The sequence below is a fragment of the Tenacibaculum sp. Ill genome (genome assembly GCF_051938915.1).
GTDB lineage: Bacteria > Bacteroidota > Bacteroidia > Flavobacteriales > Flavobacteriaceae > Polaribacter > Polaribacter larymnensis.
Genome location: NZ_JBPSCW010000002.1, coordinates 3,207,844 through 3,323,186, shown reverse-complemented (window position 1 = coordinate 3,323,186; position 115,343 = coordinate 3,207,844). Strand labels below are relative to the sequence as shown.

97 protein-coding genes and 2 tRNA genes (2 of these 99 only partly in view) are annotated in these 115,343 nt (G+C 32.2%); 48 read left to right on the top strand and 51 right to left on the bottom strand.

Features of this window, described 5'->3' with window-relative positions:
* The 4 genes in view from ACTPNM_RS15645 to ACTPNM_RS15630 are tightly spaced (at most 29 nt apart) and all read left to right on the top strand, a layout consistent with a single transcriptional unit that may run on beyond the window.
* Positions 1–287: the final stretch of an eCIS core domain-containing protein gene (locus tag ACTPNM_RS15645; protein ID WP_440122732.1), read on the top strand. 3,337 nt of this gene lie to the left of the window's left edge; 287 of the gene's 3,624 nt are visible here — the last part of the coding sequence; the start codon falls outside the window, past its left edge; it ends in the stop codon at positions 285–287.
* 16 nt (positions 288–303) lie between these two features.
* The gene (locus ACTPNM_RS15640; RefSeq protein ID WP_440122730.1) at positions 304–1,278 is read left to right on the top strand and encodes a tetratricopeptide repeat protein; all 975 of its coding nucleotides are present in this window, start codon (positions 304–306) and stop codon (positions 1,276–1,278) included.
* A gap of 29 nt (positions 1,279–1,307) precedes the next feature.
* Complete coding sequence (locus tag ACTPNM_RS15635; RefSeq protein ID WP_440122728.1) at positions 1,308–2,660, top strand: ATP-binding protein; 1,353 nt, start codon at positions 1,308–1,310, stop codon at positions 2,658–2,660.
* 11 nt (positions 2,661–2,671) lie between these two features.
* Positions 2,672–3,493, top strand: coding sequence for a hypothetical protein (locus tag ACTPNM_RS15630; protein ID WP_440122726.1), 822 nt, complete (start codon positions 2,672–2,674; stop codon positions 3,491–3,493).
* Between the two features lie 6 nt (positions 3,494–3,499).
* Here the strand turns inward: ACTPNM_RS15630 and ACTPNM_RS15625 are convergent, their stop codons facing one another.
* Together ACTPNM_RS15625 and dnaE are read right to left on the bottom strand one after the other, a co-directional pair.
* On the bottom strand, positions 3,500–3,856 hold the full coding sequence (locus ACTPNM_RS15625; protein WP_440122724.1) for a hypothetical protein: 357 nt from the start codon (positions 3,854–3,856) through the stop codon (positions 3,500–3,502).
* A gap of 1 nt (position 3,857) precedes the next feature.
* The gene (gene dnaE, locus ACTPNM_RS15620; protein WP_440122723.1) at positions 3,858–8,231 is read right to left on the bottom strand and encodes a DNA polymerase III subunit alpha; all 4,374 of its coding nucleotides are present in this window, start codon (positions 8,229–8,231) and stop codon (positions 3,858–3,860) included.
* Between the two features lie 241 nt (positions 8,232–8,472).
* On the opposite strand from dnaE, the gene ACTPNM_RS15615 reads away from it, so the two are divergent.
* The 3 genes from ACTPNM_RS15615 (at position 8,473) to rimM (ending at position 9,883) form a co-directional block, all read left to right on the top strand.
* Positions 8,473–8,664 carry a cold-shock protein gene (locus ACTPNM_RS15615; protein WP_028891302.1) on the top strand — a complete coding sequence of 64 codons (192 nt, stop codon included), beginning with the start codon at positions 8,473–8,475 and terminating at the stop codon, positions 8,662–8,664.
* 171 nt (positions 8,665–8,835) lie between these two features.
* On the top strand, positions 8,836–9,339 hold the full coding sequence (locus ACTPNM_RS15610; RefSeq protein WP_274639487.1) for a 30S ribosomal protein S16: 504 nt from the start codon (positions 8,836–8,838) through the stop codon (positions 9,337–9,339).
* Positions 9,340–9,355: 16 nt separating this feature from the next.
* Positions 9,356–9,883, top strand: coding sequence for a ribosome maturation factor RimM (gene rimM / locus ACTPNM_RS15605; protein ID WP_440122842.1), 528 nt, complete (start codon positions 9,356–9,358; stop codon positions 9,881–9,883).
* Here the strand turns inward: rimM and ACTPNM_RS15600 are convergent.
* Complete coding sequence (locus ACTPNM_RS15600) at positions 9,880–10,383, bottom strand: GNAT family N-acetyltransferase (protein WP_440122721.1); 504 nt, start codon at positions 10,381–10,383, stop codon at positions 9,880–9,882. The genes rimM and ACTPNM_RS15600 overlap by 4 nt on opposite strands.
* Before the next feature lie 51 nt (positions 10,384–10,434).
* On the opposite strand from ACTPNM_RS15600, the gene ACTPNM_RS15595 reads away from it, so the two are divergent.
* Together ACTPNM_RS15595 and ACTPNM_RS15590 are read left to right on the top strand one after the other, a co-directional pair.
* Entirely contained in the window at positions 10,435–11,025 is a 591-nt protein-coding gene (locus ACTPNM_RS15595; protein ID WP_440122719.1) for a PhnA domain-containing protein, read from the top strand.
* A 2-nt stretch (positions 11,026–11,027) separates the two neighbouring features.
* Positions 11,028–11,609 (top strand): outer membrane protein, encoded by a 582-nt coding sequence (locus tag ACTPNM_RS15590; protein ID WP_440122717.1) that lies wholly within the window; start codon positions 11,028–11,030, stop codon positions 11,607–11,609.
* 28 nt (positions 11,610–11,637) lie between these two features.
* On the opposite strand, the gene ACTPNM_RS15585 is transcribed toward ACTPNM_RS15590, so the two are convergent.
* Positions 11,638–12,693: a nucleoid-associated protein gene (locus tag ACTPNM_RS15585; protein WP_440122715.1), complete on the bottom strand. Its 1,056-nt coding sequence runs from the start codon at positions 12,691–12,693 to the stop codon at positions 11,638–11,640.
* A 33-nt stretch (positions 12,694–12,726) separates the two neighbouring features.
* The gene (locus ACTPNM_RS15580; RefSeq protein ID WP_440122714.1) at positions 12,727–13,326 is read right to left on the bottom strand and encodes a ribonuclease HII; all 600 of its coding nucleotides are present in this window, start codon (positions 13,324–13,326) and stop codon (positions 12,727–12,729) included.
* A gap of 70 nt (positions 13,327–13,396) precedes the next feature.
* On the opposite strand from ACTPNM_RS15580, the gene ACTPNM_RS15575 reads away from it, so the two are divergent.
* Together ACTPNM_RS15575 and ACTPNM_RS15570 are read left to right on the top strand one after the other, a co-directional pair.
* On the top strand, positions 13,397–15,355 hold the full coding sequence (locus ACTPNM_RS15575) for a putative porin (protein ID WP_440122713.1): 1,959 nt from the start codon (positions 13,397–13,399) through the stop codon (positions 15,353–15,355).
* Position 15,356: 1 nt separating this feature from the next.
* The gene (locus ACTPNM_RS15570) at positions 15,357–15,593 is read left to right on the top strand and encodes a hypothetical protein (RefSeq protein ID WP_121147866.1); all 237 of its coding nucleotides are present in this window, start codon (positions 15,357–15,359) and stop codon (positions 15,591–15,593) included.
* Here the strand turns inward: ACTPNM_RS15570 and ACTPNM_RS15565 are convergent.
* From ACTPNM_RS15565 to ACTPNM_RS15555, 3 genes are all read right to left on the bottom strand, one after another.
* Entirely contained in the window at positions 15,570–16,028 is a 459-nt protein-coding gene (locus tag ACTPNM_RS15565) for a GNAT family N-acetyltransferase (RefSeq protein WP_440122711.1), read from the bottom strand. The genes ACTPNM_RS15570 and ACTPNM_RS15565 overlap by 24 nt on opposite strands.
* 36 nt (positions 16,029–16,064) lie before the next feature.
* Entirely contained in the window at positions 16,065–17,549 is a 1,485-nt protein-coding gene (gene nhaC, locus ACTPNM_RS15560; RefSeq protein WP_440122709.1) for a Na+/H+ antiporter NhaC, read from the bottom strand.
* 193 nt (positions 17,550–17,742) lie between these two features.
* Positions 17,743–18,942 (bottom strand): aminotransferase class I/II-fold pyridoxal phosphate-dependent enzyme, encoded by a 1,200-nt coding sequence (locus ACTPNM_RS15555; protein ID WP_440122707.1) that lies wholly within the window; start codon positions 18,940–18,942, stop codon positions 17,743–17,745.
* Positions 18,943–19,107: 165 nt separating this feature from the next.
* Between ACTPNM_RS15555 and ACTPNM_RS15550 the strand changes: the two genes are divergently transcribed.
* The gene (locus ACTPNM_RS15550; protein WP_274639496.1) at positions 19,108–19,566 is read left to right on the top strand and encodes an Lrp/AsnC family transcriptional regulator; all 459 of its coding nucleotides are present in this window, start codon (positions 19,108–19,110) and stop codon (positions 19,564–19,566) included.
* On the opposite strand, the gene ACTPNM_RS15545 is transcribed toward ACTPNM_RS15550, so the two are convergent.
* The 4 genes from ACTPNM_RS15545 to ACTPNM_RS15530 form a co-directional block, all read right to left on the bottom strand.
* Positions 19,561–20,661 carry a DUF4407 domain-containing protein gene (locus ACTPNM_RS15545; RefSeq protein ID WP_440122705.1) on the bottom strand — a complete coding sequence of 367 codons (1,101 nt, stop codon included), beginning with the start codon at positions 20,659–20,661 and terminating at the stop codon, positions 19,561–19,563. The two genes, ACTPNM_RS15550 and ACTPNM_RS15545, sit on opposite strands and share 6 nt — an antisense overlap.
* 81 nt (positions 20,662–20,742) lie before the next feature.
* The gene (locus ACTPNM_RS15540; RefSeq protein WP_440122703.1) at positions 20,743–22,146 is read right to left on the bottom strand and encodes a M56 family metallopeptidase; all 1,404 of its coding nucleotides are present in this window, start codon (positions 22,144–22,146) and stop codon (positions 20,743–20,745) included.
* On the bottom strand, positions 22,146–22,514 hold the full coding sequence (locus ACTPNM_RS15535) for a BlaI/MecI/CopY family transcriptional regulator (protein WP_408028361.1): 369 nt from the start codon (positions 22,512–22,514) through the stop codon (positions 22,146–22,148). Before ACTPNM_RS15535 ends, ACTPNM_RS15540 begins: the two co-directional genes overlap by 1 nt.
* 129 nt (positions 22,515–22,643) lie before the next feature.
* The gene (locus ACTPNM_RS15530; protein WP_440122701.1) at positions 22,644–24,032 is read right to left on the bottom strand and encodes a dipeptidase; all 1,389 of its coding nucleotides are present in this window, start codon (positions 24,030–24,032) and stop codon (positions 22,644–22,646) included.
* Between the two features lie 101 nt (positions 24,033–24,133).
* Between ACTPNM_RS15530 and ACTPNM_RS15525 the strand changes: the two genes are divergently transcribed.
* Positions 24,134–24,215: transfer RNA gene (locus ACTPNM_RS15525), tRNA-Leu, on the top strand.
* A gap of 79 nt (positions 24,216–24,294) precedes the next feature.
* Here the strand turns inward: ACTPNM_RS15525 and ACTPNM_RS15520 are convergent.
* Entirely contained in the window at positions 24,295–25,656 is a 1,362-nt protein-coding gene (locus ACTPNM_RS15520; RefSeq protein WP_440122699.1) for a TlpA family protein disulfide reductase, read from the bottom strand.
* A gap of 168 nt (positions 25,657–25,824) precedes the next feature.
* Here ACTPNM_RS15520 and cls point away from each other — a divergent pair, with 168 nt between their 5' ends.
* Complete coding sequence (cls, locus tag ACTPNM_RS15515) at positions 25,825–27,267, top strand: cardiolipin synthase (protein WP_440122698.1); 1,443 nt, start codon at positions 25,825–25,827, stop codon at positions 27,265–27,267.
* Between the two features lie 89 nt (positions 27,268–27,356).
* Here cls and ACTPNM_RS15510 read toward each other — a convergent pair whose 3' ends face one another.
* From ACTPNM_RS15510 to ACTPNM_RS15500, 3 genes are read right to left on the bottom strand one after another with little or no spacing between them, the layout of a single operon-like run.
* The gene (locus tag ACTPNM_RS15510; protein WP_440122696.1) at positions 27,357–29,306 is read right to left on the bottom strand and encodes an OmpA family protein; all 1,950 of its coding nucleotides are present in this window, start codon (positions 29,304–29,306) and stop codon (positions 27,357–27,359) included.
* 12 nt (positions 29,307–29,318) lie between these two features.
* Positions 29,319–30,254 carry a PorP/SprF family type IX secretion system membrane protein gene (locus ACTPNM_RS15505; RefSeq protein WP_440122694.1) on the bottom strand — a complete coding sequence of 312 codons (936 nt, stop codon included), beginning with the start codon at positions 30,252–30,254 and terminating at the stop codon, positions 29,319–29,321.
* Positions 30,255–30,269: 15 nt separating this feature from the next.
* A complete protein-coding gene (locus ACTPNM_RS15500) occupies positions 30,270–36,836 on the bottom strand; it encodes a DUF7507 domain-containing protein (protein WP_440122692.1) in 6,567 nt (2,188 codons plus the stop codon).
* Positions 36,837–37,604: 768 nt separating this feature from the next.
* On the opposite strand from ACTPNM_RS15500, the gene ACTPNM_RS15495 reads away from it, so the two are divergent.
* The 8 genes from ACTPNM_RS15495 (at position 37,605) to ACTPNM_RS15460 (ending at position 54,283) form a co-directional block, all read left to right on the top strand.
* A complete protein-coding gene (locus tag ACTPNM_RS15495; RefSeq protein WP_274639556.1) occupies positions 37,605–38,081 on the top strand; it encodes a GbsR/MarR family transcriptional regulator in 477 nt (158 codons plus the stop codon).
* A gap of 30 nt (positions 38,082–38,111) precedes the next feature.
* Complete coding sequence (locus tag ACTPNM_RS15490) at positions 38,112–39,236, top strand: efflux RND transporter periplasmic adaptor subunit (RefSeq protein ID WP_274639557.1); 1,125 nt, start codon at positions 38,112–38,114, stop codon at positions 39,234–39,236.
* Between the two features lie 11 nt (positions 39,237–39,247).
* The gene (locus tag ACTPNM_RS15485; RefSeq protein WP_440122689.1) at positions 39,248–42,385 is read left to right on the top strand and encodes an efflux RND transporter permease subunit; all 3,138 of its coding nucleotides are present in this window, start codon (positions 39,248–39,250) and stop codon (positions 42,383–42,385) included.
* Between the two features lie 2 nt (positions 42,386–42,387).
* Positions 42,388–43,788, top strand: a complete 1,401-nt coding sequence (locus ACTPNM_RS15480) for an efflux transporter outer membrane subunit (RefSeq protein WP_440122687.1) — start codon at positions 42,388–42,390, stop codon at positions 43,786–43,788.
* Between the two features lie 10 nt (positions 43,789–43,798).
* Positions 43,799–44,368 (top strand): TetR/AcrR family transcriptional regulator, encoded by a 570-nt coding sequence (locus ACTPNM_RS15475; protein WP_274639560.1) that lies wholly within the window; start codon positions 43,799–43,801, stop codon positions 44,366–44,368.
* 199 nt (positions 44,369–44,567) lie between these two features.
* Complete coding sequence (locus ACTPNM_RS15470) at positions 44,568–46,070, top strand: helix-turn-helix domain-containing protein (protein ID WP_440122685.1); 1,503 nt, start codon at positions 44,568–44,570, stop codon at positions 46,068–46,070.
* 178 nt (positions 46,071–46,248) lie between these two features.
* Positions 46,249–53,364: a BspA family leucine-rich repeat surface protein gene (locus ACTPNM_RS15465; protein ID WP_440122683.1), complete on the top strand. Its 7,116-nt coding sequence runs from the start codon at positions 46,249–46,251 to the stop codon at positions 53,362–53,364.
* Between the two features lies 1 nt (position 53,365).
* Entirely contained in the window at positions 53,366–54,283 is a 918-nt protein-coding gene (locus tag ACTPNM_RS15460) for a PorP/SprF family type IX secretion system membrane protein (protein ID WP_440122682.1), read from the top strand.
* 19 nt (positions 54,284–54,302) lie between these two features.
* On the opposite strand, the gene ACTPNM_RS15455 is transcribed toward ACTPNM_RS15460, so the two are convergent.
* From ACTPNM_RS15455 to ACTPNM_RS15435, 5 genes are all read right to left on the bottom strand, one after another.
* Entirely contained in the window at positions 54,303–55,112 is an 810-nt protein-coding gene (locus ACTPNM_RS15455; RefSeq protein ID WP_440122681.1) for a DNA/RNA non-specific endonuclease, read from the bottom strand.
* Entirely contained in the window at positions 55,113–55,556 is a 444-nt protein-coding gene (locus ACTPNM_RS15450; protein ID WP_440122680.1) for an acyl-CoA thioesterase, read from the bottom strand.
* Positions 55,557–55,590: 34 nt separating this feature from the next.
* Positions 55,591–56,658, bottom strand: a complete 1,068-nt coding sequence (locus ACTPNM_RS15445) for an ABC transporter permease (protein ID WP_440122679.1) — start codon at positions 56,656–56,658, stop codon at positions 55,591–55,593.
* Positions 56,651–57,754 (bottom strand): mechanosensitive ion channel family protein, encoded by a 1,104-nt coding sequence (locus ACTPNM_RS15440; RefSeq protein ID WP_440122678.1) that lies wholly within the window; start codon positions 57,752–57,754, stop codon positions 56,651–56,653. Before ACTPNM_RS15440 ends, ACTPNM_RS15445 begins: the two co-directional genes overlap by 8 nt.
* Positions 57,755–57,928: 174 nt before the next feature.
* Positions 57,929–58,618 (bottom strand): queuosine precursor transporter, encoded by a 690-nt coding sequence (locus ACTPNM_RS15435; RefSeq protein WP_047790793.1) that lies wholly within the window; start codon positions 58,616–58,618, stop codon positions 57,929–57,931.
* A 65-nt stretch (positions 58,619–58,683) separates the two neighbouring features.
* Between ACTPNM_RS15435 and fabD the strand changes: the two genes are divergently transcribed.
* Positions 58,684–59,568 carry an ACP S-malonyltransferase gene (gene fabD / locus ACTPNM_RS15430; protein WP_440122677.1) on the top strand — a complete coding sequence of 295 codons (885 nt, stop codon included), beginning with the start codon at positions 58,684–58,686 and terminating at the stop codon, positions 59,566–59,568.
* 75 nt (positions 59,569–59,643) lie between these two features.
* On the opposite strand, the gene ACTPNM_RS15425 is transcribed toward fabD, so the two are convergent.
* The 3 genes from ACTPNM_RS15425 to ACTPNM_RS15415 form a co-directional block, all read right to left on the bottom strand.
* Positions 59,644–59,838, bottom strand: a complete 195-nt coding sequence (locus ACTPNM_RS15425; RefSeq protein WP_028891267.1) for a hypothetical protein — start codon at positions 59,836–59,838, stop codon at positions 59,644–59,646.
* A gap of 261 nt (positions 59,839–60,099) precedes the next feature.
* A complete protein-coding gene (locus ACTPNM_RS15420) occupies positions 60,100–60,501 on the bottom strand; it encodes an MFS transporter (protein ID WP_440122676.1) in 402 nt (133 codons plus the stop codon).
* Between the two features lie 16 nt (positions 60,502–60,517).
* Positions 60,518–61,645 carry a DegT/DnrJ/EryC1/StrS family aminotransferase gene (locus ACTPNM_RS15415; RefSeq protein ID WP_440122675.1) on the bottom strand — a complete coding sequence of 376 codons (1,128 nt, stop codon included), beginning with the start codon at positions 61,643–61,645 and terminating at the stop codon, positions 60,518–60,520.
* A gap of 195 nt (positions 61,646–61,840) precedes the next feature.
* On the opposite strand from ACTPNM_RS15415, the gene ACTPNM_RS15410 reads away from it, so the two are divergent.
* Positions 61,841–64,264 (top strand): ATP-binding response regulator, encoded by a 2,424-nt coding sequence (locus ACTPNM_RS15410; protein WP_440122674.1) that lies wholly within the window; start codon positions 61,841–61,843, stop codon positions 64,262–64,264.
* Here the strand turns inward: ACTPNM_RS15410 and ACTPNM_RS15405 are convergent.
* The 3 genes from ACTPNM_RS15405 to ACTPNM_RS15395 all read right to left on the bottom strand — a co-directional run bounded on the left by ACTPNM_RS15405 (position 64,257) and on the right by ACTPNM_RS15395 (position 66,400).
* Positions 64,257–65,594, bottom strand: a complete 1,338-nt coding sequence (locus ACTPNM_RS15405; protein WP_440122673.1) for a sigma-54-dependent transcriptional regulator — start codon at positions 65,592–65,594, stop codon at positions 64,257–64,259. The two genes, ACTPNM_RS15410 and ACTPNM_RS15405, sit on opposite strands and share 8 nt — an antisense overlap.
* A 115-nt stretch (positions 65,595–65,709) precedes the next feature.
* The gene (locus tag ACTPNM_RS15400) at positions 65,710–66,030 is read right to left on the bottom strand and encodes a hypothetical protein (RefSeq protein WP_440122672.1); all 321 of its coding nucleotides are present in this window, start codon (positions 66,028–66,030) and stop codon (positions 65,710–65,712) included.
* 61 nt (positions 66,031–66,091) lie between these two features.
* Positions 66,092–66,400 carry a hypothetical protein gene (locus tag ACTPNM_RS15395; protein ID WP_440122670.1) on the bottom strand — a complete coding sequence of 103 codons (309 nt, stop codon included), beginning with the start codon at positions 66,398–66,400 and terminating at the stop codon, positions 66,092–66,094.
* 253 nt (positions 66,401–66,653) lie between these two features.
* On the opposite strand from ACTPNM_RS15395, the gene ACTPNM_RS15390 reads away from it, so the two are divergent.
* Both ACTPNM_RS15390 and ACTPNM_RS15385 read left to right on the top strand, forming a co-directional pair.
* The gene (locus tag ACTPNM_RS15390) at positions 66,654–69,038 is read left to right on the top strand and encodes a penicillin acylase family protein (RefSeq protein WP_440122669.1); all 2,385 of its coding nucleotides are present in this window, start codon (positions 66,654–66,656) and stop codon (positions 69,036–69,038) included.
* Positions 69,039–69,116: 78 nt separating this feature from the next.
* Positions 69,117–70,487 (top strand): P-loop NTPase fold protein, encoded by a 1,371-nt coding sequence (locus ACTPNM_RS15385; RefSeq protein ID WP_440122668.1) that lies wholly within the window; start codon positions 69,117–69,119, stop codon positions 70,485–70,487.
* Between the two features lie 29 nt (positions 70,488–70,516).
* Here the strand turns inward: ACTPNM_RS15385 and ACTPNM_RS15380 are convergent, their stop codons facing one another.
* From ACTPNM_RS15380 to ACTPNM_RS15355, 6 genes are all read right to left on the bottom strand, one after another.
* Positions 70,517–71,251 (bottom strand): nitroreductase family protein, encoded by a 735-nt coding sequence (locus ACTPNM_RS15380; protein ID WP_440122667.1) that lies wholly within the window; start codon positions 71,249–71,251, stop codon positions 70,517–70,519.
* Between the two features lie 48 nt (positions 71,252–71,299).
* Positions 71,300–72,673, bottom strand: coding sequence for an aldehyde dehydrogenase (locus ACTPNM_RS15375; RefSeq protein WP_440122665.1), 1,374 nt, complete (start codon positions 72,671–72,673; stop codon positions 71,300–71,302).
* Between the two features lie 3 nt (positions 72,674–72,676).
* Complete coding sequence (locus ACTPNM_RS15370; protein WP_440122664.1) at positions 72,677–73,642, bottom strand: alkane 1-monooxygenase; 966 nt, start codon at positions 73,640–73,642, stop codon at positions 72,677–72,679.
* A 95-nt stretch (positions 73,643–73,737) separates the two neighbouring features.
* The gene (locus ACTPNM_RS15365) at positions 73,738–74,424 is read right to left on the bottom strand and encodes an RluA family pseudouridine synthase (RefSeq protein ID WP_099215560.1); all 687 of its coding nucleotides are present in this window, start codon (positions 74,422–74,424) and stop codon (positions 73,738–73,740) included.
* 31 nt (positions 74,425–74,455) lie between these two features.
* Positions 74,456–75,067 carry a ribosome biogenesis GTP-binding protein YihA/YsxC gene (gene yihA / locus ACTPNM_RS15360; protein ID WP_099215559.1) on the bottom strand — a complete coding sequence of 204 codons (612 nt, stop codon included), beginning with the start codon at positions 75,065–75,067 and terminating at the stop codon, positions 74,456–74,458.
* Between the two features lie 27 nt (positions 75,068–75,094).
* Positions 75,095–75,859, bottom strand: a complete 765-nt coding sequence (locus ACTPNM_RS15355; RefSeq protein ID WP_440122663.1) for an alpha/beta fold hydrolase — start codon at positions 75,857–75,859, stop codon at positions 75,095–75,097.
* A 202-nt stretch (positions 75,860–76,061) separates the two neighbouring features.
* On the opposite strand from ACTPNM_RS15355, the gene mraZ reads away from it, so the two are divergent.
* The 17 genes from mraZ (at position 76,062) to ACTPNM_RS15270 (ending at position 93,414) form a co-directional block, all read left to right on the top strand.
* Positions 76,062–76,529 carry a division/cell wall cluster transcriptional repressor MraZ gene (gene mraZ, locus ACTPNM_RS15350; protein ID WP_440122661.1) on the top strand — a complete coding sequence of 156 codons (468 nt, stop codon included), beginning with the start codon at positions 76,062–76,064 and terminating at the stop codon, positions 76,527–76,529.
* The gene (rsmH, locus tag ACTPNM_RS15345; RefSeq protein ID WP_274639581.1) at positions 76,516–77,412 is read left to right on the top strand and encodes a 16S rRNA (cytosine(1402)-N(4))-methyltransferase RsmH; all 897 of its coding nucleotides are present in this window, start codon (positions 76,516–76,518) and stop codon (positions 77,410–77,412) included. Before mraZ ends, rsmH begins: the two co-directional genes overlap by 14 nt.
* Positions 77,412–77,741: an FtsL-like putative cell division protein gene (locus ACTPNM_RS15340; RefSeq protein WP_099215555.1), complete on the top strand. Its 330-nt coding sequence runs from the start codon at positions 77,412–77,414 to the stop codon at positions 77,739–77,741. Before rsmH ends, ACTPNM_RS15340 begins: the two co-directional genes overlap by 1 nt.
* A 6-nt stretch (positions 77,742–77,747) precedes the next feature.
* Complete coding sequence (locus ACTPNM_RS15335; protein WP_440122660.1) at positions 77,748–79,760, top strand: penicillin-binding protein; 2,013 nt, start codon at positions 77,748–77,750, stop codon at positions 79,758–79,760.
* A complete protein-coding gene (locus ACTPNM_RS15330) occupies positions 79,761–81,227 on the top strand; it encodes a UDP-N-acetylmuramoyl-L-alanyl-D-glutamate--2,6-diaminopimelate ligase (protein WP_440122659.1) in 1,467 nt (488 codons plus the stop codon).
* 3 nt (positions 81,228–81,230) lie between these two features.
* Positions 81,231–82,457: a phospho-N-acetylmuramoyl-pentapeptide-transferase gene (gene mraY, locus ACTPNM_RS15325; protein WP_440122658.1), complete on the top strand. Its 1,227-nt coding sequence runs from the start codon at positions 81,231–81,233 to the stop codon at positions 82,455–82,457.
* A 38-nt stretch (positions 82,458–82,495) separates the two neighbouring features.
* The gene (locus tag ACTPNM_RS15320) at positions 82,496–82,873 is read left to right on the top strand and encodes a four helix bundle protein (protein ID WP_440122657.1); all 378 of its coding nucleotides are present in this window, start codon (positions 82,496–82,498) and stop codon (positions 82,871–82,873) included.
* Positions 82,874–82,875: 2 nt separating this feature from the next.
* Positions 82,876–84,210 carry a UDP-N-acetylmuramoyl-L-alanine--D-glutamate ligase gene (murD, locus tag ACTPNM_RS15315; protein WP_440122656.1) on the top strand — a complete coding sequence of 445 codons (1,335 nt, stop codon included), beginning with the start codon at positions 82,876–82,878 and terminating at the stop codon, positions 84,208–84,210.
* Positions 84,211–84,226: 16 nt separating this feature from the next.
* Positions 84,227–85,417: an FtsW/RodA/SpoVE family cell cycle protein gene (locus ACTPNM_RS15310; RefSeq protein WP_440122655.1), complete on the top strand. Its 1,191-nt coding sequence runs from the start codon at positions 84,227–84,229 to the stop codon at positions 85,415–85,417.
* Positions 85,401–86,492, top strand: a complete 1,092-nt coding sequence (murG, locus tag ACTPNM_RS15305) for an undecaprenyldiphospho-muramoylpentapeptide beta-N-acetylglucosaminyltransferase (RefSeq protein WP_440122654.1) — start codon at positions 85,401–85,403, stop codon at positions 86,490–86,492. Before ACTPNM_RS15310 ends, murG begins: the two co-directional genes overlap by 17 nt.
* Positions 86,492–87,838 (top strand): UDP-N-acetylmuramate--L-alanine ligase, encoded by a 1,347-nt coding sequence (gene murC / locus ACTPNM_RS15300; RefSeq protein ID WP_440122653.1) that lies wholly within the window; start codon positions 86,492–86,494, stop codon positions 87,836–87,838. Before murG ends, murC begins: the two co-directional genes overlap by 1 nt.
* 1 nt (position 87,839) lies before the next feature.
* Positions 87,840–88,580, top strand: coding sequence for a cell division protein FtsQ/DivIB (locus tag ACTPNM_RS15295; RefSeq protein ID WP_440122651.1), 741 nt, complete (start codon positions 87,840–87,842; stop codon positions 88,578–88,580).
* Positions 88,567–89,907, top strand: a complete 1,341-nt coding sequence (ftsA, locus tag ACTPNM_RS15290) for a cell division protein FtsA (protein ID WP_440122650.1) — start codon at positions 88,567–88,569, stop codon at positions 89,905–89,907. Before ACTPNM_RS15295 ends, ftsA begins: the two co-directional genes overlap by 14 nt.
* 84 nt (positions 89,908–89,991) lie before the next feature.
* Positions 89,992–91,854, top strand: a complete 1,863-nt coding sequence (gene ftsZ / locus ACTPNM_RS15285; RefSeq protein ID WP_440122649.1) for a cell division protein FtsZ — start codon at positions 89,992–89,994, stop codon at positions 91,852–91,854.
* A gap of 68 nt (positions 91,855–91,922) precedes the next feature.
* Positions 91,923–92,369, top strand: a complete 447-nt coding sequence (locus tag ACTPNM_RS15280; RefSeq protein ID WP_440122647.1) for a GatB/YqeY domain-containing protein — start codon at positions 91,923–91,925, stop codon at positions 92,367–92,369.
* Positions 92,370–92,380: 11 nt separating this feature from the next.
* Positions 92,381–92,454: transfer RNA gene (locus ACTPNM_RS15275), tRNA-Arg, on the top strand.
* A gap of 156 nt (positions 92,455–92,610) precedes the next feature.
* A complete protein-coding gene (locus tag ACTPNM_RS15270; RefSeq protein ID WP_440122646.1) occupies positions 92,611–93,414 on the top strand; it encodes a zinc-dependent peptidase in 804 nt (267 codons plus the stop codon).
* 4 nt (positions 93,415–93,418) lie between these two features.
* Here the strand turns inward: ACTPNM_RS15270 and ACTPNM_RS15265 are convergent, their stop codons facing one another.
* From ACTPNM_RS15265 to ACTPNM_RS15215, 11 genes are all read right to left on the bottom strand, one after another.
* Entirely contained in the window at positions 93,419–93,607 is a 189-nt protein-coding gene (locus ACTPNM_RS15265; protein ID WP_028891241.1) for a YgaP family membrane protein, read from the bottom strand.
* A gap of 2 nt (positions 93,608–93,609) precedes the next feature.
* The gene (locus ACTPNM_RS15260; RefSeq protein WP_440122643.1) at positions 93,610–93,915 is read right to left on the bottom strand and encodes a hypothetical protein; all 306 of its coding nucleotides are present in this window, start codon (positions 93,913–93,915) and stop codon (positions 93,610–93,612) included.
* A gap of 1 nt (position 93,916) precedes the next feature.
* Entirely contained in the window at positions 93,917–97,123 is a 3,207-nt protein-coding gene (locus tag ACTPNM_RS15255; RefSeq protein ID WP_440122642.1) for an efflux RND transporter permease subunit, read from the bottom strand.
* Positions 97,124–97,210: 87 nt separating this feature from the next.
* Positions 97,211–98,284: an efflux RND transporter periplasmic adaptor subunit gene (locus tag ACTPNM_RS15250; protein ID WP_440122641.1), complete on the bottom strand. Its 1,074-nt coding sequence runs from the start codon at positions 98,282–98,284 to the stop codon at positions 97,211–97,213.
* A 7-nt stretch (positions 98,285–98,291) separates the two neighbouring features.
* On the bottom strand, positions 98,292–99,605 hold the full coding sequence (locus tag ACTPNM_RS15245) for a TolC family protein (protein WP_440122639.1): 1,314 nt from the start codon (positions 99,603–99,605) through the stop codon (positions 98,292–98,294).
* A gap of 120 nt (positions 99,606–99,725) precedes the next feature.
* Positions 99,726–100,253 (bottom strand): DUF2202 domain-containing protein, encoded by a 528-nt coding sequence (locus ACTPNM_RS15240; protein WP_440122638.1) that lies wholly within the window; start codon positions 100,251–100,253, stop codon positions 99,726–99,728.
* A gap of 122 nt (positions 100,254–100,375) precedes the next feature.
* On the bottom strand, positions 100,376–101,452 hold the full coding sequence (cydB, locus tag ACTPNM_RS15235) for a cytochrome d ubiquinol oxidase subunit II (protein ID WP_440122637.1): 1,077 nt from the start codon (positions 101,450–101,452) through the stop codon (positions 100,376–100,378).
* 3 nt (positions 101,453–101,455) lie between these two features.
* The gene (locus ACTPNM_RS15230) at positions 101,456–102,784 is read right to left on the bottom strand and encodes a cytochrome ubiquinol oxidase subunit I (RefSeq protein WP_440122636.1); all 1,329 of its coding nucleotides are present in this window, start codon (positions 102,782–102,784) and stop codon (positions 101,456–101,458) included.
* A gap of 75 nt (positions 102,785–102,859) precedes the next feature.
* Complete coding sequence (gene trxA / locus ACTPNM_RS15225; RefSeq protein WP_440122634.1) at positions 102,860–103,159, bottom strand: thioredoxin; 300 nt, start codon at positions 103,157–103,159, stop codon at positions 102,860–102,862.
* Between the two features lie 4 nt (positions 103,160–103,163).
* Complete coding sequence (locus tag ACTPNM_RS15220) at positions 103,164–104,147, bottom strand: Tll0287-like domain-containing protein (protein WP_440122632.1); 984 nt, start codon at positions 104,145–104,147, stop codon at positions 103,164–103,166.
* A gap of 65 nt (positions 104,148–104,212) precedes the next feature.
* Positions 104,213–104,845, bottom strand: a complete 633-nt coding sequence (locus tag ACTPNM_RS15215; protein ID WP_440122631.1) for a Crp/Fnr family transcriptional regulator — start codon at positions 104,843–104,845, stop codon at positions 104,213–104,215.
* Positions 104,846–104,987: 142 nt separating this feature from the next.
* Here ACTPNM_RS15215 and ACTPNM_RS15210 point away from each other — a divergent pair, with 142 nt between their 5' ends.
* The gene (locus tag ACTPNM_RS15210) at positions 104,988–105,407 is read left to right on the top strand and encodes a CBS domain-containing protein (RefSeq protein WP_099215523.1); all 420 of its coding nucleotides are present in this window, start codon (positions 104,988–104,990) and stop codon (positions 105,405–105,407) included.
* A gap of 399 nt (positions 105,408–105,806) precedes the next feature.
* Here the strand turns inward: ACTPNM_RS15210 and rpe are convergent, their stop codons facing one another.
* Positions 105,807–106,463 carry a ribulose-phosphate 3-epimerase gene (rpe, locus tag ACTPNM_RS15205; protein WP_440122629.1) on the bottom strand — a complete coding sequence of 219 codons (657 nt, stop codon included), beginning with the start codon at positions 106,461–106,463 and terminating at the stop codon, positions 105,807–105,809.
* Between the two features lie 150 nt (positions 106,464–106,613).
* On the bottom strand, positions 106,614–107,477 hold the full coding sequence (locus ACTPNM_RS15200; protein WP_028891227.1) for a sigma-70 family RNA polymerase sigma factor: 864 nt from the start codon (positions 107,475–107,477) through the stop codon (positions 106,614–106,616).
* 218 nt (positions 107,478–107,695) lie between these two features.
* Here ACTPNM_RS15200 and ACTPNM_RS15195 point away from each other — a divergent pair, with 218 nt between their 5' ends.
* Genes ACTPNM_RS15195 through ACTPNM_RS15185 form a run of 3 tightly spaced genes read left to right on the top strand, consistent with a single transcriptional unit; the run spans position 107,696 to position 109,329 of the window.
* Complete coding sequence (locus ACTPNM_RS15195) at positions 107,696–108,265, top strand: RNA polymerase sigma factor (protein ID WP_274639634.1); 570 nt, start codon at positions 107,696–107,698, stop codon at positions 108,263–108,265.
* A gap of 6 nt (positions 108,266–108,271) precedes the next feature.
* Entirely contained in the window at positions 108,272–108,460 is a 189-nt protein-coding gene (locus tag ACTPNM_RS15190) for a hypothetical protein (RefSeq protein WP_274639635.1), read from the top strand.
* Positions 108,461–108,510: 50 nt separating this feature from the next.
* A complete protein-coding gene (locus ACTPNM_RS15185; protein WP_440122628.1) occupies positions 108,511–109,329 on the top strand; it encodes a mechanosensitive ion channel family protein in 819 nt (272 codons plus the stop codon).
* Positions 109,330–109,622: 293 nt separating this feature from the next.
* Here the strand turns inward: ACTPNM_RS15185 and ACTPNM_RS15180 are convergent, their stop codons facing one another.
* The 5 genes from ACTPNM_RS15180 to ACTPNM_RS15160 form a co-directional block, all read right to left on the bottom strand.
* Positions 109,623–110,318 (bottom strand): porin family protein, encoded by a 696-nt coding sequence (locus ACTPNM_RS15180; RefSeq protein ID WP_440122627.1) that lies wholly within the window; start codon positions 110,316–110,318, stop codon positions 109,623–109,625.
* Between the two features lies 1 nt (position 110,319).
* Entirely contained in the window at positions 110,320–111,048 is a 729-nt protein-coding gene (gene ubiE / locus ACTPNM_RS15175; protein ID WP_099215517.1) for a bifunctional demethylmenaquinone methyltransferase/2-methoxy-6-polyprenyl-1,4-benzoquinol methylase UbiE, read from the bottom strand.
* Between the two features lie 20 nt (positions 111,049–111,068).
* Entirely contained in the window at positions 111,069–111,962 is an 894-nt protein-coding gene (locus ACTPNM_RS15170; protein ID WP_440122625.1) for a NifU family protein, read from the bottom strand.
* Positions 111,963–112,061: 99 nt separating this feature from the next.
* Positions 112,062–113,456 (bottom strand): OmpP1/FadL family transporter, encoded by a 1,395-nt coding sequence (locus ACTPNM_RS15165; RefSeq protein WP_440122624.1) that lies wholly within the window; start codon positions 113,454–113,456, stop codon positions 112,062–112,064.
* 47 nt (positions 113,457–113,503) lie between these two features.
* Positions 113,504–114,817, bottom strand: coding sequence for a hypothetical protein (locus tag ACTPNM_RS15160; RefSeq protein ID WP_440122623.1), 1,314 nt, complete (start codon positions 114,815–114,817; stop codon positions 113,504–113,506).
* Positions 114,818–114,964: 147 nt separating this feature from the next.
* Here ACTPNM_RS15160 and proS point away from each other — a divergent pair, with 147 nt between their 5' ends.
* Positions 114,965–115,343, top strand: the 5' end (the start) of a protein-coding gene (gene proS, locus ACTPNM_RS15155) for a proline--tRNA ligase (protein ID WP_440122622.1). It continues 1,100 nt past the right edge of the window; the window shows 379 of its 1,479 coding nt (coding positions 1–379); the start codon lies at positions 114,965–114,967; its stop codon lies off the right edge, out of view.

The window sequence follows — 115,343 nt, the reverse complement described above, 5'->3', positions numbered from 1 at the left end:
CTTTAGGAAGAGTAACGGTTAACCCTAAATTCACTTTTGATATTAATGCATTTGCAAGAGCAAGTTTAGATTTATGGTTGTTATCAATTTCAGAAACTTGGCGTCATAATTTAGCTTCATTCTCTTGGGGACCAGATATACAGTTCGGAATAGAGTTCCCTGTTAATTATAGAGAAGGAGAACCATTCAATATGTCTTTTGAAGATCTGAGGGTAATTTATCCAGAATTAGATATAGGAGATATGCTAACTGATTTGGGAAGAGACATTAAGGACGATATTTTTTAATTAAATTAAGTTAATCATGGCAGAAAGTGTAGAACAGTTAAATAATGAAGGAGTAAAGTTGTTCCTTAAAGGAAATATAAAAGAGGCAAAAAGAAAGTATAATAAAGCTTTGGAAATAAATCCATTATATGCAGCCACTCTAAATAATTTAGGAATGGTATCACTCCAAGAGAAAAACTTTATAAAGGCTACTAATTGCTTTAAAAATGCTTTAAAAATAAAAGAGAGTGCAACTTATTTTTTAAACTTAGGTCATGCTTATGTTAATTTAAAAGAGTTTAAATTAGCTGAAGATCAATATATAAAAGCAATAGATAAAGCTCCTGATTCATTAATGGGATATAAGAGTTTAGCTTCACTATATCAGGTTCAAAAACAATACGATGAGTCTGTAAAAGTTTGGGAATATATTATAACAAACCTAAGCCATGATGTTAGTTTCAAGTTACATTTAGCGAAAGACTATATTCAGTTAAAAGAATACCAATTTGCTCTGTCTGTTTTATACGAAGCTTCAAAACAAGAAAAGCAACAAGAATTAATATGGTATTATATTTCCTTAATTCATTTTAATTCGAAAAACTTTGGTTCTGCTATAGCAGCAGTCAAAAAAGCACTGTATATAAAGCCAGAAGAACTATCATTTAAAAGTTTGCTAGCAGCCATATACTTAGGTTTGTCTGATTTTAAAAATGCCATGAAGCAATGGGATGAGATTTTAACTATAGAGCCTTTTAATAACAAAATAAGAATTGATAAAGCAGTAACCTTATTATCTCAGGGTCTTGTAAATGAGTCTTTGAGTGAGTTAAGTTTAGTTTTAAAAAATGATTCTAAGAATGAAAAAGCAAACTACTATAAGGCTATTGTACTTTTGGAAGTGAATAAATTAAATGATGCTATTAGTATTTTAAATAGTATAGTCAATACTAAAGGTATATTTAAAGAGGAAGCAGAAAAAGTTTTAAATAAGATTAATAGAAAAGACTAATAAATCTAAGTAGCAAAAAATATAATTTCATGGATACATTAGTAAATAATATAAACACAAAAGCAAATTTACAAGAAGCAGTTTCTTTTTTAAGAGAAATAATTTACGCTAGACTGTCTTCAGAATTTCATGGTAATGATTTTTTAAAGTTAGATGTGAGTTTTGAAAAAAATGATTCCTATTTGGCTTTTTTCATTAGAGAAAACAAATTGAATTATTCAGATAAAATATTATTGCTTTTAAGTGTGATACCACATATTTTGCCAAATTTTTTTAGTGCTATTATTTCTGATTTCCTGCCTAACGGAGGAGAATTACCGGAATTTGGAGGAGTGAAAGGAAAAAATCATAGGGGAATTATTCCAACAGTTGAGACGGCTTTATACATTTTAGCGGGTAATGATATTGAAGAGCGAAAGCATGTATTAAACTTTATATTGTGTAGTAGTAAACTGATTAAAAATGTTATAATTGAGATAGAAAAAGTACCCTATGGAGAACCACAAATGAGCGGAAAATTAATTCTTGCACAAGAGTATATGTATTTTTTTATAACAGGTAAAAAATTAAAACCTCAACTAAGTCAAGATTTTCCAGCAAGCTTAATAACCACAGATTTAGAGTGGGACGATTTGGTATTACAAGAAAAAACGCTGAATGATGTTAAAGAGATAGAAAACTGGTTAGCCTATAAAGAAGTATTAATGAACGACTGGGGTATGGCTTCAAAAATGAAACCAGGATATCGTGTGTTGTTTTGTGGACTCCCAGGAACTGGAAAGACATTAACAGCAGGTCTATTAGGAAAACACACAGGAAAAGATGTGTATAGAGTTGATTTATCTATGGTAGTGTCAAAATATATAGGAGAAACAGAAAAAAACTTATCTAAACTATTTGATAAATCCATTAATAAAGATTGGATTTTATTTTTTGACGAAGCTGATTCTATCTTCGGAAAAAGAACCAGTGTAAGAGACGCCCACGATAAATACGCTAATCAAGAAGTATCGTATTTACTACAACGCATAGAAGCGCACCCAGGATTGATTATCCTAGCGTCTAACTTTAAAAATAATATTGACACGGCATTTACACGTCGCTTTAATAATATTATAGAGTTTGAAACACCAAACTATGAGGAGAGGTTAGTTTTATGGAAAAATAATTTACCTAAGAATGTTGAACTTGAAGGATTAATTACTGTAGAAGAGTTGGCTAAGAAATTCAACCTTACAGGAGCTAACATCGTAAATGTAATTCAATATGCGTGCTTAAAGACTATCGGCAGTAAAGAAAATAAAATTTTAAGGCAATACTTATTAGAAGGAGTAAAAAGAGAATACACAAAAGAAGGAAAAACAATTAATATTAAACTTTAAAAGAAGCAGTAATGAAAGTAATCAATAGTATAAATGGTATTCCTCTACATTATGCCAGGTTAACGAACCATCCTTATGGAACAAGAGGCGAGCAACGCAACTTTTCAGTTAATGAAAGTTTCTTAAGTATTTTAGAAAATGCACTTCAAGAAGTTTTTGAACATTGTCCTTTAGGAGTTCCTGAAGTAATTACAACAGCAGGAATTTTTGTAGACAAACCAGGACAGCATGGTCATGGGAAAGCATTTGATTTGGATGCTGTTTTTTGGAGTGATGAAACCCTAGTTACAACCAATTTTATTCATCAAAAAGAGTTGTATTTAGGCATGGAATCTTTTTTAAGAAAACACTTTGGTATTGTATTAAACTATTACTACCCAAATCATAAAGATCATTGGCATGTTGATACGAGTGTACCTGTTGATTATAATGAAACCTCAAAATCGGAAACATTGTATTTACAACTAGTGTTAAAACACATTTACAAAGAAGAAATTTTAGTAGATGGTATATGGGGGCGACAAACTTCTGGAGTAGTACAAGAGGTTTTTGAAAGATTAGGAATAAATACGCCTATAACTACGAAAGCAAATTATATAAAGTTTTTAGATGTAACAGGCAAAATAGCATTTAAACTATATGAAGAAAATACTTCTCCAAAACACTTATTAAGTAATTTAACAGAAGTAATTGAAGGTTTACCACAACAAAACAGAATCACAGTGCGAGAGGCATTAAATAGCTTTTTAGATAATGAGGAAACATCAAATTGGTTAGATGGTTTTGAAGAGAACCATAATTTAAATACTATTATTGAAGAAGTAATAGGGTAAAGTTTTTTATTCAGAAAACTGATTTTTAAACCATACCTTTTTCCAGATTCTTTTTAGAATTAAGAACGTAATATTTTCGATATACCTATCAATATCGTTAGATTCATTAATTTGTGAATCCTTTTCAGAAACATCAATATGATATAAAAGGTTAGTGTACGAACTAAAGTCATGTAATACAAGTTCTTTAACTGATTTCTGGAGTTCTTCTTTTAACTCTAAAGGAGTATTATTTTCAGAAAAAGTTAAATCAATTCCAGTTAAACTAAAATCTTTGTTAAGTTGAACTACTAGTTGTTTATATAACTTTTGATTGGCTACATTTGTTAATAAATCGATACTGTTTTGATAACTAGGTAGCATTTTAATTTAACTTGTAATTAATAAACTGTTCGTCTAAAGCCTTTAAAAATTCACTAGATATTTTAATCTTAGTAGTTCTACTCGGTAAGCTTAATTCTATTTTTTCTTCAGCGTCCCAAATGGTAAAATACAAACTTTGTGAGCCTTTGTTAGTAGCAAACAAGTGTTGTAGTTCTTTTATGGTATTATCTTTTACTTCTTTTAACGGAATTTTTATAGTAAGTTTCTTACACATTTTATCCATAATATCATGCAATAGTAAAAACTCATTAAAACCAACCCTAGGATCACCTTTTACACCTTCTTTATTAGTCCAGCCAGGTTTGATAGTAGTTTTGATAAATAAGAATGAATTAGGAACTAAAAAGTGTTTAAATTTTAAGTAATCTTCACCAAAAATTCTGAACTCAAAACTATCATTATAGTCTTCCATAGTAAATGCAGCCCACCCTTTACCTGCTTTTGAAACTCGATGCTGTACATCAGTGACAATTCCAGCAAAAGAAAGTCCTAAACCTTCATATTGAGCAATGTTTTTAAAATGTGCAAGTGAAGCGTTGCAAAACTTTAGCTCGTTTTTAAAATCATCAAGAGGATGTGCAGAAATATACATTCCCACTACTTCCTTTTCGCGAGCTAACAATTCCATAGTTCCCCAAGTTTCACATTCTGGAATTAAAGGTTCAGGTAAATCAACATCCGAAGCTTCTCCAAATAAAGATACCTGAGATGAATTCTGATTTTCTTGAAACTTGTTACCAAAGCGGATAGCTTTTTCTAAAAAAGTTTGCCCTTTCTCGTCCTTAACATAATACTGAGCTCTGTGAGTATTGTTAAAGGAATCAAATCCACCAGCTAATACTAAACCTTCAAAAGCTTTTTTGTTAGCAACACGTAAATCAACACGTTTCGCTACATCAAAAATTGAAGAAAAATGTCCATTTTCTTTACGTTCATCAATAATTGCCTTAACAGCAGAACCACCTACACCTTTAATAGCCGCCATACCAAAACGAACGGCACCATCTTTATTTACAGAGAATTTAGCATACGATTCATTTACATCTGGACCTAATACTTCTAACCCCATTCGTTTACATTCTTCCATAAAAAACGAAACCGTTTTAATATCGTTCATGTTGTTAGAAAGCACTGCCGCCATGTATTCGGCAGGGTAGTGGGCTTTTAAATAAGCAGTTTGATAGGCTATCCAAGCATAGCAAGTAGAGTGAGATTTGTTAAAGGCATAGGATGCAAAAGCTTCCCAGTCTTTCCAAATTTTTTCTAATGCTTTTTCATCATGTCCATTAGCTTTTGCTTGATTAACAAACTTAGGTTTCATTTTTGCAAGTACTGCCGCTTGCTTTTTACCCATTGCTTTACGAAGTACATCAGCTTCACCTTTGGTAAAATCAGCTAACTTTTGAGAGAGTAACATCACTTGCTCCTGATATACTGTAATTCCGTAGGTTTCAGCTAAGTATTCTTCCATGGCAGGAAGGTCATATTGAATTTCTTCATCCCCATGTTTTCTTCTAATAAAAGAAGGAATATATTCTAAAGGACCTGGACGATACAAGGCGTTCATTGCAATTAAGTCAGCAAAAACCGTAGGTTTTAACTCACGCATGTATTTTTGCATTCCGGGAGATTCGTATTGGAATATCCCTACGGTTTCACCACGTTGGAACAGTGCATAAGTTTCTTCATCATCAATGGGGAAATTTTCAGGATCGAGCTCTACACCATGACGTGCTTTTACAATTTTTACCGTATCCTTGATTAGGGTTAATGTTTTTAACCCAAGGAAATCCATTTTTAATAATCCAGCACTTTCTACTACTGAGTTATCAAATTGGGTAACATACATGTCAGAATCTTTCGCAACTGATACGGGTACGAATTTGGTAATATCATCAGGAGTAATGATTACTCCACAGGCATGAATTCCAGTATTACGAACAGAACCTTCTAAAATTCGAGCTTTGTTAATGGTTTCAGCTTCAAGTCCATTACCATTGGCAATAGCTTTTAGCTCATTAACCATTTCAATTTCTTCAGAACGAAGTTTTTCTTTTAATCCTTTCTCATCTAGAGAAAAGATCTTTTTTAACTTCATTCCAGGAATTAACTTAGCAATCCTATCTGCTTCAAATAAAGGTAAGTCAAGTACACGAGCGGTATCACGGACAGATGATTTAGCTGCCATGGTACCATAGGTAATAATTTGTGCTACTTGATTAGCTCCATATTTTTCAATTACGTAATCCATTACACGACTTCGACCTTCATCATCAAAGTCAATATCAATATCGGGCATCGATACACGTTCAGGGTTTAAGAAACGCTCAAAAAGTAAATCATATTGAATAGGGTCTATATTGGTAATCCATAAGCAATAAGCAACTACTGAACCAGCTGCAGAACCACGTCCTGGACCTACCGATACATCCATGTTTCTAGCTTCTCGAATAAAGTCTTCTACAATTAAGAAATATCCAGGGTATCCTGTTTTAGCAATTACATCGAGTTCAAAATCTAAACGTTCTCGAATTTTATCAGTAATCTCTCCATAACGTTTTTTGGCACCTTCATAAGTTAAGTGACGTAAGAAATTATTTTCACCTCTTTTTCCTCCATCTTCAAGATCTTTTTCATCTCTAAACTCTTCTGGAATATCAAAGGCAGGTAATAGTACATCACGAGCTAACCCAAAAGGTTCTATTTTATCTACGATTTCTTGAATGTTAATAATGGCTTCTGGTAAATCTGCGAAGAGCTTTTTCATCTCTTCGGTAGATTTAAAATAATATTCGTCATTAGGTAATCCATAGCGATAACCTCTACCTCTTCCTTTAGGGGTTGCTTGCTTTTCACCATCTTTTACACATAATAAAATATCATGAGCATTAGCATCTTCTTTGCCTAAGTAAAAAGTATTGTTAGTAGCGACAATTTTAACGTCGTGCTTTTTTGAAAATTCTAAGAGAGTTTCGTTAACAACTCTTTCGTCTTCTTGTCCGTGACGCATTAATTCGATATACAAATCATCTCCGAATTGTTCTTTCCACCAAAGCAGAGCTTCTTCAGCTTGAGTTTCACCAACATTTAATATTTTACTAGGAACTTCACCATATAAATTTCCTGTTAAAACAATAACATCTTCTTTGTATTGTTCGATAACTTTCTTATCAATTCTCGGAACGTAGTAAAAACCATCTACAAAAGCAATGGAAGACATTTTTGCTAGGTTGTGATATCCTTTTTTATTTTTAGCAAGTAACACAACTTGATACCCATTGTCTTTTTGACTTTTATTGGTGTGATCTTCACAAACATTGAATTCACAACCTACAATAGGCTTTAAAATACTCTCAGTAGGTTCTTCTCCTTTTTCTAAAGCTTCTTTATTGGCTGCTTCAGCAGCTTTGTTATGTCCAATAACTGCTTGTACGAAATGAAAAGCAGCCATCATGTTGCCAGTGTCAGTCATAGCAACTGCAGACATATTGTCTTTGGCAGCAGCATTTACAATATTACCAATTTGAATGGTAGATTGTAAAACTGAGTATTGAGTATGGTTGTGTAAATGAGCAAATTTAACGCCTTCAAGTTCTGCTAATCCTTCAGCGGTAGAAATTGTATTCGCTTCATCAGTTTCAGAAGACTTTCTCTTGCGAATTTTTTCACTTTCCTTTTTAAGGTTTAAGTGTTTAAGTCCTATTACTTGTATCGGATTTGGATTAGCTTCTGTATAACGCTGAAAATAATCTGAAGAAGCATCTAATTGCTCTTCTGTGTATTGGCGTAAACGAATTAACTCTAAGAAACATCGAGTGGTAGCTTCCACATCGGCGGTTGCATTGTGTGCTTCTCCAAAACCAGTTCCGAAAAGGTGGTTATGTAGTTCGGTAAGAGTTGGAAGTTTAAATTTACCTCCACGACCACCAGGAATTTGACATAGTTGTGCCGTATGCTCGGTACAAGTATCCAAAACAGGTAATTCTGTTAAATTGTTTTCAACACCTAAACGATGAAACTCACACCCCATAATATTGACATCAAAACCAACATTTTGACCGACAATAAACTTCGTTTTTTGTAATGCGTTGTTGAATAGTTCTAGCCCTTCACTTAACTGAATTCCTTGTTCGATAGCTAAATCAGTAGAAATTCCGTGAATACGTTCTGCATCGTACGGAATATTGAATCCGTCAGGTTGTATTAAGAAGTCGTTATGTTCAATTAAATTTCCTAATTCATCATGTAATTGCCATGCAATTTGTATGGCTCTAGGCCAGTTATCGGTATCGGTTATTGGAGCATTCCAGCTTTTAGGTAATCCAGTAGTTTCGGTATCGAAAATTAAATACATGGGCAAAAATTACTTATTGAAGTGTTTTGAATGAAAACAAAGTGTAAAAATACGAAGAATTTACATTGTTATTAAGAGAAGTTATTAACGAGTGTTTTTACTTAATGTAAAGGCTTGAATAGCTGATTGTAATCAGTAAAGAGATGTTAAGTGTAGGTTAATTTTAAAATAAAAATGAAAAAAAGTGATTGATAATCAATTAATAAGATTACATTTGTACTTTAATATAATATTTTTTACAATGAAAGAAGGAACAGTAAAGTTCTTCAATGAATCTAAAGGTTTTGGATTTATTACAGAGTCAGGATCAAACACAGAACATTTTGTACACGTATCAGGTTTAATCGATGAGATTAGAGAAGGTGATACTGTTGAGTTTGAACTTAAAGAAGGAAAAAAAGGATTAAACGCAGTTAGCGTTAGAGTATTATAATATACCTCATAATTTATTTTTCTTAAGAGCCTGTTTAACAGGCTCTTTTTTATTTTAATAAAAAATCTTTTTAGGTGTTATTTGAAAAATATTTTATAATTTTGCGCCCACTTATTACGAGATAATAAGATTTATTAATAACCAAGGTCGCGAACCTTAAAAATTAAAATTATGCCTGTAAAAATTAGATTACAAAGACACGGTAAAAAAGGAAAACCATTTTATTGGGTAGTAGCTGCTGATTCAAGAGCTAAAAGAGACGGTCGTTTCTTAGAGAAAATCGGAACTTACAACCCTAACACTAACCCAGCAACTATCGATTTAGATGTTGACGGAGCTGTAAAGTGGTTACAAAATGGTGCTCAACCAACTGATACTGCTAGAGCAATCTTATCTTATAAAGGAGCTTTATTAAAGAATCACTTAGCTGGAGGAGTAAAGAAAGGAGCTTTAACTGAAGAGCAAGCAGAAGCTAAATTTAATGCTTGGTTAGAGGAAAAATCAGCTAAAGTAGCTGGTAAAACAGAAGGTTTAGCAAAAGCGGAAGCAGAAGCTAAAGCAAAAGCTTTAGAAGCTGAGAAAGCTGTTAATGAAGCGCGTATAGCTGCTGCAACTCCTGCTGTAGAAGATAGCGAGGATGCTGCTGCTGAATCAGGTGCTGATAGCGAAGAATAAAAACTGTAGTACGATGATGCAAAAAGAAGATTGCTTTTATCTTGGCAAAATCGTTAAAAAACATAGTTTTAAGGGTGAGGTAATTATTAAGTTAGATACTGATGAACCCGATCTTTACGAAAATTTGGAATCAGTTTTTGTCGATTTAGGCAATAATCTGATTCCTTTTTTTATTGAAAAATCTTCCCTAAGTAAAGGAACTATGTTTAGAGTGAAATTTGAGGATGTTGATACTGAAGCTGACGCTGAAGCTATTTTACGTTCTGAAGTCTATTTACCATTAGATTTACTTCCTAAATTATCAGGAGATAAATTCTATTATCATGAAGTGATAGGTTTTAAGGTTATTGATGCTTCTTTTGGAGAGGTAGGGAATATAGTAAGTATTAATGATTCTTCTGCGCAACCTTTATTTGAAATTGATAGAGAGGGAAAAGAAGTTTTTATTCCTATGATTGACGATTTTATTAAAAAAGTAGATAGGGATAATAAAACTATAGAAGTTGAAACTCCTGAAGGGTTAATTGATTTGTATTTGAGTTAAAACACATACTCAAATACACAATCTTCTCCATTTTCAAAAACTTGCTGCATTCCAATAAACTCAAAACCTAGATTTTTTAATAGTTTTTGAGATTTTTCATTTTTAGGCATAGTCAAAGCTAATACTTTCTCTTGTTTGAATTTAGTACGGACGTATTCAATAATTAGTTTTGTGGCTTCTGTGGCATATCCTTTACCTCTTCCTTCAGGTAAAAAAGCGTAACCAATATCAATAAAATCTAACTTATCTCTTTGTAGTGCAGTTGAGGCTCCAATAGGTTTATTGGTTTCTTTTAGAATTACAGTAAAAAATCCCAAACCACCTAATTTCGAGTTTTTGAATAAAATATCTTTTAAGTAAACGCGAGTTTCTTCAATAGATTTTAAGTTTTTATCACCTATAAATTGAATCCAGTTTGGATCGTTAAATAATTGAAAATAAAAAGGGGCATCACTAACTAGAGCTTCTTTAATAATTAATCGTTCGCTTTCTAATAACATAGCCTAAATATAAATTAAAAATGTACTTTTGCGAAGCAAAAAAAGAATAAAATGAGTTTATTACAAGAATTACAAGATAGAAGCGGAAATCAATGTGAATTATGTGCGTCAAAAAGCGATTTGTCAATTTATGAAGTACCACCAATTTCAACAGGAGGAGTTGACGGTAGTTTATTGGCTTGTGCTACTTGTATTGAGCAGATTGAAGATGTTGATAAAACAGATGCTAATCATTGGCGTTGTTTAAATGATAGTATGTGGAGTGAATTTAGAGCAGTAAAAGTAGTAGCTTGGAGAATGTTACACCGCGTTAAAAAAGATGGGTGGTCGCAAGATTTGTTAGATATGATGTATTTAGAAGATGAGGAGTTGCGTTTTGCTGAAGCTACTGGGGAGCATTTAGATGAAAGTGAAAAGATAATTCATAGAGATGTGAACGGCGCTATTTTACAGGCAGGAGATAATGTAGTGTTGATTAAAGATTTAAAGGTAAAGGGTTCTAGTATGGTAGCTAAGCAAGGAACTGCTGTGCGTAGAATTTCTTTAGATCCTGAAAATGCTAAATATATTGAAGGTAAAGTGGGAGCACAAATTATTGTGATTATTACCGATTATGTAAAGAAAATGGCTGAAAAAGAATAGTTATGAAGTATAAACTTATATTAATTTTATTATTGTGTGGAATGGGTTCATTCTCTCAGAATAAAAAAATTAGCTTAGAAGTAAGTTATCCTTTAACAATAGATAATAATTTTATTGGGGGTAGGTCTGAAGGAGTTGTTGATTTTGGATTTAAATATAGGATAAAGGATTTTAAAATAGTTAATTTAGGTATAGGTATAAATGGTGGACTTCTAGTTGATGATACAGATAAGAGTAATTATCCACAAGATTTTGAGAGAACAATATATGCTATACAACCTAAAATTTTCTCAGAATTAAACTTGAGTCAATTAACAAAATTGCATCTTTTTGTAAATATAGGATACTCGTTTATGAAAATGAAACTAACTAATACTAATAATTCAGGCTCGGTAGATTTTTCTAAACTTTCTGATACTTTGAGAGGAATAAATGCTGGTTTAGGTGTTAGTTATGATATTTTGCCAAGAGTTTTTTTACAAGTTCAATATGATTTTTCCAAATTAAATTCTGGAAATTCACCAGATATAGATTACAATACAAATGTAAACCTCCTAAAAATGGGAGCAGGAATAAGATTTTAATAAAAAAGCTGAGTTTAATTCAGCTTTTTTATTTCTCTGTATTATAATACACTTTATAAAACTTCATTTTCTTATTTTCATCATACCCTTGTTCTAAGTATTCAGCAGAGGCATCAGGAGCATCTACATCAATTTTAATTTGAATATTGGTATCTAATTTAATTTCTGTTTTAAACTTACTTTTTTCCTTCTTTAAAACAACATCAGATACTTCAAAATTATTACGAATTAATACATCGTTCAACTTCTCAAAGTGTTGTTTATAATCTTCAAAAAGATCTTTATGCTTGTCTTCTTCAAAAACTTCATCTTTGAAACCGTGATAGTCTACGCTTTCATGTTCTTTAAAGTAATCAACAGTGTTAGCTAAAAAGTTACTTTGCTCTTGTTTTCCTAATTCAGGTTTTAAAACTTCTTCAGAAAACTCTTTACACATTTCTAGGTAGTTTTGAGTATGTAAATTACGATCATCAGCATATTTTACACTTAAAAAGTTTTTAATCCAGTATTGCGCATCGTATTGGTTGTTGTCTACAGATAAGACCACAGTTCCTTCTGCATCAGTAGAGTTTAAAATTAAACAACCCTTATCCAATCTTTTTGTTGAAATTCCTTTTTGAACTACTACATCAAAACTATCATCATCTAAATAGGTCTGAAAGAAATCTACTTTACTTTCAATTTTAAAAACCCCAACAGCTTCAGTTAAAACATCTTTATACTCAATACCTTCAAAATAGGCAACAATTACATCACCAGTTTTAATATTTGCTGAATTTGATTGTTCGTAAAGGTGATTAACAATATTTTTAGAATGTTCAATAAAAACCTCATTACTATCATCTTCAAAAATATCAGAACAATATTTATTGATTTCGTTTAGGCGTACATCCGCATGATGACTAAAACGGTAACTTTGCGTAACAGCCCCGAAAGGTTTTAATAAAAAAGGAAGTAATAATTCGTAGCTTTCTTCATCAAAACGAACTAAACTTTCTGAAAAAGCATTTTGTCCGCTATTGTATTTGTTAGCTACTTTGTGAATAATACACTTATTAATTTCGGTACGAGTTCTTTTAATCATCTTCTAAAAAATTGGAAGACAAAAATAGAAAAATTAAAGTTTCAATTTTAATTGTTCAGGTAACAATTTAAATGATTTTCGGTGGTAGGGAGTTGCACCAAATTGACGAATAGCTTCGCGGTGTTCTTTAGTAGGATATCCTTTGTTTTTTTGCCAATTATATTGAGGAAATTCTTGATGAATTTTCTCCATATACTCATCACGATAGGTTTTAGCAAGTACAGATGCAGCTGCTATACTCATAAATTTAGCATCGCCTTTTACAATGGTTTGATGAGGTGTTTTTTCAAAAGGGTTAAACTTGTTTCCATCAACAATAATAAATTCAGGTTTAACAGATAATTGTTCTATTGAACGATGCATTCCGGTAATAGAGGCTTGTAAAACATTAAGCTCATCAACTTCTTCTTGATGGATAAAAGAGACTCCAAAGGCAAGCGCGTGCTCTTCAATATAAGGTCTAAGCTTTTGACGTTTTTTTTCTGAAATTTGCTTAGAGTCGTTTAGTAGTTCATGTTGGAAATCATCAGGTAAAATAACCGCAGCAGCTACAACAGGTCCTGATAAACAGCCTCTACCAGCTTCATCTGTTCCCGCTTCCAATTTACAACCGCTATAATTTAATTGCAACATGCTACAAATTAACAGATTTCAAAGAAATTAATCGTGATTTTTGTCGTTAAATTATTTTACTTTTGTTGCTATGAAGAAAAATTTCTTAGTATTTTTTTGTTTGATAAGTGTTCAGGTGATTTTTGCCCAAATAAGAACAATTGATGGAGGCTTTGGAAGAGGTAGAGGAGGACTTAATCAAAATATGGATTCATTACCTGATAGTGAAATTAATGTAAAGCTTAGTGGAAAAACTAAGTATACCGATTATAAAATTATATCACACAAGAATGATACTACTATAGTAGATACCACATTAACAATTCAAAAAGAATATAAGTTTAACTTCTTAAGAAAAGATAATTTTGAATTACTAGCTTTCCATAATCAAGGGCAAACGTTTAATAACTTAGGGTACGATTTTACTAATATTTCAAAATTTCCAGATATAGGTTTTAGAGCAAAAATGTTCAATTATTTTGATATTGAAGATGTTAATTATTATCATGTACCCACACCTACAACAGAAATTATGTACCGTACTGGTTTGGAGCAAGGACAGGTACTAGATGCGCTTTTTACAACAAACTTTTCCAAACGTTTTAACCTAGCAATAGCATATAAAGGACTCCGTTCATTAGGTACTTATAGGCGCTCCTTGGTAAGTACGGGTAATTTTAGAGTAAGTTTTAGTTATGAAACTCCTAAAGGGCAATATGCAATTAGAGGACATGCTGTAAATCAAGACTTTTTTAATCAAGAAAGTGGAGGGTTGACAGAAACTTCTTTAGAGGCATTTTTAGCAGATGATCCTAACTTTAGCGGAAATAGAGGTAGGATGGATGTGAATTTGAATAGTGCCGAAAGTACTTTAGATGCTAAAAGATTGTATTTTGAACATACTTTTAAACTATTATCTTCAAAAGATAGTGTAAGTCAAAAAGATTTTTCTAATTTAAAATTGGGGCATTCATTTACTAGAGATTCTAAGTTTTATCGATTTAATGAAGGTACAGCTTCAGATATGTTTGGTAATGCAAATATTTCAAGTAACATAAATAACAAGACTATTTATTTGTTATACAACAATCAGTTCTTTATAGATTTTAACTCAAAATATGTATTAGGTAAATTTCGTGTAAAAACGGAATTATCAAATTATACATATGGATATGAAAATTTACAGAATAATACGGTTGGAATTACAAAGAATAAGCTGAAGGGAGATGCAATTTCTTTTGGAGCTGATTGGAATGGAAGAATTGGAAACTTCCATGTAAATGCTTCTGGAAATCTTACACCAGGAAGTGGACGTTTATCTGGAAATAGTTTATCTGGAGAAGCTTTTTATAAGAAAGATAGTGTACTTACTGTAAAAGGTAGGGTAGGAATAAGTAACAAATCGCCCAACTTTAATTTTTTATTGCATCAAAGTAGTTATGATGATTATAATTGGGAGAATAATTTTTCTCAAATAGGAACACGTACATTGGGAGGAGTTATAGATTCTAAATGGGGAAATGCATCTGTAGATATCACTAACATTAGTAATTATACATATTTTGATGAAGATGGACAGCCACAACAATTTTCAGGAGATGTTAATTATTTAAAAGCAAAAGCCTCTAAAGAGTTTACTTTCGGAAAGTTTGCTTTAGATAACACTATAATGTATCAAAAAGTAGCAAGTGGAAATAGTGTGTTTAGAGTTCCAGAATTTGTTACTCGTAACACACTTTATTATACAGATGAATGGTTTAAAGGAAAACCTTTGTTAGTACAAATAGGAGCTACATTTAAGTATTTTTCAGAATATAAAGCGAATGCGTATAACCCTTTGTTAGCTGAGTTTACTTTACAAAACGATACGGAAATAGGATACCCAACAGTTGATTTGTTTTTTAATGCAAGGGTTCGTAGAACTCGAATTTACTTTAAAGCAGATAACATTAGTTCTTTTGTGCTTAAAAAGAATTATTTTTCAGCACCGAACTATCCGTATAGAGATTTTGTAATTCGTTTTGGGGTAGTGTGGAACTGGTTTATATAATATGAAAGAGAAATTACGACAAAACTGGAAGTTGTTTTTAATAGCAAGTTTAACTTTAGGTTTAGCACCTTTTAGACCACCACATATTGTAGGTAAACTAAAATGGATAGCAGGAGGAAATGCTTTTTCAGGAGAACATGCTATGCAATTTATGGATTGGTTTGATGTGTTTTTGCACGGAACTCCTTGGATACTTTTAATTGTATCAATTTTGTTACATGTTTTCAGGAAAATATAGTTCCATTTCGGGTAAAAAACGTCCTTTTATACTACTCTCTCGTTTACCAATTACTTCAAAACCATGTTTTAAATAAAACGCTTCTGAATTTGGATCTGATAAAACATTTAAAACAGCGCAAGAACCACTTATACAGGATTTTATTGCATGTTCTAGTAGCTTAGAACCTATACCTTGGTTTATAAACTTAGGAGTAACAAATAAAAAATCTAAAAAACTTGTTCTAATATTAGCTCGATATAAAACGTAAAAACCAGCTGTAATATCGTTAACTTGAAATTTATAAATATTACAACTGGCAAAAGTTTTAGGGGTGACTGTTAGGTCGTCTTTCCAAAGTTCCATTTGTTCTTTGGAGTATCCCCAGTATGCTTTTGAACTTATAGCAATTTCGGTTAATAAGTTAGCGTCTTGTATTTGAGCCTTTACAATCATAAAAAGAACCTCACAAATAGTGAGGTATAAATGTTATTATTTAGAAGCTAGTTGTTTTATTTTAATTCTAAATGCAGCAAAAAGTAACGTAGTAAACGGGCTTAACCAGTTAAACATAGCATAAAAAGCGTAATCTATTACAGGAACACCTAAAACTCCTGAATGATAAGCTCCGCAAGTATTCCAAGGGATTAAAACAGAAGTAACAGTACCTGAGTCCTCTAGAGTTCTACTTAAGTTTTCAGGAGCTAAACCTTTGTCCCTATAAGCTTGCGCGTACATTTTTCCTGGTACTACAATTGCTAAGTATTGATCAGAAGCAGTAAAGTTTAAACCAATACAAGTTGCAACTGTACTAGCAAATAACCCGAAAACTGAATCAAATAAGCTTAACATAAAGCTACTAATCTTAGCTAAAGCTCCTATAGCATCCATAACTCCACCAAAAACCATTGCCAATAAAATTAACCAAACTGTTCCAAGCATTTTTTTCATTCCTCCAGCAGTGAATAAATCTTTTAATACTTCATTATCTGTAGCTACTGAAGTTTCAACAGTTATTGCTTGCATTATTCCTTTATAAGCAGATTCAAAATTTAATTTTTCGACTCCTGCAATTTGAGCTACTACATGAGGTTGAAAGATTAAAGCAAAAGCACCACCTAAAATTGTCCCTGCCAATAGAGCTATTAAAGGAGGTGTTTTTTTTATGATAAGTATAATTACAAGTATAGGAACTGCAAATAACCAAGGAGTAATGTTAAATGCTTTGTTAATATCGTTTAACATTAATTGTGTGTTAGCTTCACCAGTAGTTGTTTGTGTAAAACCAAGAATAATGAAAAATATAATAGTTACAACAAAAGTAGGTACTGTAGTATAAGCCATGTATCTTATATGTGTAAATAAATCTGTACCAGCCATAGCAGGAGCTAAGTTTGTGGTGTCAGACATTGGAGACATTTTATCTCCAAAGTATGCTCCTGATAAAACTGCACCAGCGGTCATTCCCAGAGAAATGCCTAATGCTTCACCAATTCCTATTAAGGCAATACCAACTGTTGCTGCAGTAGTCCAAGAGCTACCAGTGGCGATTGAAATTACAGCGCAAATAATTAAGCAAGCAACTAAAAATATGGTAGGGTTTAAGATTTGCAAACCATAATAAATCATTGAAGGTATAATACCGCTTATTAGCCAAGTTCCTGCTAAAGATCCTACCATTAAAAGTATTAAAATAGCACCAGCGGTAGACTTAATGTTTTCGGCTACCTCTTCAATCATTCTTTCATAGGATACTTTATTTTTAAAACCTACAATAGCTGCAACAGCTCCTCCTAATAATAAAATAAATTGATTGCTTCCACTTAAAGCGTCGTCTCCAAATACGAATACATTATATGCAAGCATACCAATTAGAGCGAAAACAGGAATCAAAGCTTCCCATATGCTTAATTCTTTATTTTGAATTATTTTTTGATTTTCTATTTCAATTTCAGATAGGTTTTTGTCGTCTTGCATGTGTGGTTTTTTTCGGCTTGTAATGTTACGACTTTGTTGAGAATTACACAAATCGAATTAGTTTGCTGTATTCTTTAGAAAAAATTGAATAGAAGCGCTTGAAAAGCAAAAATGTCATTTCTAAAAAGTAAAAGATAGGATATGATTTCTGACTTTTTAGAAATGACAAACTGAAATTAAAAGTAAATATACTTTATAATATGCCTATTTCTTTCATACAAGCATTCATCATTTGATAAGTGCGCTCTATATCGTTGTCTAATCCAATAGAAAAACGAATCAAACCATCAGTTAATCCCATTTCTTTTTGCTCTTCTAAAGGAATTTCTGAAGATGTTGAAGTACCAGGAGCGGAGAATAAGGTTTTGTAAAAGCCTAAACTTACAGCTAAATACCCTAAGTTTCTTTCTTGCATTAGCTCCATTAAAGCGTTAGCTTTCTCTAAAGAACCTGTATCTATAGTTAACATTCCTCCAAAACCGTATTCTTCATTCATCATCGATTTGAAAACTTCGTGAGAAGGATGTGATTTTAACCCGGGGTACACAGTTTTTAACCCGTCAGCTTCAAATTTTTCAGCTAAATAACTAGCATTTTTACTGTGTTGTTTTATACGAATATGTAAAGTTCTAAGGTTTTTTAAGATAGAGGCAGCTCTCATTGAATCCATAGAGGCACCTAATAACATACTTGCGCCATCAATTACACTTTTTTGAGAATTGATAAAATCTGTAGTCCCACAAATAACCCCTCCCATAGTATCTGAAGAACCATTGATGAACTTTGTTAAGCTGTGAATAACAATATTAGCTCCCAATTGAGCAGGTGAAATTGATAGTGGAGAAAATGTATTATCAACAACTAATTGTAAATTATGTTTTTTAGCTAAGATTGATAGTGCTTTAATATCAGCAACTTCTAATAATGGGTTACTTACTGTTTCACAGTATATCATTTTGGTTTTTGGTGTAATAGCAGCTTCTACCACACTTATTTTTGTAATATCAACAAAAGAAGTCTCTATGCCCATTCGAGGTGCGAAGTTCTTTAAAAAAGCATAAGTTCCTCCGTAAATAGTTCTGCTTGAAACAATATGATCTCCAGCTTCGCAGATTTGTAAGATGGTAGGAGTAATAGCTCCCATACCTGTAGCAGAAACATTAGCAGTCTCAGTTCCTTCCATAGCTGCTAAAGCTTCGGATAAGTATAGGTTTGAAGGAGATGAGTGACGAGAGTATAAATAACAACCATCTGTATTTCCTTCAAAAGTATCAAACATTGTTTTTGCTGATAAAAAAGTATAAGTTGAAGAGTCTGATATAGATGGGTTAACACCACCAAATTCTCCAAAATATTGTAGGTCTTGTATGTTGTTTGCAGGTTTAAATTTCATAATTGATTAAGGTTAATTATTAGTAGACTACTAAATTCAGTTTTAATTGTTTAAAAATCAATAAGAAGTGTGTTTTATAGATTATTATGCTAATTTTGTGTCTGTAATTGGTTTTTTATTTGGTAATAGTAGTGAAAGGTGTAATAAATGTAGATTTTTTTTCAGATGAAATTAGATAAGATAGATAAGAAGTTACTGGGGTTACTTCAAACAGATAGTAAGCAAACGACAAAACAACTGTCTTTACAGTTAGGATTGTCTGTAACTGCGGTTTATGAGCGCATAAAAAAGTTAGAAAAAGAAAAGGTTATTAAGCAATATGTTGCTTTGGTGAATAAAAACAAAATTGAAAAGTCATTTTTAGTTTTTTGTCATGTTCAGTTAGAGAAACATAATAAAGATCATATAGCAGTTTTTGAAAAGGAAGTTAATAGGTTAGAAGAAGTAACAGAATGTTTTCATGTAAGTGGAGACTACGATTATATTTTAAAGGTTTATGTGAAGGATATGGATGCTTATCGAGATTTTATAGTAAATAAACTTACTGCGTTAAAACATGTTGGGAATACTCGAAGTGTTTTTACGATTGGTGAAGTTAAAAATTCAATAGCTATTGCGTTATAATATATCCTGTTGATTTTTATAAAAAGAATCTGCTTGTAGCTTCATAAGGTTACGAGCCATTTTTTGTTTGTAGTTGTATAGTTCTTCTTCTGTTTTCAAATCAGAATATACTTTGTTGTTGAGATCTATATCAGTTTGTAAAATAGCTTCTCTTTGATGTACTTGTTGTAGAATCCAGGTTTTTACTTGTGATTCATGATTTTCTAATTTGTAATCGTACTCGCTTTTTGAACTGATGAGTTTTGCAAAAATAGGAGCTGTTTCTATAGCTAAAAATAAAAGGAAAATGAAAAAAGAAGGTAGCCAAGGCAATTTGTTTAAAGCATTAACACGAGCCATTAATCCATCAAAGTTAGAGATAATAGGCTGTGTTTCACTTTCAGTTTCTTTTTGTAACTGAGTTAAATTACTAATAGCCTCTTCTTTGGCTTTTATCTTTCCAGAATTATTAGCTTTTAATTGAGTTAATTCCTGTAAAGCTTTATCATGCTTGTCTCTCTTTTCTTTATAAACAGGACCTTTACCGATGAGTTTTGTTCCTTTTCTTCCTTCTGCTTCGGCAATGTAGGTCTCGTATAAAGTATTAACTTTATTTTCTTTAGTGGTAATTTCGTTTTTTAAAGCGGTAATTTCTGAATTGATTTTTTCTATTTCAGGAGCGTATTGTTGTGCAATTTGTGTTTTATTGTCAAGTGTCATCTGGTTTTTCTCAGTCAACAATACTTGGTTGATTTCCTTTTCAAAAATCTTTAACTCTAAAGGTTTAGAAATTACCACAGCGATAATCATTGCAAGTAATAACCTAGGAAGTACTTGTATAATTTCTTTTCGTTTTGACTCTCTTTTTTTTATGGTTGAAACAATAAATCGATCTAAATTAAAAATGAGCAGTCCCCAAATGATCCCGAAGAAAACGGATGTATATATATTGTCAAAAACAGTGTACAAAGCGTAAGCAGAAGCAATAGTTGCCATCAGAGCAGTAAAGAAAACAGTAGCACCGATACCTGCATATTTGTTTTGCTCTCCATTAGCACATTTTTCTAGCAAATCTAAATCAGCTCCAGAACAAAGAAGGAAAAAACGTTTTAACATAAAGTAAGCTTATAGTTTAATAACGAGTGATTTAGGGTTTTGTTACAAAAAAAAGCCTCATTTAAGAGGCTTTTAACAAAATTAGTTTTTTATAGTTATCGGTTTGTCTGAAAGTTTAAAAACAGCTTTACCATTTTTATTCCAATTATGTAAATTTATTGAGTTGTCAGATTCTAAAAGTTTTATAGTTTTTTTGTAACTTATTTTCTTACCGTTGTAGTAATATTCAGAGTTATTGTCTTTGTGTTTTTTGATATATTCCAAAGGAGAGATTGGTTCTGGAGGTGTTCTCATTCCTTTTTTAACTCTAATATGAGGAGGTGGAGGAGGAATACGTGAAACATCACCTTTTTTTACTCTAGTAGGAGGTGGTGGTATGTTTGATTCTTCTCCCATCCTAACTACTGGAGAATTTGGAGTTGGTGGAGTTCTCCTATAAACTCTTTTCTTAGGTGGAGGAGGTGGGGGAAGTTGCTTTCTTTCCTCTAAGGTAAGGTCATCATATTTTTTTTGTATTGTACTTCCATCTTCATAAGTGTATACCACTAATGTTCCTTTAGAAGATTCTCCTTTTAAATTTTTGGCACTATTTTTTACTTGTATAGATACAGGAGCTTTGTCAGTATCTTTTTTTTGTGCTTCAACTCTTTCAGCAAAGAGAAAAGTGAATCCTGCTAGTACTGGTATTACCGCCAGTTTTTTAAGCAAAATTTTGGTACGAGAACTTTGTTTTGTCATCATTAATAATCTTTTTTTAGTTAATAAATAATTCAAATTACTGGCCAAGTAATATTCGTCGTTCCAAGTAGCTCTATTTAATAGTAAATATTGATACTCAGTAGTGTTTTTATGTGTAGTGATCACTTTGTTGTCTGCTAAAAACTCATGATTTAATTTGATTGCTTTTTTAAGGAATATAAATGCTGGATTAATCCAAAAAATAATTTGTAAAAGTTCAATTAATAAGATATCAAATGTGTGCTTTTGCAATGCATGTGTTAATTCGTGTGTATAGAGTTCAGTTTCAATTTTGTTTGAATTGTATTCTTTTTTATTAATAAAAATATAATTCCAGAAAGTGTGTGGACTAATAGCATCATCTACTAAAACAAGCATAGTTTTTCCCTTTTTAATTTTTTGATGTCGTTTTATTTTTAAAAAGATGTCAAACAAGTTTTTTGTAAAACGGATTAATAAAATGATTGCTATAATTGCATATCCAACAAATAGATATTGTGTGTAGTTAATTTCTTCAACGGTATTTGCATTCATAGTTGAATCTGTAATTAAGGAAGCTGTTGCTCCTACAGTATTCGAAACAGTTTCTATATATATTTTATAAAAAGGAGCTACAAACGAAAACAATACACTGCCTAGTAAATAAAATCGGTTGAATTGATGCATTTTTTCTCGCTCTAGTATCAAATGATAAAAGGCAAGCAATAAAGCTAAACAAAGTCCTGATTTTATTAAATAAGTTACCATTATTGTTGCTTTTTAATTTGCTGATCAATAATCTTTTTTAAATCTTCTAGTTCAGAAACTGATAAATCTGTTTTTTCAGTAAAGAAAGAAGCAAATTGACTCGCAGAGTTGTTAAAGAAGTTTTTAATCAATCCGTTTACATGCTTGGAAAAATAGTCTGACTTTTTAACCAAAGGAAAATACTCTCTTGATTTTCCGTATAGTTTATAATCTACAAAACCTTTGTCCTTCATCCTTTTTAATAAGGTAGCAACTGTGGTTGTTGCAGGTTTCGGTTCGGGAAATTCAGCTAAAAGATCTTTCATAAAAGCTTTTTTCAATTTCCATAAATACTGCATTACTTGTTCTTCAGTTTTTGATAGTTGCATTTCTATAAAATTAACTCTACAAATGTAGAAATAAATTTTAATTCTACAAGTGTAGAGTTAAAAAATAAAGCAAAAAAAATAGCCTTGAATGAGTTTCAAGGCTATTTTGTTGATGTTATTGAGATAGAATTATTTTGATAACTCAGTAAAATATTGATAGAAATATGGAATGGTTTCAATTCCTTTAAGGTAATTCCATACTCCAAAATGCTCGTTTGGTGAGTGAATTGCATCTGAGTTTAATCCGAATCCCATTAAAATAGTTTTACTCTTTAATTCCTGTTCAAATAAAGCAACAATAGGAATACTTCCACCACTTCGTTGTGGAATTGGAGTAACTCCAAACGTTTCTTGGTAGGCTTTACTTGCTGCTTGATATCCAGTATTATCAATCGGAGTTACATATCCTTGACCTCCATGATGTGGTTTTACTACTACTTTAACCGATTTTGGAGCAATGCTCTCAAAATGTTTTTTGAATAATTCAGTAATTTCTTGCCATTCTTGTCCTGGTACCAAACGCATTGAAATTTTTGCGTATGCTTTAGAGGCAATTACTGTTTTGGCTCCTTCACCAGTATATCCACCCCAAATTCCGTTTACATCTAAAGTAGGACGAATTGAGTTACGTTCGTTAGTGGTATAACCAGCTTCTCCATGAACATCGTTAATATCTAAAGCGGCTTTATAGTCTTCTAATGAGAATGGAGCTTTTGCCATTTCATCACGCTCTTCACGAGATAATTCCTCAACTTTATCATAAAATCCAGGAATAGTAATATGATTGTTTTCATCGTGTAATGAAGCAATCATTTGTGTTAGAATGTTAATAGGGTTTGCTACAGCACCTCCATATAAACCAGAGTGTAAATCTCTATTAGGTCCCGTTACTTCAACTTCTACATAGCTTAACCCACGTAAACCAGTGGTAATAGAAGGAATGTCATTAGCAATCATTCCTGTATCTGAAATTAAAATTACATCGTTGGCAAGTTTTTCTTTGTTTCTAGGAACAAACCATGCTAAGCTTTCAGAACCAACTTCTTCTTCACCTTCAATCATAAATTTCACATTACAAGGTAAGTTTCCTGTATGTGTCATATATTCTAATGCTTTTACATGCATGTACATTTGACCTTTGTCATCACAAGCACCACGAGCAAAAATAGCTCCTTCAGGGTGTATATCTGTTTTTTTAATAACTGGTTCGAAAGGAGGAGAAGTCCATAAATCGATAGGGTCTGCAGGTTGTACATCATAATGACCATAAACTAATACGGTAGGTAAGTTTGGGTCTATTATTTTTTCTCCATATACGATAGGGTATCCAGGAGTTTCGCAAATCTCTACTTTATCACATCCAGCTTTTTCTAAACTTTCTTTAATGGTATCAGCAGTATTTAATACATCTTGATTGTATGCTGGATCAGCACTTACTGACGGAATTTTTAATAAATCGATAAGCTCATTAATAAAACGATCTTTATGTTGAGCTATGTAATCTTTTACGTTTTGCATGTGTTGTATATTAATTAGCATCAAAAATAAGAAAAATAGTATACTTCTTCTTTGTAGTTTACAAGTATTGTTTATATTTGCATCCACAATTTCAAAAGTACGCGGGCGTGGTGGAATTGGTAGACACGCTAGACTTAGGATCTAGTGCCGTGAGGTGTGAGAGTTCGAGTCTCTCCGCCCGTACTAAAAAAACAAAACCTTAATTCGTAAAGAGTTAAGGTTTTTTTTGGTATTGAAATTTTGTTTTTTAGTTGATCGGTAATTAGATTTTTAGCTCATCAAATAACTCGATTAATTTTTTATCAGAAGGTCTAGGAGCGTAAGAACTTACAATTTTACCAGAAGGATCGATTAGAATAAAATGAGGAATTCCTTGTACTCCATATTCAGTGATAAATTTTGAGTTCCAGTTATTGTCTGCCATTAATTGAACTCCCGTTAATTGTTTGTCTCTAATCATTTGTTTCCATGCATCATGATCTTTTTCTGTATCAATAGAAATACTCACAAATTCAATATTCTTATCATGATATTTCTTTTCTACTTCTTTTAAAAAAGGAATTTCTGCTTTACATGGTTGGCACCAAGTGGCCCATATGTCAATATATACATATTTTCCTTTTAAGTCAGTTAAGGAGGTTGCTCCACCTGTATTGTTTTCATAGTCTACAAATATTGGAGATATTTTTCCTTTTGTTAATTTTTGAATTTTATTAAACTGTTTTGTTAATTGTTCTTTTAAAGTTTCATCTGTAGAAAGTTCTATGATTCCATTGTACAGTTCTTCTGCATTTGGATTGCTCACAGATACTTGACGAGATAAATTAGCAAGTAAATTATTGCTAATAACTTTACTTTTTGATTCTTTAATTAGTTGTAAAGCTGCGGTTTCAAATGAAATGTTTTCTTTTTCAGATTTTTCTCTAGCTGAAGTGGAAAAGTTATAGCCTACTATACCTTTGTAGGTATTGAATAATTTATAATGCTCTTCATTATTGAGGTCTAAACCTTTTAGAACATTAGGAAAAGATTCAGAAACTTTAAAATTTTTATTTTTTGTAAAATAACCATGAGCAGGTTGGTATTTTATTACATGGTCAATATATTCGTACTTTATATTTGCTTTTTCTTGTTCTACAAAATCAGGAGGTAAGTTTGCTAAAGATTTTTCTAAGGTGTTTTTTTGTTCGTCCATTTTAGCTAAGTAAGCCTCTTCATTTAAAGAATAAAGTTCTGGAGTTGTTCCTGTTTTTTCTTTAATTAAAAATTTTTGAGCTATAAAATTATTGACATCACTACCTTTACCATTATATATAATACTTTCGTCAAACTCTTTTGCGTCCATATTTAGACGAAGGTCATAACCATCTTTTAAAAACATAGATGAAGATTCTTTTCCGTCACTAAATTTATAATATCCATTGGTGTTAAAAATAGTGTCGGAGAAAGTTCCATTCTCAGAAACTTTAATTTCTCGAACAATTTCATTGGAACTGTTTTTAATTGTTAAACTTTTACTATTAGCGTTTTTAATAGTTCCTGTAAACAATGTGTAGTTAACATGTTTTGATTTGTTACAAGAAACAATAAGGGTAATTAAAATACCGAAAAGTAGTTTTTTCATAGTGTAATTTTATTTAAAGTTTTTAACTTTTTTTCGTAATAAAAGTATAAAAAATATTCGATTGTCTCTTCGGTTGGTGTTTGATAGTTAATATGTTAGTTTTTTTTATGACTAAGTATTGGATGTTAATATTTTAAATATCTTTAGCATAAAAAAGATACTTTTATTTTGATAACTACACTACTTATAATTTTATATATAGCTATTATTGCTACAGTTGCTGTTATTATTATTAATACTTCAACACCACCTAAAGCGATAGCTTATTTGTTTTTGCTGATTCTGTTTCCTGTAGGAGGTATTATCATTTATTTAACAGTAGGAATAAATCATAGAACTTATAAACTTTACAATAAAAAGCTTGAAGTAGATAAGAGTATTTTCTTTGAGCTTAAAGAAAAACTCAAAAACTATACTGAAACAACGTTATCAACTTCCAAAAGTCATTTAGGGCATTTTTATAACCTAACTAAGTTTATACACAAAGAAAATGTTTTAACAAATAATAATAAAGTTAGTTTACTTTTAAATGGAGAACGTAAATTTCCTGAAGTTATTGAAGCTTTAAAAGCTGCTAAAAACCATATTCATATTGAGTATTATATTTATCAAAATGATACTATAGGAAATGAAATAGGAAAGGTTTTAAAAGAGAAGGCTAAACAAGGAGTTAAAGTGCGTTTTATTTACGACGATTTTGGAAGTAAGGATATTCGAAAATCGTTTGTAAAATCATTGATTGATAGTGGAGTGGAGGCATATCCTTTTTACAAAATTAAATGGTTATTGTTAGCTAATAGAATTAATTACCGAAATCATAGAAAAATTATTGTTATAGATGGTAAAGTTGGTTTTGTAGGAGGTGTTAATGTTTCTGAAAGATATATCAATCCTAATAAATTTAATTGTTACTGGAGAGATACACATATAAAAATTGAAGGGCTTGCTGTTTTAAACTTACAACGAGTTTTTTTAGCAGATTGGAATTTTTGTGCTGATCAAAACGTTATTGTTGAAGAAGAACTTTTTCCTGTAGGAAACCAAGAAAAAGAAAGTGAGGATAAACAATTGGTACAGGTAATTTCAAGCGGACCTGATTCTGATCACCCAGATATTATGTATGCACTTATTCAAGCAATATTGTTATCAAAAAAAGAAATATTAATTACTACTCCGTACTTTGTGCCTAGAGCTTCTTTTTTAGATGCTCTTAAAATAGCTAGTTTAAGTGGGGTTTCTATAAAGTTATTGGTACCAAGTATTTCAGATTCGAAATTAGTAAACGGAGTATCAAATTCTTTTTATAAAGAAGTTTTAGAGATAGGAGTGGAGGTGTATAGATATAAAAAAGGATTTGTACACGCAAAAACTATGGTATTTGATGAGTTAGTTTGTTCTGTAGGGACAGCAAATTTAGATGAACGTAGTTTTGATTTAAACTTTGAAATTAACGCGTTGATTTATGACAAAGATTTTGCGAGTCAGTTGAAAAAAGCTTTCTTGGAAGACTTAAAGGATAGTGAAAAAATAGAATTAAATCAATGGAATAATAGACCTGTTTTAATACGTTTTACAGAAAGAGTAGCTAGATTGTTAGCTCCTATTTTATAGTAAAACTTAATAAAAATAGCAGTAAAACTTCTCAAGGATAAGAAGTTTTACTGCTGTATATTCAACAAAAAGAGCTTTCTTAAATTATTTTATTCTTTAATTATAAACATGGATCTACGATTTAGCTGATGTTCGTCTTCACTACACGTAGTTTGGTTATTACATTTGTTAATAAGTTCCGATTCTCCATATCCTTTTGCAGTTAACCTGGTTATATCAATTCCTTTTTTAAGAAACCAGTCTAAAGTAGCTTGTGCTCTATTTTCAGATAATCTTGAATTGTATAAATCATTACCTCTAGAGTCAGTATGCGATTCAATATGAATTTTTAAAGTAGGATACTCTTTTAATGCGGCCAGAATTTTAGCTAATTCAATTTCTGCATCAGGACGAATATTAGATTTGTCATAATCAAAATAGATAGGTTGTAACGTTAATCTACAACCTAAATCATTTGGAGGACACGGGTCAGAGAGTTCTAAAGCTAAAGGCATGTTTAGCTTAATTGGCATTTTTATAGTTTTAGGATTGTTAGGAGTTTCTATAACCTTTTCTTTTGGATGATACTTTTCTTTCTTTGCCCTCAAAGTATACTGTTCTTGACAGTCTAATAGAAAAGTAAAAGTAGCATCATTACCAACAGTAACTGTTTTTACTTCTTTATTGTTACTATCAATTAAAGTAACTTCTGCATTTGGAATTAATTCGCCAGTATTTTTATCCATTACAGGTCCTTGAATTGTAATTTCACAACGTTCCCAAATTTGATAAATATCGTCGCTCTTGCTTCCTTCTTTACCATCACGATTAGATGTAAAATATCCTATTCTATCTTCTTTTATAATGAAGCCGAAATCGTCTTTTGGACTGTTTATGGGGTCTCCAAAAGTAGAAACTTCTCCATGAGAGTTTTCTTCTAGGTTTGTTACAAAAATGTCTAAACCTCCCATACCTGAATGCCCATCACTTGAGAAATATAGGTTGTTTTCATCACTTACAAAAGGGAATGTTTCTCTTTCAGCTGTGTTAATTTTGTTTCCAAGATTTACAGGACTTGTATAAATATCTTCACCTAAGATTTTTACATACCAAATATCAGACATTCCCAAGCTACCGGGCATGTCAGAAGAAAAGTAGAGTTTATCTTCGTCAGGACTAAGAGTTGGGTGTCCAACAGAATAGTTATCACTATTAAAAGGAAGTTCTTGTATGTTTTCCCAAGAATTTCCATTTCTGGTAGCTTTGTATATTTTGAGTCTAACTACATGGTCTCTATCTCTTTTCTTTTTACCATTTAAGTAGTTGTTTCTAGTAAAATACATTGTATTTCCGTCTTTTGTAAAAACAGCAGTAGACTCATGATAAGGAGAGTTAACATTTTTGTTAAAAGCTTTTACTTTTCCAAAATTCATGTCTTTATCTAATGATACCTGATATAAGTTTAAGAAAGGTTGTTCATCCCACCCTGCAAGCTCATCGGTTTGTTCTTTTGATAAAGATGGATTTTTTCTACTTGAAGCAAAGACAATATTGTCACCATAAAAAGCTGGTCCAAAATCAGAATATTCTGTATTAATAGGAATTTTTTCTATTTCAAAAAGTTTGTCATGTACCCCTTTTTTAAATAAAGTGTCAGCAACATTTTTATAAGAATCTAAAGAAGTAATTTTGCCTCCTTTAAATCTATATATTTCCATGAGTTTTTCAGCTTCTTCAGGTTGGTTAATACTTTTTAAACATTGTGCAGCTCTAAAATAATCAATAGTAAGGGCTTCGTTTGGAAACCTGTCTATTAAATTGTAATACCATTTTGCAGCTTTTGAATAATCACTGTTAAAATAGTATGTGTTTCCCAGCTTTCTGTAAATTTCGGCTGATCCGTAGTTTTTTTCAACAACTTTTAAATAGATTTTTCTAGCGTCTATAAAGTCGTAGGTGTTATACTTAGTGTTTGCCTTTTCAACCAGTGCTATTTGAGCAAAAGTAGCAGAGCTTATAAAGGCAAATAAAAAGTAAAAAATTAAATAATGCTTTTTCATGGTATTAAAATTTTAGAAGAATCTTGGTGTTAGTATGCGTTCAGGATTATTGAAAATATCAAACGTTAAGAAGAATTCGTATGAACCATTACTGTGATCTTCAATATCGGTAGTTTGAAAGTCATAACCCATTCCTAAGAATAACTGATTAGTTATTTGAAATCCTGCCATGGCGCTAATTGCAGCGTCCCATCGATAAGAGGCTCCAAGGGTAAATTTATTATTGAATAGAAAATTTGCAGATAAATCAGCTTGTAAAGGGGATCCATTAACCCATTTAAACATAGTTGCAGGTTTAAGTTTTAGGTTTTCACTAATATCAAAAACATAACCAGCTATTAAGAAGTAGTGTAAACGCTCTATAGCTATAGCATCTTCATTACTGTTATTAGCACTGTCTGAATTATAATGTTTGGAATTGAAAAAGTTAGGTACTGATAATCCTAGGTAGAGCCTGTCATTATTATAGTAAATACCTGCGCCTATTTGAGGTTGCACTTTTTTATCAATATTTTCTGCAAATTGCCAATCGTTATCATCATATATGTTTAGTTTAGAGTAGTCTACATCAAGTATACTTAGTCCTCCCTTAATCCCGAAAGATATTCTTGAGCGGCCTGATAAAATTAAGGAGTAGGCATAATCTATTGTAATACCTGTTTCGTTAGAAGGACCTATTTCATCATTAATAATAGAAAGTCCTATTGCGTTTCGTTTTAAGGTACCTAAAGGCATATTAAAAGTAAAAGTCCCTGTATTTGGAGCACCTTCAAATCCAGCCCATTGTGTTCTGTATAGTAAACCTAAACCAAGAGCATTTTTTGAACCAATATAACCTGGGTTTACAACTTGAGTGTTATACATGTATTGTGTATACTGTGGGTCTTGTTGAGAAAAACACACATTTACACTAATAATTATTAATAGTAATATAGAATAATGTTTCATTAGGTTTAGTGGTTTTTAGTTTCTTTTTAGATATAAATATCCTTTGTTAGTCATAGCTTCTTGGTCAGAGTTCCATCGTGTTAGTATATAGAAATACGTACCTGTAGGTAGTTTTTGGTCTTTACTAACTGTTGCACGCCCTTCAGAGATTCCTCTAAATAAGTTTCCGTTAACTCCATAAGCATCAGTTTGATAAACTAAAACCCCCCATCTATTAAAAACCTTCAGGTTGTTGTTAGGGTAATTTTCAATACCATTAATACGGAAGAAATCATTAGCTCCGTCATCATCAGGAGAAACAGCATTAAAAATTTCAAAAGCAATTTCTTCAACAGGTAAATCCGTTATTGTAGGGTCATCAGGATCACCATCATTGTCAATATCAATATCATCTAAATTATTTGGGTCGTCAGAAGTATCAGTTACAGAGCCTCCTGAAGAATCTTCTGCTGTAACCAACGCTTGATTAGTAACGGATTCGTTTGTTAAGTCTTGCTCAGTTATAACATAAATGGCAGTAAAGGTTGTGTTATCTACTTCACCAGGCAATAGTTGAGAGATGGTGCTACCGTTAATTGTAATTCCAGGTAAGTTATCTTGTAAAGTAATATTATATAAAACTGAATCTCCGGTATTGTATATGATAAAACTATATGTTATGGTTTCTCCAACATCAGCATATCCATTTCCATTAGCATCATTAAAAGTGCTTACTTTTTCAAGAGAAATACTATTATTAGGTTGACACAATGTAGTTTGGGTTTGATCGTCTTCAAGAATACTGTTGTCGTCAGATAAATCACTTACATTGTTACCACCAACACTTGTACCTGTAGCACTAGCTTGATTATTAACTGAACCATTATCAATATCAGATTGAGTAATGGTGTAATTAGCAGAATAATTCCAAGTTTCATTAATATCAAGTTGATTGTCATTGTCAGTGTCACCAGATGCAAGAGTAATTGTACCACCGAGCATTGGGTCAGTAAGTACCACATTCGTAATAGTGGTATTACCAGTGTTTGTAAGCGTAAAACTGTAAGTTATTGTTTCTCCTGCATCACTACAACCATCAGTATCTTCATCATTGAAAGTAGCAGTTTTAATAAGAGCAATACCATCTGATTGGCACAATGTAGTTTGGGTTTGATCATCTTCAACTATACTATCATTATCAGATAAATCACTTACATTATTCCCGCTAATACTTGTACCTGTAACAGTTGCTTGGTTGTTTACAGAACCATTATCAATATTAGATTGTGTAATGGTGTAACTAGCAGAATAATTCCAAGTTTCATTAATATCAAGTTGATTGTCATTGTCGGTGTCACCAGATGCAAGAGTAACTGTACCACCTAGCATTGGATCAGTAAGAACAACATTCGTAATAGTGGTATTACCAGTGTTTGTAAGCGTAAAACTGTAAGTTATTGTTTCTCCTACATCACTACAACCATCAGTATCTTCATCATTGAAAGTGGCAGTTTTAATAAGAGCAATACCATCTGATTGGCACAGTGTAGTTTGGGTTTGATCGTCTTCAAGTATACTATCATTATCAGATAAATCACTTACATTATTACCACTGATACTTGTACCTGTAACAGTTGCTTGGTTGTTTACAGAACCATTATCAATGTTAGCTTGAGTAATGGTGTAACTAGCAGAATAATTCCAAGTTTCATTAATATCAAGTTGACTGTCAGTGTCAGTGTCACCAGATGCAAGAGTAATTGTACCGCCAAGCATTGGGTCAGTAAGAACGACATTCGTAATAGTGGTATTACCAGTGTTTGTAAGGGTGAAATTGTAAGTTATTGTTTCTCCTATGTTACTACAACCATCTGTATTTTCGTCATTAAAAGTAGCAGTTTTAATAAGTGCAATACTATCGGATTGGCATAGTGTGGTTAGTGTTTGGTCGTCTTCAAGTACACTATTGTCATCAGATAAATCTGTAACAATTACACCTAGAGATGATTCTCCTCTAGCTGTAGCTTGATTAGTAATTGATCCAGTATCAATATTTACTTGTGTTAAGGTGTAATCAGCAGTATAAATCCAAATTTCACCTACATCAAGTGTATTGTTGGTGTTTAAATCTCCTGAATCTAGAGCAATAGCTCCGCCTAGTAGAGGGTCATTTACAGTTACATTTACTAAACCGGTATTTCCTTGGTTGGTAACTGTCATTGTATATGTTATAGTTTCGCCAACATTACTACATCCATCTAAATTTTCATCGTTAAAAGTAGCTGTCTTAACAATGGCGATGTCTGGTGCTTGACATAAATCAATAGATGTTATGTCATCCTCTAGAACACTATTATCGTCTGATACATCAGTTACTGTACCTCCTGAAACAGTATTTGCTTGTACGGTAGCTTGGTTTTCGACAGATGTATTTGCTATATCAGGTGGAGTAATAATGTAAGATCCTGTGTATATCCATACTTCATCAACATCTAATTCATTATCTGAGTCAGTGTCTCCCGAACTGTAAGAAACTGATATTAAAGGATCGATTACGACTACTGAATTTAGTGTTGTGTTTCCTGTGTTTATTACAGAAAGAATGAAAGTTATAGTTTCTCCATCATCGCTACAGCCATCACCATTTTCATCATTAATTGTTCCTTGTTTAATCAGTGCTATATCTTCGGTTTGACATAAACTAACTACAGTTGGATCGTCTTCTAGTGTGCTGTTGTCATCAGATAAATCACTCACATTGGTTCCTCCTGTACTCAATCCTGTAACAGTAGCTTGACCAGTAATAGAACCATTGTCAATATCGTCTTGAGTAATAATATAGTCTAGCGAATATATCCATGTTTCGTCAACATCTAGTTCATTATCACCATCAGTATCACCAGAGTCTAATGTTAAAGGAGAAGGAGAAATAGGGTCTGTTAATTCAACGCTTGTAATACTAACATTCCCCGTATTGGTCACGGTATAAGTATATGTAATTGTTTCGCCTGGATTTGCACATCCATCACTGTCTATGTCATTAAAAATACCTTCTTTTAATAAAGCAATACCAGCTTGTTGACAAAAAGTTGAGTTAGTAGCATCTATATATCCACCATAAACTTCAATTGAGTTTACTGCTGCAACTAAAGAGTTTACAGTTAATTGAATTTCATCAAAACTAGTGCTAGTATCAAAAGCTATAACATAAAAACTATCTGTGCTAGTTGGAGTAATATTTACTAAACCTAGAGCTTCAAGAGCGAGTAGGTTGTTTGCTGTTTGTTGCTCTTGTTGAACGCCATCAAGATAAGTTGTGATGGTGAGTGTATTTAATAAGTCTGCTTGAAGTAAATCATTTGTATCTCTAATTACAAAACCAGCTTGGGTACCAGCAGGGTAATCAACAAGTACGTCTTGAACTGAAATTGAAGCACTTCCTGCTACACCAGCTACAATGTTTATAAGAGCATAATCAGAATTGTCCTCAGATATAACATTTACGGCATTGTCAACTTCGCAAGCGATACAAGCAACACCATCGGTTCCTGTATTTTCGTTGTTAATAATAACCGAACTACTAGGATTTGATATTACGTAAGGTTCATCACAATTAATTATTCCTGGGCAGAAAGATTGAAGTACCATTCCGTAAATTCGGGTACTACCTAAATCTAAAGAAAGAGTTTGTGTTATAGAAAGTTGTACTTCGTCAAAAGGTGCTGTGGTTATGAACCCTAATCGTACAGATTCACTTCCTGTTAATAATAAACCAGAATATACAGGAAGTAACTCAGTTGTTCCTGTTTTTGATTCAACAAGTACTCCGTCTAAATATGTGGTAATGGTAATGGCATCAAATAGTTGAGTGTTTAAAAGAGTAGTGTTTTCAATATCAAAACCAGCAAAAGTATTAGCGGTATAATCGGTAATTTCATTTTTGTAGGCTATAGATGCTGTGCCTGCTACACCTGCTAATAAGTTTATAGAAGCATAATTTGAAGTGTCAGAATCGATAGCATTATTAATGTTATTTACACTGCCTAGTGTTAAAAGACCTCCATTTCCTGTGTGTTCCTCTACAGCTCTTACAGGAAAGTTTGGTTTGGTAAGTTGGGTGGCTGTATTACATGCTAACTCAGGTCCTTCACAAAATCTATTAGTTACAGCAGCATAAATATTAGTTGTTGAAGCAACTCCTGCTAAACTTGAAATAGAGATTTCAACAGCATCATAATTCATAGAAGTATAAAAGCCAACATAAAACTGATCATCTCCTAAAATAGGGCTGTCTAAAGCTAGTAATGAAGTGCTTGTATTGGTTTCCTGTTGTACTCCATCAAGGTAAGTTGTTATGGTAATTGCACCTAAAAGGTCAGCTTGAATTACAGAAGTATTTTCTATTAAAAAACCTGCGTAACCACCTGGATCAAGAAATTCATCAGCTGTATTGTCGGTTACTGTTAAAGTATGTGTTACTCCAAGACCAACAAGCGTTGATATAGAAGCAAAGCTAGAAGGGTCGGTATCTATAATATTATTAGCGTCTGAAATTCCACAGCCTACTACACAGAGTCCAGAAGTATTTTCAGCTACTGTTAAGTCTGTAAAATTATCATTTGTTATAGCTACAGGATTTTCTGTATTACAAGGAATCGGATATTGTACACCATCAGTAAAAATAATATATTCTGCTGTAGATTGACATCCGTTAGCGTCTGTTACTGTTACGGTGTAGCTTCCTTGAGTTAAACCAGAAATAGAAGAAGATGTTTGGCCTCCAGGACTCCATAGATAGGTGTAGGGAGGTGTTCCTCCAGATACAGATAAAGAAATACTTCCATCTGAAGCTCCTATAGAGGTTTCTTTTATTGTACTTCCAGATATTTCAATCGAATTGTCTACGTAGCTGCCATAAACCTCAATACTATTAATAGTAGCAGCGAGTGAGCTGACTGTAAGCTGAATTTCATCGTATTGAAGTGAAGTAGAAAACCCTACTAAATAAAAACCATTAGTTGTAGATGGAGTTATATTTATTAGACCTAAAGCTTCAAGAGCTAGTAAATTATTTCCAGATTGTGTTTCTTGTACTGAACCATCTAAATACGTTGTTATAGTTAGAGAATTTAATAAATCTAATTGTAAAAGGTTATTTGTATCCCTAATAACGAAACCAGCAGAGCTTCCAGAAGGAAAATTACTTAGAACATTTTCAACTGAAATAGAAGCTGTACTTGCAACACCAGCAGTTACATTTATCATAGCAAAGCCAGATTCACTTTCGCTAATAACATTTGTTGCGTTATCTACTTCACAAGCTACACAAGCTACTCCATTTACACCAGTGTTTGTGTTATTAATTATTACAGGTTGAGAAGGATTGTTTAATAACGTAGCTGTGTCACAGTTTAAATCACCCTCACTAAAAGCTTCTAATATGAGACCATAAACTCTAGTGCTTCCTAAATCTAAAGAAAGAGTCTGTTGAATGGATAATTGAACTTCATCAAAAGGTAATGAAGTAACAAAACCTATTTGAGAGCGTTCGGTTCCTGTAAATAACAAACCGCTGTCTACGGATAGTAGTTCAGAGCTTCCTGTTTTAACTTCTTGTTGAACACCATCTAAATAAGTTGTTATGGTAATCCCATCAAGTAGTTCTAGATTTAAAACAGATGCATTTTCAATATCAAAACCTACATAAGTTTGTGCAGGATAATTTGTTAATTCATCTTTTATTGAAATACTACCAGTAGCTATAACTCCTAGGGTAAAATCAATACTAGCGTATGTGTTACTGTTTGAATCAATTGCTGAATTGGTGTTTGTAACAGTACCAACATTTAAAAGACCTCCCATTCCAGTACGTTCATCAACAATACGAGCAGGAAAATCAGTTTTGTTTAGTATAGTAGGAGTATTGGACTCTAAAGTAGGACCAACGCAAAAACTGTTAGTAACAGGATAATAAATATTAGTGCTTGATGCAATACCAGCTAAACTAGTAGCGGAAATTTCAATACTATCGTAATCTAAAGTTGTATAAAAACCCACATAAAACTGATCATTATTCAGTAGAGAACTGTCTAATGTTATTAATGAATTTCCAGAATTTGTTTCTTGTTCGGTACCATTTAGATAAGTTCTTATGGTGATTGAGCCTAGTAAATCTATTTGAGCTACAGAACCGTTTTCTATTAAAAAACCAGCATAACTTCCAGCTTCAAAATATTCATCGGTTGTTTCATCGGTTACTGTAATTGTATGGGTTACTCCCAATCCTAATAATGTGGATACAGTAGCGTAGTTTGTAAGGTCAGAATCTGTTAAATTGTTGAGATTAGAAATTCCACACCCTAACAAACAAAGACCGTCAGTATCTTCATTTACAGTTAAATCAGTAAAGTTAGATGAGATAATAGCAACAGGAGAATCGGTGTTACAGGGCACAGTTGTTGGCGGAGAGAAATTAATATTATCATTTAAATTTCTTTTTTCAGAAAAGGATGTAAGAATCAAGAACAAGAAAAATAATGAAGTGAATTTGAACTGTATGCAAGTTTTTTGCAACGTTAAGTACGTTTGGGTAATTCTTTTCATAATAGTTGATTGGTTAGACATTGTAAAGAACCCGTCAAGTCCTAGATAGTGGTTTACGGACACAGACAGTCATTACATTAGTTTAATAATGTTGAAAATAGCTTCTAAATAGTAAGATGTAATAGCTAATTTTTTAACAAAGCAATAATTCAGAGTTCATTTTACGGGGGTATAATTAGTTACTGAGTATTAGATATAAGTTATAAAACTTCCAAAAAATGGGAGTTTAAAAAGCAACAGCATTGTTGTTGAAGTAGCAGTAGGTCGATTTAAAATTTTCGTGAGAAATAATAGTTAATTACAGCTAACCTTTTTGGTAAGGTAAGAGATAAGTAATCATAATGATAGAGCTTAAATTAAAAAAACTTAAAATGTGTTCCAGTAAAACCAAATAAGGAATTACTTAGTTTCCAACAGTCAATAAATATTGACAGTAAATAGTATTTTAACTTTAAGGGTACTTTTTTTTAAAAAAAAACATTGATTCGCCGCGATAAAATCAATATTTAAATCATTAATTCTTTGTGAATATAATAAAAAAAATTCTAAAATAAAACATATTAATTAATGGAATTTGATTTTTATTGTGTTTTTGTCTGTGTTGATTGGTGCTTTTAGTTAGGGTTGATTTTAGATTATAATTTGAGTTGAGGGGTTAAAGGATAGTTATTTAATATCGTTTGTTAAGAATGTATTAACAATTTTTTAACTTCGTTTAGTTCGGTTTGTTCCGAACTAAACTTATTTTTGCAATGTAAATTTTTAATGATGATGAATCAAGCAGAAAAGAGAAAATGTGAATTAGTTGAGAAGCTAGGTATTTTTTTGGAAAAAAAAGAACAGTTAGCTCCAGTGGCGGCAAGGATATTTTCACACATTATTTTAACAGGAAAGCAAGGAACAACTTTTGAAGACTTGGTGTCTGGTCTGTGTGCTAGTAAGAGTACGATTTCAACACACCTTAATCACCTACAAGGATTAAAGAAGGTAAGTTATTTTACAAAAACAGGTGACAGGAAAAAATACTTTATCCTAAATAGTGATACTATGTTACAAGGAATAAGCAATATGGTAGAAGAATGGGAAGGAGAAAAGGAGTTACATATAGAAGTTAAAGAATATAAAGAAGGTATTAATAAAACATTGAAAGAAGAAGATAAGTTTGATCTTGATTTTCATGATAGTTTTATTGAGTTTTTAAATGGAGCTATAGAATCTATTACTAAACTGAAAGAAAAATTATAAACCACAAACACTAATTATTATATACATAAAATGAAATATCAACATATATACGGTATTGCTATTCTTAGCATTGTTGCATTATTTTTTACAAGCTGTGGAAAACAACAACAACAAAACCAACAGAAGCCAACAGCACTGCCTTTTCCAGTAGTTAAAGTAGCAAAAAAAACAATAACAAATTACCAAAGTTATCCTGTAACTATTGAAGGAGAAGTAAATAGTGAAATAAGACCAAAAGTTTCTGGATACGTAAAGAACGTTTTGGTAAAAGAAGGACAGAAAGTTAAACAAGGGCAACTATTGTTTAAGTTAGAAACCCAATCATTAAGTCAAGATGCTGAGGCAGCAAAAGCAGCTGTAAATACAGCGCAGGTTGAAGTTAATAAATTAAAACCATTAGTAGAAAAGAACATTATTAGTCCAGTTCAATTAGAAACAGCAAAAGCAAGTTTAGCACAAGCTAAAAGTAGTTATAACAGTATTGTAGCTAATATTAATTACGCTAATATAAAAAGTCCTGTGAACGGATTTGTAGGTTCAATTAATTATAGAAAAGGAGCTTTAGTAAGTGCACAAAGTGCAATGCCACTAACAAAAGTAGCTTCTATAAAAAATGTATATGCATACTTTTCTATGAATGAAAAAGAGTTTTTAAACTTCATTGCTTCAGCAGAGGGTGATACAATGGATGAAAAAATCAAAAAATTACCACCAGTAAAGTTATTGTTAGCTAATGGAAAAGAGTATGAACAAACTGGAATTATTGAAACCATTGCAGGAGATATTAACCAGCAAACAGGAACTATTAGCTTTAGAGCAAAGTTTGATAATAAAGCAGGCTTGTTACGTAACGGAAGTAGTGGTACAATCTTAATACCTAAAGTACATAACGATGCATTAATTATACCTTCAGAATCTACATTTGAACGTCAAGGTAAGGTATATGTTTATACAGTAAATAATGACTCTTTAGCTGAAAAAACTATTGAAGTAGAAGCACAAGTAGGAAAGCTTTATGTGGTAAAGTCAGGATTAACAATAGAACAAACCATTTTAGCAAAAGGCTTAAATAAAGTTCGTTCTGGAGCAAAAATTAAACCAGTTCCAACACCTTTAGACAGTATAGTTAACTCATTCGATACGGTATTTAAATAATAAAGAAAATCATGTTACAAAAATTTATAGAGCGTCCGGTACTCTCTACAGTAATTTCTATTATCATAGTAATATTAGGAGTACTGTCATTAACACAATTACCGGTAACGCAATATCCTGATATAGCACCACCAACGGTGCAGGTTACAGCTTCATATCCAGGAGCTAGTGCCGAAACAATTCTAGAAAGTGTTATTGTTCCTATAGAAGAACAAATAAATGGGGTAGAAGGAATGACTTACATGACTTCTACAGCAAGTAATACAGGTGCAGCAAGTATTCAAGTTTTCTTTGAACAAGGTTACGACCCTGATATTGCTGCGGTGAACGTACAGAACAGAGTTGCTAGAGCTAATGCTTTATTACCTTCTGAGGTTACAAGAGCAGGGGTTATTACAGCAAAACAACAAAACTCGGCACTTTTGTATGCCGCTATATTTTCAACAAACCCTGAATATGATGATGTTTTTATTCAGAATTATCTGAATATAAATGTAAAACCAGAATTGCAACGTGTTTCTGGAGTAGGGGCTGTAAATGTATTTGGAGCAAAAGACTATTCGATGCGTGTATGGTTAGATCCAGCAAAAATGGCATCATATAAGTTAGAACCTAGAGAAGTAATAGCTGCAATTAATGAACAAAGTTTAGAAGCAGCAGCTGGATCTTTAGGGCAAAACACAGGAGAATCTTTTGAATATGTAATCAAATATAAAGGACGATATAAAACGGCAAAAGAATATGAAAATGTTGTTGTAAAAGCTTTAGGAAATGGACAGTTTTTACGTGTTAAAGACGTAGCAAAAGTAGAGTTAGATGCATTTTCTTATTCATCACTTTCACGTACAAATGGAAATCCAGCACTTAACTTTGGAGTTTTTCAAACACCAGGATCTAATGCACAGGAAATTATTGAGAATATTTATGTAAAGCTGGAAGATTTAAAGAAAGATTTCCCAGAAGGATTAGATTATATCATTAACTACGACACAAACAAATTCTTAACAGCGTCTGTAGACAAAGTAAAAAGTACCTTGATTGAAGCCTTTTTATTAGTATTTATTGTAGTGTTCATTTTCTTGCAAGATTTTAAATCTACCTTAATACCAGCCATAGCAGTTCCAGTATCAATTATTGGTACGTTCTTTTTCTTAAACCTGTTTGGATATTCGATCAACCTGCTAACGTTATTCGCTTTAATCTTAGCAATCGGAATTGTGGTAGATGATGCCATTGTAGTAGTAGAAGCAGTACACGCTAAACTGGAAGATGGAGCAGAAAGTGCAAAAAAAGCATCAATTTCTGCCATGAGTGAAATTAGTGGAGCTATTGTGTCTATTACATTAGTAATGATGGCGGTATTTGTGCCAATTACTTTTATACAAGGACCATCAGGAGTATTTTATGAGCAATTTGGTGTAACATTAATGGTTGCCATCTTAATTTCAGCAGTAAATGCATTAACATTAACACCAGCCTTAAGTGCGTTGTTGTTAAAACCGCATAACGACGATCATAAGAAAAAAGGATTGTTACAGCGATTTTATGATGCTTTTAACGCAGGATTCAACGCGGTAACAAATAAATATACCAAGTCTTTAGGCTTTTTAGTTAAGCATAAATGGGTAACAGCAGGTATTTTAGGGTTAAGTGTTTTAGCTATTGTATGGGCAAGTAATACAATACCTACAGGTTTCGTACCATCAGAAGATAGAGGGGTAGTATTTATGAATGCTGAATTACCAGCAGGTTCCTCATTAGATAGATCATATAAAGTAACAGAAAAACTATATGAAAGTATTAAAGGAATTGAAGGAATAAAAGGAGCATCATTTATTAGTGGAAGAAACTTTTTCTCTGGAGAAGGAAGTTCGTATGCTATGGGCTTTATCATTTTAGAAGATTGGAGTGAAAGAGAAAGTGATGCGGAATCAGTTCAAAGCATAGTAGGTCAATTGTTTGGTAAAGCAGCGATGATACCAGATGCGAATATTATTTTCTTTACCCCACCAAGTGTGCCAGGTTTTGGTAGTGCAGATGGTTTTGAAATGAGATTATTAGACCGTTCAGCTAAGCCATTAACAGAAATGGATGCAACAGCAAAAGAATTTGTAGGTCTTTTAAATCAACAATCAGAAATAGCATATGCTTCTAACTCTTTTGATACTGGTTTCCCTCAGTTGGAATTAGATATCAATGTAGAAAGAGCTAAAGAGGCAGGAGTGTCAACAAGTGCTATCCTTTCAGCTTTACAAGGATATATTGGAGGTAATTATGCAGCTGACTTTAGTAGATTTGGAAAACAATTTAGAGTTTTTGTACAATCATTACCTGAAGATAGAGTAAATGAAGAAAGCCTAAATAGTATGTTTATAAAAACTCCAAGTGGAGAAATGACACCAATATCTCAATTTGTAAGCTTAAAACGTGTATATGGTCCTCAAACGGTAAATCGTTTCAACTTGTTTAACTCTGTAACAGTAAACGGAGGTGTAACTCCAGGATTTAGTACAGGAGATGCAATTACTAAAATAAACACCTTAGCAGAAAATAATTTACCAGAAGGTTATAGTGTTGCTTACTCAGGAATTACTAGAGAAGAAATAGCATCATCAGGACAATCTACCATTATTTTTATGATTAGTATTTTGTTTGTTTATTTCTTATTAGCAGCACAATACGAGAGTTACCTATTACCATTATCAGTAATTTTCTCATTACCAATTGGGGTAGCAGGAGCGTATTACACAACATATTTAGCTGGGTTAGAAAATAACATCTATTTCCAAATAGCCTTAATTATGTTGTTAGGTCTGTTAGCTAAAAACGCAATTCTTATTGTAGAATTTGCGATACAACGCCGTAAACAAGGAAAAAGCTTATACGAAGCAGCTATTGAAGGAGCAAAAGTACGTTTAAGACCTATTTTAATGACCTCGTTTGCATTTATCCTAGGGTTAATGCCGTTAGTATTAGCAAAAGGAGTAGGGGCTGCAGGAAATAACTCTATCGGAACTGGTGCTGCAGGAGGATTGTTAATAGGTACTTTAATAGGGGTATTCGTTATTCCTGTACTATTTGTGGTATTTCAATGGTTACAAGAAAAAGTATCAAGCAAACCAGTTGTTATTGAAACTAAAGAAGATTAATTATGAAACGTATACTAAATAAAACCTTGGTTGTAGCCGTAATGGCTACAACCTTACAAAGTTGTTTTGTTGCTAAGGATTATGCACGTCCTGAGTTAAAAGAAACAGAACATTTGTATAGAACAGATAATTTACCAAAAGATAGTATCTCAATGGCAGATGTATCATGGAAAGATATGTTTACTGATGCCCACTTGAAGCAATATATTGATGAAGGGCTTCAAAATAACTTAGATATCCGTGTAGCAATACAACAAATGGCAGCTGCTGAGGCTTATATGAAACAAGGCAAGGCAGGATATTTTCCTACTTTAAGTGTAGGAGCAAAAGCTACTCACCAAGAATTAGCAAAAAACAGCCAGTTTGGATCTTTTTTTAACGGTAGTATCGACCAGTATGATATAACAGGAAATCTTTCATGGGAAGCCGATATCTGGGGTAAAATACGAAGTAATAAACGAGCAGGAAAAGCAGGTTATTTACAAAGTGTAGCAGCTCATCAAGCAGTAAAAACTCAATTAGTTTCAGCAATAGCAACTACCTATTATCAGTTAGTAGCTTTAGATGCTCAGTTAGAAATTACTGAACAAACTATTGAAACGAGAGAGAGTAGTGTAAATACTATCAAAGCTCTTAAAGATGCAGGTCAGGTAAATCAGGTAGCAGTAGATCAAAATATTGCACAGTATAACAATGCAAAAGCACTAAAAGTAGATTTAGAAGCATCTATCTTTAAAATTGAGAATACACTAAATCTATTACTAGGAAGAACATCTGTAGTTATTGAAAGAAGTAAACTATCAGAACAACAATTAGATGCAGCTATTAAAGTAGGTGTTCCAGCAACTTTATTAAGAAATAGACCAGATGTTATGGCAGCTGAATATGGTTTAATAAACGCTTTTGAAATGACTAATGTTGCCAAAAGTAATTTTTACCCATCGTTAACAGTAACGGCAAGTGGAGGATTTCAAAGTTTAGAGTTAGATGAATTATTAAGCACAAACTCTTTGTTTGCAAATATTATAGGAGGTTTAACACAGCCTATTTTTAATCAAAGAAAGATTAAAACACAACATGAGGTAGCTAAAGCACAACAAGAACAAGCATTGTTAACTTTTAAAAAGACTTTGTTAACTGCTGGAAATGAGGTTTCAAATGCACTTTTTGATTATAAAGCAGAAACCGAAAAGTTTGATTATAGAAAAAATGAAGTTGAAGCTTTACGAAGAGCAGAAGTAAACTCTGAAGAGTTGTTAAAAAATGGATATGCTAATTATTTAGATTTATTAACAGCAAGAGAAAGAGCTTTAAATGCTGAGTTAAATGTTATCAATAACAAGTTAAATCAGTTATTAAGTGTTGTTAATTTATATGAAGCACTTGGAGGCGGTTGGAAGTAAATAGGTTATAATGGGTAATAGGTCAAAACTTATTAAGGTAGCCAAAGAAAAGTTTATAGCATTTGGCAGTAAGCATACCACAATGGATGAAATAGCTGAGCTACTCGGAATTTCAAAAAAAACTATTTATGCTTGCTTTTCTTCAAAAGAGGAATTGATAATTGAAAGTATTAAAGAATTAATAAATGAATTCAAAATTGATACTGAGCCTATTTTAAAATCTGATAAAACAGCATTAAGTAAAGTAATAGAGATATATAAAGTAATTTTTAAGTACGTAGAAAAGTTTAAACCTTCATTTATTTTTGGGTTAAAAAAATACTACCCTAATGCTTACGATGCTTATAAAGAGATTACTACAGATGTTGTTTCAACAGATATAATGAATTTACTAGAAGAAGCCAAAACACAGGGAGAAATAAGATCTGATGTAGATCTTGAATTATTTAGTAAGTTATATTTAAGCGGGCTTGAGAGTCGTTTGTTTGATGCAGATAATTTGTTTGACGATTACTCAAAAGAAGTACTATTAGAGTATATGATTATTAATAACTTAAACTCTCTAAAACCCGCTAAATAAGTACACAAGTTTTTGTGGTTTTTGATAAGAAGTGTCATGTAGTATGTTATCATATCTGCAAGACACTTTTTTTGTGTTTGAAGATCAGGTAGTTATTAAAAAGGATTAAGGGAAAGTATTTTGATGTATTTTTGTGGGAAATAAATAAAATTTGCTAAAAAAAATAACCATATATCTATTACTTAGTCTTGTAACCCAGTTGTATAGTCAGAATAAAGTAGATTCACAGTTTGCTGAAGTTCAGAAAAAAGCAGAGAGTTATTTAGAAAAACTACAAGAAAACTATAAGGAAGGAAACTACAAACTTCATAAGATTTATAGTGATTCTCTTTATAATATTTCTAAAGAGAATAACCTAAAAGATCTACAAGTAAAAGCAATGGTTAATCAAGCAATAAGCTTGAACATGCAAACAAAGTATGTAGAAGGTATAGCATTGTATAAAGAAGCATTAGTCGTAGCAAAAACAATACAAGAAAGTAAACAAGCTGAAACTCTAGTGCTGGTTAATTTAGGAAACACATATAATAATGTTGAGCTTTATGAAAAAAGTATAGAAACCATGAAGAAGGTTTTAAAGCAAACTACCTATATGAAGAAACCTAACTTAATAAAAATGGCTGCGTTGAATGGTTTATCAACAAGCTACTCAGCTTTAAATAATGAGGAAAAATCACTGTTTTATGCGCAGCAAGTAAAAAAAATAGGAGAAGAAACAGGAAATGAAAGTATTGTTTTAACATCATTAAACCATATCAGCAGTTCGTATTATAAGTTAGGAGAATATGAAAAATCAGTTGAAATAGCTAATAGAGCTAGAAAGTATAAGGCTTTTGAAAAAAATACTAGAGTAAAAGCATGGATTTTTGTCAATTTAGGAGTCGCAAATTTAAAGTTAGAACATTACAATAAAGCGGAAGAAAATTTAAAACAAGCATTAAGTATAGCTTCTGAAAGGAATATAGAAGAAATAGAAATGATATGTTATAAAAATCTAGCTATAATATATCAAAAGCTAAACAAAACAACAGCTTATTTAAATGCAGAAAAGAAACATAACAAAAGCCGAATAAGTTTTCTAAAGAATCAAAAGAAAGCTATTACAGAGGAGCTAAAAGCAGAAATTGGAGCAAGAGAAAAAACAGTTTTAGCACAAGAAAACACAAAAGCGCTACTTTCAGAACAACAAAAAAGTTTGTTGTGGTTTGGTGTGTTTTGTGTAATTGGTTTAGGAGGTGTGTTTTGGATTTACATAAAAAAGAATGAAGAGAAAAGTGATATAAAAGAAACAAATAAAATAACAGAAAAGATAAAAGAAGCTTCTGAAAAGTATAAAAATTCCTCATTGTCAAAAGAAGATAGAGTTTCTTACCAGCAAAAAATATTAAAAGCAATAGAAGAAGAAAAGATATACTTAAATCACGATTTAACTCAAGCAAACTTTGCAAAAAAACTATCGTTAAGTAGTCATCATTTATCTGAAGTATTTTCGTTTGAATTTGATAAAAACTTCTACCAACTTATCAATTCATATCGAATAAAAGAAGCTAAAAAAATATTAGAACAACCTACTAATAAAGATTACAAAATAATTGCTGTAGCCTACGATGCTGGTTTTAAAAGTAAAACAACATTCAACCGTGTGTTTAAAGAACAAACAGGTTATACACCTACAGAGTACCGAAAAAAACTAATAAAATAGGTTCCACTCTATAGAATGATACTTCTATAACAACCAGCGGTTATATCTTGCGCCTTATTATTTAATAGTACAATCAAACAAAAAACATCTATGATTATTTAGGTGGTTTTACATCATGTGTTATGTTGTAAAATTAAAATGGTTAGTTAAGAAGAAGTTTAAAATTAGATTAAAAAGAATGAGGAAATTTATTAGTAAGTTTTTAAAGAATAGTTTTACAGTACTTTTTTTTATTGTAAGCAGTCAATTGTTTTCACAGTCATTTACATCTTTATGGAATACTACAAATGTTAGCACTGATTCTTCAGCAGATAATGAAATAACCATACCAACCAATTCAGCTTATACTTATTCTTATACCATTGACTGGGGTGACGGAAATATAGACTCAAATGTAACGGGAGATATTACACATACCTATGCTACACAAGGAACTTACACAATTAAGATAGATGGTACGTTTCCTGCAATCTATTTTAACAATGCTGGAGACGTTGACAAAATTATTGAAATATTGTCTTGGGGTACAATTCAATGGCAAAGTATGGAAAATGCATTCTACGGATGTTCAAACCTAAATTTTGATGCCATTGCTCCACCAGATTTAAGCCAAGTTACTAGTTTACAAAATGCTTTTAGAGATTGTTCATTATTTAATGGTATTATGAATAATTGGAATATGAGCACCATAACTAATATATCAGGATTATTTATGGATTGTGAAATTTTCAATAGACCTTTAGATCAGTGGGATACATCTAATGTAACAGATATGTCTTACACTTTTTACGATGCAAGCAATTTTAATGAACCATTAGATAATTGGAATACTTCAGCGGTAACTACTTTAGAAAACTTTTTATATAGGGCTCGTAAATTCAATCAAAATATTAATAGCTGGAATGTAGCTAATGTTGTTAATATGGAAGGAGCTTTTTACGATACAGGTGCATATAATCAACCAATGAATAATTGGAATGTTGGTAATGTTATCAATACGAATAACACATTTAAAGGTTCTAGCTTTAATAGTCCAATAGATAACTGGGATGTAAGTAGTGTTACAACAATGGCGGGAATGTTTAGTCAATCTAAATTCAATCAACCCTTAAATAGTTGGAATGTTAGTAATGTTACTGATATGTCTAAGCTATTTTTTAGAAACAGAACCTTTAATCAACCTTTAAACAATTGGAATGTAAGTAATGTTACAAATATGTCAGGTATGTTTGATGGATGGGCTTGGGGAGCAGTTTTTAATCAATCTATAGGTAACTGGGATGTAAGTAATGTTACTGATATGAGTTACATGTTTCGAGATAACTCTGGTTTTAATCAGCTCATAGGTAATTGGGATGTGAGTAATGTAATTACTATGAGTGGAATGTTTGAAGGAGCTATTGCTTTTAATCGGGATATAAGCTTGTGGAATATTAGTAAGGTTACCGATGTAGAAAGTATGTTTGAAAGAACAGAAGCTTTCAATCAGCCATTGAATACTTGGGACGTAAGCAATATTACTAATATGCGTAACATGTTTCAACAAGCAGAAGCTTTTAATCAACCTTTGAATAGCTGGGATGTAAGTAGTATTACGAGCTTTCAATATATGTTTGATAGAGCTATATCCTTTAATCAAGATATAACCAGTTGGGAAACCGGAAATGTTAGAAACATGTCTTATATGTTCAATCAGGCTACTTCATTTAATCAAAATATAGGAGTCTGGGACATATCTAGTGTTACAAACATGACAAATATGTTGTCAAGTAGTGGTATTTCTCAAGAGAATTATGATAATATTCTTATAGCCTGGAGTGTTCAAACAGTTCAAAACAATATTAACTTAGGAGCGACGAACCTTAATTATTGTGATGCATTAAACCAGAGACAAAGTTTAATTGATAATAACGGTTGGACTATATCAGGAGATATTGTGAACTGTTCCTATGTATTATGTACTCAAATAACAATGCCACAAGCAGGTGACACACAAGTGCCTGCAAACAGTGATATTCGTTGGAACCCAGCTCCTAATGCTACAGGGTATAGAATTAGTGTAAGAAGAGAAAACGGAGCGACTTCACAAGTTATATATAATAATGAAGATGTAGGAAATGTAGTAGGAGTCGACTTTACCAATGAATTTATAGCAGGAGATACTGTATATGTAACAGTTGTCCCGTATAATGATGAAGGACCAGCTACAGGTTGCCAAGAAATTAGTTTTACAGTAATAGAAAGTTGGGTAAATAGTCCAGATGTATTCAAGCTTACCTATGATACAAGTATTCAATCTTCACGCACTACACCAACAAATCAGTTAAGAATAGAAACAAATTCAGGTTATCCAAAATATCTTACATACAACTATTCTATAGATTGGGGAGATGGACAATATAACCATAATGTTACGGGTGATATTACACACACATACCTTACCCCAGGGATTTATACAGTAAGTATTATTGGTGTTTTTCCTTCTCCAAAGCATGAAACTTTTGGAGACTCTGACAAGTTATTATCTATAGATCAATGGGGAACACAAGTCTGGGAAAGTATGTACGAAGCTTTTTATAGTTGCGCAAATATGGAGTACAATGCCACAGATATTCCTAATCTAAGCAATGTAACGGATATGGAAAGAATGTTTAGTTCATGCAGGAAATTTAATGGAAACATAAATAATTGGAATGTTAGCAATGTAACGAACATGCGTAGTATGTTTAGTGGAACTTCAGTTTATGACCAACCACTTAATAACTGGAATGTAAGTAATGTTACTAATATGAACTATATCTTTGGTAGTGCTGTAAAGTTTAATCAAGATATAGGGAACTGGAATACCGGAAATGTAATAAATATGGGAGGTATGTTTCAGAATGCAGAAGTATTTGATCAGAATCTTAATAATTGGAATGTAAGTAATGTTACAGATATGAGTAGTATGTTTGAAAGAGCAGAAGCATTTAACCAGCCACTTGATAACTGGGATGTAAGCAATGTTACCAATATGTCTGAAATGTTTAAAGGATTTATTTCAAGTATGGCTTTTAATCAAAATATAGATAATTGGGATGTAAGTAATGTTACAGATATGTCTGAAATGTTTCAGAGATGTGTTGATTTTAATCAACCTTTAAATTCTTGGAATGTAGGTTCTGTTACAAATATGACTTCAATGTTTGAAAGCGCATCTGTATTTGATCAACCACTAGATAGTTGGAATGTATCTAAGGTTACTAGCATGGAGAGTATGTTTCAAAGCGCTGGTGATTTTAATCAAAATATAAATAGTTGGAATGTAACCAATGTAACGAACATGAGTTTAATGTTTTACAATGCTCAAATGTTTGATCAACCGTTAAATTCTTGGGATGTAGATTCAGTAGTTAATATGTCAGGGATGTTCCGAAGAGCAGAGGTGTTTAATCAACCATTAAATAATTGGGATGTAAGTGCTGTTGCTAATATGAGCCAAATGTTTCAACAAGCCACAGTTTTCAATCAACCATTAAATTCTTGGAATGTAAGCTCAGTAACGTTAATGCCTTCAATGTTTGAAGAAGCTATTGCTTTTGATAACCCGTTGGAAAACTGGAATGTTTCAGTAGTTACAAACTTTGAAGCAATGTTTAAAGATGCAGAAATATTTAACCAACCTTTAGGGAATTGGAATACAGGCGAAGCACAAACGATGGCTGAAATGTTTTATGGAGCGTCTAAATTTAATCAAGATATTAATAACTGGAATGTATCTTTTGTAACCACCATGCAAGAAATGTTTCGGGGAGCAACATCTTTTAATAAATCGTTAGATTCTTGGAATGTAGCATCAGTAACAAATATGCAAGGTATGTTTCAATCAGCAGAGGTCTTTGATGGTGCTATTGGAAGTTGGAATATCAGGAGAGTAACCACCATGCAAGATATGTTTAATGGAGCAATAAACTTTAATCAACCTATTAATAATTGGAGACCAACAGCAGTGACAAACATGGATAGAATGTTTCAAGGTGCAAGTTTGTTTAATCAATCTTTAAACCAATGGTTATTAAATACGGTATCTATGAACGCTATGTTTAATAACGCTACAGTTTTTAATCAAGATTTAGGTGATTGGAATATTAGTGGTGTAACTAACATGCAAAATATGCTAGATAATACAGCTCTTACCAGAGTAAATTATGACAATACGCTTATTGCATGGTCAGAACAAACACTAACATCAGGAATAAACCTAGGAGCTAACACTCTTATATATTGCGATGCTGTAGAAGAAAGGCAATCAATGATTGATAATTTTGGATGGTCTTTTACAGGTGATGTCTTAGATTGTCCTATTCCAGAATGTACACAGTTAATAGCTCCTTTAAATGGAGCAACAGATGTTCCTGTAAATACTAATTTAACTTGGGAATCTGTTTTGTATGCACGTGAATATGCTTTAACAATTAGAATTGAACCATCTGGAACCATAATAAATGAAACTGTTGTAAATGCCACCACTTATGAATTCGCTACAGATTTTTCAGGAGGAGAAACAGTTCATGTTACTATTGTACCTTCAAACGAAAATGGAGATGCGGTAGGACCTTGTTCAGAAGAAAGTTTTACCCTATCTACAACTCCATCAACAGTACCAAATTGTACCAATTTAACCTTACCAATTGCAGGTGCTGCCGATATACCTGTTAGTACAAATTTAGAATGGAATGTTATAAGCAATGCAGATGGGTACAGGCTTACAGTAGGAAGTACTTCTGGAGGGTCAGATATTCTTAATAGTATTGATGTAGGTAACAGTACAACATATGATTTACCTGTAGATTTACCAGAAGACACCGATATTTTTGTAACTATAACTCCTTATAACGATGAAGGAGATGCAATAAGTTGTGGAGGAGAATCTTTTAAAACAGAGTTTATTCCAGTAGCACCTAGTTGTACAAGTTTAGTGAATCCTATAAATGGTTCAACGAATGTTCCGTTGAATACTGACATTTCTTGGAATGAAATTGCAGAAGCAACAGGGTATTTAGTAAGTGTAGGAACTACTCAAGGAGGAATAGAAGTTGTGAATAGTATTGATGTAGGAAACACTACTTCGTATAGTTTTACCCAAGATCTACAAGAAAATAGAATACATTATGTTCGTATAATTCCATACAATGATGTAGGTGACGCTACAGGTTGTGTAGAAGAAAGTTTTACTACAGGAGGTGCAGTTGTAAATGTGCCAAATTGTACCATAATCACAGTTCCAAGTAACGGAGCAACGAATGTTAGTGTTAGTACAGGAATTAGTTGGGACGCAGTAGCTGATGCAGATGGGTATTACCTGTCAATCGGAACAACTTCAGGCGGAACTGATATTGTAAATAATGAAGTAGCAACAGGAACGAGTTACACACTAGCAAATGATTTACCAGAAACAACAACAATTTATGTCTCGGTGACTCCTTATAATTTTGTAGGAAGTGCTACAGGTTGTTCAGAGATTAGTTTCACTACGGAAACATTGCCAACAGCCCCAAATTGTACAACAATCACAGTTCCAAGTAACGGAGCAACGGATGTTAGTGTTAACACTGGAATCAGTTGGGATGCAGTAGCTGAAGCAGATGGATATTACCTGTCAATTGGAACAACTTCAGGTGGAACTAATATTGTAAATACTGAATCAGTAACAGGGACGAGTTACACACTAGCTAGTGATTTACCAGAAACAACAACAATTTATGTCTCGGTGACTCCTTATAATTCTATAGGAAGTGCTACAGGATGTTCAGAGATTAGTTTTACAACCGAAGTATTGCCAACAGTACCGAATTGTACAACAATCACAGCTCCAGGTAACGGAGCACCGAATGTTAGTGTTAACACTGGAATCAGTTGGGATGCAATAGCTGATACGGATGGATATTATCTGTCAATCGGAACAACTTCAGGTGGAACTGATATTGTAAATACTGAATCAGTAACAGGGACGAGTTATACACTAGCTAGTGATTTACCAGAAACGACCACAATTTATGTCTCGGTGACTCCTTATAATTCTGTAGGAAGTACCACAGGTTGTTCAGAAATTAGTTTCATTACAGAAACATTGCCAACAGCCCCAAATTGTACAACAATCACAGTTCCTAACAGTGGAGCAACGGATGTTAGTGTTAGTACCGGAATTAGTTGGGACGCAGTAGCTGATGCAGATGGATATTACCTGTCAATTGGAACAACTTTAGGCGGAACTGATATTGTAAATAATGAATCAATAAGAGGAACGAGTTACACACTAGCAAGTGATTTACCAGAAACGACCACAATTTATGTCTCGGTGACTCCTTATAATTCTGTAGGAAGTGCCACAGGTTGTTCAGAAATTAGTTTTACTACAGAAACATTGCTAACAGCCCCAAATTGTACAACAATCACAGTTCCAAGTAACGGAGCAACGGATGTTAGTGTTAGTACAGGAATTAGTTGGGACGCAGTAGCAGATGCTGAGGGATATTACCTATCAATCGGAACAACTTTAGGTGGAATTGATATTGTAAATAATGAATCAATAAGAGGAACGAGTTACACACTAGCAAGTGATTTACCAGAAACGACCACAATTTATGTTTCGGTAATTCCGTACAATTCGGTAGGAAGTGCCACAGGTTGTTCAGAAATTAGTTTTACAACCGAAGCATTACCAACAGCACCGAATTGTACAACAATCACAGTTCCAAGTAACGGAGCAACGAATGTTAGTGTTAGTACCGGAATTAGTTGGGACGCAGTAGCTGATGCAGATGGATATTACCTGTCAATTGGAACAACTTCAGGCGGAACTGATATTGTAAATAATGAAGTAGTAACAGGAACGAGTTACACACTAGCAAGTGATTTACCAGAAACGACCACAATTTATGTCTCGGTGACTCCATATAATTCTATAGGAAGTGCTACAGGTTGTTCAGAAATTAGTTTTAGAACAGAAGAAGGTTTAGTAGGAGAAACTAAATATGGTTTTTCTCCGAATGGTGATGGAGTAAATGACTTTTGGGAAATAAAAGGAATTGAAGAATATCCTAACAATTCAGTAACTGTTTTTAATAGGTGGGGAGATATGGTGTTCCAGATAAAAGAATATGATAATCAGTTTAATGTTTTTAGAGGTGTTGCCAATAAGCTAACAAGTATGGGAGGTGATAAGTTGCCAGCAGGAACATACTTTTTCAATATAAAAATTTCAAAAGGGGGAAATTCAACAGAAAAGAAAGGGTTTTTAGTTTTAAAAAGATAAGATGAAAGAGATAAGAAACTATATTTTACCATTAATTTTTATAATGGTATTTCAGAATAATTGGGGACAACAGACGGCTTTGTATCCAGAGTATAATTATAATCCGTTTATTATAAATTCGGCTTATACAGGAATGTCAGATGGAGCAGAAATTACACTTAGCAATTACGGTTATATAAATAGTATTGAAGGAAGTCCCAGAACATTATCATTAAGTTTTCATTCTCCTATAGCTAGGAAGAAAATGGGAATAGGTGGAGCTATAGTAAGAGACAAAATAGGTGTGAGTACTTATACAAATGCATATGCTGCATATTCGTATAAAATATTTTTTGATACTGAGATTGATAGACCTTATTGGCAGCATTATAATGAACATGTAATATCGTTTGGACTAACAGCAGGAGTACAGCAGTTTAATGAGAATCTGTTAGAACTAGGAATTACTGACGATATAGAGTTTTCAGAAAATATAAATGTAACTGTGCCAACTGTTGGGATTGGATTTTTGTACAATCATGCAGATTTTTATGCAGGAATTTCACTACCAAATCTTTTAGGAGATAAACTAGCGTCAAGAGATGATTTAGATATATCAAACCCTGTTTATGGTTATTTTGGGTATCGTTTTTTTACTAATAGATTTGAGGAAGTAATGATTAAACCTAGTGTTTTCTTAAAGTATGAAGGTGGAGCACCTATGCAGATTGATGCAAATGTTGCAGTTAACTATAAAAACAAATTCGAAATAGGTACTGGTTATCGAAGTAGCTCTTCAATTAATTTTATGGCAGGTATTTATGCTCTAAAAAACTTAAAGTTTGTGTATTTCTACAATGCTGCGTTTAGCGATTCAGTGTTAGGAAATAGCCATGGAGTTGTTCTATCGTATGTTTTTGAGAAAAAACGTAGGTACTAAAAGGAGTATTATAGAATTGTTACCTAAAACTCCAATTTTTATAATTAGCAGAAGCCTCTAGTTGATTTTCAATAGTATCAGGTAATTCAGGGAAGAAATCAATACCTGTTTTTTGTTCTAATTCATCAATAGAAACCACAAAATCAGATAGAGGTTTGTTGCTTTCTTTATGAGGAAGTAAAAAAGCAATAGCTTTAATTTCAGGCTGAGTATAATCTAATAAAACTTTATAAAAATAATTAGGAACACTTACTTTTTCCTTTCCAATGGTTTTTAAGTTAGGTTCTAAAATACCACCAGTAACAACATACAAGCGATTATACTTTTTTGCCCAATAACGAGTTTTTTGTTCTAGTTTATTCCAAATACCAGCGTTAAATTCATGGTTTTGAGGAGAAATGTTAGAGGTGTAAAAAGTTTCATCATGAGCACTTTTAGAAGCACGTCTATCACCAGCAGGACATAAGTGTCCTTTGTCATAACCAGACCTTTTATAATTTCTCCAATCCGCAGACTTTGTCTTCACCTTAGGGTCTACAATAAAAAACGGACGTTTACGATTGGTATAAACAATATCACTTTTATCTAAAGGGTAAGCAACCCATTCGGCTTGCTCGTGTTTTTCGCTATATGATAACTGGTAGCCATTATGTTTTATAATGACACCAGTTGTTGAGGTAGGAAAGTAATTGAAGTTATTAGTTTTATTACTAGTTGTTTCTGTTGTAGATTGAGAAGAACCATTAGCCTCTTCTTTTTGTTGTAACCAATAACCTACAAGCAAAGCAACAATGGTAATAACAACCTTTATTTTCCTTGAAGTACTCATTTAATTACCTAACAAAATTTCTTTAAAATCTTCAGTTTTTTCAACTTCATTAAAAATTTCTTGAAACTTAATAGGAGGTACTGTTAATTTACGCTTAACCAAATCTAACCAAGCACCATAAACAGTTATAACTGCAGAGAGCTTACCTGATTGATTAAAAACTTCATGCTGAATTTTCCAACGCTCACCTTTTCCAGATAAACCAGTAACCTTTAAGTTAACAGTTATGTCTTCTCCCATGTGTATTTCACGTAAAAACTTGGTGTTTTCTTCAAATAAAATAGGACCAACGTTTTCTTTTGTGAAATCTTGAACAGTTACATTATGCTCTTTAAAAAAACGTAAACGTAATTCAGCAGCATAGTCATTATATGCGGTATGACGCATGTGTATATTGGCATCAAAATCTGCCCATCGTGTTTTAAACTCAACACTAAAACTCATATCAAAAAAATTTAAGAAAGCGAATTTACAAATTTTATGCTTTCACATCCAAAGCATCACGAAGTGTATTTCCAATTAACATAAAAGCCATTACTAAACTCATAATTGCTAATCCAGGAATCAATGCTAAAAATGGTTTGCCCAAAATGATATAATTATAATGGTTTTTAATCATAGCACCCCAAGAAGGAGTAGGAGGTTGGGCTCCAATACCTAAAAAACTCAGTCCGCTTTCAATTAAAATAGCAGCTGCAAAATTTGCGGCAGAAATTACAATGATAGGAGCTAAAATGTTAGGTAAAATATGTTTGAAAATAATTCTAAAATCAGAAAAACCTAAAGCTTTGGCAGCTTCTACATATTGCTGCTGTTTGGTTGTAATAACTTGACCACGAACTACACGGGCAACTTCTACCCACATGGTTAGCCCTACAGCAATAAAAACTTGCCAAAAACCTTTACCTAAAGCCAAAGTGATTGCAATAACAAGTAAAAGAGTGGGGATAGACCAAGTGATATTGATAATCCACATAATAAAATCATCAATCTTTCCACCAAAATAACCAGCAATAGCACCAATAGGAATTCCTATTAAGAGTGAAATAAACACAGCTATAAACCCAATAAAAAATGAAATTCTAGCACCAATTAATAACCTGCTTAATAAGTCACGACCATATTTATCAGTTCCTAAATAAAACGTTTTTTGCTGAATGTACTTTTCGTAGGAAGCAGGAAACTCTTTAGGTAAACCATCGGAGTATTTAATAACTTCTAACTGATTATTTTTAACAGAAAATGATTTAATAGGTATTTCTGTTGATGAATTTTGCTTTCCTTCCATAAAAACAGAAAACCACGATTGTTGATTTTTTACTTCTGAAGGAATACTTAATAGTTGCACAGAAAATCCAGGAGGTTTTGAGTGAATTTCTAAATGCATTTGATTGGCAGAGTTACTGTTATCAGGAGCTAAAACATAGCAAAAAACAGCAATAAATCCGCATAAAACAATATACCAAAAACTAAACATACCTGTTTTACTACGTTTAAATTTTTGGATGGCTATTTGCCATAAAGATGTACCTGTATTATTATTCACTCTTTTGTATTTCTTTCAAGTTATTGACATCAATACTTGATGGATTTTGAAAAACTTCCAAATCAAAATATTTTACAGAAGCTAAAATATGATCAAAAATGTTCGCCATAACACGTTCATAATCTACCCAATTTTTCTCTCTACTAAACGCATAAATCTCTAGCGGAATTCCATTAGCAGTTGGCTCTAACTGACGAGACATTAATAACATGTCTTGATTAATTTTTGGGTGATTCTCAATGTATTTATCTAAATAAATTCTGAAAGACCCAAAATTGGTAAGGTTTCTACCATTTAGAATAACCGATTTATCTACGTTATTTTCTTCATTATATTTTTTAACTTCTTTACTACTTTCTGCTATGTAATCAGAAATTAATTCAATTTTTTTAAAACGTTCAATATCTTCATCGGAAAGAAAGTGAATACTATTTATTTTAATTAAAATTGAACGCTTTATACGTCTACCACCTGAGGTATTCATTGTTCTCCAGTTCTTAAAAGAATCAGAGGTTAAATAATACGTAGGAATACTAGATATTGTGTTGTCAAAATTTCTAATAATTACTGAAGTAAGATTGATTTCAACCACATCACCATCGGCACCATATTTTTCCATGGTAATCCAGTCTCCAATTCTAACAGTATCATTTACTGCTACCTGAATACTTGATACAAAACCAAGAATGGTGTCCTTAAAAATTAATAATAATACAGCTGAAAAAGCTCCTAAAGCAGTTAAAAATCTAATTAAAGGTTTACCTGTTAATACTGAAAAAGATGAAATAGCAGCAATTAACCACAATATGACCATAAAGATTTGTACATAACTTTCTAAAGGTTTGTCTTTGAAAGCATTTGTAGTACGAAGAAAATCTTTAACACTCAGTAAAATACTGCGTATAAACCAAACAATAGCAAAAATAATGGCAATAGTTGCAATACGTTCAGCATAAGTAAACAAGTGAGGGAAATCAACTAAAATATCTTTTAAAAAATTAAAAACAATAGTAAGAATAACAATTCTAGAAAGGTTTAAAAAAGCTTTGTTTTTAATAAGCATGTCATCAAAACTAGTTGATGTTTTTGCAGCCATTTTATTCACCGTTCTTTTACCAACATACCTAAATATTTTGAATAAGATATAACCTAAAATTCCAAATATAATTAGGTTTGTAAATAAATTTAGATAAATGGCAAGCGTTTCCGAGAGTGAAAAATGCTCTTTAAAAATTCTGTAAAAAAACTTGTTCAACATAGTAGTGTTAAGTTAAAATTCTGTGATTTCTTCTCCCATTTTTAAGCCGAACTTTTTTCTAAACCAATATACAACAGCGTACAAAATAGGAGTGTCCAGAGCTGCTATAATGACTTTAAATAAAAAACCGCTAAGTAAAAGGCTACCAAAAATACTCCAAGGAAGTATTTTAAAAGAACTCAATAAAAATAATACGGTAAAAGTATCTATAAATTGTGACAAAAAGGTAGAAAAATTATTACGAAGCCATAAATGTTTTCCTTTAGTTAACCTTTTCCAAAAATGAAAAATACGAATATCTATAAACTGAGCAGCCAAGTAAGCTAACATAGACGCTAATACTGCTAAAGGAGAAAGCCCAAAAACCTTTGTAAAGGTTTCATTTCCTATAGGAGAATTGTCAATTGCAGGAGCGTAATCAGCTACTAAAATAATTAACATAGAAAAAAAGGAAGCAAAAATACCTGCTACAACAACTTGATTAGCTTTTTTTTTACCATAAATTTCAGAAAGAATATCAGTAATTAAAAAAGTAATAGGATAAGGAAGTATTCCAACAGACACTTCAAAACGAAATAAATTAAAAGGTTCCCAATAAAAAAACTTCTGAAAAATTAGGTTTGAAGTTACAAGAGAGGCTATAAATAACGAAGCTAAAACTAGGTAAATAAGTTGTGCTTGAGATTTTTGTTGTACAGTCATAAAACGAAGATAGTAATTTTAAAAGTTGTATGTTTGCAAGGTTAAACAAACAACAAAACAAACAAATGAAAGCGTATATTTTTCCAGGTCAAGGAGCACAATTTACAGGAATGGGGTTAGATTTATATGAAAACTCTCCATTAGCTCAAGAACTTTTTGAAAAAGCAAATAATATATTAGGTTTTAGTATTACCGACGTAATGTTTGAAGGTACTGCTGAAGAATTAAAACAAACTAAAGTAACACAACCTGCTATCTTTTTACATTCAGTAATTTTAGCAAAAGTTTTAGGAGATGACTTCAAACCAGAAATGGTTGCAGGTCACTCTTTAGGAGAGTTATCAGCATTAGTAGCTAATGGTGTATTGTCTTTTGAAGACGGATTAAAATTAGTTTCTAAACGTGCTTTAGCAATGCAAAAAGCATGTGAAATTCAACCATCTACTATGGCAGCTGTGTTAGGATTAGAAGATGCTGTAGTTGAAGAAGTTTGTGCTTCGATTGATGGAGTAGTGGTAGCAGCAAATTATAACTGTCCTGGACAATTAGTAATTTCTGGAGAAGTTGAAGCAGTTGAAAAAGCTTGTGAAGTATTGAAAGAAAAAGGCGCGAAAAGAGCGTTACTTTTACCAGTAGGAGGAGCATTTCATTCACCAATGATGGAGCCAGCTCGTGAAGAATTAGCTGCAGCTATTGAAGAAACTACATTTAACGAACCTATTTGCCCAGTATACCAAAATGTGGTAGCGAAAGCAGTAACAAATCCTGCTGAAATTAAGGAAAATTTGATAGCACAATTAACAGCGCCAGTAAGATGGACGCAATGTGTGCAAGCAATGATTGCTGATGGTGGTGCTGAGTTTGTTGAAGTTGGTCCTGGTAAAGTATTACAAGGATTAATGCGTAAAATTGATAGAAGTGTAGTTGCTAGTGGTGCTTCTTTAGCATAAATAGTAAAAGCATATAGTATAGAAAAATCCCGTTCCTAAAGAACGGGATTTTTGTTTTTGTGAAAAAGAAAGTTGTTATTTAGCTAAGACACAGTCTTCGCAATCTTTAACTTCACCATAATAGGTTTCTCTGTATTTGTGTACCGTTTCAAGCGGTATAATATTTAAAAACATTTTTTTAATGTAGGTAACATTAGTATGAAGTTTACCCATTTTTCTTGAAAATCGTTTTTCTAAACGTGTTTCTCTTTTAATTTTAATCAATTTCATTATTCTAGTATCATTTAATTAGGGTACAAAACTAAAAAGCTTAAAGCGTGATGTCAATTAATAAACGTTAAAACATTAAAAATCAGCTAATAAATATGTGTTCTTGAATTAGGAGTGTACTATTTTAAGAATATGATAATAGGAAGTGGAAACAATTCACAAATTAGAGGTGTAAAAAAGCTGTTTTTTATTAAAATGAATAAAAAATCACTCAAAATTGATTATTTTGAGTGATTTTTTGTCTTTTTTGTATAAGAAATCTTAGTTTCTGATATCTAAGGTTTGGAATATTTGTGCTTTTTTTGGAGCTAAGAGAATTAAATAAATTAATAAGATTACTCCTAAAAGCAAAAAGTCTGGTTTTAAAATTAAAATCAAAAAACAAGCACCTTCAATAATAGCCCATCTTACTATAGAAGCAGTTTGATAAACCGCAAATTTCTCCTCATTACTAGTATCTTTTTGTATTTTGCTTAACATGTTTTTAAACATGAAGTTACTAGCAACATAAGCTATTGCAGGAATAAAAGCATAGAATAAAGAAGAGTTATCAATCACCATGTCGAACATAATCTTAAAATTACCTAAAATGGTAAAAGCAAGAGTAATACCAGCAACTAAAGCAAGGTGGATAATTTTTAAAGTTTTAATTTTTTGATCCATAAGGTTTCAGTCCAAATTATTGAATAAAATCATTTATAGTTTTAGTAATAAATGCTAATTGTTCTTCATCTAATTCGGTATGCATTGGTAATGAAATAACTTCATCAATTAATTGATTAGTTACTGTAAAGTCACCTTCATTATATCGGTCGTCTTGATATGCTTTTTGAGCATGTAACGGAACAGGATAATAAATAGCATTTGGAATTCCGTTATCTAATAAATGTTGGTGTAGTTCATTACGTTTTCCGTTAGTAATTCTTAATGTATATTGATGGAAAACATGCGTAGTAAAATCACTAATAGTTGGTGTGATAATATTTGAGTTATTGGTAAATGCATTTGAATAATATTCCGCAGCTTTTCTACGGGCATCGCAATAACTATCTAATAAAGGTAACTTAGCTTTTAATACAGCTGCTTGAATAGAATCTAAACGAGAATTTACTCCAACTACATCATGGTAGTAGCGTTTGTACATTCCGTGATTAACCATTCCTCTAAGCGTATGCGCTAATTCATCATTATTGGTAAAAATAGCTCCACCATCTCCATAGCAACCTAAGTTTTTAGAAGGGAAGAAAGAGGTAGTACCAACATCACCCATAGTTCCTGCTTTCTTCTTCGTTCCGTTAGAAAAAGTATAATCTGCTCCAATGGCTTGAGCATTATCTTCTATTACAAATAAGTTATGTTCTTTAGCAATTTTTAAAACAGCTTCCATGTTAGCACATTGTCCAAATAAATGAACAGGAACAATAGCTTTTGTTTTAGGAGTAATTGCCTTTTTTAAAGCTTCAATGTCAATATTAAAAGTATCTGGTTCAACATCAACTAAAACAGGTGTTAATTTTAATAAACCAATTACTTCAACTGTTGCAGCAAATGTAAAGTCAGCGGTAATTACTTCATCACCTTGTTCTAAACCTAAGCCCATCATCGCTATTTGCAAAGCGTCGGTACCATTAGCACATGGAATTACATGCTTAACGCCTAGATAATTTTCTAAATCAGCTTGAAATTCATGAACGTACGGTCCGTTAATATATGCTGAAGAATTTAGAATTTCTTGAATTGAAGTATCAACTGTATCTTTTATTTTTTGATATTGACTTTGTAAGTCAACCATTTGAATTTTTCTCATTTTGACATGATTTTATAGACATCAAAAATACAAACTATCTTTCATTGTTAAAGGGTCTTTGTAGAAAATAATAAGAGCAATAAGCGTATGTTTTGTATCAGTATTATACAATATGTTTAATAAATGAATTATTAAGCAACAAAGGTTGAGTATTGTCGTTTTGTAAAAAGAGAAAATAAGGTTACGTGTTACTTAATGAAAACATCTAAACGTAAAATAGCATTTAAGGTTTTAATAGGTTATGCCACTTTGGCGGTTTTAGCAGTTGTTTCAGGAATTTTGTTATTTTCTGAAATTAAAACATATATAGAAATCCAAAAGCAAGGTGTTTCTGATAGAAATAATATTATACAAACAGGAGGTTTAATTGCTGATATATATGAAAATGAAAATCTAGGAAGAGCTGCTATTCAGTTGAATTCTTATAAACGATATAATGAGTATGTAACAGAAAATAAATCATTATTAAAAAAGATTGATTCACTTAATTTCTTAGCAAAAGATGTATCAAAAAAATCAATACTAGATAGTGTTAAGTTAGTTCTAAATAAAAAACGAAAAAACATAACGAGTTTAAGAAGGTTAAACCAAAGAAATGCTTCCGAGAAATCTATTAATGAAGCCATAGATAAGCTAGGGTCTATAGATTCACTACTTGGAAAGGGTTCAGTAAAAGATCTTGTTGATAATCCTGATGTTTTTAGTAAAAAAACAGGACTAAGTTTAGAAAGATACTTAAAGTTATTTGATAGAGAGGATGAAGAAAAACCCGTTAATGCTGAAGAGCAAAAACAAATAGATTCTTTAGTTTCAGCTTCTAAAGAAATACTTCAAAAAGCTCAAAGAGAAACAACCATTAAACGGAGGTTTTTGCGAATAAAAGAAAGGGAGTTAATAGAAAACGATATCACAATATCAAGAAAATTACGGGAGGTTTTAAGTGTGCTTGAAAGAGATGTTATTTTCAATGCAAATCAAGCTCATAAAAAACATGAAGAAACGCTTGGGCGTAGCAAGAATATAATTCTTTTAGCTACGGGAGTAGGTTTTGTTATCATTGTGCTTTTTTCAATAATAATTTTAAATGATTTCTGGAGAAGTCAGCATTATAGGCAAGAATTAGAAAGTGCGAATGCAATTACCTCGTCGCTTTTAAAAAGTAGAGAGCAGTTAATATCTATGGTTAGTCACGATTTGAGGACTCCGCTTAGTACAATTACTGGTTTTAGCGAATTGTTGCAAAAATCAATAGCTAATACTAAAGAGAAAAACTATGTGGTGCATATACAAAATGCATCGGTTTATATGGGACAACTTGTAGGAGATCTTTTAGAGTTTTCTAAATTAGAGAATGGTAAAATAACTATTGAGGCTATTCCTTTTGATTTAAAGAGAAATATAGAAGAGGTGGCAAATAGTGCTAAAAATCTTGTTCAAAACAAGCCTGTTTCAGTGAATGTAAAACATGATGAAAAAATAAACACACTAATTGTTAGTGACCCTTTTAGAATAAAACAAATACTATATAATTTAGTAACCAATGCCTGTAAGTTTACAAAAGAAGGTTCAATTACAATACAGAGTAAATTAAGAAGTGTAAAGGAAAAAAAATATATAGAGATTGCGGTAATCGATACAGGAGTAGGAATAGGTAAAGACAAACAAGAAAAAGTATTTAAAGAATTTACACAAGTGCACGAAAAAGAGAATGGTCAAAATGGATTTGGATTAGGTTTAACTATTTCCAAAAGACTAGCGGAACTTTTGGGAGGTTCTTTAACTCTACAAAGTAGCTTAGGGAAAGGAAGTAGGTTTTCACTATTTGTACCAGTTACATTTGCTGAAGGAAAACCAAAAGAATATGAAGCAAATTATCAAAAAGAGATGCTCAACATTCATGCAGTAGTGGTTGAAGATGATACTTCTTTGAGATCATTGTTAAAGAATGTTTTAAAAGGATTTGGAGTTACAGTAACTTCTTTTAGTAATGCACAAGAAGCACTGAATGAAATAGATAATGTTGCTTATGATTTGGTCTTGACTGATATTCAGCTTCCTAAGATGAATGGTATCCATTTTATGGAGACTTTAAAGAAGCATAATTCCTATAAAGGTCAGCCCATCGTAGCAATGACTGGAAGGGCGAATTTATCAGAAAGTGAATATATTAAAAACGGCTTTTCAGATGCATTAATTAAACCTTTTCACTCTAAAAGATTAAAAGAAATTTTACAGCGTTTTTTTGATTTTAAAATCCAAGGTAATGATATAGCTAACAGTTATACTGATAACAAGAAAACAAATAGTTTTGATATTACTACCTTGAAAACATTTTTTAATAATGATGAGGTAGAGATAAATAAAACTTTAGAATCTTTTTTAAAAGATACTGAAGAGAACTTATTGTTATTAAAGAAATTTGTTAAAGAGAATGACTTGCAGGGATTCAATAATGTTAGTCACAAAATGTTGGGAATGTCAAAGCAACTAAAAGCGACTAAACTAATTGCTTTTTTGGAAGAATTTGAGGTTAGTGATGAGATAAACAAAACTTCATGGAGAAATTTTGAAAAAGAGTTAAAAATCTTTTTAAAAGAAGTAAAAAATTACCTTAACTAATATTGTACTCTTTCAATTTATTATACAGGGTTTTTCTGGTAATATTTAAAAGTTTTGCAGCCTTAGTTTTGTTATTTCCAGCCTCATGTAGAGCTCTAATAATAAGGTTTTTTTCATTTTCTTTGGTAGAGAAATCATTAGGTAAACTGTATTGACTTTCGGTGTTTTTTAATTCTTCAGGTAAAACTTCTTTTTCTATAATTTCAGTTTGAGATAAAAGCGTAGCCCTTTTAATAACATTAGATAACTCTCGTAAGTTTCCAGGCCAATTATATTGTTGAAATAAAGCTAGAACTTCTTGAGAAAATCCAGCAATTGATTTGTTGAGTTGTTTGTTAGCCTTTTCTAAGAAGAAATCAGCATATAGAATTAAATCATCTTTTCTATCTTTTAAACTAGGAACCTTGATAGAAAATTCATTTAAGCGATGGTATAAATCTTCTCTAAAATTACCTTTTTCAACAGCTAACAATAAATCTTCATTAGTAGCTGTAATCAAACGAATGTCTACCATAATTTCTTTACTACTTCCAACAGGCTTAATCTTCCTTTCTTGCAAAGCACGTAATAACTGTACCTGACTTTCATAGTTCAAATTTCCAACTTCGTCTAAAAAAAGAGTTCCTCCGTTTGCAGCTTCAAAATGTCCTATTTTATCATTTATAGCTCCAGTAAAAGATCCTTTTTGATGCCCAAAGAACTCGCTTGAAGCAATTTCTTTAGGTATGGCTCCACAATCTACAGCAATAAATGGTTTGTCTTTACGTAAACTTTGGGTATGAATTGTGTTTGCAACAACCTCTTTACCTGTACCACTTTCACCAGTAATAAGAACAGACATGTCGGTTGGAGCTACTAAGTGAATATGTTCGTGTAAACTTTTAGAAGCTGAGCTTATGCCTGAAACAATATTAGAATTTGAGTTTGAAACTTTTTTATCCTCTTTTTTGGTCTCGGTAATTTTTTCAGCTTTAACCTCAAGAGCATTACTAATTACTTCTAAAACTTCATCAGGGTTAAAAGGCTTAGAAATATAATCAAAAGCTCCTTGTTTCATAGCTTGTACTGCTGTTGAAACTTCTGCATAACTAGTCATTAAAACAACAGGAATATTACTATCGGTATTTTTACTCTGTTTCAATAAATCAATACCATTTCCATCAGGAAGGCGTAAATCAGTAAAAATTAAATTATAGGAATGTTTTTTTAAGAGAGTGAAAGCGTTTTTAATAGTATAGCTAACCTCTACAGTGTACTGATGTCGCTCTAAGAAATGTTTTAACATATTAGAAAAAGTAACATCATCCTCTACCAATAAAATCTTTTTCATAAAAATGTTTATTCTAAATTGTTTGTATAAATATAAGCTCTTTGTAAAAAACAAAAAGAGCGTTTTACATGAAAACGCTCTTTCGTCAATAAAATTGAGGAGGGAAATAAAAAAATTACTTTTTTGAATTGCTAACTTCTTTTTCGTCTAATAAGTTACCTTCTTTGTCAGTATAAATAGTTTTGTTAGTGTTGTTTACACTAATTTCTAATTTATACTGCTCTTTTTCGTTTACAAAAGCTTTACTTAAGGTAGCCTTAGGGAAGCTTTCCTTAATAGAGTTTACTAATGTTGCTGGTAACTTGTCTAAAGAGATTTCTTGGAATCCATCTGTTACAACCGTATGAACTGGGGTAATAGGGGAATTAGTGTTATTTACTGTTGCGTAAGTTGAAACTCCTGCTAAAATTGCTACTGCTAAGATTAATTTTTTCATGACATTAAGTTTTTAAGTTATAATTATTTATTATTGTAATACAACAAGGGGAATATGTGTGTTATTTTACTTCTTTGGCATCTAACCAGTTTCCGTCTTTGTCTGCAAAAAGAGTTTTGCTTTCATTTTCTAAGCTAATCTCTAATTTGTATTGCTCTTTTTCGTTTACAAAAGCTTTGCTTAATTTACCTTTAGGAAAACTTTCTTTTACAGATTTTACTACTGCTGCTGGTAATTTATCTAAAGAAACTTCTTTAAAACCTTTTTCTACAACCGTGTGAACTGGAGTAATAGGAGAAATAGTGTTGTTAGTTGTTGCGTAAGTTGAAGCTCCTGCTAAAATCGCCGCTGCTAAAATTAAATTTTTCATGATATTAAGTTTTTAAGTTATTTACGTATTTGCTTGTTGTATTGAAAGAAATATGCCATCAATTTCAATTAAACCCTTAAAAAACTCAACACACTGAATGTTAGCTGTTTATTGTTTTGTAAAGGTTGGAGAGGTAATGTTTTTATGTGTAAAAAGTGTGTAAACAATTAATTAATACTGTGTAAAAGTTACACGATTTACTCAGAAGATAAACAATAAATATTTCTGTTATCTTTGAAGAAAATCATCCCTAATGAAGTTATTTAAAAAGTCTTTAAAAATTGTTCTATTACTTTTAGTGCTATTAAGTGTTGGAGTTTGGTTATTTACAAAAACCTTACATCCTACGTATAAAGGAGAGTTAGCATTAGCTAATATTTCAGATAAAGTTACGGTGTATTATGATGAGGTTGGAGTACCGCATATCAATGCGCAAAATCAACTAGACGCTTATACTGCTTTAGGGTATGTGCATGCTCAAGATCGATTGTGGCAAATGGAACTAATCAGAAGAATTGCAGCTGGAAGATTAGCAGAAGTTTTTGGAAAAGATTTGGTAAGAGTAGATAAGTTTTTTTCTGGGTTAGGAATTGAAGAAGCTGCCGAAAAAACGATTCAAGAATTAGATAAAAATTCAGAAACTTATAAATTAACGGAAGCTTACTTAAACGGAGTTAATCAGTTTATTGAAGAAGGAGCAACGCCATTAGAATTTTACTTAGTAGGGTTGGATAAAGAAAATTATACAGTTAAAGATGTGTATAATGTTTTCGGTTATATGGCATTTAGTTTTGCAATTGCACATAAAACCGATCCGTTGTTAACTGAAGTTAAAGAAAAGTTAGGTGAGTCTTATGTAAATGAATTGTTGAATTCTTTCGATAAAAATTTAACACTGAATAAGACAACGAATAAAGAAGCTATTAAAGCAGAAATGTCTGTTGCGGTTAATGAGATTATAGAACAATTACCAGTTGCACCTTTTATAGGAAGTAATTCTTGGGTAATTGCACCCCCTAAAACCAAAAACGGTAAGGTGATTTTTGCTAATGATCCACATATTAATTTTTCGCAGCCTTCAGTTTGGTATCAAAACCATATAAAAACTCCTGATTTTGAAATTTACGGATTTAATTTAGCGTTGATGCCATTTCCGTTATTAGGACACAATAAAGAGTATGCCTACGGACTAACAATGTTGGCAAATGATGATTTGAATTTTTATGTGGAAGAAAACAACCCTGAAAATCCGTTGGAATATAAAACTCCAGAAGGATTTAAAAAGTATGAGTTGTTAAACAAACATATAAAAGTTAAAGGAGGAAAAGACACCACATATCAAGTAAAAGTAAGTGAGCACGGACCAATTATGAATGGGCTGATAGAGCATGTTACGGATGATAGACCCGTGGCAATGAACTGGATTTATACGCAGGAACCAAATAAATTATTGGAAGCTTCATATAAAATGTCGCATGCAAATTCGTTACAAGATTTTAAAACAGGAACTGCTCAAATACACGCGCCAGGACTAAATGTAATGTATGGTGATGCTAAAGGGAATGTAGGTTGGTTTGCTTCAGCTAAATTGTATGAATTAAGAGATAGTTTATCTTCTAAAATGTATTTAAACGGAGCTTCTGGGAACGATGAAATTGTAGAATATTTAGAATTTGAAGAAAATCCGCAAGCAGAAAATCCTAGTTGGAATTATGTGTATTCAGCAAATAATCAACCAGATTCCGTGAGAGGTAAATTATACCCGGGATATTATCAACCTGAAGATAGAGCGAAGAGAATAGTTGAATTATTAGAACCTAAAAACGATTTTACGAAAGAGGATGTAGCTGAAATGATTTACGATGTAACCTCACCTGTAGTTCCAGAAATCGGGAGAGAATTATTAAATAGTGTGGATAAATCAACACTTTCACCTTCAGCTAAAAAAGCATATTTGATGTTAGAAAAGTGGAATGGAGAATATTTAAAAACTAATGTAGCTCCGACTATTTATAATAGATTTTTATATGAATTCTTAACTGCTACTTACAAAGATGAATTAGGAGACAGTTTTCAGTTGTTTATAGATACGCAATTACAAGATCAAGTGTTAGCAGAGCAAGCTAAAAGGGAACAATCAGTTTGGTGGGATGATATTTCAACGACAGATAAAGTTGAAACCAGAAATGAAATTATTACCAAGGCTTTTCAAAAAGCCATCGCATTTTTACAAAATCAATTAGGAGAGAATGTAGAAAATTGGACGTGGAATCGCGTAATTTCAGTGGAATACGAACACGCTATTGGTAAAGCGGGAGGTTTGTTGCGTAAGTTTTTCAATGTTGGTCCGTTTAAAACCATTGGAGGAAACGAGGTGATTAACAACCAGATTTTTAAATTGGATAGTACAGGAGTATATAAAATTCACGGAGGGCCTTCAACACGTAGAGTTATTGACTTTTCTGATGTAGAAAATAGTATTGCGATTTTACCGACAGGGCAATCAGGAAATGTATTCAGTCCATATTACAAAGACCAAGCACAAAAATATGTAGATGGTGAGTTTGTAAAAATGAGGTTGAATCAACAAGAAATTGAGCAGTCAGAAAATACATTGGTGTTTTTGCCGAAGGAATAATGAAAAGGATTAGTCCTTTCGATCAGAAGGGGAAGTCTAAAATTAGGTAAAATAAAATGAATTGAAAATTAAAATAATATGACAACAGGAAAAGGCTATAAATTACAGACGAATTCTTTTTTTGATTTTGAAGAGCATATAAATAATTCTGATTTTATTTTTTTATCAGCTCCTTTCGGTTTTGGGAAAACTACTTTTTTAAAAGACTTTATAGAGTCAGTAAGAAATGAAGAAAAAAAATATAACTTTTTTCATTTATATCCTGTTCATTACGCAGTAAACAAAAATGAAGATGTATTTGAATTAATCAAATACGACTTGTTGTTTGAAATATTGAAGAAAGATGATGTTAAGGCAGAAACAAGTATAAATTATATAGAAGAAGTAGGAGATATTTTAAAAAAGAGTGTTGATACCATCTTGTTAAACTTTGTTGAAAAAATTCCAGAAATAGGAAAGTCTTTAAAAGAGATAATACAAGTTTTTAATAAAGTTGAAAAGGAAATTTTAGAGTTGTATCAACAGGAATTTAAAACCTCCGAAGTGAATAGTTTCATTAGCCGTATGGAAGATACGAAAGGTAGTGTTTATGAGAATGATATTATGACTACCTATATTAATAGTAAATTAAGTGAAATAAAGGGAGAGGATGGGCAGAAGAAAAATATCTTGATATTAGATGATTTGGATAGGATTGAACCAGAACATATTTTTAGACTTTTAAATGTTTTTTCGGCCAATTTTGATAATTCTGAATACTCAATTAATAAGTTTGGAATAGATAAAGTTATCATCGTTGCTGATTATTATAATATAAAAAGTATATATCATCATAAATATGGTAAAGATTCTGACTTTGAGGGGTATATAAATAAATTTTATTCAAGTGAGATTTATTTTTTAACTTTTTATGATGCTTTAAAAACATTGTTTGAAAAAGAATATGGTGTAAGAGAAGAGTACTCAGTTTTTGGTTTTATAGAGTTGAAAATTAACTTATTGGTTTTATTGTTTAATAATAGGCAGGTTAATTTTAGGCAGTTGAAAAGCTTGTCTGCTAAAAACTTTAACAAAGGAAGGAGCTTTGTAGATGTTATTGATTTTCTTTTAAGGTTGTTTAATTATGATTATGAAGATTTAATTAATGCTTTTGGTAAAGTTTCTGTTGAAAAAGATACAACAATAAAAGAGGTTTTTTGGGAGAAATTATTAGACTACATGATTCTTTTAAACTTCAATAATAAAAACGGAAAAGTCAATAAGGATAATTCATCAACTAATGAAGATTTTGATTACCATTTTTATGATGGGAATATAATTAGTTTTAGGGTTCATAAGAATAAGAGGGAAAATAATATATACATAGCTAATCCTGGAAATTTATCTAAGATGGATATTTGGAGAGAGTATTTAAGTTTGTTAAAGGATAGAGGGCAAAATGTGAGTTGATATTAAATTATTTAATATTAAGAAGTTTTTTAAACCTCCCTATAAACCTCCTCAAAAGGAATTCTAAAACGTTCACCATACACTCCTTCAGGTTTACGAATACCACAAGAAACAATCATATTAATTTCTGCGCCAAAAGGTAGCTCTAGCAAACGTTTTACACGCCAAGTATCGGAACCTTCCATAGGGCAAGTGTCGTAACCTTCAGCAGTCATTGAGAGCATGAAGGTTTGTGCTGCTAATCCACAAGTTTTGTGAGCTACAATGCGCATGTCACTATTGCGAACTTCTCTATAAATAGGCCGAAATACCCCAACAATAGAAAATAGTATATACTTCAACCAGCCAAAAATACCTAGGAAATCAAAATACGTGAAAGGAATTAGCTTTCCGTAGTAGTTACGTGCTACTTTTTCTCTACTTCGTTGCTCTGATTTCGGATTGTTTTTACCAAAAACTGTATCCATAAAAGCTAAGTTAGCTTTGGCTCTTTTATGCCACAAATCTTTACGAGTCACAAAAACCACTAGTTGCTGAGCAGTTTTAGCTGCATTTTGATTAAAGCATAATGGAGCCATTCTTTTTATAATTTCTTTATCAGTGATATGATAAAACTCCCACAGTTGCATGTTGCTACTGGTAGGAGCTAAACTCGCCTGTTTTAAACATTTTTTTACAATGGAAGTGTCTATCGGTTTTTCAGGGTCGTACACTCTTACCGAACGACGATAATTAACTGCTTCTGATACGGATTTTTCACTCATTTGTGGGTGTCTTGATTCTTATGTCTACTAATCTTTTGTCTAATAAAACTATCCTAATTTCATTAAGGTTTTTAATTGTTGTAGTTTTCCTTTATATGGAGCATATCGAGTAGGAACATCTAGCCAAGTTCCGCGAGAAACCACTCCTTTATGATGAGAAAAAGTATCAAAAGTTTTTTTTCCGTGATAACTACCTATACCACTTTCTCCAACGCCACCAAAAGGCAATCTATGATTAGCAAAATGTACTGTAGTATCATTTATGGTACCACCACCAAAAGAATAGTGTTGTATCATTTTCTTAGCAAATGAATTTCTATTGGTGAAAACATATAAAGCCAGAGGCTTATCATATTTTGCTGTTATTTTTTCAATATCAGCTTCATTTTCATAAGAAATTAGTGGTAAGATAGGTCCAAAAATTTCACCTTTCATTACTTCACTATCCAGACTAGGTTCATCAATTAAGGTAGGGGCAATATAGCGATCATCTCTATCAGTTTGTCCACCAATTACACACTTTTCATTTTCTAGCATAATGGCTAAACGATCAAAGTTTTTAGTGTTTACGATACGTGGAAAATCAAAGGAATTTTGAGGGTTTTCGCCATAAGCTCTAAAAATTTCCTCCTTAAACTCTTGTATAAACTGTTCTTTTACCGATTTATGAATTAATAAATAATCAGGAGCAATACAAGTTTGTCCACCATTAATAAATTTCCCCCAAACCAAACGCTTTGCAGCAAGTTTGATGTTTGCGGTTTCATCAATAATAGATGGGCTTTTTCCTCCTAGTTCTAAAGTAACTGGAGTTAGGTGATTTGCCGCAGCCTTAGCAACAATTTTTCCTACAGGAACGCTTCCTGTAAAGAAAATATAATCCCAACGCTGTGCTAATAATTCTGTAGAAACATCCACACCGCCTTCTACTACGGCCACATGATTTTTATCAAAAACAGCTTCGATAATTTCTTTGGTAATTTTACTTGTGTTAGGCGTTAATTCCGAAGGTTTTAAGATTACCGTATTTCCTGCTGCAATAGCTCCCAGTAAAGGAGTAAATGCTAGTTGATACGGATAATTCCATGGAGCAATAATTAAAACTGTACCATAAGGCTCTTTATAAATTTTTGCAGAAGAAGGGAAGTTTAGTAGAGATGGTAATACACGTTTAGGTTTACTCCAAGCATGAATTTTTTTTATCGCCATTTTTAACTCAGCCAGTACGATAGAAGTTTCAGTCATTACAGCTTCGTATTCTGATTTTTTAAAATCATCATGTAAAGCTTTGATAATATCTTGTTCTCTTGTAATAAGTTCTTTTTGTAGTCTTTTTAAAGCACTTTTTCTAAAGGAGATATCTTTGGTTCGTTGTGTTGCAAAATAATTTTTTTGCGACTGAACCAATTTGGGAATATTCATAGGTTATATATCTTGTAATTTTTTATTCATTATTGAAAACCATAATGGAGGCACCAAAGCCACAAGCATCATACCTGGATATCCTGTTGGCATTTGAGGGCTCTCTGATAATGATTTTAAGAGCTGATAATGTTTACTTCCGTTATAGTGATGATCGGAATGGCGAGATAAGTTAAACAGCATTAACATACCAATTCTGTGATCAGAATTCCATGAATGAGTTCTTTTTACACGTTCATAACGACCTTTTTCGTTTTGTTTACGTAGTAGTCCGTAATGTTCTATATAATTTACAGTTTCTAATAATAAAATTCCAAAAACAGCTGCTGCTGTAAAAGCAAGTAGGGCATTTAATCCAAAGAGAAAGAAAATACCTATCAATAACAATATGTTGCAAATCGTATAGATGAGCATTCTGTTTTGCAGATGAAACCAATTTCTACCAGAATTTTTTAGACGTCTGTTTTCTGTTTCCCAAGCTTGATAGTAGCTTTGAAAATGAGAACGGATCCAGAATAGATATACTATTTCATTTTTTCTTGCGGTTGCAGCATCTTTAGGTGTAGCTACATTAAAATGATGTCCGGCATTATGGTAGGGCAAAAAGTGAGTATCTAAAGATGTTAATAATAAAATCTCACCTAAAAACTCATCAAAACGGTTGTTTCGATGACCTAATTCATGTCCTACATTAATGCCAATTACACCACACATTAATCCCATAGCAGAGATTCTTCCTATATATTCTATGGTGGTTAATTGTGCATCTTTCATCATCCATAAAAACCAACCTAAAAAAAATAATTGAACAGGCACTGTTGTGTATAAGATATAAGTATACAGCTTGTTTTCTTTTTCTAGCTCTTCTTGTTCTTTGTTAAGGTTTTGTTTGTCTGGGTTAAAAAGCAGTTCAAGTAGAGGAACAAACCCAAAAAATACGACTAAAGGTAATAATGTTGACCAACCCATACTCGTAAACGAAATGTATACAGTTATAGGGAGTATTAAGATAGTTAAAAATTTAAGAGCTTTCATCTTACGTGAAATTTGTCTAAATATACAAATTACAAGCAAGCATCCCAAACTGGGTCAGAAGGAGTTGGAGCAGTGATTTTAATAAGTTCTTTACTAACTGGATGCGTAAATTCTATTTTTCGAGCATGTAAATGAATACTTCCATCTTTATTACTCCTTTTGGCGCCATACTTTAAATCACCTTTAATAATAGCACCAATATTAGAAAGTTGTACACGAATTTGATGATGACGACCTGTTTCTAAGTCAACTTCAAGTAACGAATAGTTATCTAATTTTTTAAGTGTTGTGTAATGTAAAGTAGCTTTTTTACTTCCGTTAACTTCTTTGTTGTAGGCTGTAGACTTATTGTTCTTTGGGTTCTTTTTTAAATAATTTGTTAAAGTGTCAGCAGCTTTTTTAGGTTGTTGTTGAACAATTGCCCAGTATGTTTTTTTTATGGTTTTGTCACGTAACATTTTATTCAAACGTTCTAAAGCTTTAGATGTACGTGCGTAAATAACAATACCGGAAGTAGGTCTGTCTAAACGATGAACAGTTCCTAAATAAACATTACCAGGTTTGTTGTATTTTTCTTTAATATATTCTTTAACTACATCAGAAAGAGGTTTGTCGCCTGTTTTATCACCTTGTACGATATCGCCAGCACGTTTATTAACCACAATAATATGGTTGTCTTCATGTAAAACCTGTAAATTTTCTTTAGTAGAGTGCATATTAGGAGTTGCCTTAAGGTTACTAGAAGAACTATTTGAAGTTCTCAGCTACATCCTCATTTACCTGATCGATAAAACTTAAAAACTCATCACGCCCCATTCCAGTAGAAGAAGAAGTTACAAAAGACATTGGTAATTCTTCCCAATACTTTAATAATTTCTTTTTATAAGCAGTAATTTGTTTGTTAAGTTTAGAACTACCTAATTTATCTGCTTTGGTAAAAACAATACAGAAAGGAATACGGTTTTCACCTAAAAACTGCATAAACTCTAAGTCTATTTTCTGCGGATCATGGCGAGAATCAATTAAAACAAAGGTACAAACCAGCTGTTCACGCTCTTTAAAATAATTTTCAATAAAGAATTGAAAAATTTGTCGCTTCTTTTTAGATACTTGAGCATAACCATACCCTGGAAGATCTACTAAAAACCATTCATCATTAATTTTGAAATGGTTAATAAGTTGAGTTTTTCCTGGTTTACCAGAGGTCTTTGCTAAATCTTTTCGCTCCATCAACATGTTGATTAACGAAGACTTACCAACGTTTGAGCGGCCAATAAAGGCATACTCAGGTATTCTGTCTTTAGGAGCTTTGGTAACATTACTGTTACTCATTACAAATTCAGCAGATTTTATTTTCATACTATAATTAAGCTAGTTTAGCTGTTGTTATATTTCGCGTTTAGAAAGCCAGTTTTCTAAAATTTCATTAAACTCTTCTGGAGTTTCCATCATAGCTGCATGCCCACATTTATCTATCCAAAATAAATCAGCATCAGGTAAGAGTTTTTTGAAGTCTTGAGCAACTTCTGGTGGAGTAACGCTGTCTTGTTTTCCCCAAATTAAACAAGTAGGTTGTTTCATGTTGGGTAAATCTTTAGCCATATTATGACGAATTGCACTTTTAGCAATAGCTAATGTTCTAATCAATGTATTTCTATCGTTGATAACATCATACACTTGATCTACAAGTTCGTCTGTGGCAATAGCTTTATCATAAAAAACATCTTGCGCTTTTTTTCTAACAAACTCTTTGTCACCTCTTTTAGGATAGCTATCTCCCATAGAGTTTTCGTATAGCCCTGAACTACCTGTTAAAACTAATGCTTTAACATCTTCAGAGTAATGTTTTGTGTAGTATAAAGCTATATGTCCGCCTAAAGAATTTCCTAATAAAGTAACATTTTTAAGTCCTTTGTACTCTATGAAATCATGTAAAAATTTGGCTAAATTTTTTACGTTGGTTTTAAGGAGAGGTAAGGTGTATAAGGGTAATTCTGGAATAAAAACTTGATATCCTTTTTGTGAAAGATGATTAAAAGTGGAGTTAAAATTACTTAAAGCACCCATTAGTCCATGAAGAATGATAATTGGGCTTCCTTCTCCTGCTTCAGCGTATGTAAATTTGTCTTCTTTCTTTAAAAATTCAGTCATTATGTTTCTGATTTGACTTAACCACAAATGTAGTTCTTTTTTATCACTTTTTCATTTTTATTATTTCATGTACAATGGCGATATAGAAGTCTTTTAGTATCAGTTTTTTAGCTCAAAAACTAAAACTTATCAACAATGTGGTAAAAAGTGGTAAAAAGTGGTAAATATTTTTTATTTTTGATGCAAACTATAGTTTCTTTACGTGATAAATTTAATTGGAACATATGAGTGCAAGGTAGATGCTAAAGGGAGGTTGATGATGTCGTCAGCGTTCAAGAAGCAGCTGTCTTCTGTGTTACAAGAAGGTTTTGTGATTAAACGCTCTGTGTTTCAGTCTTGTTTGGAGTTGTATCCGATGCAAGAGTGGAATTTAATGATGGCAAAAATCAATAAACTAAATCGATTTGTAAAGAAAAATAATGATTTTATCAGAAGGTTTACTGCCGGTGTAAAGATGGTAGATGTAGATGCTTCTGGAAGGATATTGATTCCGAAAGATTTATGTCAATTTGCAGGAATAGAAAAGCAAGTAGTGCTTTCTTCTGCAGTGAATATTATTGAGATTTGGGATAAGAATAAGTACGAAAAAGTAATTGATGATGCTGTTGTTGATTTTGCTGAATTGGCAGAAGAAGTAATGGGTAATACGGAAGCAGATGAGTTATCATAGTCCAGTTTTGTTGAAAGAAAGTGTAGATGCACTTAATATAAAGGAAGATGGAGTGTATGTGGATGTCACCTTTGGAGGGGGAGGACATTCTAGAGAAATATTGAGTCGATTAGGAGAAAAAGGGAAATTGTTTGCTTTTGATCAAGACCCGGATGCGCAACAAAATAAAATTGATGATCCGCGTTTTGTGTTGATTGGTGAGAATTTTCGATTCATATCTAGGTTTTTACGCTTTTACGGTGTTAGGAAAGTAGACGGAGTATTGGCTGATTTAGGTGTGTCGTCGCATCAATTTGATGAAGCTGAAAGAGGTTTTTCAACTCGTTTTGATGCAGATTTAGATATGCGAATGGATCAAAAGTCTGAATTGTCAGGAAAAAAAATCATCAATACATATACTGAAGAAGATTTAGCAGATGTGTTGTTTTTGTATGGAGAGTTGCGAAATGCAAGAACTTTAGCTAAAACAATTGTTGAAGCAAGAGAGGGTAGAGAGATTAATACAAGTTTTGAGTTAAAAGAGGTGTTGCAAAGATTTTTGCCAAAAGCCAAAGAGCATAAAATTCTAGCACAAATTTTTCAAGCAATACGAATAGAAGTAAATCAAGAGTTGGAAGTGTTGAAGGAGTTTTTACAGCAAATTCCAGATTTGTTGAATGAGGATGGACGATTGAGTGTGATTTCATATCACTCGTTAGAAGATAGGTTGGTGAAGCGATTTATAAGAACGGGGTTGTTTAGCGGTGAGCCAGAAAAAGATTTTTATGGTAATACCAATGTGCCGCTTAAAAAGGTTGGTAAAATGATTGTGCCAACAAAAGAAGAGATTAAAGAGAATAACAGAGCACGAAGTGCGAAACTAAGAATAGCAACATTAAAATAATGTCTAAAGTAAGAAAGAGTATATACGATCTTTTAAGAGGAAGTTTTCTTACGGATGAAAGCTCATTTAAAAACTGGCGGATTTTAATTTTTGTTGTAGTGTTGTTGTTAATAATGATATATAGTTCGCACAGTGCAGATGCAAAAGTGGTGCAAATAGCAGAGCTTAATAAGAAGAAAAGAGAGTTGCGGGCTGAAGATGTAGATACGAGTACTGAATTAATGAGGATGAAGTTGGAAAGTAGTATTCGAGATAAAGTAAAAAGTAAAGGGTTGTTCCCTGCAAAAAAACCGCCCCAAAAAATAAAAGTAACATATAATAAAGAGTAATATAAAATGGTAGTAAAAAAAGGCATATTAAACAAACTCTATGTGATTGTTGTTTTAATGACGCTTTTCTTTGTAGTTATCATTTTTAGACTTTTTAAACTTCAATATGTAGAAGGGGGTAAGTATAGAAAGCTTTCTGAAGAAAAAACAGTTAAAAACGACACTATTTTTGCGAATAGAGGTAATGTGTATGCAGCAGATGGAAATTTGCTAGCAACATCAATGTCAAAATTTACCATTCGTATGGATGTGGTTGCGGTGGATTCAGAAGTTTTTGAGAAAAATATTCGTGCACTTTCAGAATCGCTCTCAGGTTTACTGGGTAAGCCGGCTAGTTATTATCAAAAGAAGTTACGTAATGCAAAAAAACGTAGAAATCGTTATTTGTTAATAGCTCGTAATGTAGGGTATAATGACTATGTGAAAATGAAAAGCTTCCCGATTTTTAATAGAGGGGTATATAGAGGAGGTTTTATAGCAGAGCAAAAAACAGTTCGTGTGCACCCTATAGGTAAAATAGCTGAGCGTACTATTGGATATGATGATTACAGAGGAGGGGCAGGAATTGAAGGGGCTTTTGCAGATTATATGCAAGGAGAAAATGGTTGGCGTTTAAAGCAAAAAATTGCGAAAGGACAATGGAAGCCAATTAATGATGTAAACGAGAAAGAACCAATAGATGGTAGTGATGTAATAACAACAATAGATGTGAATATTCAAGATATTACGCATCATGCTTTGTTAAGAGAGATGGAGTATTTTGAAGCAGATCATGGATGTGCTGTGGTGATGGAGGTAGAAACAGGAGAAATTAAGGCAATATCTAACTTAGGAAGAACTTCTAAAGGAAAATATTACGAAAAAAGAAATTATGCTGTTTGGGAGAGTCACGAACCAGGGTCAACTTTTAAGTTGGCTAGTTTAATGGTTGCACTGGAAGATAAAGTTGCTGATACTTCAACTGTTGTAGATTGTGAAAAAGGAAGGATTTATATTAATAATCGTAAAGTAGAAGATAGTAAAAGAGGAGGGTACGGAAAAATATCCTTAGGAAGAGTGTTTGAGGTTTCTTCAAACGTAGGAATTGTAAAAACGATACAAAAGCATTACGATAAGAATCCGAAAAAGTTTACCGATAAAATTAAGTCATTTGGTTTAGATCAATTAACAGGTGTAAAAATAAAAGGAGAAGGAAAGCCTTATATACCAGAACCAACAGAAAAAAGTTGGAGTCCAATTTCGTTAGAGTGGATGGCTTGGGGATATGGAGTTTCTCTCACACCTTTGCAAACACTAGCGTTTTATAATGCAGTAGCAAATGACGGAAAGTTGGTGAAACCATATTTTGTTAAAGAGCTAAGAGTAGGAGGTAAAGTAGAAGAAAGCTTTGGAACAGAAGTAGTAAAAGAAAAAATAGCATCACAAGAAACCTTAGATAAAGTCCGAAAAGTGATGGAAAATACTATAAAATACGGAACAGGTAAAGGAATTTATTCACCAAACTTTTCTATGGCAGGAAAAACAGGGACTGCAAAAAAATATATTCCAAGAACAAAAAATGCCAAAGGAGAGTACGAAGGTGGTTATTATTCAAATCAAAAATATGTGGCTTCTTTTGCAGGGTTTTTCCCAGCTGATGAACCAAAATACTCTTGTATTGTGGTGGTCCATAGTCCTAAAAAGGAAAAAGGATATTACGGGGCTACGGTTGCTGCTCCTATATTTAAAGAAATAGCTCAAAAAATTTATACTTCAACAGCAATCAATAATCAGTTTGTTTCTGATGATATTTCAGAAGAAGTCCTCGATAAAGAATATCAAGAATACTATCAAAAACTAAGGAAGTATAAAACAATTATGCCTAAAGTAATTGGTATGAGCGGAATGGATGCGGTTGCATTATTAGAGAACATGGGATTGAAAGTTAAGTTTTCAGGAGTAGGAAAAGTAACAGAGCAATCTGTAGAAAGAGGAGTGAAAGTCTCAAAAGGTGCAACGATATATTTAAAATTATCATAGTTGAAAAAATTAAAAGACATATTATACAAGGTAGCTGTAAAAGAAGTTTACGGAAATACGGATATTGATATAAACAATATTCAGTTTGATAGTAGACAAGTGCAGGAAGATGATGTCTTTGTTGCTCAAAAAGGAGTAACAGTAGATGGACATCAGTTTATAACAAAAGCAGTGTCGTTGGGTGCTAAGACTGTTATCTGTGAGTCTTTACCAGAAGATAAAAATGAAGAGGTTACCTATATTAAAGTAGAAGATTCTAATGCTGCATTAGCAATGATAGCAGCAAATTATTATAACAACCCGTCAAAAAGCTTGCAATTAGTAGGAGTAACAGGAACAAATGGTAAAACTACAATTGCAAGCTTATTGTATCAATTGTTTAAAAAAGCAAGGTATAAAGTAGGGTTGTTGTCAACTGTGCGAGTGATGGTTGATGATGAAGAATATAAGGCGACACACACAACACCAAACTCAGTAGCGATAAATAAATATTTATCAAAAATGGTTGAGGCTGGAGTTGATTATTGTTTTATGGAAGTAAGTTCTCATGGAATTCATCAAAAACGTACGGAAGGATTAGAGTTTGCAGGAGGTGTGTTTACGAATCTATCTCACGATCATTTAGATTATCACGAAACATTTGCAGAATATCGTGATGTAAAAAAATCGTTTTTTGATTCATTACCAAAATCAGCATTTGCTTTGGTGAATATAGATGATAAAAATGGGCAAATAATGCTGCAAAACACGAAGGCGAACAAACAAACTTATGCACTTAAAACAATTGGAGATTTTAAAGCAAAAGTGTTAGAAAAACGTCTTTCAGGAACTTTGTTAACAATTAACGGAGTAGAAGTTTGGACAAAGTTAATAGGAGAATTCAATGCATATAACTTGTTAGCTATATATGGAGTAGCAGAGTTGTTAGGGCTTGAAAAGATAGAAATTTTACGAATTGTAAGTGAACTAGAAAGTGTAAGTGGAAGATTTCAGTACACCGTTTCAGATGAAGGAGTTACGGCAATAGTAGATTATGCACATACACCGGATGCATTAAAAAATGTATTACAAACTATTAATGATATCCGAACAGGAAATGAAACCGTAATTACAGTTGTAGGATGTGGCGGAGATAGAGATACAACGAAGCGCCCAAAAATGGCATTAATAGCATCTCAGTTAAGTGATCAAGTTGTTTTTACTTCCGATAACCCTAGAACAGAAGATCCGCAATCAATAATTGATGAAATGGAAACAGGAGTTGCGGCAGAAAATTATAAAAAAACACTATCAATTGTAGATCGAAGACAAGCTATTAAAACAGCTTGTAAACTAGCAACTTCAGGAGATATTGTACTTATTGCAGGAAAAGGACATGAAACCTACCAAGAAATAAATGGTGTTAGGCATCATTTTGATGATTTAGAAGAAGTAACCAACTATTTTAATCAACTAAAAAAACACTAACGAATGCTGTATTATTTATTTCAATATTTAGAAAGTGAATTTAGCTTAACAGGGGCAAGTGTGTTTCAGTTTATCACATTTCGATCTGCAATGGCGTTCATATTATCCCTGTTGATATCAACCATTTTTGGTAAAAAAATTATCAATTACTTAAGAAGACAGCAAGTAGGTGAAACAGTAAGAGATTTAGGTTTAGATGGACAAGTACAAAAAGCAGGAACACCAACTATGGGAGGTGTAATTATAATTCTTGCAACATTAATTCCTGTACTGTTCTTGGCAAAACTAGAAAATATATACATCATTATTCTATTAATAACCACTGTTTGGATGGGGCTTATTGGTTTTGCTGATGATTATATCAAAGTATTTAAAAAAGATAAGGCTGGATTAAAAGGAAAGTTTAAGGTTTTAGGACAAATAGGATTAGGTGTAATCGTGGGGTCTATGCTGTATTTTCACCAAGATGTAACCATAAAAGAACAATTACCTACTTCAGAACAAGTTGTGCAAGTCGATGGCAAAAAGAAAGTGTTTGGAGAAGCGCACAAATCAACAAAAACAACAGTCCCTTTTTTAAAGAATAACGAGTTAGACTATGCGAAAGCGTTAAGTTTTTTGGGGGACGGATATGAAAAATATGGATGGATAATTTTCATTTTTGTTACCGTTTTTATTGTTACGGGAGTTTCAAACGGTGCAAATTTAACTGATGGGATTGATGGTTTAGCAGCAGGATCATCAGCAATTATGGTGATAACACTGGCAATTTTTGCTTGGGTATCAGGTAACATCATTTTTGCAGATTATTTAGACGTGATGTATATCCCGAAGTCTGGAGAAATGACCGTTTTCATCCTGGCATTTGCAGGAGCATTGATTGGGTTTTTATGGTATAATACCTATCCAGCACAAGTTTTTATGGGTGATACTGGAAGTTTAACTATTGGAGGTATCATAGCGGTAATAGCAATTGCCATAAGAAAAGAATTATTACTGCCAGTTTTAGCAGGAATATTTGTGGTCGAGAATTTGTCGGTAATACTACAAGTTTCGTGGTTTAAGTACACAAAGAAGAAGTTTGGAGAAGGAAGACGAATATTTAAAATGTCTCCTCTACATCATCATTATCAAAAACTAAACTATCATGAAAGTAAAATTGTAGTACGCTTTTGGATTGTAGGAATTTTGTTAGCGGTATTTACCATAGTAACATTGAAGTTAAGATAAAGGAGATTTTGGAGTTTTGATTTAAGATATAAGATTGAATGAAAGAACAGATTAAAAATAGAACTAAACAATTTGCTATCGATTGTTGGAGGTTATGTAAAGAATATCCTAAAACAAGAGAGTTTGATGCATATTGTAGACAATTGATAAGATGTTCTAGTTCGGTTGGAGCTAATTATAGAGCTGCTTGTAGGGCAAAATCTTCAGCTGACTTTATTCATAAATTAAAAATTGTTGAAGAGGAAGTAGATGAAAGCATGTTTTTTTTAGAGGTTTTTATGTCGATTCATGAAAATAATCAAGAAGAATTGAAAAGACTACATAAAGAGGCGGACGAGCTGACCTCAATTGTTGTAGCTTCTATAAAAACAGTAAAAAGTAAATCATCAATCAATAAATCTAAAATCATTAATTAAAAATGAAAAGATTAGTTGTGCTTGGTGGAGGAGAAAGTGGTGTAGGAACAGCGCTTTTAGGAAAACAAAAAGGATATGAAGTTTTTGTTTCAGATAAAGGAAGTATAGCAGAACGGTATAAAAAAGTTCTTTTACATAATTCAATCGACTTTGAAGAAAATCAGCATACAGAAGATAAAATTTTAAATGCTGACGTGGTGATGAAAAGTCCTGGAATTCCAGAAAAAGTTGCACTTGTGCAAAAGTTAGTTTCAAAAGGAATTAAAGTAATTTCTGAAATTGAATTTGCTTCGGAATTTACCAATGCAACCATCGTGGGAGTTACAGGCTCAAATGGTAAAACAACTACAACCATGTTAATACATTATGTATTAAAAAAAGCAGGCTTAAATGTGGGAGTTGGAGGAAATATAGGAGATAGCTTCGCTGAACAAGTAGTTGATGATAAGTACGACGAATATGTGCTGGAATTGAGTAGTTTTCAGTTAGATGGAATCGAAAAGTTTAAACCACATATTGCTGTGATCACCAATATAACACCAGATCATTTAGATCGATATGAATATGAATTTGATAACTATATAAACTCAAAATTCAGAATTACAAAAAATCAAACAAAAGATGATTTTTTAATATACGACGCCGATGATGAAGCAATTCAAACTTGGTTAAAAAATAATAAAATAGAAGCAACGCTAGTGCCATTTTCAGTAGAAAAAGAATTGGAATACGGAGCTTTTTTAAGACAAGACACGATAATAATGAAATTTAATACAGAAGAAAAATTAATGAAGGTTTCTGAGCTAACATTACAAGGAAAGCACAACACTAAAAATGCAATGGCTACATCGATGGCTGCAAGGTTGTTGAAAGTAAGAAAAGAAACAATTGCAGAAAGTTTGTCTGATTTTGAAGGTGTAGAGCACCGTTTAGAAAAAGTGCAAAAAGTAAATGGAATTGAATTCATTAACGATAGTAAAGCTACGAATGTAAATGCAGCTTTTTACGCATTAGAATGCATGGATAACCCAACAGTCTGGATTGTGGGAGGAGTTGATAAAGGAAATGATTATACAGATTTATTACCTTTAGTAAGAGAAAAAGTAAAAGCAATAGTTTGTTTAGGATTAGATAATCAAAAAATCATAGACACTTTTGCAAATGTAGTAGATGTGATGGTGGAAACTGCTGGAGCAGAAGAAGCAGTTAAAGTAGCTTATAAAATAGCGCAAAAAGGAGATACAGTGTTGTTGTCACCAGCATGTGCTAGTTTCGATTTATTTGATAGCTATGAAGATAGAGGAAGAAAATTCAAAGAAGCTGTAAGAAATATATAAAGCACACTAAAGATTGATGAAAAACATCTTTCGACATATAAAAGGAGATCGAGCTATTTGGGCTATCGTTGCAGTATTGGCAATATTTTCATTTATGCCAATATATAGTGCAAGTACCAATTTGGTATATGTAGTTGGTAATGGTTCTACTTTAGGACATTTGGTAAAACATATTGTATTGTTGATTACCGGATTTGCCGTAATTTATGGAGTGCATAAAATTCCATACAGATATTTCAGTGGAGGCTCTGTTTTAATGCTTCCTGTGGTTGTTTTACTGTTGGTTTTTACCTTGGCACAAGGAACTACTATTGGAGGAGCCAATGCAAGTAGATGGATTCGTATTCCGTTTGTAGGTATCGGATTTCAAACTTCCACATTGGCAGGTTTGGTGTTGATGGTATATGTAGCACGTTACTTAGCAAAAAATAAAGAAAAGGTAATTTCTTTTAAAGAAAGTTTATTGCAATTGTGGCTTCCAGTAGGTTTGGTATTGGTACTGATATTACCAGCAAACTTTTCAACTACAGCTATGGTATTCTTTATGATTTTAATGGTGTCGTTCATTGGAGGATACCCTTTAAAATATATAGGATATATATTAGGAATAGGACTTTTTGCTTTTCTATTTTTCATCTTAGTAGCTAAGGCATTTCCAGATGCAATGCCTAACCGTGTAAATACATGGAAAAGTAGAATTGAAAGTTTTTCTCAGCCAGATGGTGAAGAAGATTATCAAGTAGAAAAAGCTAAAATTGCAATAGCAACAGGAGGAGTAGTTGGGAAAGGACCAGGAAAAAGTGTGCAGAAAAATTTTTTACCACAATCCTCATCCGATTTTATTTATGCAATTATTGTTGAAGAATATGGTTTTGCAGGAGCAATAGTGGTAATATTTATTTATTTCTTATTGCTTTTCAGAATTTTAATAACCGCCAAAAAAGCTACTACCATATTTGCAACCTTGTTGGTTGTTGGTGTGGGAATTCCTATTGTTTTTCAAGCAATGATTAACATGGCAGTAGCAGTGAATATTTTACCAGTAACAGGACAAACACTCCCGCTAATAAGTAGTGGAGGTACCTCTATTTGGATGACATGTTTCGCATTAGGAATGATTTTAAGTGTAAGCGCTTCTAAAAACGAAACTGAAGAAACAATTTTAGATGATAACCCTTTAGATATTTTACATGAAACAATCGATTAATATCATAATAAGCGGTGGAGGTACAGGAGGTCATATTTATCCTGCAATAGCAATTGCTAACGAAATAAAAGTTCGTTACCCAGAAGCTAATATTTTGTTCGTAGGAGCAAAAGATAAAATGGAAATGGAAAAAGTTCCGCAAGCAGGATATGAAATCAAAGGATTGTGGATTTCAGGAATCCAAAGAAAACTAACTTTAAAGAACTTAATGTTTCCTTTTAAACTATTAAGTAGTTTATGGAAAGCATATAGAATTATACGAAAATTTAAACCAGATGTAGCTGTAGGTACAGGAGGTTTTGCAAGTGGACCAACGTTGATGGTTGCTAATAGAAAAGGAATTCCAACCTTAATTCAAGAACAAAATTCGTATCCAGGAATAACAAATAGATTGTTAGGTAAAAAAGCGCAAAAAATATGTGTAGCATACGATAATTTAGAGCGTTTTTTCTCTGAAGAAAAAATTATAAAAACTGGAAATCCAGTCCGTCAAGATTTACTATTTATTCATACTAAAATAGAGGAAGGGAAAGATTTTTTTGAATTAGATACATCTAAAAAAACAATTTTAGTACTAGGTGGAAGTCTAGGTGCTCGTAAGATTAATCAGTTAGTGGAAGCCAATTTAGACTTCTTTAAAAAACAAGGAGTTCAATTAATATGGCAATGTGGTAAGTTATACTTTGAAGAGTATAAGAAATATGATGAACTAGAAAATGTTCAAGTACATCAGTTTTTGAACAGGATGGATTTAGCCTATGCTGCTGCTGACTTTATTGTGTCAAGAGCAGGAGCAAGTTCAGTGTCAGAATTATGTATAGTAGGTAAGCCTACTATTTTTATACCGTCACCAAATGTGGCAGAAGATCATCAAACAAAAAATGCTAAGTCTATTGCAGATAAACATGGAGCCTTAGTAGTGAAAGAAAGTGAGCTTGATACCTTCCCAGTGGTATTAGAAACCTTGTTAAAAGATAAAGGGAAACAAGAAAGTTTAAGTGAAAACATTAATGAGTTAGCGTTACCAAATGCAACAAGTAATATCGTTAACGAAATAGAAAAATTAATCAATTAGTGAATTTAAAAACGATACATAACGTTTATTTTATTGGTATTGGTGGAATAGGAATGAGTGCTATAGCACGTTATTTTTCTGTCAATGGAAAAGTAGTAGGAGGCTACGATAAAACACCAACACCTATCACTAAAAGTTTAGAAGAAATAGGAATAGAAGTTCATTTTGAAGATGCTGTAAAAAATATTCCAATTTCATTTTTAAATAAAGAAAAAACATTGGTGGTGTATACACCAGCAGTTCCTAAAAATCATTTACAATTAAATTATTTTAAAGATAACGGATACACAGTCTTAAAAAGAGCAGAAGTATTAGGAGAAATTACTAAGAATACTTTTTGTTTGGCTGTAGCTGGAACACATGGAAAAACAACAACCTCTTCAATTTTAGGGCACATTATGCAACCTGAAAAAGCTACTTCGTTTTTAGGAGGAATTGCAGAAAATTATAATTCTAATTTAATTTTAGGAGGTGATGAAGTTTCAGTTGTTGAAGCTGATGAGTTTGATCGTTCGTTTTTAAAATTATCACCAAATATAGCTTGTGTAACCTCTATGGATGCAGATCATTTAGATATCTATGGAGAAAATGAATTGTTACAGCAATCATTTAGAGATTTTGCAGGTAAAGTTTCTGATACTTTGATTGTAGCAAAAGGATTACAATTAGAAGGATTAACATATGCTGTTGATGAGGAAGCTGACTATGAAGCCTATAATGTAAAAATTGAAGCTGGTAAATATGTTTTTGATGTTAAAACACCAACATCAGAAATTAAAAATATAGCATTTCATTTACCAGGAAATCATAACATGATGAATGCTTTAGCAGCACTAGCTATTGCAGATGTGTATGGAGTGTCATTAGAAAAAATTAAAAAACAGTTAGGAACTTTTAAAGGAGTACAGCGTAGATTTTCTTATAAAATAAAAACTGAAGACGTTGTGTTGATTGATGATTATGCACATCATCCTACTGAAATAAAAGCAGTAGCACAATCTGTTAGAGAAATGTATCCAAAAGAAAAAGTATTGACTGTATTCCAACCACACTTATTTAGCAGGACTAGAGATTTTGTAGATGATTTTGCAGAAGCATTATCATTGTTCGACGAAGTGCTATTGTTAGATATTTATCCAGCTAGAGAATTGCCAATAAAAGGAGTTACTTCTAATTGGTTATTAGAAAAAATAACCATTGATACTAAAAAGTTAGTGTTGAAGGAAAAATTAAGTAACGAAATCATAAAATCAGAGTCAAAAATAGTGGCAATGTTAGGTGCAGGAGATATTGGTTTATTAGTTGATGAAGTAAAAAATAAATTAGAGGAAAAACACAAAAAATAGAATGAAAAAATTAGCGACATATCTGTCTTTTTTCTTGCTGTTGATGTTTTTGGTGTTTTTATATGGTTTTACAACCAATAGAAATGGAGCAAAAAAGGTAAAAAACACGGTGGTGGAATTTGCTGCTGGAGACAATAACTTTTTGACACACAGTATGGTTGATAAATTGTTAATACAAAATAATGAATTTGTTAAAAACCAACCAAAAAGATTGGTAGATTTACACTTTCTAGAGGCTAATGTTTCGGCGAACCCGTATGTTGAAAAAACAGCTGTGTTTTTAACCGTAGATGGGGTGTTAAAAACTACTATAAAACAACGAACACCGATAGCTCGAATTGTCGATAAAGATAAATCTTTTTATGTTGATAAGTATGGAGAAGAGATTCCGTTATCAACAAATTTTTCAGCAAGAGTACCATTAGTTTTAGGAGTAAGGGAGCCAGAAGAAATCAAAGAATTAACAACGTTAATAAAGACCATAAATAGCAACAGTTTTTTCGCTAAAGAAATTATTGCTATTCAAAGAGACGCCCAAAACGAATACATATTTACAGTTCGTAGTGGTGATTATAAGATAATTTTTGGAGAGTTAATAGATGCATCAATGAAGTTTAAAAAGCTAACAGCATTTTATAACAAAGCATTTAAAGACAAAACCATTAATAACTATAAAGCGATAAATGTAAAATACCACAACCAAGTTGTGTGCACAAAACAAAATCAAGATGGAAAACAATAAAATTGCAGTTGGTTTAGATATTGGTACAACCAAGATTGTTGCCATGATTGGTCGTAAAAACGAATACGGTAAGCTTGAAGTTTTAGGTATTGGTAAAGCGAAAAGTTTAGGTGTAAAGCGTGGGGTAGTTAATAACATTACGCAAACTATTCAGTCTATTCAGCAAGCAGCTGAAGAGGCAGAAAGTATTTCAGGATATAAGATAGAGAATGTTGTAGTAGGTATTGCTGGTCAACACATACGCAGCCTTCACCATAGTGACTATATAACAAGAGAAAAGTCAGAGGAGGTAATAGATGCAACAGATATAGAAAATTTAGTAAGTCAGGTACATAAATTGGTAATGCTACCTGGTGAAGAAATTATTCATGTATTACCACAAGAATTTAAAGTAGATAGCCAGCCAGATATAAAAGAACCTATCGGAATGTATGGTGGAAGATTAGAAGCTAACTTTCACGTAGTAGTTGGGCAAGTATCTTCTATTCGAAATGTAGGCAGATGTATCAAAAGTGCAGGGTTAAACCTTTCTGAAATTACCCTTGAACCTTTAGCTTCTGCATCAGCAGTGTTAAGTCAAGAGGAAAAAGAAGCAGGTGTAGCATTGATTGATATAGGTGGTGGAACAACAGATTTAGCAATATTTAAAGACGGAATTATTCGTCATACAGCAGTCATTCCTTTTGGAGGTAATGTAATTACTGAAGATATTAAAGAAGGCTGTTCAATAATAGAAAAACAAGCAGAGTTATTAAAAATTAAGTTTGGTTCAGCATGGCCTGGAGAAAATAAAGAAACGGAAATAGTTTCAATTCCAGGGTTAAGAGGAAGAGAGCCTAAAGAAATTACACTTAAAAATTTATCAAAAATAATTCATGCGAGAGTTCAAGAAATTATTGAACATGTGTACCTAGAAATTAAGAACTATGGGCATGAAACTCAAAAAGGAAAATTAATAGCAGGTATTGTACTAACAGGAGGTGGAGCTCAATTAAAACATTTACGCCAGTTAGTAGAATATATTACTGGAATGGACGTTCGTATTGGGTATCCAAATGAACACCTAGCAGGAGACTCTGATGAAGCATTGTCAAGTCCTGCATTTGCAACTGCTGTAGGGTTATTAATGGAAGGTTTACAAAAAGAAGTAGAAGAAAAAGTAGTTGTAGAAGAAGCGCCAGAGGCGTTAGTAGAAGAAGCTATTGAAGAGGAGAAAGAAATAGCAGAAGAAATCCAAGAAGAGAAGGAACACAAAGCGAAAAAATCTAAATCGTTTTTTGATAAGTTTACTGAACGATTCAAAGAATTTTTAGATAACGCAGAGTAATTAGTATATATAAGAATACTCCTGATTAATCCCCTAAAAAGGAGTGTAAAATTGAATAAGAATTAATAAAAAAGAAAAGTTATTATGAGCGCAGAATTTGATAACATTTCATTCGACATGCCAAAAACACAATCGAATGCCATTAAAGTAATTGGTGTTGGTGGGGGAGGAAGCAACGCAGTAAACCACATGTATAGTAAACAAATTCACGGAGTAGATTTCGTAATTTGTAATACAGACGCACAAGCATTAGAAAATAGTCCTATACCTAATAAAGTTCAATTAGGAGCACACTTAACTTCTGGGTTAGGTGCAGGTGCTAATCCAGAAATTGGAGCACAAGCAGCGGCTGAAAGTATGCAGGAAATTCAACAAATGTTGAGTACACATACCAAAATGGTATTTATTACCGCAGGTATGGGAGGAGGTACCGGTACAGGAGCAGCTCCAATCATTGCTAAAATTGCTAAAGATATGGACATTTTAACGGTAGGTATCGTTACTATGCCATTTCAATTTGAAGGAAGAATGCGCTCAAAACAAGCTCAAAAAGGAATTGATGAGCTACGTAATAATGTAGACTCATTAATTGTTATCAATAATAATAAACTGCGCGAAGTTTATGGTAACTTAGGGTTTAAAGCAGGATTCTCTAAAGCTGATGAAGTATTAGCAACAGCGGCAAAAGGTATAGCAGAGGTAATTACACATCACTACAAACAAAATATCGATTTACATGATGCAAAAACGGTATTATCAAATAGTGGTACAGCAATTATGGGTTCTGCAAAAGAAACAGGAGCAAACAGAGCTAAAAATGCTATTGTAAAGGCATTAGATTCACCATTGTTGAACGATAATAAAATTACAGGAGCTAAAAATGTATTGTTATTAATTGTTTCTGGAGGTAATGAAGTTACCCTAGATGAAATAGGTGAAATTAATGACTACATTCAAGATGAAGCAGGTTATGATGCCAATATTATTATGGGTATTGGAGAAGATGAATCGTTAGAAGATGGTATAGCTGTTACGGTTGTAGCTACGGGTTTCGCTGCTGATCAGCAAGGAAATATTACTAATACAGAGGTAAAAAAAATAGTTCATACTTTAGAAGATGAGCAAAAGGCAACCTATAACTTTGGAGATCAGAATATACAAACATCTCCAGCAATTGATGAGCCTATAAAAAGTACACCATCAAATAAAGTTGTTCATGTTTTAGAGGAAGAAAAGCCTGAACCTAAATCAGAGATTATTCCTACAACGGAAGCTATAAAAAATATTGATGTAGTATATGATGAGATTGAAATAGAAACAGTTTCTGAAGACGATTTTATTATTACAAATATAGCTGAACCAAAAGTAGAAGAAAGAGAAGTAAAAGAGCAACCAACTCAGCAAGATTTGTTGTTTGATTTACCATTAAACTCTTACGAAGAAATAAAACCAGCTTCTCATTTAGTTGAAACAACTAGCGAGATTAAAAATATTGAAGTAAAAGCCGAAGAAGTAAAGTATCATAAAGTAGAAAAACGTTATGTACTAGATGATTTTAGTGCACAACCAACAATTGGTAAAAGTTCTACTCCAACAATTAAGGAAGAGATAGAAGAAGAGTTACAATTTGAGGTAAAATCTAAAACGCAAGAAGAAATTAATAACATAGACACTTCAAGCGAAGAAGTTTCTCCGTTAGACTTAACAATTTCTGAATTGCAAAAAAGAGCACAAGAAAGACGTGAAAAAATGAAAGGTTTTAACTACAAGTTTAACGACCAGGTTAGTAAAAACATAGATGAAATTGAGCGTCAACCAGCTTATAAAAGGTTAGGAGTTGATATTGAAGCAGGTTCTGATATTAGTAAGTCAGATACAGCATTAAATACAGATAATAACGATTTATTACGCTCTAACAATTCGTTTTTACACGATAATGTAGATTAATAAAAGAATAACACTTATTTTTAAAATCCCGATAACTCGGGATTTTTTTAATATAAAAAACGACAAGTATGAGTTTGCAAAAACAAGTAATGGATAAAATGAAAGAAGCTATGAAGTCTAAAGACACCGTGGCTTTAACTGCGTTAAGAGCGTTGAAATCTGCCTTTATGCTGGCAAACACCGAAGCAGGAGCAGGAGAATTGTCTGAAGCGGAAGAATTAAAGATTATTCAAAAGCAGGTAAAACAACGTAAAGATAGTGCTACTGTGTTTACAGAACAAGGACGTAATGATTTAGCGGAACCAGAATTAGCAGAAGCAGCTGTGTTAGAACAATTTTTACCTGAAGCTTTAAGTGAAGAGGAGATTGGAAACATTGTAGAGAAGACTATTGCAGATGTTGGAGCAGATGGTATGAAGGATATGGGTAAAGTAATGGGAATTGTATCTAAACAATTGGCTGGACAAGCAGATGGGAAAACTATTTCAGCAATTGTAAAAGCTAAATTAGCTTAACAAAATTTATAGACTCAGTAGTTCAACTGGATAGAACATCAGATTTCGGCTCTGAGGGTTGGGGGTTCGAGTCCTCTCTGGGTCGCAAAAAATATGAGCAGTAGATACAATTGTATCTACTGCTTTTTTTTAGGGAAATGACTGGAAAAAGTTGCTTAACTGAGCAAAATTACAAAACAGAGATATGAACTTATGTAACTTAAGTTACATAGACTTATATTAGAGCTTTTTTTAAATTAGTATGAAACCTGTTTTTCTTATAAAATATACCGCTTTTTTTCTAGGCTTTATAGGGGTTGGAGTTAATGTTGTAGAATCTATTTATGTGCACCTATTTAACAAACCTCTTTTTGTGCATTTTTACCCAATAAAGAAGAAGCTACCTAAAAAGAAGAAAGAGTTTTTAGTTGAAAATATAAGGTTCTATAAGAAACTAGATGAAAAACAAAAAGTATATTTTGAACATCGACTGACCAAGTTTATCAGAACCTATAATTTTGTTGAAAGAGATGATTTTGAGTTAACTCCAGAAGCAAAAGTTTTAATAGCAGCATCGTATATTAAATTAACTTTCGGAATGCGTAAATACCTTACAACAACTTTCGATAAAATTATAATATATCCTACTAGTTTTTATTCAACAATAACTAAACAATATCATAAAGGAGAGTTTAACCCAAGACTAAAATCTATTGTGTTTTCTTGGGAAGATTTTTTGTTAGGAGATATTGTATTGAATGATAATTTAAACTTAGGAATTCATGAGTTTTCACATGCGTTAACCTTTCATGGAAGAAAATCGAAAGATGTAAGTGCCCGAATTTATTACCGTTTATTTGAAGAAATAACCAGTTTTATGGATGATAAAGCGAATGCTGAAAGAATTAAATCATCAGGTTATTTTAGAGCATATGCATTAACAAATAAATTGGAATTTGTTGCTGTAATTATGGAGCACTTTTTTGAAACTCCAGAAGATTTACAGCAACAATTTCCACAATTGTATAAAAAGATTCAACTCATGTTAAACTATTCTGTAGTATAAATAGTTACTCTTTTACTTTAAAAACCTTGGTTAAAATATCATCCATCAAACACCATTTGGTTAATGATGATTGTAATAAATTGGCACCTACAAAAGCAGTAAACCATAACCAATTAATATTTACTTTAATAGCTAAGATTAAACTAATAAGTATAAAACTACCAGCAATACCACGTACAATTCTATTCTTCATAATTAAATATATTTATCAATAGGAACCACAACAGCTCGTATTGGATTATTTGTTTCTAAATTTTTATTAAAAGTTTCAATTAAGTTAAACAGTGTATCTATTTTGTTAGTTTCAGTAAATGAGAAATACATATACGAACTTGTTGCTTTTTCATTTCCAGAAAACCAATCATTTACAGAAATTACAGGAAAAGAATTTCGAAAACCTTCAATATCAGAAGCGCTAAAATTATCTATAGCTGCTTCTTTTAATAGTTTCATTACTTCATTTTGAAGTCCATCAACTACGGTTATTATTAATAACTTCATCTTATTTATAGTTTTTACGTTCAATTAAATAGTATACTAATGGTACTACTAATAAGGTTAGTACAGTCGCAGTAATTGTTCCTCCCATTAAAGAGATAGCCAATCCTTGGAAAATAGGGTCAAATAAGATTACAAAAGCACCAATAACTACCGTACCTGCGGTCAATAAGATAGGAGTTGTACGAACAGCACCAGCTTCTATAACCGCTTGTTTTAACGGAATTCCTTCTGCTAAACGTAAATTAACGAAGTCAATAAGCAAGACGGAGTTTCGTACCATAATTCCTGCTAGGGCAATCATTCCAATAAATGAAGTAGCTGTAAAATAAGCCCCCATCATCCAGTGTCCTAAAATAATTCCTACCATTGATAGTGGAATTGCAACCATCATTACAATTGGTGCTTTGAAGTTTTGAAACCATCCTACAATCAACATATAAATGATAATAATTACTCCTAAAAAGGCAATACCTAAATCTCTAAACACTTCTAAGGTAATTTGCCATTCACCATCCCATTTTACGGTGTAATTATCTTCAAAATCCGGTTGTTTAATGTATAACTCGTTCAATTCATATCCCTTCGGAAGAGGAATCTCTTTTAATTTTTTTTCCATTCCTAAAATAGCATAAGCAGGACTTTCTAACTCCCCAGCCATATCTGCCATCACATATACTACACGTTTTTGATTCTTTCTGTAAATACTTTTTGCACTGTTCTTTTCTTCAACAGAAACCAAATCACTTATAGAAACCATATTACCGTGTTGCGATTTAATCTGTAACTGAGCAATATCTTGAACAGAAGACTTCTCTTTCTCATCCAAAGAAAACACAATTCCTACTTGATTAGAAGCGTCTTCATCATATAAGGTTGAAACCGCTCTGTTAGACAATGCCATATTCAACGTGTAAGCAATTTGCTGAGGTGCCACACCATACAACATTGCTTTTTCTTTGTCGATTACAAACTCGTATTCAGTTTGATTGTCTTCTACCATCCAATCTATATCTACAACGTCATTTGTATTATGTAAGATGTTTTGAACTTCATTAGCAATTTCAATTTGCTTTTCATAATCTGGCCCGTACACTTCAGCAACAATGGTTGATAATACAGGTGGTCCTGGTGGAACTTCTACTAATTTTACATTTGCTTTGAACTTTTTAGCAATGCTTTGTATTTCAGTACGCATCGACTTCGCGATATCATGACTTTGTATACTTCTGTCGTGTTTGTCAACCAAGTTTACCTGAATATCCGCCATATTACTACCACCACGTAAATCGTAGTGACGTACCAATCCGTTAAAGGTAATTGGGGCAGAAGTACCCACATAACTTTGGTAGTTTACTACTTCTGGTCGTGTAGCTAAATACTGTGCAATTTCTTTGGTTACAGCATCGGTACGTTCTAAAGTGGTACCTTCAGGCATATCAATCACTACTTGGAATTCATTTTTATTATCAAAAGGCAACATTTTTACGGCTACCGATTTGGTAAAGAACAACGACATAGAACCCAGTAATAAAACAATAGTGATTCCTAAGAATGCCCAACGTTTAGTTTTATTTTCAATAAGCGGACGCTCGAATCGTTCATACAACTTATAAATCAAAGTTCTTTGCATTGCTTCGGTTTCATCTTCTTCTACCTTTTCCTCCGCACCGTGCTTGTCTTTTTCGCGTAAGAAAATATACCCTAAATACGGAGTAATTGTTAATGCAACAAATAATGACAAAATCATGGCGATAGAAGCACCAATAGGCATCGGACTCATATAAGGTCCCATTAATCCAGAAACGAATGCCATTGGTAATACCGAAGCAATTACAGTAAAGGTTGCTAATATAGTTGGATTACCTACTTCGTTAATAGCATACAAGGCTGCTTGTTTAAACGGCAGTCGTTTCATTTTAAAATGCCTGTGCATGTTTTCGGCAATAATAATGGAATCATCTACCACAATACCTGTTACAAATACCAAAGCAAATAAGGTAATTCTGTTTAAGGTATAATCTAACATGTAGTAACTTAACAAGGTAAGCGCAAAAGTGATGGGCACTGATAAGAACACTACTAAACCACCTCGCCATCCCATGGCTAACATTACTACTAAAGTTACTGCGATAATTGCACCGATTAAGTGTAATAATAATTCTGATACTTTTTGTGAGGCTGTTTCACCATAGTTACGTGTAACTTCAACATGTACATCATCAGGAATTAAGTTGGTACGTAAATGATCAATCTTCGCTAAAATAACATCGGCAATTTGCATTGCATCTGCACCTTTTCGTTTAGCTACCGATATGGTTACCGCTGGATATTCTGATTGATACGTGGAAGCATTACTACTCGCTTGTCCATACCCAAAACTTACATAGTTTTTAGGAATTTCTGGACCGTCTAGTACGTTCGCAACTTGTTTTAAATAAATCGGTTGATTTTGTTGTACACCAACCACTAAGTTTTTAACATCTTCAGCAGATTGTAAAAACTTTCCTGTAGTTACTAAAAACTCGGTATCATTTTTATCATAACTTCCAGCACTCAGTTGCTGATTGCTGGCTTTTAGCATTTCAGTAACCGATAAAAAGTCTAGCCCACTAGCGGCTAATTTATCTTTATCTACGACCACGCGTACTTCACGATTTCTACCTCCAATTTTTTGAGTAATCGCTACATCGTTTACCTTTTCGATTTCGTTGGTAAGTTCTTGTGCTATTTGTTTTAATTGATAGTCATCATAGTTTTCACTCCATAATGTCAACCCTAACATAGGTACATCATCAATTGCACGTGTTTTTACCAAAGGCATCGTAACACCTTTCGGCATTTGATCCATATGTTTGTTAATCTCGTTGTATAGTTTTACGAAAGAGCGTTCGATGTCTTCTCCAACATAAAACTGAACAATGACCATTCCTTGTTCTTTCATCGAAGTAGAGTATACGTACTCTATTCCTTTGATGTTAGAAATTATTTTTTCTAAGGGTTTGATAACTCTCGATTCCACTTCCGTAGGACTCGCTCCTGGATATCCTACAAAAATGTCAGCCATAGGTACATCAATCTGTGGTTCTTCTTCTCTCGGAATTAAAAAAGAACTGTACACACCAATTACCATAAACACTACCATTAATAATATGGTAAGTTTAGAGCCTATAAACCCTTTGGCTATTTTTCCTGCTAAACCTTCTTTCATGTTTTATTATTTTGGGCGTTACCACTAGGTGGTCGGGCTATTCGCGCTACATGGTAGCTTGCTTCTATCCCTAACGCAATTTTTTACTTATTTAATTGTAATGTTCGCTCCGTTGTATAGCTTACCTTCAGAAGAAACGATATAACTTTCATCGGCTGATAAACCTGATAAAACTTCTACTTGATCTCCAAAAGTTCTTCCTAAGCGTAACCAACGTAACACAGCTGTATTACTTTGACTTACCGTATAAATTCCTGATAGTTGTCCTTTGTGTACTAAAGCTTCTGACGGAATTAAAACCATGTCAGTACTTTTTTGTGTTTTTTCAACAGGAAACTGAACCGTAGCAAACATTCCTGATAACAATTTCACATCGGTTTTATCTAGGTTAATTTTAACTAAGTATTGTCCTCCTGTGTTTTTTGCTGAGGTACTAACTTCTGATACTTTTCCTGTAACCGTTTTATTGATTGATTTGATAGTTACATCAACCTTAGTATCCTTTTTAATTTGAGAAATATCACTTTCTGGTACTAACGCAGTTACTTCAAATCCACCTTTTCCTTCTACAGAAATTAAAGGCATTCCAGGGTTTGCCATTGCACCTTTATCGATAAATTTGTTCGTTACTACTCCTGAAAATGGAGCTCTGATATTCGTGTAAGCAAACTGAGAATTGATTTCATTTCTCATCTGTTTTGCAGCTTCTAAATTCGCTTTGGCAACATTGTAATGAACAGTGATATCGTCAAACTCCTTTTGAGAAGCGCTATTTTGTTCAAATAAGTTTTTAAAGCGATTGTAATCTTTTTCAGCACTTGAAAATCCTGCTTGCGCTTTAATAATGTTGGCCTCTACTTGTGCTTTCTTAGCTTGTAAGTCACTGTTATTGATAGATAATAATAATTGACCTTTGTTTACTTTATCACCAACTTTTACGTGTATGTTAGTTACATAACCCATCATACGAGTACTTAATTCAGCACTGTTGGTAGCTTCCACTTTTCCGCTTGCTGTTATAAACGGGTTGTTATCATTTACGGTTACTTTGGCAACTTTTACAGCTACTGTTAGTTTGTTGTTATTGTTTGTTGTTTCTTTTTTACCACAGCTTATTGTTAAAAGTGATGTGGCAAGGGCGATTGTATATATAGTTTTCATTTGTTGATTATTCTTTAGTTAAAAAATCTAAGTAAGCTTTGGTATAGTTGTATTGATATACGGTTTGGTAATATTCTAATTGTTTTTGAGCGTATTGCGTTTCAGCGGTTAATAAATCGGACGTTTTCTCTAGTCCTTCTTTAAATCTGTTTTTTCTTATTCGTAAGGCTTCTTCCGATTGTTGTAAGGCTAATTCGGTTAACTTTAATTGTTCCTCAGCATCGGTTAACAATCGTTTAGTATTATTTAATTCTAATTGACTTTTAGATTTGTACTGTTCGTATTCTAATCTTGATTTTTCATACTGAGCTTTACTTTTTTGTGCTTTCCCGTAGCGTTTAGAACCTTTGAAAATATCCCAAGTTAATTGTGCTCCTACTACATAACCACTTGCATCTGCATTGAAAATTTTATCATCGTATAGTTCGTAACTACCAAAAGCATTTAAGCGAGGAAGAAAATCCATTTTATCTGCTTTGTGCATTTTTTGATAAGCCTCAGAAGCTAATTCCATTGCTTTAATATCTGAGCGGTTTTCAGAAATAGTAATGTCAGCCAGTTGATTCTTTAAGTGTACTTGTAAACTATCTGAAGGTTCATAAATGTTGTTTTGTTTTTCATTCATTAAAAAAGACAAGTAGTTAGAAGCATTTAGTACATTACTTTTTGCTGATTGTAACTGATTTTTTACTTCAGTAACTCTAACTTCAACTGCTAGTACATCTGCACGTTGTAAATATCCCTGTTTAAAGCTGTTTTCTGCCATTTGTTGGTTTGCTTCTGCAGCTTTTAAGGCTTTTTCTAATACTGAAACTCCCTTGTGAGCTAATTGCAATTGCATGTATGCTTTTTCTACTTCAAGTAATAAATATTCTTGAGTACGTTGTGTTTGCAAGTTGGTTGCTTCCATTTTAGTTTTAGCAGCCTTACGTTGGTAAATACCGTCTAAATTCACTAAAGGTTGTTGTATTTCAATTTTGGTAGCGAAGTTTTGTGTTCGCTTTGGATTGTTCAATAAATCTGGATTGAAATCTGCCTGTGTTAAAATTTCCTGATTCAACTTACTACCAAATGCCATTAATGGATTGGTTGTTACAATTCCTGTATGAGAGGCAGTAATATTTGGTAAGAATACAGCATTGGTTTGCTTATAATCGGCACGTGCTTGCTGATAGTTTTGTTCAGATATTTTTAAAGAGGTGTTATTTTCCTGAACTCTTTTTAAAACTTCACCTTTTGAAATGGAAATTTTAGTTTGAGATAGGGTAGTAGCAGATATAAAAAGTGCTACCATAAATAAACTTATATATGTTGTTTTCATTTTTACTGTTTTGTTATAGCAAAATTAGTGGCATAAAGCATAGTAGTCAGTAACTAATGTTACAATGAAAAAACGCCTAAACAAAAGTCTAGACGTTATTAACTAACAATTAAAAATCAACTAATACTTGGAAATGTTTCTGTTAAATGCGTTTAAGTGGTTGAATGAAGCGTTTAATAAATTGGTATATACATTTATACTGTATTCATCATTGGTGTTCTTAATAGCTAACTGTAGATCTTCAATATCTTTTTCTTCAATTAACTTACCTACTTCAAGTGCATCTAGTTTAGATTTTTGTCCTTTACTTATTAACTCATCATATAGCTTTTGAAGTTCAGAATTTTTAAAAACACCTCTTTCTTTATTTAGGGTAAAGGCAATATTATTGTATTGTAATAAACCTTTCATGGCGTTCATATGTCGCTCTTCACTTTGACTGATGTTTTCAAAAACACGTAGGTTCCATTTTTCATTAAGGAAGTTATAAACATCAAAAGCTAATTTTTCTTCCTCTAACATAAAAAGCATTTCGTTTTTTTCTTGTTGAGAAAGAGTAAGATCGGTATTGTTTGTATTCTGGCAAGAGCTACTAATACTCGAAAAAAGTAATAAGAATAGCAAGCCTATTATGTTTAAAGTTTTCATGATAACAGCTTTTAAATTATACACTAATTTAAATATTGTATAGGCTGTAATCTGCAACTTTAGTTACATAGGAGTAAGGTTTTAATAGAATGTTTTTTATTTAGCTAAGTATAAGAACTAGACTAATGCTCGCCATAGTCTACATCATCCATTTTTCCTTTAAAAACTTTATACTGAATAACAAAATAAACAACTACTAGTATCGCAGCTATAAAAAACCAATTTACACCAATAGATAAACCGTATTCGTCAGCAGCTACATTGTAAATTGTTAAATCTGGATTTATATTATTAGTTGAAGGCAAAACTTTAGGAAAAATTGAAGCGACTGTAGTTGCCAAGCCTCCTAATAAAAACAACGAAGAATATAAAAAACCAGTGATGTGCTTTGTATGTTTTTTTACGTTGAACAAACCAAACAAGCCTACAAACGTTAGTAAAGGAAATATCCAAAGGAAAGGATGTTCTATAAAATTATGAAATGGTTTAGGTTCTATAATATGCCAAGCGAATAATGAAATAATTACTAAGCCTAATAAAACAAAAGAAAGAGTAAAAACAACTTTTTTTAATTGGTTATTAATACTAGCATTGGTTTTGAAAATTACCCAATTGGCACCATGAATTGTTAGTGATACTACTGCAATAATTCCTAGAAGTAAAGTAAACCAATCAATAACACCAAGTGTTTCAGAGTGAGGAGAGAATTCCGAATTCCATAAAGGAAGGAAGAAATAATGAGATTCATGAGTTGAAATACCATCTACCACATTTCCTAGATTAACACCACGTATGACATTTCCTAATGCAACTCCAAAAAATAAGGCAAGAAGTAAACTGGCAATTCCAAAAGCTTTATCCCAAATACTTTCCCATATTTTATTATGTATTTGTCCGCGAAGCTCTAAACCAATAGCTCTAAAAATTAGTAGCCATAAAACCATCATTAAAGGAAGATAAAAACCACTAAATGATGAAGCGTATAAAGTAGGGAAAGCAAAAAATAAGACACCACCCGCAGCGATTAACCATACTTCGTTTGCATCCCAAAATGGGCCTATTGCTTTTACAACCTTTTTTTTGTCCTCTTCTTTTTTAGCTAAGAATAGATGAATAATTCCTACGCCAAAATCATAACCATCTAAAATAACATAAATGGCTAACATTGTAACTAATACTACATACCAAAATAGTTCCATAACTTAACGTGTTGTTTGAGGTCCTTTGTTAATGATTTTTCCAACTAAAATTAAAAATAACATTCCTAATAGTAGATATAATCCGATAAACCCTAAAAGAGTAAATAAAGTGTTTCCTGATGATACTGTAGGAGATGCTCCAGCAGATGTTCGTAGTAAATTATAAACTAACCAAGGTTGACGACCTAGTTCAGCAGTATACCAACCTGTGGTATTAGCAATATAAGGAAATGGAATAATGAAAAGTAATGACCATAAAATCCACTTTGTATCATATAACTTTTTTCTAAATAATTGAACAATGCTAGCTAACATCAAAGCAATAAAAATAGTTCCTAATCCCACCATTATATGATATGCATAATATAAACCCGGTATGTTTGTTGGGTAGTTTTTTTCATCAAATTCATTTAGTCCTTTAATTTCTGCATTCCATTCTTGATAGGTTAAAAAGCTTAAGATGTTAGGGACTGCTATTTTATTGTCTAATTTTTTCTCCAGCATATTTGGTTGTCCAATTAGCACTATTTCAGAGCCTCCTTTTTCTGTTTCAAATATCCCCTCCATAGCGGCAAAGGTTACAGGTTGATATTTTACTACATTTTTAGCGGCTAAATCACCTGTAGGAAAAGCAACTAAAATAGATGCTACAACTCCGAAAATAACTCCAGTTTTTAAAAATAATTTACCAAATTCTAAGTGCTTCTTGTTTAAAAGATAAAGGGCTCCAATACCAGCAACTACAAAAGAACTAGTAACCAAGGAGGCTGCTTGATTGTGCAAATAAGAAGGCCATAACCATGGGTTTGAGAATAAAGCTGAAAAGTTATTTAGTACAAACTTACCGTTGGCTAGTATTTCATAGCCTACAGGATTTTGCATCCAAGAATGTGTAGCAATGATTAAAAAGCCACTTGCCCAAGAACCTAAAAAGACAAGGAATCCAGTTAAAAAATGAAGTTTATGTCCTAGCTTTTTTTCACCAAATAAAAACAATCCTAAAAAGGAAGATTCTAGGAAGAAAGAAAACATTCCTTCCATAGCTAATGTTTGACCTATAATACCACCAGTTAGCTCGGAGAACTTAGCCCAGTTAGTTCCGAATTGAAACTCCATAGGAATTCCGGTAACTACTCCCATGGCAAAGTTTAAAGCAAAGATTTTCATCCAAAACTTAGCAGCGTCGTTATATTTTTCAATTTTAGTTCTTAAAAATTTCCATTTAAAGAAGACTATCATTAACGATAGTCCCATTGTTAATTGTGGAAATAAGTAGTGAAAAGTAATAGTGAAAGCAAACTGCATTCTATCATAAAAGAGCATGTCTTCCATACCGAAGATTGTTTATGAGGTTATTAAATAAGAACGTTTTTTTAGTAGCAATAAAGAGGAATAAAAATAATGATATTATTTCACATGGCTATTAATAATACTAATCAAATCGTTCTTATATAACATTCCTGATTGTCTCCATAATAGTTTGCCTTCTTTAAAAAGCATAAAGGTAGGAACACCCCTAATTTGGTAGGTATTGGCTATTTGTTGATTTTTATCAATGTCTATTTTTAAAATAATAACACTTTCTCCTAAATCTTCTTTTACTTCTTTTAATATAGGAGCCATCATTTTACATGGACCACACCATTCAGCAAAGAAATCAACCAAAACAGGTTTGTCTCCTTTAATTATGTCTGAAAATTTTCCCATAATTTTAATTTTTAAATGCTATGCTCCAAATACCTCGTACCTGATTTACATCATAACCTTGAGCTTTATCGGTAGGGTATAGGAGAGTTAATTCTTTTAAAGTTTCAGGTTTTATTTGTGTGTTAGGGGTTCCATGACATTGTAGGCACATACTATTTGTTATAATTGGATAATAGAATTTGGTTTTGTTACCTACTTGTTTTGTAACAGGTTTAATTTCCTCTTTGTTACTTACAACTCTTTTGTATCCTTCAATAATGTTTAATTCTTCAGTGTTTGCAGTGTTGTTGAGGTTTCTTGGTTTGTCTGAAACTCTTTTAATCGAAGCATTGAATTTTGTAGCCATACTATCGGTTAGCTTGTAGGCTTTTTCGTTACAAAATTGTAAAGCATGTAAAGTTCCTTTTTTTTGAATTGCTCCCATTAAGTTTTTACCTAATGTTTTTTTAGTTTCCATAGCATACTCCAATCCAATTTCTTCAGAAGTTTTGTTAGATTGGATGTCGCTTACCTCTCTACCTGAATTAATGTAGCTTTTACCTTGCTTAGACTCCCAATGCTCTTTAAACCAACTAGGCTCTTCAATTTGATAGTTGTATAAGTAATCAGCTATCTTCTTAAGATCTTCTTCTTCAAATTTTTGATAAGGCATCACTCCAAATCGTTTTACAGCTCCACTCATCACTGCATTTTCTTTCGTGGGGTTTAATACAAAATTGAGAAAGTTATTAGTGAAATCTTCTTCTGAAGTATTTTCATTAATATAATGAGCTTTAATAGCAATCATTGGAGGTGCAACTCTCTCGTTGTTTGGAGTAGAGGAGTTATGGCATACAAAACATTTTGTTTCTAATAATTTTTTGCCAGAAGGAGGTGTAGCTTTTTCAACTGTAACTTCTTTAGTATTCTTTTTTGAATAATCACTTTTTTTAGATTGATTACAACTAAAAAAGAATAATACAGTAATTAAGATAATAAACTTGTGCATCGTTCTAATTTTTACCATAAAGGTAGAACGATTCTCTTGTAAAAAATGTAACTTAAGTTACAAGGTTAAAGTTCTAACACTTTAATCTGATTTCTATTTAGTTCTATTTTATCTTTTTTTTCTAAAGCTTTTAAAAGTCTTGAAATAACTACTCTAGAAGTATGTAAGTCATTAGCTATTTGTTGGTGTGTTACGCTAATTGTTTCGTTTTGGTTTACTAAAGCTTTGTCTTTTAGATATTTTAATAAACGCTCATCCATATTTAAAAAAGCAATAGTGTCAATAGCATCAATAAACTCTTGTAATCTACTATGGTAGCTATGTAAAATAAATTCTTGCCAGCTTTTATATTTGCTAAGCCATTCACTCATTTTTTGTTTAGGAATCATCAATAGCTTTACATCGGTTTCAGCCACAGCTTTGATTTTACTTTTAGTTTGTCCCATACAGCACGAAAGGGTCATAGCGCAAGTGTCTCCCTTTTCTATGTAGTATAAAACTAAGTCATCTCCTTCTTTATCCTCACGTAAAATTTTTATGGCGCCGCTTAATAACAGAGGGATAGAAGTAATATAACTGCCAATATCAATAATAACTTCATTAGCTTTTACTTCTTTAGCTATAGCAACATCAGCTATTTCTTTTAATAATGCTTCCTCAAATAAATAACCGTAGTATTTCTGTAAATCTTCTATCAAGATAAATTGTTTTTGTAAAAATAGTTAAATAATTACATTTTAGATAGAAATAAAATAGATGATAATCTATGATTTTAATCAGGTTTATACTTGTTTTTATTACTGAAATTTGAAGTAAATAATAACACAAAACCTTACAAAAATGAAAAAAAGAACACCAGTTTCAGTTATAATGACTAAAGATGTAATTACATTAAGTAGTACTGATGATTTAATGACGGCAGAGAAAATATTTAAAAAAGAACATATACGACACATTCCAGTAGTTAGTGGAAATGAAATAAAAGGAATGTTAAGTTATACAGATTTATTACGAATAAGCTTTGCAGATGCAGTTGATGAAAATGAAACCGACGTTGATACTGTGGTGTATAATATGTTTACAATAGACCAAGTGATGGCGAAAAATCTGGTAACTGTAAACTCAGATACAACGATTAAAGAGGTAGCTGAGATTTTAGCAAAAAAAGAGTTTCATGCTTTGCCAGTTGTTGATAATAATGAATTAGTAGGGATTGTAACTACCACTGATTTAATTTATTACCTATTAGAGCAATTTTAGTCCTTTCTTTAATATAAGTAGATATGAAAAGTTGAAATTTATGGTAAAACCATACTTTTATTATGGTTTTTTTTGAGTTAAATTGTTTTGTAGAATTTATTTTTGAGAAACTCAAAATACTTTATCATGTTAAAAAACATTTCAAATTTAGGTTCGGTTTTGAATAAGTCAGAACAAAAATCAATTAATGGAGGATGGATTTACGTTTTGTGTCATAACTGTGAACCACTTCCTCGAGGCTATGTTTGTATGAATGATGTTATTTGTAGTGGAGAATAAGTTAACCCTAAACAAGATTACATTAATATTTACTATTCATATTTAGTAACCCTTTTAAGGGATTATAGGGCTGTTAAACTAGAAGCGTATTTAGAAATTTTTCTAAATACGCTTTGACTTTTAGTTTATAATAGTTTTTAAATTCTCAATTGTTTCGGTAGGATTATCGCTTTTGAAAACAAAACTACCAGCAACCAACACATTAGCACCAACTTCTACAAGTTTATTAGCGTTTTGGTCAGTTACCCCTCCGTCAATTTCAATTAAAGTTGAAGCTCCACTAAATTCAATCAAGTTTTTTAACTGTTGAATTTTTTTGTAGGTGTTTTCAATGAATGATTGCCCTCCAAATCCAGGGTTTACACTCATAATACAAACTAAATCTAAATCTGTAATAATATCTTCTAAAACGGCTATAGGTGTATGCGGGTTTAAAGCAACACCAGCTTTCATACCAGCAGCTTTTATTGCCTGTACAGTTCTATGTAAATGAGTACAAGCTTCATAATGTACGGTTAAAATATCGGCGTCTAAATCAGCAAAAGTTTGAATGTAACGATCAGGATCTACAATCATTAAGTGTACATCAATAGTTTTATTAGCGTGTTTTGCAATTGATTTTAAAACAGGCATTCCGAAAGAAATATTTGGTACAAAAACACCGTCCATAATGTCAATATGAAACCAATCTGCTTTACTATCATTAACCATTTCAACATCACGTTGTAGGTTACCAAAATCAGCCGCTAAAATTGATGGGGCTACAAGTTTTTCCATTAATATATAAGTTGTTGTGTTGTTATTAATTGCAAATATAGTTAAAACTAAGAGCATTAAAACCAAAAAGAAAGCTCTCAAATTTGAGAGCTTTCATTCATTAATCAAAAAACGAATAGTTACGATAACTATTTGTTGTTGTTTATATTATTAACCTAAGTAAGTCATTAAAATCTTACTACGAGATGTGTGTTTTAATCTTCTGATGGCTTTTTCTTTAATTTGACGAACACGTTCACGAGTTAAATCAAAAGTTTCACCAATTTCTTCTAAAGTCATTGGTTGGTGCTCTCCTAAACCAAAGTATAGTTTTACAACATCAGCTTCACGTGGAGTTAATGTTTCAAGTGCACGATTAATTTCGATACGTAATGATTCGTGTAATAAAGTTTTATCAGGGTTTGGTGATTCACCTGAGTTTAATACGTCGTATAAATTTGAATCTTCACCTTCAATTAAAGGAGCATCCATCGATACGTGACGACCAGAATTTTTCATAGACTCTTTAACATCATTAACAGTCATGTCTAATTTCTTGGCAATTTCTTCAGCACTTGGAGGGCGCTCATTTTCTTGCTCTAAGAAAGCATACATCTTATTAATTTTATTAATAGAACCAATTTTGTTTAAAGGTAAGCGTACAATACGAGATTGTTCAGCCAATGCTTGTAAAATAGATTGACGAATCCACCATACAGCATATGAAATGAATTTAAAACCACGCGTTTCATCAAAACGTTTAGCAGCTTTAATTAATCCTAAATTACCTTCATTAATTAAATCAGGTAATGTCAATCCTTGGTTTTGGTATTGCTTAGCAACCGATACCACAAAACGTAAGTTAGCCTTAGTTAGTTTTTCAAGGGCTCTTTGGTCACCAGCTTTAATTCTTTGTGCTAATTCAACTTCTTCATCAGCAGTAATTAAATCTACCTTTCCTATTTCTTGCAAATATTTATCTAAAGACGCGGTTTCTCTATTGGTAACCTGTTTTGTAATTTTTAGTTGTCTCATCTACTTCAAGTATATTTTAATTTATCAATCAGTCTACATTAACTTATACGTATGCAGTTATAATAATGTTACAAAGTTTTTTGTGTTTTTTGAAAATTTTCGTCTATTTGTTAAATAAATGTTAAAATTTGTTATTAAAACAATAATTAAGTGACCACGTAACGGACCAAGTGTCTAAATTGATGTATAACTAAGGAGGAAACTAACTATACTGCCCATTGGAGAGTATTGATGTAAAGAAAATAAGCGACGAAGATTTGGTTCGTAAAATAGTAGAAAAAAATGATACTCATTTATTTGCTGTTTTATACGATCGTTATGCTGGCGTGGTGTATAACAAGTGCTACGGATTTTCCAAAAATAAAGAAGAGGCTCAAGATTTAACACATGATGTATTTATTCGTTTATTTGTTAAATTGAGAACTTTTAAAGGAAAATCTAAGTTTTCTACTTGGCTATATTCTTTTACTTATAATTTTTGTGTTAATTATGTACAGAGAAATAAGGAGAAGAAAAAAGAAAAGGTAACAGTAGTAACTGATGAAATAAGAGAAGAAAGTAATATTGATGATATTGATGACGCTACACTATTTGAGTTAAAGTCAGATAAATTGGCAAAAGCACTCGAAATGATTTCTCCTTCAGAGAAAATGATTTTATTAATGAAGTACCAAGATGAAATGAGTATTAAAGATATTTCAGCGGGGTTAGATTTGGGGGAAAGCGCAGTAAAAATGCGTTTAAAAAGAGCTAAGGAAAAAGTGGTGAAAGCGTATAACGAATTGTAATAAATTATGGATAATCCATTTAAAAAAATATTACATAACGAAGAATTGCCAGAAGTACTAAAAGACAAAGTACTTAATGATGTGGCAATGATTAAGCTATCAATAGATATGGCTGATTTATTCGTGGTTAAGTATCCTAATGCTATTGTTGATTTGATAGGAGGAGCTACTGAACCAAACGGAAAAAAGAAATGAAACTAACTAGTTCAAACTAACCAAATACATACTATATATACATAAAAGTTATGAGTTTTTTAAATATAGATTTTTTAACCCCTTTTAAGGATATTTTTCAAGATATCATTGATTCATTACCAACTGTAGTAGGATTTTTAGCTTTTGTAATTATTTCTTGGCTTGTTATAAAAATCTTTTTATACCTTGTTAGAAAAGCATTAGCCAAAACTAAAATAGATGAATGGTCTAAAAAGCTTAGGAAAACAGAAATTTTTGGTAGTAGCACAATAAATATTGTACTAACCAATGTTATTTTGGCCGTATTAAAATGGTTTTTGATTTTTGTTTTTGTTATGGTTGGAGCCGAAATGTTTGGCTTAACTGTAGTGTCTGAGGGGATTAGAAGCTTTTTTGCGTATTTACCTAAGCTATTAACGGCTGTAGGTATTTTTGTAGGAGGGGCTTATCTAGGAACTATGGTAAAAAAAGCAATTCAATCTATGTTTAAATCTCTTGAAGTATCTGGAGGTAATTTAGTAGGTAATATAGCTTTTTATTTAATTGTAGTGTTCTTATCTATAACAGCATTAGACCAAGCAGGGGTTGATACATCGGTAATTAAAAGTAATTTAACTCTTTTAATAGGTTCTGTATTATTGGCTTTTACTTTAGCTTTTGGATTTGGTGCTAGAGATGCTGTTTCTAGGTTGCTTTTTGGTTATTATTCAAGAAAAAACATTTCAATAGGAGAAAAGGTTGTAATAGATGATGTAGAAGGTGTAGTAGTTGCTATAGATAATATATGTATTACAATCAATACAGAAGGAGGTAAGGTGATTTTACCAATTAAAGATGTAGTTGACAATAAAATAGTTATAAAAAAATAATAAAAATTAACAATTTTTTATATCTTTGAAAACGCTAAAAACAATGTTTTTAACAGTACGATAGATTTCGGGGGACTTCTATCCAACTAATAAAGAGAAATCTTTATGAAATAAGGCCGCATTTTTGCGGTCTTTTTTTATTTAAGATAAAATAAATGTGACCTAAGAAAATAAAGTGTGTCTAACAAGTATAGAGTAATAAGAATTCGGGGGACTTCATATTATTTTTAAACTAAAAAAGGCTTTCTAATTTAGAAAGCCTTTTATTTTTTATTGTAATTGTTTTATAAATCCTATTCAAAAGCCAAGTGTAAAAACACTCCTCTGGTTCCCAAGAAATCAATAGGATCAGTCCATTGAGAAGACTTATTGTCGTATTTAACTTCGTTATTAATGGCAAAAACACCTCTTATTGAAGGAGAAAATTTAAAGTAACTTAAATAAAAGTCAACACCTATTCCTATTTCATACATAAAGTTGTTGGTTGTAGTTCTAAATTCACCAGCAAAGTTATCATCACTATTTCTTTCGTTACTTGAAAAGTTATGATCATATGAAAGTCCTCCAATAACATAAGGCCTCATATTGTTGAGTCTGTTAGTGCTAAATTTTAAAAGTAGTGGTAAATGTAAGTATGTAGCACCTACTTCTCGAGTATTTACGTTATCTGCACCAGCTATATGTTTAAATCGTAATGTTTTTGTATTGGACATTAGTCCAGGTTCAAAACGAAGGTTAATATTGTTATGCAATCTTAAATCAGCAATTAAACCTACGTTAAAACCAATAGATGATTCTACTTCGATTTCAGCATTATCAAAATCACTTGGAGCATAAGAAATTTTGTAACCATTATTATTAGCACCAAGGTAAAAACCATAGTGAAAAAGAGGTTTATCAAAACTAGGAAGCTTTAATATTTTTTCTCTTTGTGCTTGCGTAGATAAGGACGCTACTAAAATTCCGAAAAGTAAAAGCTTTTTTAACATACTATTTTAAAGCGGTATAAATTGATGCAACACCAAATGTTACAGGTATATTCTTTGCATTCTTAAACCCATTTTTTTGTAAAATATTGTTGAAAGCCTTTCCAAAAGGAAAAGTATTTGCTGTTTCTGATAAATATGAGTAAGCAACTTTATCTTTTGAAAAGAGTTTACCAATAATAGGTAAAATATAATTAGTATACAATTTGTACCCTTGCTTAAAAGGAAATTTGGTAGGGTTAGAGGTTTCTAATACGACAAACTTACCTCCAGGTTTTAACACGCGTAATATTTCGGTTAAACCTTTGTCTAAGTTTTCAAAGTTTCTAACTCCAAAAGAAACAGTAATTGCATCAAAAGTATTATCAGGAAAAGGGATATTTTCGCTATCGCCAACAATCATCTTAATCTTATTGGACAAATTTGCTTTAGCTATTTTTTGTCTTCCCACTTGTAGCATTCCTTCAGAAATATCTAAACCTACAATTTTTTCAGGATTTAATTCAGACATCATTAAAGCTAAGTCACCTGTACCAGTAGCAATATCTAAAATTTGTTGTGGGTTATTTTCTCCTACTAGTTTTACTACTTTTTTACGCCAACTAACATCTATTCCTAAAGAAATAACACGGTTTAACCCGTCATAATCTTCAGAAATATTGTCAAACATTTGAGCAACTTGTTCTTTCTTTCCTAATTCAGAATCTTTATATGGTTTAATCTTTTCAGACATATATTTTATTTGGTTTGGAATTACCCGTTAATGGCAACTACTTCATTAATTTGATTAGGTAACATTTCTTTAAGCATTGTTTCAATACCATTTTTTAATGTTACTGTTGATGATGGGCAGCCACTACAAGCTCCTTGTAAAATAACACTTACTCTTTTGCTATCAGCATCGTATGCTTGAAAAGCAATATTACCACCGTCAGAAGCTACAGCAGGCTTTATATATTCATCTAAAATATCAACAATTTTAGCTTCAGTATCAGTTAAATTCTCTTTAGGAACTTCAACGTTTTGTTTAGTTTGTTGTTTAGGTAATTCAGAAATAATTTTTTTGCCTTCCTGAATGTAACTACGAATAAAAGTACGCACTTCTTGATATACTTCATTCCACTCAATCATATCGTATTTGGTGATTGATATATAGTTTTCAGAAATAAAAATTTCTTTGACGAATGGAAAGCTAAATAAAGCTTGTGCTAAAGGAGAAGATTTGCTCGCTTCTTCAATATTTGTATACTCAACATCAGTTTGTGTTAAAGCTTTGTTGGTTCCAAATTTCATTACTGCAGGGTTTGGAGTAACTTCAGCATATACTTCAACAGCATCTTTTTTGGTAGTTTCTTCTTTTACTACAGAATTACCATCTTGGATGTAAGCTTCTATTTGCTCGCGAACCTCTTCTTCAACATCGCTCCACTCAACAATATCATATCGTTGAATAGCAATGAAGTTAGCTGTAACTAATACCTTTTTTACAAAAGGAAGGTAAAATAGTTGTTGTGCTAACGGAGAGTTTTTAGCCTCGTCTATATTATTGTATTCATAACTACCACCATTAACTAAAATTTTGTTGCTAACAAACTTTAGAATGGTTTCGTTATTAGTTTCTTGTATGTTTATTTTTATTGAACTCATAAGTTGTAAATAAGAAGCAAAATTACGGTAAAAAACTGAGATATGTATATATAAAAAGTCCTGCATATAGCAGGACTCTTCTTATATGTTTTTTATGAATTATAAACTGAAAGTAATTGTTCCAGAGATTCGAGAAGTATCGGTTGTTAATTCGATAGGATCTACATCTACAGCAGGTGAATTATAAATATAGTACGGACTGTTGTTTTCTGAATTAGTATATGATAAATCAAACTTAACGTTTCCGAAATTATAACCAAGTCCTAATGAAAACCCAGAAATATTATCATCGTCTAAAGCATTTTTATAAGGACTTTGCTCATAATGATAACCACCACGAACACTCATTTTGTCAAAACGCCACTCGGTACCAATATTTAAGGAGTGGGTACCTTTAAAATCATTATCAAAGTTTTGATTAGTTTCTATAAAATAAGGGTCGTTTTCTCTATATTTTGTACCACTGTAGTCTTTGTAAGTATAATCGGCACTTATTAAACCTTGTTTACCAAAAACAAATGCCGCACTAGCAGTAAGTTTACTTGGTGTTCGTAGTCTGAAAATATTTGAATAAAATTCTTCCCCGCTATTAACATCTGTATCTTGGTTTGTGGCTGATATTTCAGTGTAACCAACCCAATCATCATATCTAGAGTCATTTGGATCGAAAACATCTAAGTTACTATCTTCAAAAACTTCATTGTACCATGTTGGGGTTTCATAAGCTAATCCGAAACGGAAGCTTTGATTAACTTTATAAATAAAACCAGCACTAAAAGAAACTCCGCTACCTTCAAAGTAGCTATCTTGAACGTTAAGAGCTGTTAAGGTGTTTCCATTATCGTCTTCATTAACCTCTCTAAGTTCGGTAACTTGACCAAAGCTAAAATTATGAAATTTTATACTAGCTCCTGCATATAACTTGTTTAGATGTACAGCAGAGAATCCCATTTCAAAAATACTACTCTCTCCGTAGGTAGAATTAAAAAAGCGTTGCTCTTGTCCGTTATTAAATTGATTGGTTATATCATCAGGGTGTTCATTGAATAATGCTTGACCACTATTACCTTGTGAAGAGAATAAACCTTCAAAGTCGCTTTTTAACCTATAGTTAAAGGTTAATGCAAAACGATTCCAGTCAGAGTTATGAGCAGAATCAAAAGATAAAATACCACCAGCTTGGGTAATATTAAAAAAGTCATCTTCCGTTTCTGTTGTATTTCCGTAATAATTAGCTGTATAAGTAGTGTTTCTATTGCCTAAAGTTACTCCAAAAGTACTTTTAATAGCAACGGCACTACCAGCTGGGTTAATTCCAAAAGAAGATATGTCTCCACCTAATGCTCCAAAGGCTCCACTCATTGCTTCAAAACGAGCGGTTCCATAATTATCGTCTTTTGAAAATAAAATTCCTAAATCATTGTAGCCTAAAGATTGCGAGTAGGCAGTATACGTACTAGCGATAATTATCGCGAAGGTTAAAATTCTTTTCATTTTTTCATTAATTCGTTAAAAACTTGTCTTGAAATCTGGCAGCAAGATTATCTTCTAGAGCTTCTAGATGAACTTCTGTTACTCCCTCTTGAGCTACTTCCGGCTGAAGAGTTGCTTCTAGAGCTTCTTGACGGAGCTGAGTAACTACGAGAACTTCTTGAAGGTTTTGAGTAACTTCTAGATTTTCTTGAATTGCTACTATTACGTGAAGCATAGTTCTTTCTGTTATTTCTAGTTGATTTTGAGTAGCTTTTAGAGCTTCTAGGAGAGTATGATTTTCTAACAGATCTATTAGAATTTTGATCTCTCTTAGTATAACTTCTAGAGTTTCTAACTGAGGAAGATTTACGAACATCATTATTATTTGAGGCTCTGTAGTTTCTTGTAGAATATCCTCTAGAGCTTCTTGTAGTACGAGGTGTACCTCTATAGCTACGAGTAGATCTGCTACCATTTGAGTTATAACTTCTTGTTCTAGTTGATCGTTTTATACTTCTGTTATTAGAATTGCTACCTCTTCTTGTATTGTATCCTCTTGTATTTCTTGTTGAACGAGTGTTTCTGTTGCTTCGATAGGTTCTACTATTGCTTCTTCTGTAAACATCAGAAGAGCGTCTTGAAGTTGTAGTTCCTCTACGACCTGTAGTATAACCTCTTCTAGAAGTTGTTGCAGTTCTGTGACCTCTATAATAGTTGGCACCTCTGTATGGGCGTCTGTAATAGTGGTTGTTATAGTATCTATATGGTCTGTAATAATTGTAACCGTAATATGGAGAATTCCAGTAAGAGTTGTAATAAAGCCCACCTAAACCAACATAAAATCCAGAATTCCAGTGGTATGGATGCCAATTGTTGTACCCCCAGTAGTTATAATAACGAGATCTCCACCAAGGTCTGTAATAATTATACCCATAGCCGTAATCCCAATACCAATCATTATAGTAGCCCCATCTTGGGTAGGTGTTAATATTAATAACTACATCACTGTTGTCAGCATACCCCCAAGGTTCATTACCATTATATGTAATTCTTGTTTCAGGCTCCTCTTCATATATAATGTCTTCATCATCATATGAGTCATCATTTTCAGACTTATAATTTTCTATATCGGTAAAAATATCAGTACCATTTAAAGCATCTAAGCGTTCTACTTCTTTGGTAAAATAGTTTTCCTGATATTCATCATATGCACGATCATCAGTAACAATTACTCTACGTTGTGGTTGTTCTATTTCATCAGCATAAATACCATCATCACTACCAGTAACCGTTTGTGTAGAACCACAAGATATAAATGTAGCTGCCATCAAAAATGATAGGATATAGAAAGGGAGTTTGGTTTTGGTGTAATGTAGCTTCATGACTTTTTTATTTTTAGGTTAAAGCAAATTGTTTTTCCACTAGCTGCAAAAAATTAGTTCTTTGTTGGGCTTGTTACCTTTTTAATGTAGTTTTGCAGACACAATTTACGCATAAAAAATAACAATATTTATGCCAAACTTTTGATTATGAGCAAACATTTAACAAAAAGAGCCGAAGATTACTCGAAATGGTATAACGAATTGATTGTAAAGGCCGATTTAGCTGAAAATTCAGCAGTAAGAGGTTGTATGGTAATTAAACCATACGGATTTGCAATTTGGGAGAACATGCAAAAAGAATTAGATAGAATGTTTAAAGAAACAGGACATCAAAATGCTTATTTCCCCCTTTTCGTACCTAAAAGTTTGTTTGAAGCAGAAGAAAAAAATGCTGAAGGATTTGCAAAAGAATGTGCTGTAGTTACACATTATCGATTACAAAATGATCCAGATAATGAAGGAAAGTTACGTGTAGATCCTGAAGCTAAGTTAGAAGAAGAGTTAGTTGTTCGTCCTACTTCGGAAG

Bases quoted from the DNA above. Each gene is read 5' to 3' on its own strand.
- ACTPNM_RS15640 (WP_440122730.1), top strand. From the start codon at position 304: ATGGCAGAAAGTGTAGAACAGTTAAATAATGAAGGAGTAAAGTTGTTC.
- ACTPNM_RS15635 (WP_440122728.1), top strand. From the start codon at position 1,308: ATGGATACATTAGTAAATAATATAAACACAAAAGCAAATTTACAAGAA.
- ACTPNM_RS15630 (WP_440122726.1), top strand. From the start codon at position 2,672: ATGAAAGTAATCAATAGTATAAATGGTATTCCTCTACATTATGCCAGG.
- ACTPNM_RS15625 (WP_440122724.1), bottom strand. From the start codon at position 3,856: ATGCTACCTAGTTATCAAAACAGTATCGATTTATTAACAAATGTAGCC.
- dnaE (WP_440122723.1), bottom strand. From the start codon at position 8,231: ATGTATTTAATTTTCGATACCGAAACTACTGGATTACCTAAAAGCTGG.
- ACTPNM_RS15615 (WP_028891302.1), top strand. From the start codon at position 8,473: ATGAAAGAAGGAACAGTAAAGTTCTTCAATGAATCTAAAGGTTTTGGA.
- ACTPNM_RS15610 (WP_274639487.1), top strand. From the start codon at position 8,836: ATGCCTGTAAAAATTAGATTACAAAGACACGGTAAAAAAGGAAAACCA.
- rimM (WP_440122842.1), top strand. From the start codon at position 9,356: ATGCAAAAAGAAGATTGCTTTTATCTTGGCAAAATCGTTAAAAAACAT.
- ACTPNM_RS15600 (WP_440122721.1), bottom strand. From the start codon at position 10,383: ATGTTATTAGAAAGCGAACGATTAATTATTAAAGAAGCTCTAGTTAGT.
- ACTPNM_RS15595 (WP_440122719.1), top strand. From the start codon at position 10,435: ATGAGTTTATTACAAGAATTACAAGATAGAAGCGGAAATCAATGTGAA.
- ACTPNM_RS15590 (WP_440122717.1), top strand. From the start codon at position 11,028: ATGAAGTATAAACTTATATTAATTTTATTATTGTGTGGAATGGGTTCA.
- ACTPNM_RS15585 (WP_440122715.1), bottom strand. From the start codon at position 12,693: ATGATTAAAAGAACTCGTACCGAAATTAATAAGTGTATTATTCACAAA.
- ACTPNM_RS15580 (WP_440122714.1), bottom strand. From the start codon at position 13,326: ATGTTGCAATTAAATTATAGCGGTTGTAAATTGGAAGCGGGAACAGAT.
- ACTPNM_RS15575 (WP_440122713.1), top strand. From the start codon at position 13,397: ATGAAGAAAAATTTCTTAGTATTTTTTTGTTTGATAAGTGTTCAGGTG.
- ACTPNM_RS15570 (WP_121147866.1), top strand. From the start codon at position 15,357: ATGAAAGAGAAATTACGACAAAACTGGAAGTTGTTTTTAATAGCAAGT.
- ACTPNM_RS15565 (WP_440122711.1), bottom strand. From the start codon at position 16,028: ATGATTGTAAAGGCTCAAATACAAGACGCTAACTTATTAACCGAAATT.
- nhaC (WP_440122709.1), bottom strand. From the start codon at position 17,549: ATGCAAGACGACAAAAACCTATCTGAAATTGAAATAGAAAATCAAAAA.
- ACTPNM_RS15555 (WP_440122707.1), bottom strand. From the start codon at position 18,942: ATGAAATTTAAACCTGCAAACAACATACAAGACCTACAATATTTTGGA.
- ACTPNM_RS15550 (WP_274639496.1), top strand. From the start codon at position 19,108: ATGAAATTAGATAAGATAGATAAGAAGTTACTGGGGTTACTTCAAACA.
- ACTPNM_RS15545 (WP_440122705.1), bottom strand. From the start codon at position 20,661: ATGTTAAAACGTTTTTTCCTTCTTTGTTCTGGAGCTGATTTAGATTTG.
- ACTPNM_RS15540 (WP_440122703.1), bottom strand. From the start codon at position 22,146: ATGGTAACTTATTTAATAAAATCAGGACTTTGTTTAGCTTTATTGCTT.
- ACTPNM_RS15535 (WP_408028361.1), bottom strand. From the start codon at position 22,514: ATGCAACTATCAAAAACTGAAGAACAAGTAATGCAGTATTTATGGAAA.
- ACTPNM_RS15530 (WP_440122701.1), bottom strand. From the start codon at position 24,032: ATGCAAAACGTAAAAGATTACATAGCTCAACATAAAGATCGTTTTATT.
- ACTPNM_RS15520 (WP_440122699.1), bottom strand. From the start codon at position 25,656: ATGAAAAAACTACTTTTCGGTATTTTAATTACCCTTATTGTTTCTTGT.
- ACTPNM_RS15510 (WP_440122696.1), bottom strand. From the start codon at position 29,306: ATGAAAAAGCATTATTTAATTTTTTACTTTTTATTTGCCTTTATAAGC.
- ACTPNM_RS15505 (WP_440122694.1), bottom strand. From the start codon at position 30,254: ATGAAACATTATTCTATATTACTATTAATAATTATTAGTGTAAATGTG.
- ACTPNM_RS15500 (WP_440122692.1), bottom strand. From the start codon at position 36,836: ATGAAAAGAATTACCCAAACGTACTTAACGTTGCAAAAAACTTGCATA.
- ACTPNM_RS15495 (WP_274639556.1), top strand. From the start codon at position 37,605: ATGATGAATCAAGCAGAAAAGAGAAAATGTGAATTAGTTGAGAAGCTA.
- ACTPNM_RS15490 (WP_274639557.1), top strand. From the start codon at position 38,112: ATGAAATATCAACATATATACGGTATTGCTATTCTTAGCATTGTTGCA.
- ACTPNM_RS15485 (WP_440122689.1), top strand. From the start codon at position 39,248: ATGTTACAAAAATTTATAGAGCGTCCGGTACTCTCTACAGTAATTTCT.
- ACTPNM_RS15480 (WP_440122687.1), top strand. From the start codon at position 42,388: ATGAAACGTATACTAAATAAAACCTTGGTTGTAGCCGTAATGGCTACA.
- ACTPNM_RS15475 (WP_274639560.1), top strand. From the start codon at position 43,799: ATGGGTAATAGGTCAAAACTTATTAAGGTAGCCAAAGAAAAGTTTATA.
- ACTPNM_RS15465 (WP_440122683.1), top strand. From the start codon at position 46,249: ATGAGGAAATTTATTAGTAAGTTTTTAAAGAATAGTTTTACAGTACTT.
- ACTPNM_RS15460 (WP_440122682.1), top strand. From the start codon at position 53,366: ATGAAAGAGATAAGAAACTATATTTTACCATTAATTTTTATAATGGTA.
- ACTPNM_RS15455 (WP_440122681.1), bottom strand. From the start codon at position 55,112: ATGAGTACTTCAAGGAAAATAAAGGTTGTTATTACCATTGTTGCTTTG.
- ACTPNM_RS15450 (WP_440122680.1), bottom strand. From the start codon at position 55,556: ATGAGTTTTAGTGTTGAGTTTAAAACACGATGGGCAGATTTTGATGCC.
- ACTPNM_RS15440 (WP_440122678.1), bottom strand. From the start codon at position 57,754: ATGGCTGCAAAAACATCAACTAGTTTTGATGACATGCTTATTAAAAAC.
- ACTPNM_RS15435 (WP_047790793.1), bottom strand. From the start codon at position 58,618: ATGACTGTACAACAAAAATCTCAAGCACAACTTATTTACCTAGTTTTA.
- fabD (WP_440122677.1), top strand. From the start codon at position 58,684: ATGAAAGCGTATATTTTTCCAGGTCAAGGAGCACAATTTACAGGAATG.
- ACTPNM_RS15425 (WP_028891267.1), bottom strand. From the start codon at position 59,838: ATGAAATTGATTAAAATTAAAAGAGAAACACGTTTAGAAAAACGATTT.
- ACTPNM_RS15420 (WP_440122676.1), bottom strand. From the start codon at position 60,501: ATGGATCAAAAAATTAAAACTTTAAAAATTATCCACCTTGCTTTAGTT.
- ACTPNM_RS15415 (WP_440122675.1), bottom strand. From the start codon at position 61,645: ATGAGAAAAATTCAAATGGTTGACTTACAAAGTCAATATCAAAAAATA.
- ACTPNM_RS15410 (WP_440122674.1), top strand. From the start codon at position 61,841: ATGAAAACATCTAAACGTAAAATAGCATTTAAGGTTTTAATAGGTTAT.
- ACTPNM_RS15405 (WP_440122673.1), bottom strand. From the start codon at position 65,594: ATGAAAAAGATTTTATTGGTAGAGGATGATGTTACTTTTTCTAATATG.
- ACTPNM_RS15400 (WP_440122672.1), bottom strand. From the start codon at position 66,030: ATGAAAAAATTAATCTTAGCAGTAGCAATTTTAGCAGGAGTTTCAACT.
- ACTPNM_RS15395 (WP_440122670.1), bottom strand. From the start codon at position 66,400: ATGAAAAATTTAATTTTAGCAGCGGCGATTTTAGCAGGAGCTTCAACT.
- ACTPNM_RS15390 (WP_440122669.1), top strand. From the start codon at position 66,654: ATGAAGTTATTTAAAAAGTCTTTAAAAATTGTTCTATTACTTTTAGTG.
- ACTPNM_RS15385 (WP_440122668.1), top strand. From the start codon at position 69,117: ATGACAACAGGAAAAGGCTATAAATTACAGACGAATTCTTTTTTTGAT.
- ACTPNM_RS15380 (WP_440122667.1), bottom strand. From the start codon at position 71,251: ATGAGTGAAAAATCCGTATCAGAAGCAGTTAATTATCGTCGTTCGGTA.
- ACTPNM_RS15375 (WP_440122665.1), bottom strand. From the start codon at position 72,673: ATGAATATTCCCAAATTGGTTCAGTCGCAAAAAAATTATTTTGCAACA.
- ACTPNM_RS15370 (WP_440122664.1), bottom strand. From the start codon at position 73,642: ATGGGTTGGTCAACATTATTACCTTTAGTCGTATTTTTTGGGTTTGTT.
- ACTPNM_RS15365 (WP_099215560.1), bottom strand. From the start codon at position 74,424: ATGCACTCTACTAAAGAAAATTTACAGGTTTTACATGAAGACAACCAT.
- yihA (WP_099215559.1), bottom strand. From the start codon at position 75,067: ATGAAAATAAAATCTGCTGAATTTGTAATGAGTAACAGTAATGTTACC.
- ACTPNM_RS15355 (WP_440122663.1), bottom strand. From the start codon at position 75,859: ATGACTGAATTTTTAAAGAAAGAAGACAAATTTACATACGCTGAAGCA.
- rsmH (WP_274639581.1), top strand. From the start codon at position 76,516: ATGAGTTATCATAGTCCAGTTTTGTTGAAAGAAAGTGTAGATGCACTT.
- ACTPNM_RS15340 (WP_099215555.1), top strand. From the start codon at position 77,412: ATGTCTAAAGTAAGAAAGAGTATATACGATCTTTTAAGAGGAAGTTTT.
- ACTPNM_RS15335 (WP_440122660.1), top strand. From the start codon at position 77,748: ATGGTAGTAAAAAAAGGCATATTAAACAAACTCTATGTGATTGTTGTT.
- mraY (WP_440122658.1), top strand. From the start codon at position 81,231: ATGCTGTATTATTTATTTCAATATTTAGAAAGTGAATTTAGCTTAACA.
- ACTPNM_RS15320 (WP_440122657.1), top strand. From the start codon at position 82,496: ATGAAAGAACAGATTAAAAATAGAACTAAACAATTTGCTATCGATTGT.
- murD (WP_440122656.1), top strand. From the start codon at position 82,876: ATGAAAAGATTAGTTGTGCTTGGTGGAGGAGAAAGTGGTGTAGGAACA.
- ACTPNM_RS15310 (WP_440122655.1), top strand. From the start codon at position 84,227: ATGAAAAACATCTTTCGACATATAAAAGGAGATCGAGCTATTTGGGCT.
- murG (WP_440122654.1), top strand. From the start codon at position 85,401: ATGAAACAATCGATTAATATCATAATAAGCGGTGGAGGTACAGGAGGT.
- ACTPNM_RS15295 (WP_440122651.1), top strand. From the start codon at position 87,840: ATGAAAAAATTAGCGACATATCTGTCTTTTTTCTTGCTGTTGATGTTT.
- ftsA (WP_440122650.1), top strand. From the start codon at position 88,567: ATGGAAAACAATAAAATTGCAGTTGGTTTAGATATTGGTACAACCAAG.
- ftsZ (WP_440122649.1), top strand. From the start codon at position 89,992: ATGAGCGCAGAATTTGATAACATTTCATTCGACATGCCAAAAACACAA.
- ACTPNM_RS15280 (WP_440122647.1), top strand. From the start codon at position 91,923: ATGAGTTTGCAAAAACAAGTAATGGATAAAATGAAAGAAGCTATGAAG.
- ACTPNM_RS15270 (WP_440122646.1), top strand. From the start codon at position 92,611: ATGAAACCTGTTTTTCTTATAAAATATACCGCTTTTTTTCTAGGCTTT.
- ACTPNM_RS15265 (WP_028891241.1), bottom strand. From the start codon at position 93,607: ATGAAGAATAGAATTGTACGTGGTATTGCTGGTAGTTTTATACTTATT.
- ACTPNM_RS15260 (WP_440122643.1), bottom strand. From the start codon at position 93,915: ATGAAGTTATTAATAATAACCGTAGTTGATGGACTTCAAAATGAAGTA.
- ACTPNM_RS15255 (WP_440122642.1), bottom strand. From the start codon at position 97,123: ATGAAAGAAGGTTTAGCAGGAAAAATAGCCAAAGGGTTTATAGGCTCT.
- ACTPNM_RS15250 (WP_440122641.1), bottom strand. From the start codon at position 98,284: ATGAAAACTATATATACAATCGCCCTTGCCACATCACTTTTAACAATA.
- ACTPNM_RS15245 (WP_440122639.1), bottom strand. From the start codon at position 99,605: ATGAAAACAACATATATAAGTTTATTTATGGTAGCACTTTTTATATCT.
- ACTPNM_RS15240 (WP_440122638.1), bottom strand. From the start codon at position 100,253: ATGAAAACTTTAAACATAATAGGCTTGCTATTCTTATTACTTTTTTCG.
- cydB (WP_440122637.1), bottom strand. From the start codon at position 101,452: ATGGAACTATTTTGGTATGTAGTATTAGTTACAATGTTAGCCATTTAT.
- ACTPNM_RS15230 (WP_440122636.1), bottom strand. From the start codon at position 102,784: ATGGAAGACATGCTCTTTTATGATAGAATGCAGTTTGCTTTCACTATT.
- trxA (WP_440122634.1), bottom strand. From the start codon at position 103,159: ATGGGAAAATTTTCAGACATAATTAAAGGAGACAAACCTGTTTTGGTT.
- ACTPNM_RS15220 (WP_440122632.1), bottom strand. From the start codon at position 104,147: ATGCACAAGTTTATTATCTTAATTACTGTATTATTCTTTTTTAGTTGT.
- ACTPNM_RS15210 (WP_099215523.1), top strand. From the start codon at position 104,988: ATGAAAAAAAGAACACCAGTTTCAGTTATAATGACTAAAGATGTAATT.
- rpe (WP_440122629.1), bottom strand. From the start codon at position 106,463: ATGGAAAAACTTGTAGCCCCATCAATTTTAGCGGCTGATTTTGGTAAC.
- ACTPNM_RS15200 (WP_028891227.1), bottom strand. From the start codon at position 107,477: ATGAGACAACTAAAAATTACAAAACAGGTTACCAATAGAGAAACCGCG.
- ACTPNM_RS15190 (WP_274639635.1), top strand. From the start codon at position 108,272: ATGGATAATCCATTTAAAAAAATATTACATAACGAAGAATTGCCAGAA.
- ACTPNM_RS15185 (WP_440122628.1), top strand. From the start codon at position 108,511: ATGAGTTTTTTAAATATAGATTTTTTAACCCCTTTTAAGGATATTTTT.
- ACTPNM_RS15180 (WP_440122627.1), bottom strand. From the start codon at position 110,318: ATGTTAAAAAAGCTTTTACTTTTCGGAATTTTAGTAGCGTCCTTATCT.
- ubiE (WP_099215517.1), bottom strand. From the start codon at position 111,048: ATGTCTGAAAAGATTAAACCATATAAAGATTCTGAATTAGGAAAGAAA.
- ACTPNM_RS15170 (WP_440122625.1), bottom strand. From the start codon at position 111,962: ATGAGTTCAATAAAAATAAACATACAAGAAACTAATAACGAAACCATT.
- ACTPNM_RS15165 (WP_440122624.1), bottom strand. From the start codon at position 113,456: ATGAAAAGAATTTTAACCTTCGCGATAATTATCGCTAGTACGTATACT.
- ACTPNM_RS15160 (WP_440122623.1), bottom strand. From the start codon at position 114,817: ATGAAGCTACATTACACCAAAACCAAACTCCCTTTCTATATCCTATCA.